The organism is Streptomyces sp. AC512_CC834 (assembly GCF_019049325.1).
Lineage (GTDB): Bacteria > Actinomycetota > Actinomycetes > Streptomycetales > Streptomycetaceae > Streptomyces.
Map to the genome: position 1 here is coordinate 85,848 of NZ_JAGMUO010000029.1, position 87,970 is coordinate 173,817.

The window sequence follows — 87,970 nt, forward strand, 5'->3', positions numbered from 1 at the left end:
CGAAGTGCGAGGTGGGGCCCCTGAACCGCTACGGCAGCGCCAGCATCCGCTCCAGCGCCAGCCTCGCGAACTTCTCCGTCTCCGTGTCGACCTCGATGCGGTTGACGAGGGTGCCCTCGGCCAGCGACTCCAGCGTCCAGACCAGGTGCGGGAGGTCGATGCGGTTCATGGTCGAGCAGAAGCAGACTGTCTTGTCGAGGAAGACGATCTCCTTGTCCTCGGCGGCGAAACGGTTCGCCAGCCGCCGGACCAGGTTCAGCTCGGTCCCGATGGCCCACTTGGAACCGGCCGGAGCCGCTTCCAGGGCCTTGATGATGTACTCGGTCGAGCCGACGTAGTCCGCCGCGGACACGACCTCGTGCTTGCACTCCGGGTGCACCAGGACGTTCACGCCCGGTATGCGCTCACGCACGTCGTTCACCGAGTCGAGGCTGAAGCGGCCGTGCACCGAGCAGTGGCCCCGCCACAGGATCACCTTCGCGGCGCGCAGCTCCTCGGCCGTCAGCCCGCCGTTGGGCTTGTGCGGGTTGTAGACGACGCAGTCCTCCAGGGACATCCCCAGGTCCCGCACCGCGGTGTTGCGGCCCAGGTGCTGGTCGGGCAGGAACAGGACCTTCTCGCCCTGCTCGAAGGCCCAGTTCAGGGCGCGCTCGGCGTTGGAGGAGGTGCAGATGGTGCCGCCGTGCCTGCCCGTGAACGCCTTGATGTCCGCGGACGAGTTCATGTACGACACGGGCACGACCTGGTCGGCGATCCCGGCCTCGGTCAGCACGTCCCAGCACTCGGCGACCTGCTCGGCGGTGGCCATGTCGGCCATCGAACAGCCGGCGGCCAGGTCGGGCAGGACCACCTTCTGGTCGTCGGAGGTCAGGATGTCGGCCGACTCCGCCATGAAGTGCACACCGCAGAAGACGATGTACTCGGCCTCCGGGCGGGCGGCCGCGTCCCGGGCCAGCTTGAACGAGTCGCCCGTGACGTCCGCGAACTGGATGACCTCGTCTCGCTGGTAGTGGTGACCGAGGACGAAGACCTTGTCCCCGAGCTTCTCCTTGGCCGCACGGGCGCGCGCGACCAGGTCCGGGTCGGAGGGCGAGGGCAGGTCGCCGGGGCACTCCACACCGCGCTCGCTCCTCGGGTCGGCCTCACGGCCGAGCAGCAGCAGGGCGAGGGGCGTCGGCTGCACGTCGAGCTCCTGGGTTTGGGCGGTGGTCACGACACGCACCCTTTCTACTTTTCGTCGACCCTTTTCGTCGAACTGACGCTATATATCATAACCGGTTCACGTCAGTTTGACGATGCCCATAGTGTCGATGTGACGTGAGTCCCGGCGTCCGCAGTCGCTGTCCACAGGCGCTGTCCGCTTCCCGGGGCGTGTGCGAGCATGAAGGGAAGGCCGAAGGACAAGACACGGGTCCGTCCCGGAATGAATCCGCGGCCCCGCCGGTTGGAACCGTCGGCAAGCAGTCTCCGTACAACCTTGGAGAGATGTAGATGTCCGTATCGGACGAGACCACCACCGTCACCGACGGCATCATCGTGACCGACGCCGCCGCGGCCAAGGTCAAGGCCCTGCTCGACCAGGAAGGCCGCGAGGACCTGGCGCTGCGTGTCGCCGTCCAGCCCGGCGGCTGCTCCGGCCTGCGTTACCAGCTCTTCTTCGACGAGCGTTCGCTCGACGGTGACGTGGTGAAGGACTTCGACGGCGTCAGGGTCACCACCGACCGCATGAGCGCCCCGTACCTGGGCGGCGCCACCATCGACTTCGTGGACACGATCGAGAAGCAGGGCTTCACGATCGACAACCCGAACGCGACGGGCTCCTGCGCCTGCGGCGACTCCTTCAGCTAAGCCGCGCGGCACGGCAGTAGCACGAGACACGACAAGGGCGGCGGCCCGGGGGACAACCCCGGGCCGCCGCCCTTTCCCTCGCTTCGGGCGTCACCGGCCGCCGGACGGAGCGGGCAGCCGCGCGCCCGGCTTGTGCACGGGGATGTCCTCGCCGTCCGAGCCCACGACCGTCCGGTCGCCCAGCGGCTTGTCGAGCGGCACCGTCCGCTCGTACTCCTTGGCGATCAGGATGCAGACCTTGTCCGGATGCGGGGTCTCGGTCACCGTGACGGTCACCTTGCCCCCGCTCTCCTTCGCCTTCGCGTCGTAGTCGGAGCACACCCCGCCGGTGAAGTGCACCGTCAGCTCGCCGTCGGCGGCCGTGTAGCCGCTCACCCGCACATCACGGGGATCACCGGGCTTCGAGGTCGGCTCGTCGGACGGGGACGGCGAGGCGGGGGCCGCGGTGGTCAGGTACTCCGGCTCGACCGCCGGGTAGGTGACCGTGACGGCGTCCCGCGCGCCCGGCGTCCGCACCTCGAACAGCCAGGACGGCACCAGTGTCTGCCGCCCCCGCACCGGATGCGCGGCCAGCCCGAACACCGCGTCCTCCACCGTGGCGGTCCGCTTCCGCTGCGTCCCGGGCTTCTCCGGCGTGCCCGTCGGCAGCGCGCAGGGCATGTCCGCGCCGTCCTGATGCGGTACGGGACTGGCGCAGCCCCCGATGCCCCCGACGCCGGCACCGGAACCGCCGCCCGGCGAGTTCAGCAGCGCCAGCGTCTCCTGCGCGTCCAGGACGGGGTACGTGTCCCCCTTGACCGGCGCCTTCACCTGGCCGCTGCCGCCGACCACCTCGCCCTGCGCGCTGACGACCACGCCGGTCGTCCAGCCGTACGTGGGCAGCCCGCCCACCTCCGGTTCCGCGTTCACGGCCCGCCGGGCGCCCATGACCTGGCCCGCGTCCAGCTTGGCGTCGTCCTGGCCCAGCGCCTTCAGCACCGGCGCCGCCGCCTTCTTCGCGGCCGCCTCGCTCACCGGGTTCCCGTCGGCCGAGGGGGCCTTGCAGACGGCGCCCTTCTTGCAGTTGTCGGTGCCGGGTGCGTAGCGGTGGAAGGTCCAGGTGCCCGGCGCCTGCTGGTCCACCGTGAGCAGCGGGCCGAAGCCGTCCTTGGCATTGCCGACCTTCCACGCCTCGCCCTGGACGCGGGGCGCTCCCTCCAGTCCCAGCGCCTCGGCCAGCCGGGCCACCTCGGCCTCGGTGACCTCGCCCTTCGCCCGGTACACGGGCGCCGAGCCGGGGCCCTCGGGGAGCGGGCCGTCCGCGCGGTAGACGACGCCGTACGGGTTGGGCTCGCCGGGCGCGATGCCGTTCGTGCCGCCCTGGGAGGACGTCTGGTGGTCGTCGAGGGCGAGCGGCGGGGGAGTGTCGTCGCCGGATGCCCCGGACGCCGTACCGCCGTCCGGGTCACCGTCGGAGGCGGACGTGGCCAGATAGGCCCCGCCGGTGCCCACGAGCAGTACGGCGGCGGCGACCGACGCGATGGCGGCCGCACGGGGGCGCCGCCGTGCCGGACGCCCGGTGCCGGCCTCGTCGGCGGCGCCGGCGTCGTCGTTGTCGGGTCGCTCGGTGTTCACCGCATCGCTCCTTCGGCTGTTACTGGGGACAGCGATGGGACGCGGTGGGGCGGGATCCGGTTCCCGGCGACGGCGGGCGTCGCCCGAACGGCCTCAGTCGCCGTAGTCCGACATCGACTCCAGCAGCCGGGCCGACGTCCGGGGCACCCGTACGCCGTGGATGAGCGAGACCGGCACCGGGTGGGCCAGGACGTGCTCCGGCGCCGACCAGCGCGGGGTCATCCGGGCGCAGTCGCCGCGCAGCGACGCCAGGTCGCCGTCCAGGTCGGCCGGGGCGGGGTCGGCCGGGGCGGGGCCGGCGGTCCTCAGGTTCTTCATAACAGAACCGTAGGCACGTCCCGGACCGCGAAGAAAGTTGTACTACCGGGTAGTTTCGCCTCCTTCGGTCAGGCGGCCGTCCCAGGTAGCGTGAACTGTCAACCCGCCCTCCCCTCAGGAGAGAGTCCACGCCGTGCGCATCGCAGTCACCGGCTCCATCGCGACCGACCACCTCATGACCTTCCCCGGCCGATTCTCCGACCAGCTCGTCGCGGACCAGTTGCACACGGTCTCGCTCTCCTTCCTGGTCGACCAGCTCGACGTACGCCGGGGCGGCGTCGCCGCGAACATCGCCTTCGGCATGGGACAGCTCGGCACCCGGCCGATCCTGGTCGGCGCGGCCGGCTCGGACTTCGACGAGTACCGGGCCTGGCTGGACCGGCACGGCGTCGACACCGGCTCGGTCCGCATCTCCGAGACCCTGCACACCGCCCGCTTCGTCTGCACCACCGACGCCGACCACAACCAGATCGGCTCCTTCTACACGGGCGCGATGAGCGAGGCCCGCCTCATCGAGCTCAAGACCGTCGCCGACCGCGTGGGCGGCCTCGACCTGGTCTCCATCGGCGCCGACGACCCGGAGGCGATGCTCCGGCACACCGAGGAGTGCCGTACGCGGTCCATCCCCTTCGCCGCCGACTTCTCCCAGCAGATCGCCCGGATGAACGGCGACGAGATCCGGATACTGCTGGACGGGGCGACCTACCTCTTCTCCAACGAGTACGAGAAGGGGCTCATCGAGACCAAGACCGGCTGGACGGACGAGGAGATCCTCGACCGCGTCGGCCACCGCGTCACCACCCTCGGCGCGCGGGGCGTCCGCATCGAGCGGACCGGCGAGGAGTCCCTCGAGGTCGGCGTCCCCGACGAGGAGCGCAAGGCCGACCCCACGGGCGTCGGCGACGCCTTCCGGGCGGGGTTCCTGTCGGGACTGGCGTGGGGCGTGTCCCTGGAGCGGGCGGCGCAGGTCGGCTGCATGCTCGCGACGCTCGTCATCGAGACGGTGGGCACGCAGGAGTACCAGTTGCGGCGCGGGCACTTCATGGAGCGGTTCACCAAGGCGTACGGGGACGAGGCCGCGGGGGAGGTTCAGGCGCACCTGGGCTGAAGCGGGGGGCGACTACGGGGCTTCCCCTTGATGCGCCTTGTCGTGTGCGGGTGCGTGGGGGTTGGTCGCGCCCACGCGGCGGAGCCGCACATCGATACAGCCCCGCGCCCCTTGCAGGCGTCATCTGACTCGGCGGACCAAGTACGCCGTTCCTTCTTCCGTAGACTCCTCGCCCACGTACTCCTGCCCCCGCATCTCGCACCACGCCGGGATGTCCAGGCGGGCCGCCTCGTCGTCGGAGAGGACGCGGACCGTGCCGCCGACGGGGACGTCGCCGATGACCTTGGCCAGTTCGATCACCGGGACGGGGCAGCGGCGGCCGATCGCGTCCACGACGAGGTCGGCCCCCTCCTCCCGGACGGCCTCCGTCCCCGTCGGCGCCCCCAGCCTCTCCCGCACCGCGGCCACCGTCCCCGGCAGCACCTCCAGGAACCGCTCGACGTCCTCGGCCGGGGTCCCCGGCGGCAGCGACACCCGGACGTTGCCCTCGCTGAGTACCCCCATCGCCCTCAGCACATGGCTCGGCGTCAGCGTGCTGCTCGTGCAGGACGATCCGGACGACACGGAGAAACCGGCACGGTCCAGCTCGTGCAGCAGAGTCTCCCCGTCGACATAGAGACAGGAGAAGGTGACGACCCCGGGCAGCCGGCGCGCCGGATCGCCGACCACCTCCACGTCCGGTACCAGGGCCGGCACCCGCGTCCGGATCCGCTCCGTCAGCTCCCGCAGCCGGGCCGCCTCCTGGGTCGCCTCGGCCCGTACCGCCCGCAGGGACGCCGCCGCGGCCACGATCGCCGGGAGGTTCTCGAACCCGGGCGCCCGGCCCGACTCCCGCTCGTCCCCGGGCCCCAGCGGCGCGAACCGGACACCCTTGCGCACGACGAGCAGCCCCACCCCCGAGGGCCCGCCCCACTTGTGGGCGCTGCCCGCGAGCAGCGACCAGTCGCCCTCGACCCGCCCCCAGCCCAGCGACTGGGCCGCGTCCACCAGCAGCGGCACCCCGGCCGCCCGGCAGGCCTCGGCCACCTGAGCCACCGGCTGCTCGGTGCCCACCTCGTGGTTGGCCGACTGGAGACAGACCAGCGCCGTGTCCGCACGCAGGGCCGCCGCGTACGCCGCCGGGTCCACCGCGCCCGTCCGGTCCACGGGGACCTGCGTGAGACTGCCGCCGCCGCCCTCGTGTGCCTCGGCCGCATGAAGTACGGAGGAGTGTTCGACGGTTGACACGATCAGGTGGCGTCCGACGCGTCGCCGTCCGGCCAGCGCCCCCGCCACCCCCGAATGCACCGCCCGTGTCCCCGAGGGGGTGAACACCAACTCGTCCGCCCGGCACCCCACCGCTTCCGCCGCCGCCTCCCGGGCGGCATCGAGCAGCAACCGCGCCCGTCGCCCCTCCCGATAGAGCCGGGCCGGATCGGCCCACCCCTCGTCGAGCGAGGCCAACAGCGCCTGCCGGGCAACGGGATGAAGGGGAGCAGCGGAAGCAGCATCGAAGTAGGCCACGGGCCAACGCTAGAACGCCGGGGGCTGCAGCGCCCCATCAGGGGCGCGGGGAACGGCGCGACAAGCCACGACGCACCGTCAGCCGCCCACGAAACCGCACCTCCCCGTCCCGTAGGCGCCCCCATCCCACCCTTAAAGAGTGACCCCCGGCGCGTATGCCACCCTCCCCGCGACCCCCCGGAGGGCGTCGGCTAGGGTTTGGTCCGCATAAACATCAAACCCCTGCCCGACGCAGGGCGGCGACCGACCAGCGAGAAGGCCGCAGCCGAACAGCGCGGGCGAGACTCTCGGGAAGGCGCTACGTGAGTCCCAACGGCTCCGACCTCCCCCACGCCGCGGGCGGCGCGGGCGGTACCCCCACGCCTCGGCGCCCGCTGCGGCGGAGGCTGCTGCAGGCGCTGACCGCGGGCCTGGTTCTGGCGACCGCCACCGGTTGCACATACGAGGACTTCCCCCGCCTCGGCATGCCCACCCCCACCACGGAAGAGGCTCCGCGGATCCTCTCCCTGTGGCAGGGCTCCTGGGCCGCGGCGCTGGCCACCGGCGTGCTGGTGTGGGGCCTGATCCTGTGGAGTGTGTTCTTCCACCGGCGCAGCCGCACCAAGGTCGAGGTCCCTCCGCAGACCAGGTACAACCTGCCCATCGAGGCGCTGTACACCATGGTTCCGCTCGTCATCGTCTCGGTGCTGTTCTACTTCACCGCGCGTGACGAGTCCGATCTTATGAGCCTCGACAAGAAGCCGGACCTCACGGTCAACGTGGTCGGCTTCCAGTGGAGCTGGTGCTTCAACCACATCGAGGACGTCCCGGGTTCCACCGGCGACGCCAAGACCTCCAAGGAACTGGCGGGCATCCCGGACCGGTTCATCGAGGACTTCCCGGCGAACGCCGGCGGTGTCTACGACTGCGGTACTCCCGCTTCGGAGAACCCGCAGACCGGCAACCCCGGTCCGACCCTCTGGCTCCCCAAGGGCAAGACGGTCCGCTTCGTCCTGACCTCGCGTGACGTCATCCACTCCTTCTGGGTGGTGCCGTTCCTCATGAAGCAGGACGTGATTCCGGGCCACACCAACGCCTTCGAGGTGACCCCCAACAAGGAGGGCACCTTCATGGGCAAGTGCGCCGAGCTGTGCGGCGTGGACCACTCCCGGATGCTGTTCAACGTCAAGGTCGTCTCCCCGGACCGCTACGAGCAGCACCTTCAGGACCTCGCGAAGAAGGGGCAGACCGGTTACGTTCCCGCGGGCATCGCTCAGACGAGCCACGAGAAGAACCGGGAGACGAACAACCTGTGAGCATCCTCAACGAACCCCAGGGTGCCTCGGCAGCGGAGGACTCGTACGAGAACGAGCTGCCGGTACGGCGCAAGAAGCCCGGCAGCGTCGTGATCTCGTGGTTGACGACCACGGACCACAAGACGATCGGCACGCTGTATCTGGTGACGTCGTTCGCGTTCTTCGTGATCGGCGGCGTGATGGCGCTGATCATGCGCGCGGAACTGGCCCGGCCCGGTCTGCAGATCGTGTCGAACGAACAGTTCAACCAGGCGTTCACGATGCACGGCACGATCATGCTGCTGATGTTCGCGACGCCGCTGTTCGCCGGCTTCACGAACTGGATCATGCCGCTGCAGATCGGCGCGCCGGACGTGGCGTTCCCCCGGCTGAACATGTTCGCCTACTGGCTGTACCTGTTCGGCTCGACCATCGCGGTGGGCGGGTTCCTGACCCCGCAGGGCGCGGCCGACTTCGGCTGGTTCGCCTACTCGCCGCTGTCCGACGCGGTGCACTCGCCCGGGATCGGCGGTGACCTGTGGATCATGGGTCTGGCCTTCTCCGGCTTCGGCACCATCCTCGGCTCGGTCAACTTCATCACCACGATCATCTGCATGCGCGCGCCCGGCATGACCATGTTCCGCATGCCGATCTTCACCTGGAACGTGCTGCTGACCGCGGTGCTGGTCCTGCTGGCCTTCCCGGTGCTGGCCGCGGCCCTGTTCGCGCTGGAGGCCGACCGCAAGTTCGGTGCCCACATCTTCGACTCGTCCAACGGCGGGGCGTTGCTGTGGCAACACTTGTTCTGGTTCTTCGGGCATCCAGAGGTGTACATCATCGCGTTGCCGTTCTTCGGCATCGTCAGTGAGATCATCCCGGTCTTCTCCCGCAAGCCGATGTTCGGCTACATGGGTCTGATCGGCGCGACCATCTCGATCGCCGGTCTGTCGGTGACGGTGTGGGCGCACCACATGTACGTCACGGGCGGCGTGCTCTTGCCGTTCTTCTCGTTCATGACCTTCCTGATCGCGGTTCCAACCGGTGTGAAGTTCTTCAACTGGCTCGGCACCATGTGGAAGGGATCACTCAGCTTCGAGACACCGATGCTCTGGTCCGTCGGCTTCCTGATCACCTTCCTCTTCGGTGGTCTGACCGGCGTCATCCTGGCCTCGCCGCCGCTGGACTTCCACGTCTCGGACTCGTACTTCGTGGTGGCGCACTTCCACTACGTGGTGTTCGGCACCGTGGTGTTCGCGATGTTCGCCGGCTTCCACTTCTGGTGGCCGAAGTTCACCGGCAAGATGCTGGACGAGCGGCTCGGCAAGATCACCTTCTGGACGCTGTTCGTCGGCTTCCACGGCACGTTCCTGGTCCAGCACTGGCTGGGCGCCGAGGGCATGCCGCGCCGGTACGCCGACTACCTGGACGCCGACGGCTTCACCGCCCTGAACACGATCTCGTCGATCAGCTCGTTCCTGCTCGGCATGTCGATGCTGCCGTTCTTCTACAACGTCTGGAAGACGGCCAAGTACGGCAAGAAGATCGAGGTGGACGACCCGTGGGGCTACGGCCGTTCGCTGGAGTGGGCGACCTCCTGCCCGCCGCCGCGGCACAACTTCCTCACGCTGCCGCGCATCCGCAGTGAATCCCCGGCCTTCGACCTGCACCACCCCGAGATCTCCGCGATGGACCAGCTCGAGAACGTCGGCCACGGTGAGAAGGCCCTCGCCGGCGGCAAGGAGGCCGGGAAGTGAAGATCCAGGGCAAGCTGTTCATCTGGTTGGCGGTCTTCATCCTGATCGTGGCCATCGTCTACGGCTACTGGTCCAAGGAGCCGGCCGGCACCACGGCGCTCTTCCTGGCCTTCGGCCTGGCCATCATGATCGGCTTCTACCTCGCCTTCACGGCGCGGCGGGTCGACGCCGGTGCGCAGGACGACATGGAGGCGGACGTCGCGGACGACGCCGGCGAGGTCGGGTTCTTCAGCCCGCACAGTTGGCAGCCGCTGGCGCTCGGCTTCGGCGGCGCGCTCGCCTTCCTGAGTGTCGCCATCGGCTGGTGGATCATGTATTTCTCGGCACCGGTGATCCTGATCGGCCTGTTCGGCTGGGTCTTCGAGTACTACCGCGGTGAGAGCCGCACCCAGTAGCACGCGCCGAGCGCCAAGGGGCCCGGACACTCCGCACGGAGCGTCCGGGCCCCTTCGTCTGCCGTACCGCGTCTCACTCTTCCGGATTACCCACCGTGCCGCCGTTGACGTCTCTCCCTAGCGTGAGGTCATGAGCAACACGGTTCACTTCCAGGCGCGGGGGCGTACGGTCGTCGGCTGCACCCTGCTGGTGATCGCCCTCGGCGCGAGCGCCACCGGCTGCCTCGGCGACGACGACAACCCGCTCTCCGCGGTGCCCTACGACGCGGCAGGCCAGATCTCCTTCAACGGCCCCACGGAGGCCGGGAAGAAGGCCGACCCGGACAAACCCCTGGAGGTGGTCGCCGAGGGCGCCGACGGGCGCATCACGGACGTCACGGCCCTGGACGCGTCCGGCCGCTACGTCGCGGGCGAACTGTCCGCCGACGGCGCCCGCTGGCACAGCACCTCACCGCTCGCGGCCAACGCCAGCTACACGGTGCGGGTCAGCACCGAGGACGGCGACGGCGCCCCCGGCCGCAAGGTGCTCACCTTCGAGACGGGCAAGCCCGGCGCCAAGAAGACCCTGGACGTCACCTTCGGGCCCAAGGCGGGCGCGTACGGCGTCGGGCAGCCCGTCACGGCGGAACTGAGCCGGCCGGTCCAGGACAAGGCCCAGCGGGCCATAGTGGAGCGCGCCCTGAAGGTGGACTCCACGCCCGCGGTGAGGGGTGCCTGGTACTGGGTGGACGACAAGAAGCTCCACTACCGGCCCGAGGAGTACTGGCCCGCCCACGCCACGATCCAGGTCCACAGCACCCTCGAGGGCATCAAGATCGGCGACCGGATGTGGGGCGGCAAGGCCAAGCCCCTGAAGATCACCACCGACGACCGCGTCGTGGCCCTCACCGACGCCGCCGCCCACACGCTGACGGTCTTCCAGGACGGCCAGGAGATCAGGCAGATCCCGGTCACCAGCGGCAAGCCCGGCTTCGAGACCCGCAACGGCGTCAAGGTCGTCCTCGGCAAGGAATCCTTCGTACGCATGCGCAGCTCCACCGTCGGCATCGCCGAGGGCTCCTCGGAGTCCTACGACCTGCCGGTGTACTGGGCCACCCGCGTGACATGGAGCGGCGAGTACGTGCACGCCGCCCCCTGGTCCGTCGGCTCCCAGGGCATCGCCAACGTCAGCCACGGCTGCGTCGGCATGAGCACCGACAACGCGGAGTGGTTCTTCAAGACCGTCCAGGAGGGCGACCTCGTCGAGGTCGTCAACTCCGGCGGCGAAATGATGGAACCCTTCGGCAACGGCTTCGGCGACTGGAACATGGACTGGACCAAGTGGCGCACCGGCAGCGCTCTGACAGGCGGCACCGGCAACGCCGCAAACAACCAGGAGACGGCAAGGCTACGACCGGCGGCGGTGTAGCGCCCGAAGGGGCGCGGGGAACGGCGCGACCAGCCACATCCGAGCCGCACTCGCCACACGACGCGCAGCCCCTGCCCAGTAGGCGCCCCTAAACGCCCTGCAGCCTCTTCTCCCGCAACAGCGCGGCCAGCGCACCCGCGAACTCCACCGGCTCCACCGGCAGCGTCACAGCCGCCTCCGCCCGGCTCCACGTGGCCAGCCACGCGTCCTGCGGCCGGGCGATGAGCAGCAGCACCGGCGGGCACTGGAAGACCTCGTCCTTGATCTGGCGGCACATGCCCATGCCGCCCATCGGCACGGCCTCGCCGTCCAGCACACAGACGTCGATCCCGCCCTTGTCCAGCTCCTTGAGCACGGCCGCCGGAGTGGCGCACTCCAGGAACTCGACCACGGGCACGTCCGGAGCCGGCCGGCGGCCGGTCGCCAGCCGCACCTGTTCGCGGGTGTTGGAGTCGTCGCTGTAGACCAGCACCGTGGCGGTCGCCTGCATGCTTCCTCCGATACGCGGTGAAGACCGGTGAGGGCTGTCGTAGCCCGTTGGGCCGGATGCTACTCCCTCGAACTCCCGGTCAACACCGGTTCGGACACGGCTTCGACGGCCCGTTCGATGGGCCATACGGGCAGTACAGACAGGGGGAACACACCGAACGGCACCCCCCGGGGTGAGGGCGGGATAAGCGACCGACATAATGTCGGTCGTGGCGACAGCAACGACAGTAGAAACCGGGCACGCGCACCCGTCGGTCAACCGGCCGAACCTCACCAGCGTCGGAACCATCATCTGGTTGAGTTCCGAGCTGATGTTCTTCGCGGCCCTCTTCGCGATGTACTTCACCCTGCGATCGGTGACGGGCCCGGACTTCTGGTCCGAGAAGGCTCACGCGTTGAACGTCCCGTTCTCCGCGACGAACACCACGGTCCTGGTGCTCTCCTCCCTCACCTGCCAGCTCGGCGTGTTCGCGGCCGAGCGCGGTGACGTGAAGAAGCTCCGGATGTGGTTCATCGTCACCTTCGTGATGGGTGCGATCTTCATCGGCGGTCAGGTGTTCGAGTACACCGAACTGGTCAAGAAGGACGGGATCTCCCTGTCCTCCGACCCGTACGGCTCGGCGTTCTACCTGACCACCGGCTTCCACGGACTGCATGTGACGGGCGGACTGATCGCCTTCCTGTTTGTCCTCGGCCGCACCTACGCGGCCCGGAGGTTCACCCACGAGCAGGCGACCGCCGCCATCGTCGTGTCCTACTACTGGCACTTCGTCGATGTGGTCTGGATCGGCCTGTTCGCCACGATCTACCTGATCAAGTAGTCGCGGCACGCACCCGCTCAATACCAGAAGCATCGACGCAGAAGATCCTGACACCGGGGTAATCCGTGAAAAAGCTCTCCGCACGACGACGCCACCCGCTGGCGGCGCTCGTCGTCCTACTCCTCGCGCTGGCATGCACAGGGGGGCTGTACGCCGCGTTCGCACCCGCGAGCAAGGCGCAGGCCGATGAAACCGCCCAGTCCCTCGCCATCGACGAGGGCAAGAAGCTCTACGCCGTCGGCTGTGCCAGTTGCCACGGCACCGGTGGTCAGGGCACCAGCGACGGTCCGAGCCTGGTCGGCGTGGGCGCCGCGGCCGTCGACTTCCAGGTCGGCACCGGCCGTATGCCGGCCCAGCAGCCGGGCGCGCAGATCCCGAAGAAGAAGGTCATCTACTCCCAGGCGGAGATCGACCAGCTCGCGGCGTACATCGCCTCGCTGGGTGCCGGTCCGGCCGTCCCCTCGGAGGAGAAGTACGGCCCGGAGGGCGCGGACATCGCCAAGGGCGGTGAGCTGTTCCGCACCAACTGCGCGCAGTGCCACAACTTCACGGGCAAGGGCGGCGCCCTGACGCACGGCAAGTACGCGCCGAGCCTCGAGGATGTCGACCCCAAGCACATCTACGAGGCCATGCAGACCGGCCCGCAGAACATGCCCTCGTTCCCCGACACCACGCTGTCGGAGCAGAACAAGAAGGACATCATCGCCTACCTGGACGCGGTCAACAGTGACGACACCGTGAGCCCCGGTGGCCTTGAGCTGGGCGGACTCGGTCCGGTCAGTGAGGGTCTGTTCGCGTGGGTCTTCGGACTGGGCGCGCTGATCGCCGTCGCCGTCTGGGTCGCCGCTCGGACCGCAAAGGCCAGGAAGTCATGAGTAGCCAAGACACTCCAGAAGAGAACCTGCCGGCTGAGCAGGACGAGCCGCACGCGCACAGCTCGCTGCGGCCCGCGGACGAGAACCACCCGTTCGCCGACCCCGGTCTGCCGCCCCACGAGCACCGGATCCAGGACACCGACGAGCGGGCCGCCAAGCGGTCCGAGCGCACGGTCGCCCTGCTGTTCACGCTGTCGATGGTGGCCACCGTCGGCTTCATCGCCTCGTTCGTGGCGATCGACGTCGACAAGTCGGTCTACATCTTCCCACTCGGTCACATCAGTGCGCTGAACTTCGCGCTCGGCATGACGCTCGGCGTCGCGCTGTTCGCCATCGGCGCCGGCGCGGTCCACTGGGCCCGCACCCTGATGTCCGACGAGGAGGTCGCCGACGAGCGGCACCCGATCGAGGCCGACCCCGAGACCCGTGCCAAGGTCCACGCGGACTTCAAGCAGGGCGCCAAGGAGTCCGTGATCGGGCGCCGCAAGCTGATCCGCAACACGATGCTGGGCGCGCTCACCCTGGTGCCGCTCTCCGGTGTCGTCCTGCTGCGCGACCTCGGCCCGCTGCCCGGGACCAAGCTCCGCCACACCCTGTGGTCCAAGGGCAAGCTTCTGGTCAACATGAACACCCATGAGCCGCTGCGCCCCTCCGACGTCGCCGTGGGCTCGCTCACCTTCGCCATGCCCGAGGGCCTGGAGGAGCACGACGAGGACTTCCAGGTCGAGATCGCCAAGGCGGCCCTGATGATCATCCGGCTGGAGCCGGAAAGCATCAAGGACAAGCGCGAGCTCGAGTGGTCGCACGAGGGCATCGTGGCGTACTCGAAGATCTGCACCCACGTCGGTTGCCCGATCTCCCTGTACGAGCAGCAGACGCACCACGCGCTCTGCCCCTGCCACCAGTCCACCTTCGACCTTGCCGACGGTGCCCGGGTCATCTTCGGTCCCGCCGGTCACGCCCTGCCGCAGTTGCGCATCGGCGTGAACGACGAGGGTTACCTCGAAGCGCTCAGCGACTTCGAAGAGCCCGTCGGTCCTGCCTTCTGGGAGCGCGGATGAGTACTGCAGCCAACGAACCCTCCCGCTCGCGCGGGAAGGCACCGGCCGGCGAGCGCGTCGCCGACTGGGCCGACGGGCGGCTGGGGATCTACTCCCTGGCCAAGTCCAACATGCGCAAGATCTTCCCCGACCACTGGTCGTTCATGCTGGGTGAGGTCTGCCTCTACAGTTTCATCGTCATCATCCTCACGGGTGTGTATCTGACGCTGTTCTTCCACCCCTCGATGAACGAGGTGGAGTACCACGGCGCGTACGTCCCGCTGCAGGGACAGATGATGAGCGAGGCGTTCAAGTCCACCGTGGACATCTCCTTCGAGGTGCGCGGCGGTCTGCTCATCCGGCAGATCCACCACTGGGCGGCGCTGATCTTCCTCGCCGGCATGTTCGTGCACATGATGCGCGTCTTCTTCACCGGCGCGTTCCGCAAGCCGCGTGAGGTCAACTGGCTGTTCGGCTTCCTGCTGTTCGTCCTGGGCATGTTCACCGGCTTCACCGGTTACTCGCTCCCGGACGACCTGCTCTCCGGCACCGGTGTGCGCTTCATGGAGGGCGCGATCCTGTCCGTGCCGGTCGTCGGCACGTACCTGTCGTTCTTCCTCTTCGGCGGCGAGTTCCCGGGCGGGGACTTCGTGGCCCGCTTCTACTCGGTCCACATCCTGCTGTTGCCCGGCATCATGCTCGGCCTCATCGTGGGCCACCTGATCCTGGTCTTCTACCACAAGCACACGCAGTTCGCGGGCCCGGGCAAGACCAACAAGAACGTCGTCGGCATGCCGCTGCTGCCGGTGTACATGGCGAAGGCCGGAGGCTTCTTCTTCCTGGTCTTCGGCGTCATCGCCGTCGTCTCGGCCATCGCCACGATCAACCCGATCTGGGCCATCGGCCCCTACCGCCCGGACATGGTCTCCACCGGAGCACAGCCCGACTGGTACATGGGCTTCTCCGAGGGCCTGATCCGTGTGATGCCCGGCTGGGAGATCAACGCCTGGGGTCACACACTCGTCCTGGGCGTGTTCGTCCCGTTGATGATCTTCCCGTTGGTGCTGGTGGCGATCGCGGTCTATCCGTTCATCGAGTCCTGGGTCACCGGCGACAAGCGCGAGCACCACATCCTGGACCGCCCGCGCAACGCCCCGACCCGGACGGCCTTCGGTGTCGCCTGGATCACCTGGTACATGGTGCTGCTGATCGGTGGCGGCAACGACCTGTGGGCCACGCACTTCCACCTGTCGATCAACGCGATCACCTGGTTCGTGCGTGTCGCGTTCTTCGTCGGCCCGGTCGTCGCCTTCGTCATCACCAAGCGGATCTGCCTCGGCCTCCAGCGCCGGGACAAGGACAAGGTGCTGCACGGCCGCGAGTCGGGCATCATCAAGCGCCTGCCGCACGGTGAGTTCATCGAGGTGCACGAGCCGCTCAGCCAGGAGCAGTTGCACACGCTCACGGCACACGAGCAGTACCAGCCGGCCGAGATCGGCCCGACGGTCGACGAGAACGGCGTCGAGCGCAAGGCGACGGCCCCGCAGAAGCTCCGCGCCAAGCTGAGCGAGTCGTACTACGGCGAGGAGTCGCAGATTCCGAAGCCGACCGTCGAGGAGTACAAGGAGATCACGAGCGGCCACGGCCACCACTGACCCTCCGGCGTCGCCACACCACGGTCGAAGGGCCCCGTTCCGGTCTACGGACGGGGCCCTTCGCCGTGCCCGGAGCTGGATAGGGTGGGACCCGTACCCCCATGGGGGTGGGATCCGCATCCCCATGCCACGACTCACACACACTCACCTCACACGATGCAGGAGCGGCTGATGAGCGCTGTGACCCCCGCTGGCGGCGACACCGCGGCGGACCGCTCCTGGCCCGCCCTGCTGAACGGACTGCTGGACGGCCGTGACCTGGCCGCGGACGACACCGCCTGGGCGCTGGACGTGATCATGCGCGGCGAGGCGACCGACGCGCAGATCGCCGGTTTCGCGGTGGCCCTGAGATCCAAGGGGGAGACCGTCGAGGAGCTTTCCGGTCTCGTCCGCACCATGTACGCCCACGCCAACGTGATCGAGGTGCCGGGGGAGACCGTCGACATCGTCGGCACCGGCGGCGACGGCGCCAAGACGGTCAACATCTCCACCATGTCCGCGATCGTCGTGGCCGGCACCGGGGCGAAGGTCGTCAAGCACGGCAACCGGGCCGCCTCCTCGGCGTCCGGCGCCTCCGACGTCCTGGAGAAGCTCGGGGTCAACCTGGAGCTGACGCCGAAGCGGGTGGCGGAGGTCGCCGAGGAGGCCGGCATCACCTTCTGCTTCGCCGTGAAGTTCCACCCGGCGCTGCGCCACGTGGCGGCGGCGCGCGGCCAGCTCGGCATCCGCACGGTGTTCAACTTCCTGGGCCCGCTGACCAACCCCGCCCGGGTGAAGGCCCAGGCGGTCGGGGTCGCGCACGCCCGGATGGCACCGATCATCGCCGGTGTCTTCGCCGAGCGCGGCCACTCGTCCCTGGTCTTCCGCGGCGACGACGGTCTCGACGAGCTGACCACGACCGCCACCTCCCGGGTCTGGACCGTGCGGGACGGGCGGGTGACCGAGGAGACCTTCGACCCGCGCGACGTCGGCATCGAGCCGGTGCCGGTCGAGGCGCTGCGCGGCGCCGACGCCTCCTACAACGCCGACGTCGCCCGCCGTCTGCTGGCCGGCGAGACGGGCCCGGTACGGGACGCGGTGCTGCTGAACTCGGCGGCGGCCCTGGTGGCCCTGGAGCCGGGCGAGGGCGCCCTGGCGGAGCGGCTGCGGGCCGGGATGGACCGGGCGGCCGAGGCGATCGACTCCGGGGCGGCCCGGCGGGCGCTGGAGCGCTGGGTGGCCGTCAGCAACGCCTGAGCGGCAGTACGGCCGTACATGTGACGTGCGTCCCGCGATCCGGACTCGGGTTGCGGGACGCCGATCTCTTCCCATAGGTTTTCCGACAGGTCATGAGTGACAGTCATGAGGCCCCGGCCGACTGTCCGGCAACCCTCCGTCCGTGGCGGGGTGCCCCGGGTGAAGACCAGGTCGTGGACAGCAAGGTCCACGACAAGCGCGGACCCCTCGCACACTTTTTTCAAGTGTGGGGCCAGGGGTCCTGGTCGTCCGAGGGAGTCTTTCCGTGAATCAGCGAATGCGATAGGGCCGCAGAGCCCCGCCTCCGCACGCCTTTCTTCACCTCACCTCACCTCACTTCACAGTGCCCTGCCGCGCGCGCTGATCCTCACGGGAGTCCGCCATGTCCGTACCCACCGCTGTCGCCACCCCGCTGCCCGTTCTCGGCCGGGACGTCACCGTCCCGCTCGTCACCGGCGGGGAGGTCACCTACGCCGCGCTCGACTACGCCGCCAGCGCGCCCGCGCTCCAGCGGGTCTGGGACGACGTGGCCGCCTACGCCCCCTACTACGGCAGCGTCCACCGAGGCGCCGGGTACCTCTCGCAACTGTCGACCGACCTGTTCGAGAACGCCCGGCAGACCGTCGCCGGGTTCCTCGGCTGCCGGGACGCCGACCAGGTGGTCTTCACCCGGTCCACCACCGACTCCCTCAACCTGCTCGCCGCCGCGCTGCCGGCCGGCTGCCAGGTCTTCGTCTTCGAGACCGAGCACCACGCCTCGCTGCTGCCCTGGCGAGACGCCGACGTGACCTGTCTCGACGCCCCGCGCACCCCCGAGCAGGCCGTCGAGACCCTGGAGCGGGCCCTCGCCGCCCGCGAACCGTACGGGCCCGCCCTGGTCTGCGTCACCGGTGCCTCCAACGTCACCGGCGAGCTGTGGCCGGTGCGTGAACTGGCCGCCGCCGCGCACGCCCACGGTGCCCGGATCGTGCTGGACGCCGCCCAGCTCGCCCCGCACCACCCCGTCTCGGTGGCCGGCCTGGACGTGGACTGGGTGGCCTTCTCCGGGCACAAGCTGTACGCCCCCTTCGGCGCCGGCGTGCTGGCCGGCCGTGCCGACTGGCTGCGCGAGGCCGAGCCGTACCTCGCCGGCGGCGGCGCCAGCCGCAGCGTCTCCCGGCGCGCGGACGGGGGCGTGGACGTGCAGTGGCACGACAGTGCCGCGCGGCACGAGGCCGGTTCGCCCAACGTCATCGGCGCGTACGCCGTCGCCTCCGCCTGCAAGGCGCTCACCGAGGCCGGTTTCGACACGCTGGTCGCCCGCGAGGAGTACCTGATCGGGAAGGTGCGGGAGGGCCTCGCCCAGGTGCCCGAGGTGCGGGTCCTCTCGCTCTTCGGCGACGACGCCCCCCGCGTCGGCGTGCTCTCCTTCGTCGTCGAGGGCTGGAACAGCTCGCACTTCGCCGCTGCGCTCTCCGCCGAGTACGGCATCGGCGTACGCGACGGCCTGTTCTGCGCCCACCCCCTGGTGCGCACCCTGCTCGGCGGCGACCCGCAGACCCAGGGCGAGTGCGGCGCCCCCGAGGCGGCCCCCGGGGAGAAGTCCCTCAACGCCATCCGCGTGAGCTTCGGCGCGGGCACCCCGGACGAGCACGTCGAGCGGTTCGTGAACGCCGTCAGGGAACTGGTCAGCGACGGCGCCCGGTGGAACTACCGCACCGAGGACGGACGTTGCGTGCCCGACACCACCTCGGGCGGCACCACCTCCGCCGCCGCCTGAGCCGCCCGGCCCGGCAGCCGCGACCCCAGCAGGACCATCCGCAGCGCCCGCTCCGTCGCGTCCGTCAGCAGCTCGGCGGCCCGCAGCAGCGCGTCCGCCAGGGCCATCGGCGCCGGCATGATCCCGTGGCAGGCGTCCACCCCCGGCACGTCGTGCGCGCCCTCGCCGAGCGTGCCGGCCAGGGCGAGGACGGGCCGGCCGTGGAGCTTGGCGCGGCGGGCCACCTCGGCCGGGATCTTGCCGCGCGGCGTCTGGTGGTCCAGGGCGCCCTCCGCGGTGAGCACCAGGTCGGCACGGGCGAGGCGGGCGTCCAGGTCCAGGTGGTCGAGGAGCACGTCGAAGCGGGGCAGCAGCCGGGCGCCGACGGCGGCGAGACCCGCGCCCAGGCCGCCCGAGGCGCCGGTGCCGGGGCCGCCGCGCAGATCGGTGCCGACGACACCGAGGTCGCGGATGAGGACGCGCGCCCAGTTCTCCAGTCCGGCCGACAACTCCTCGACCTGCGCGGGCGTCGCCCCCTTCTGCGGACCGAACACCCGGGCCACCCCCCGCTCTCCGCACAGCACGTTGAACGGGTTGCAGGCGACGAGCAGCTCGGTGTCCTTCAGGCGGGCGTCGAGACCGGACGGGTCGACGCGGGCGAGACGGGTCAGCTCCCGTCCGCCGGGCGGGAGTTCGAAGCCGTCCGCGTCCAGCAGCCGGGCCCCCAGCGCCTGGAGCGCGCCCGCGCCCCCGTCCGACGTACCCGAGTCGCCGCAGCCGACCAGGACGCGCCGCACCCCGGTGTCGAGCGCGGCACGGATCAGCTCGCCGACGCCGTACGTCGTCGTGGCGCCCGGGTCGCGCAGCGCGCGGGGGACCAGGGACAGCCCCGCGACGGCCGCCATCTCCACCACCGCCGTGTCCCGGGCGCCGAGCAGCGCGAAGTGGGTGCCGACGGGTTCGCCGACCGGGCCGGTGGCGGCCAGCGCGACCAGGCGTCCGCCGGTCGCGGAGGCCAGCGCCACGGCCGTGCCCTCGCCGCCGTCCACCAGCGGGATCCGGTCGATCTCGGCGCTCGGCAGGACCCGGCGGACACCCGCCGCGATGGCGTCGGCGGCGGCCTGGGCGGACAGGGACTCCTTGAAGCCGCTGGGCGCCACCACGACCCGGTTCAGCACACAGGACACAGCGGATACAGACACAGCAGATGCAGACACAGCAGATACAGACATGGACGACTCCTTCAGCGGGTCACGGGGACGCCGAGCAGCGGCCAGACGGCGGCGGCGAAGAACAGCACGAGTACGGCGGTCAGCGGTGCCAGGACGGCGGACAGCCGCAGCAGGTCGCGCGGGGTGTAGGTGGGCGTGCCGGGGATGTCGGAGAAGAGCGTGACCGGCTTGGCGGAGGCCGGGAGCGTGTGGCAGAAGCCGGCGGCCGCCGTGGACGCGAGCGCGGCGGCGACCGGGTTGACCCCGGCGCCCACGGCCGCGGCGACGACCAGGGGCACCAGGACCGAGGAGCGGGCCGAGCGGGACTGGAGGACCAGGTGGGCCGCCGTACTGACGGCGATCACGACGCCGAGGAAGACGGCCGGCGCGACGTGCGCGGGCAGCCCCGACACCAGCCACTTCGCCGCACCGGAGTCGGCGAGCGCCACGCCCATCGCCATGGTCGCCGCCATGAACAGCAGCAGCGACCAGGGCACGGTCCTCAGCGCGTCCTTGAGCCGTACGGTGCCGAGCGCGGGGGAGGAGGCGACGACCGCGCCGATCAGCGCCACCACCGCCGGCGAGACGTGGTGCAGGGGCTCGCTGCACCACAGGGTCACCACCGTGGCCAGCAGCAGGGCGCAGCGCTTCTCGGCCTGGGTCCAGGGGCCGGTGACCGGGCTGTCGCTGTGCCGCTGTATCTCCTCGGCGGTGATGCGGACGGGGCCCTCGCGGTCCGCCCGCCGGGTGGTCGTCAGCAGGACGCTCTCGGCGGCCAGGTGGGAGGAGGCGACGGCGAGCGGCAGGCCGAGCAGCAGCCACTGGGTGAAGCCGATCCGGTCTCCGGTCGCCTCCCACAGCACCGACACGGTGATCAGATGCGCGCCCGCGCCGATCAGGGTCGCCACCGCGGACAGAAGGATCACGGTCGGGAACAGCAGCGCCAGCATCACGACCAGTCGCTTCCGGTCGGCCAGGGCCTTGGCGAGGGCGAGGAACACCGGCAGCGCGAGCGCGGCCCGCCCCGAGGTGGCAGGCACCGCGAACGCGGTGACGACCAGGGCCGCCGTCGTCAGGTGCGTCAACTGCCGTACGCTGCGCGCCCCGCCCACCAGGAACGCCGCCGCCCGTCCCGCGAGCCCCGTCCGTGCCACCGCGGCCGCGAGCACGAACGCGCAGATCAGCAGCCAGACGGTGGCGTCACCGAGGGTGCCGAACAGTGTGTCGCTGCTGATCACACCGGTCGCGGTCAGCGCTAGCCCGGCACCCAGCGCGATGTACGTGTCGTCGATCGGCGTACCGATCCAGGCGCAGGTGGCCAGCGCGAACACGGCGAGGGTCAGACGTGCGTCGCCGCCCAGGGCGGGGAAGTTGGCGGGGACCGCCAGCAGCGCGCACAGGGACAGCGCCACGCACAGGGCCGCCGCGAGGCGGAGGTTCAACGTCACGCCATCGAGCGTTCACGGGGGCGGTGAGCCCCCAATGAGCGCCACATGAAGGAAACTTCACCGGACCAGGACCCTCACCAGGCCGGGACCTCACCAGGCCGGCAGCCGGTACCCCATGCCGCGTACGGTCTCCACCTGCTGCGCCCCGAGCTTCTTGCGCAGTGCCCGCACGTACACGTCCACGATGTTGGAGCCCGGGTCGAAGTCGTACCCCCACACGTGGGAGAGGATCTGCTCGCGGGACAGCACCTGTCCCGGGTGGCGCAGGAACAGCTCGAGGAGCACGAACTCACGGGCCGTCAGGTCCACGGTCCGGCCCTGCGCACGGGCCCGGCGGGTGCGCAGGTCCAGGGTGAGCGCCCCCGACTTCAGCACCGTCACCTCCGGCGCCCTGGCGGCCGTACGCAGCCGCAGCCGTACCCGGGCGAGCAGTTCCTCGAAGCGGAACGGCTTGGTCATCCAGTCGTCGGCGCCGCCCTCCAGGCCGGCCACCGTGTCCCGCACCGAGTCCCGGGCCGTCAGCACGAGCACCGGGGTCGTCACCCGGGACTCGCGCAGCTCGCGCAGGACCGTGAACCCGTCCCGGCCGGGCAGCCCGATGTCCAGGACGACCAGGTCGAACCGGCCGGTGAGGGCGTACTCGTAGGCGGCGTCGCCGTCGGCGACCACGGTGGTGGTGAAGCCGTTGGCGCGCAGGCCCTTCTCGACGAAGGAGGCGATGCGCTCCTCGTCCTCGACGATGAGGATGCGGTTCATGGACGTGCCTCTTCCGGAAATCAGTCCAGCGTGAGTACGAAGGTGGCGCCGCCGCCCTCGGTGGTGCGCAGCTCGGCCCGGCCGCCGTGGCCCTCGGCGATCGCCCTGACGATCGAGAGACCGAGCCCGGCGCCGGACCCGCGCACCCCGCGCCGGGCCGTGCCGCGCCGGAACCGCTCGAAGATCACCTCGGCGTCCCGCGCCTGGACCCCCGGTCCCGAGTCGGCGACGTACAGCTCGATGCGGGCGCCGTCGGAGCGGGAGCCCATGCGGATCGTCTGGCCGGTGGTGGTGTGCTGCACGGCGTTCTGCGCGAGCTGCACCATGGCCTGCGTGATGCGCTGGGGGTCCAGTCGGGCCTCGCGGTCGGCGACCTCGGCCAGCACCCACTCCCGGTCGCCGAGGGTGCGGGCGTTGACGTAGACGTCGGCGGTGAGTTCGGCGAGCTGCACCGGCTCGGGGGTGACGAAGTCGGGGCGTTCGGACTTGGCGAGCAGCAGCAGGTCCTCGACTATGCGGCTCATCCGGTCCAGTTCGTCGGTGACGAGGCGGACGGTCTCCTCGCGCTCGGCCGGATCGTCGCCCATCAGTTCCAGGTGGCCGCGCACGATGGTGATCGGGGTGCGCAGCTCGTGGCCCGCGTCGTCGACGAACCGGCGCTGGGTGGCGAAGGCGCGCTCCAGGCGGTCCAGCATGGCGTTGAACGTCTCGGCGAGGGCCGCCACGTCGTCGTGGCCGTGCACCGGGATGCGCCGGGTCAGGTCCTGCTCGGTGAGCTGCGCGGCCGTGGTGCGCACCAGCCGCACCGGCTTGAGGATCCGGCCCGCGACCACCCAGGCGATGCCCGTCGTCATCAGCAGGGCGACACCGGAGATGGCGAGCAGGACACGGAACACCTCGTCCGCGCGCGCCTGTTCGCGGCCCGGGTGGAAGGCGACCACGAACGCGGCCGCCGGTTCGCCGCCGTAACGGGCCACGGTGACCTTGGCCCAGCGGATCTCGCCCTCGGGACGGTCCAGGGTGCCGGTGGAGTGGGGCGAGGCGTAGATGCGGCGCCGGGCGTCGGCGTCCTGGTGCAGGGGGCGGCCGACCGGGATCTCGCGCTGCTGGATGATCTGGGTGGGCCTGCTGCCGGCCTCGCCCACCAGACCGATCAGCTCCTCGTCCAGGTCGGCGTACTGCCGCTCCAGGAAGACCCGCAGCAGCCGCCCGGGGTCGGTGAAGGGGCGGCCGGTCTCCGGGTCGAAGCCCTGTTCCTCGAAGTTGGCGAACTCGCCGGCCTCCTGCGCGAGCAGGCCGTTGATCCGCTGGTCGGTGTCGCGCAGCAGGATCGAGCGGGTCGTCGCCGCCACCGAGGCGAGCGCGACCGCCATCACGAGCAGCAGCCACAGCAGGATGCGGACCCGGGCCGAGATCCGGCGGCGCTCCGGGTCAGCCGTCGTCGCCCGCTCCGTCGTCGGTGGCGGCGTCGTCCCCGGCGTCCCCGGTGTCCCGGCCCCGGTCGTCGTCATCGTCGTCATCCGAAGGGCCGTCGGTGACCGGCGGCCGCGTCACCACCTGGTCGCTGGGCGTCGGCTCGGGCGAGGAGGAGGCCGGCTTCGGGGTGGGGGAGCCGCTCTCCAGCTCCACCTTGGCCGGGACCCTGGGCTCCTGCGGAGTGTCGGTCAGGGCGAAACTGGTCGCGGCGATGCCGAGCGGGATCAGGACGACGGCCGCGAGGGCCGCCATCCGGCGAGAGAAGACCATGTCCCGGATTCTGCGTGGAGTGTCCGGTGGTGGTGATGAGTCCCGCATGAAGAACTCTTCATCCGCTCATCCGCCGCGCGCGGCGCACGGGCTCAGTTGTCGAGCCCGATGGCGAACGCGGCCTCCAGGTCGTGCTGCGAGTAGGTCCGGAACGACACGTGGGTGTCCGTGCCCCGCACGCCCGGGATCTTGCTGATCCGGCCGGGGATGACCTCCGCGAGGTCCTCGTGCTGATGCACCCGCACCATGGCGATCAGGTCGTAGGTGCCGGTGACGGAGAAGACCTCGGTGACGCTCTCCAGCGCGGCGATCTGCTCCGCGATCTCGGGAATGCGGTCCACGCTGGTCTTGATGAGGACGATCGCGCTGATCACGGCTGGTTCTCTCCCTCGGGCGCCGCCAGTGGAACGCCCTTCACTCTAGCCGTACGCCCGAACCGCACCCAGGCGAAGGCGAAGCCCAGTCCGAAGCCCACCAGGTGCGCGAGGTACGCCACCCCCGGTCCGTCACCGGCCCGCCCCGCCGCCATCCACTGGAGGGCCGCCCAGAACGGCAGCACGAGCCAGGCGGGGAAGCGCAGCGGCAGGAAGAAGAGGAAGGGCAGGAGGCTGGTCACCCGGGCGTGCGGGAAGAGGAAGAGGAACGCGCCGAGGATCGCGGAGATCGCCCCCGAGGCGCCGACCAGGGACTGCGAGGAGTGGGCGTTGGCGCCCGCGTAGCCGAGCAGGGCCAGGTAGCCGCAGCCGAGGTAGAACAGGGCGAACTGGAGCCGGCCCATCCGTTCCTCGGTCATCGCGCCGAAGACGTAGAGGAAGAGCATGTTGCCCAGCAGGTGCACCCAGCTTCCGTGGACGAACAGCGCCGTGGCGGGGGTGAGGGCGGACCCGGGGGAGCCCTCGAACAGTTCTGCGGGGATCACGCCCCAGCGGCGGAAGTAGGCGCGCTGCGCGGCCAGCAGTTCGTCCCCCGTGCCGTACACCGGATTCAGGCCCGCCGCCGGGCTGACCAGGAACAGCAGGCAGCACAGCGTGATCAGCGCGTACGTCACCGGCGCCGTCCGGCCCCGGGAGGCGCGGGCCGGGCCGCGCGTTCTGAGCGCTCCGACCGCTCCGGCCGTTCTGGCCGCTCTGCGGGCCGCCCTGCTCCAGTTGCGGATCATGGACACAGAGCATGACGCAGCGGGACGCAACCGCCTATACCGCCTCGCCGCCATGGACACGCGGGCGTCGGGTACCCGCCAGGCCGTAGGGTTACGTGCCACACGCGTCGGGGGAGCCCGGCGCGTCACCGACACTGGAAGAGAGTGAACAGCCACGATGACGGTTCCCCTGCCGACCGACACGACGCGGTGGCGCTGCACCCTCTGCGGCAACCTCACCCGCTTCGACGTGACCCGGGCCTCGAAGGTCGTCGAGTACGTGCACCTCGACCTGGCCGGTGAGCCGAAGGTCGAGGAGCGAGAGGTGCTCAGTGAGACCATCGACTCGGTTCGGTGCCGCTGGTGCAACGCCGTGGACCAGGTGGAACTCGTGGACAGGCCGGGTGCCGCCTCCTGAGCGGAGCGGCCCCCACAAGGCGATTCCGGCCCGGGATCGCCCTGAGACATAGGGGTGACGGATGGTGGAGACACACGGCGGGGGGCCGGACGACGGCGCCGCTGAGGTGCTCGACCGCCCGCTGCCCGACGGCGTGCGCCGCCGGGTCGTGCAGATCGTGTCCGACGGCTTCGGCTCACTCACCCTGGGCGAGCTGCCCGCACAACTGAGACAGTACGCCCGGTTCGCCCCCAACCGCAGAGCCAAGTTCGCCGGCAACGCCATGGCCGCCGCCGTGGAGACCGACCCGCTCTTCCGCCAGCGCATCGGCGACAAGCTCCGTGACGCCCAGCCGGAGCTGGCCGGCGCCCTGGACGCCGGTTCCGCACCCCCCGCGGCCGACCCCCTCGACGTGGCGGCCGCCGCCTACGTACTGCGGCCGCACGGCTGGGTGAAGCTGGTGACCGCCGCCGGCGAGGAGGCGCAGCGCGCGGACGCCGAACGCGCCGACGAGGAGAGCCGCGCCGAGATGGAGCGGCTGCACGAGGCGCTGGCCCGGGCCCGGGAGCACACCAGGACCGAGACCGAGCGGCTGCGCGCCGAGCTGGAGTCGACGAAGCGGGAGACCGAGTCGCTGCACCGCAAGCTGCGCTCCGCCCTCAGCGACGTCAAGCGCGGCGAGGCGGCGCTGCGCAAGATCCGGGCCGAGATGGACACCGTCCGCGCCGAGGGGCAGACCCAGGTGTCCGCCGCCGAGAGCGAGTCCCGGCGGCTCAAGACCCGCCTCGGGGAGGCGGAGGCCGCCCTGGAGGCCACCCGCAAGGCCGCCCGCGAGGGACGCAGCGTCGAGGACATGCGCGTACGGCTGCTCCTGGACACCCTGCTGGACGCCACCCAGGGGCTGCGCCGCGAACTGGCGCTGCCCCCGGTGTCCGTGCGGCCCGCCGAGACCGTGGACGCCGTCGAGCCCGGCCGGATGACGCCGAAGGACATCGCCGCCCGCGCCCTGTCCGAGAACGACCCGGCCATCCTCGACCAGTTGCTGGCGCTGCCGCAGGCGCACCTGGTCGTCGACGGCTACAACGTCACCAAGACCGGCTATCCGCAGATGCCGCTGGAGAAGCAGCGGCTGCGGCTGCTCGGCCAGCTCTCCCAGCTCGCCGCGCAGACCGGCGCCGAGATGACCTGCGTCTTCGACGGTGCCGAACTCGTGGCACCCGTGCTGCTCGCGCCGCCGCGCGGAGTGCGGGTGCTGTTCTCCAAGCCCGGCGTCACCGCCGACGAGCTGATCCGCCAACTGGTGCGGGCCGAGCCGCCGGGCCGGCCGGTCATCGTCGTCTCCACCGACCGCGAGGTGGCCGACGGCGTGGCGCGCGCCGGCGCACGCCCGGTGGCGTCCGTGGTGCTCCTCAAGCGGCTTTCCTAGTCAACCGCAACGTAGGTGCCCTATGCCTGAATTGACGGAACTGTCACGCAACGTAGTGTCAGGCGAACGTCACTGCAGGTGAGTTGTGGCAAAGAATGCGGTGCGTAACCAGGATTTTTCGGCGGAGGATTTGAACTGATCACGAGTGGGTCACTAGGGTCATCGCTCGAACCCTCGAACGGGTGATCCCTCTCAAGAAGGAGCTCGTCTCCGTGGCGTCCCACCGTCGTCCCAAGCAGCCGAGCCGCACGCGCGTGACCGTGCTCACCACCGCTGCCGCCGCCGCTGTCGCTCTCAGCTCGCAGGCCGCCAACGCCGCGCCGAGCGAGAAGCCGAGCAAGGACGAGGTCAAGGCCAAGGTCGACAAGCTCTACGAGGAGGCCGAGCAGGCCACCGAGAAGTACAACGGCGCCAAGGAGAAGCAGGACAAGCTCCAGAAGGAGATCTCCACCCTCCAGGACAACGTCGCCCGTGGCCAGGAGGAGCTCAACGACCTGCGCGACGGCCTCGGTTCGATGGCCAGCGCCCAGTACCGCTCCGGCGGCATCGACCCCTCCCTCCAGCTCTTCCTGTCCGCCGACCCGGACAACTACCTGGACAAGGCCTCCACCCTCGACCAGCTCAGCGGCCAGCAGGTCGAGGCGTTGAAGAAGATCCAGGAGAAGCAGCGCGACCTCGCCCAGCAGCGCTCCGAGGCCTCCGAGAAGCTCAAGGACCTCTCCGCCACCCGCACCGAACTGGGCAAGAAGAAGAAGCAGGTCCAGGGCAAGCTCTCGTCCGCGCAGAAGCTGCTCAACACGCTCACCGAGAAGGAGAAGGCCGCCCTCGCCGCCGAGGAGCAGCGCGCCAACCGCAGCAGCGAGCGCGAGGTCCTCTCCGGCGCCGGGACGCCCGCCTCCGGCCGGGCCGCCGCGGCCTTCGCCGCCGCCCAGAGCAAGATAGGCACGCCCTACGTCTACGGCGCCACCGGCCCGTCCTCCTTCGACTGCTCGGGCCTGACCTCCTGGGCCTACGCCCAGGCCGGCGTCGGCATCCCGCGCACCTCGCAGGCGCAGACCGGCGCGGGCACCCGCATCTCCTCGATGGGCGACCTCCAGGTCGGCGACCTCGTCTTCTTCTTCAGCGACCTGCACCACGTCGGCCTCTACGCCGGCAACGGCCAGGTCCTGCACGCGCCGCGCACCGGCACGAACGTCCGCTACGAGTCGATGAGCACCATCGGCGGTCCGTTCATGTTCGGCGTACGGGTCTGATCACGTTCGGCTTACTGGTCTGATCACGTTCGGCGTACGGGTCTGACCCGAAGCCCCCGCCACCGGAAGCTCCGCACCACCCGAAGCCCCCCGCCACCCGAAGCTCCGCACCACCCGAAGTCGCCCTCGCCGTGCCGCCCGTTCGGGCGAATCACGGTGCGGCCTTCTGACCCCCGCCCCGCCGGTGACCTGCGTCAGCGGCGGGGCGTCGCGTCGCGCGCCCCCCGAGGTCGTTGGCCGGTACCCCGCCGCGGGGTTACTGTCTGCCGCGTTTCCCCGTCCGCCAGCGGAAGGAGTGCGGCTTCCCGTGGGGTCCCATCGCCGCCTTGCACCATCCGGGTTCGACCGTGGCTCCACCGCCGCCGTCGGCCTGCTTTCCGTCGCCGCCGCAGTCCTGGGCGCCGTACCGGCCACGGCCGCCCCGCACGACGACCGGCGGGCGGAGGTGGACCGGCTCCACACGGAGGCCGAGCAGGCGACCGAGGCCTACAACAAGGCCGACGCGCGCACCGACACGCTGCGCGAGGAGGTCACCACCGCCCAGGACTCGATCGCCCGGCAGCAGGAGCACGTCAACACCATGCGGGACGCGCTCGGTTCGCTGGCCGGCGCCCAGTACCGCTCCGGCGGCGTCGACCCGTCGCTGGCGCTGCTGCTCTCCGCCGACCCGGACGACTACCTCGACCGGGCCCTGGTGCTCGACCGGATCACCACCCGCCAGGCGGGCGAGCTGAAAGAACTCCAGCAGGCCGTGCGCGACCTCAGCCAGGACCGTGCCGAGGCCGCCCGCAAGCTCACCGAGCTGGAGAAGGGCCGCAAGGCCGTCGCCGACCACAAGAAGACCGTGGAGCGGAAACTCGCCAAGGCCCGAAAGCTGCTCGCCGCCCTCCCGGACGACGAACGCGCCGCCCACGCCCGCGGATCCCGTTCCGGCCGCGACGACCTCACCGCCCTCCCCGGCGCCGGGGCCTCCGCCTCCGGCCGTGCGGGGGCCGCCTTCGCCGCCGCCCGCTCCGCCCTCGGCAAGCCGTACGTCTGGGGCGCCAACGGCCCCTCCGGCTTCGACTGCTCGGGCCTGACGCAGTGGGCGTACGCGCAGGCCGGGGTCGGTCTGCCGCGCACCTCGCAGGCGCAGTCCGGCGCCGGGCAGCGGGTGTCCCTGGCCGAGGCGCGGCCCGGCGACCTGGTCGCCTACCGGGACGACGCCAGTCACATCGGCATGTACGCGGGCAACGGCCAGGTCATCCACGCGCCCTACCCCGGCGCGCCGGTGCGCTACGACCCGGTCGGCATGATGCCGGTCTCCTCGGTCACCCGGGTGTGATCCCCGCGGCCCTCGAGACCACCTCGCCCGCTGCCGTCCGCCCTCCCGCGCCCGTACGATCGGGAAGGTGGCTGGTCGAAGGCGGGTGTCGGGTTCCTCGGTGGTGGCGCTGTGCCTGCTGCTCGTCGCGCTCGTGGCCTGCGGGGGCCGGACCGGCGCCGACCCCGTCCGGGCCGAGGTGCAGCGGGTGCTGGACCGGCGCGCGGCGGCCGTCCTCGACCACGACCGGGCCGCCTACGCGGACACGGGCGGCACCGGAGCCGGAGCCGCCTTCGACAACCTGGGCGCGCTGCCGCTCGCAGCCTGGTCGTACCGGGTGCGGGACGTGGAGCGCACCGGCGACACCGCCACCGCCGACGTCGAGCTGCGCTACCGCGTCGAGGGCTACGACCGGGGCCCCGTCAGCACCGGCCGCACCGTGCGGCTGAGCCGGGACGGCACGGCCGGGACGTGGGCCGTGACCTCCGACCGCCCCGCCAAGGAGTCCGGCCAGCAGCCCTGGGACCAGGGCGCGGTCCGGGTGGTCCGGGGCACGCACAGCCTCGTCCTCGGCGTCGGGCAGTCCACCGAGGCCCTGCGCCGCTTCGCCGACCTGGCCGACCGGGCGGTGCCCGCCGTCTCGGACGCCTGGGACGGAGACTGGGCCCGCCGGGTGGTGGTGCTCGTCCCCCATTCGCTGGAGGGCATGGCGGGCCTGCTCGGCTCCCCCGCCTCGTCCTACCGGGGCATCGCCGCGGTCACCACCGGGGAGACCGGCGGCCGGGAGCACGCCCCGGCGGACCGGGTCATCGTCAACCCCGACGCCTACGGGCTGCTCGGCGACCTCGGCAAGCAGGTCGTGCTCACCCACGAGACCACCCACGTCGCCACCCGCGCCGACACCACCTCCGCCACCCCGCTGTGGCTCTCCGAGGGCTACGCCGACTGGGTCGGCTACCGCGGCAGCGGACGCACCGCCGCCCAGGCCGCCCCCGAACTGGCCGCGGAGGTCGCCGAGGGCCGGGTGCCCGCGCGGCTGCCCACGGACGACGACTTCGGCTTCACCGCCGACGCCGACGCGCTGGCCCGCGCCTACGAGGGCGGCTGGCTGGCCTGCCGGATGATCGCCGAGCAGTGGGGCGAGGACCGGCTGGACGCGTTCTACCGTGCCGTGGGCACCCACGACGAGCGCGCCGGCGCCCTCGAGGACGCGATGAACGAGGTGCTCGGGATGACACCGGAGGACTTCACGGCGCGCTGGCGGGACTATCTGCGGGCGCGGTTCGCCTGAGCCGCCCGGGCCGTCCGAACTGCCCGGGCCGCTCGGACGCCCCGCGCGACACCGTGCCGCGCCACAGGGCGCGGGCCGCGAGAAGGGCGGCCGCCACCAGCAGACCGTTGCGCACGAACAGGAGCGTGATGCCGAGCGGGTCACTGGCGACGACGTTCGCGAAGAACAGCGGGAACTCCAGCACCGTCACCAGGGCCGCCGCCAGCACCAGGGCGACCGGCACCCGCATCCGGCTCGCCCGGAAGCACCGGCAGACCGCCGCGAGCCCGATCAGCCACACCATGTACTGCGGGCTGATCACCCGGCTCGTCACCGTGAACATCAGCACCGCCACGAAGGCCGCGTCCGCCGCCGTGTGCGCCGCGAACCCGGGGGCCGCCGACCGCGAGGACGCCGACCGCGAGGCCCTCAGCCGCCACAGCAGCAGCCAGCCGAACGCCACCGCGCTCAGCCCCAGCGAGACCGTGCCCACCGTGCCCACGTACGGGCCCAGGAACTCCATCGAGCCGTAGTTCAGCAGCACCCCGCCCTCCCACCCGAAGTGCCGGGCGAGGTGGAAGACCAGCGAGCCCAGCGACTCCACCTCGACACCCCGCTCGCGCTGGAACGTCAGGAACGCCCACGCCCCCGGCATCGTCACGGCGAAGACCACCGCGAGACCGGCACCGCCGAGCACGGCGGCGGCCCACGGCGCCCGCCCCCGCATCCCGAGAAGCAGCAGCGCCGGCCATACCTTCAGCAGCGCCCCGAGGGCCACCAGGGCCCCCGCCACCCGCGGATGCCGGCCGGCGGCGAGCAGCGCGGCCACCGCGACGGCGGTGACCATCACGTCGTAGCGGGCGTACACCGTCGGACCGAGCAGCGGTACGCCCGCCACCCACACCCACGCACCACGCGGCGAGCGCCCCGCACCCCGGCCCGCGTGCCACAGCAGCGCGAGCACGGCGGCGTCCGTGGCACAGGCGAGGACGAAGAAGGCCGTCGCGTACTCCAGGAAGGGCAGCAGGGCGGGGGAGAGGACCGCGAAGGCCGCCGCCGGCGGGTACTGCCAGGTGACGTCGTCCAGCGGAAACGTTCCGGTGCGCAGGACGTCGTACCAGTCCCGGTAGATGACGGACACGTCGCTCGTGACGTCCGGACCGGGGAAGACCAGCACCTTCAGCACGAACAGCAGCAGCACGAGACGCGTGACGCCCCAGGCCGTCAGCAGCCACACCGGTGACCGCCCCGCGTCCCTCGTCTCCACGTGCTCCCTGCCCGTCCACGCCTGCCCTGCTGATGCGGCCATGATGACCCGGACACCTGTGGACCTGCCACAGGACGCGGCCGGGCCCGGGGCCGTACGGCGGGTTCGGTAGGGTCGGCGGCGTGCGCAAGACCTTGATCGTGACGAACGACTTCCCGCCCCGCCCGGGCGGCATCCAGGCCTTCCTGCACAACATGGCGCTGCGCCTGGACCCCGAGCACCTCGTCGTCTACGCCTCCACCTGGAAGCGCGGCCGCGAGGGCACCGAGGCCACCGCCGCCTTCGACGCCGAGCAGCCCTTCACCGTCGTACGGGACCGCACGACGATGCTCCTGCCGACACCGGGCGCGACCCGCCGGGCGGCCGGGCTGCTGCGCGAGCACGGCTGCACCTCGGTGTGGTTCGGCGCGGCGGCCCCCCTCGGCCTGATGGCACCGGCGCTGCGCAGGGCGGGCGCCGAGCGCCTCGTCGCCACCACCCACGGCCACGAGGCGGGCTGGGCCCAGTTGCCCGCCGCCCGGCAACTGCTGCGCCGGATCGGGGAGTCGACGGACACGATCACCTACCTCGGCGAGTACACGCGCACCCGGATCGCCGGCGCGCTGACGCCCGAGGCCGCCACCCGGATGCGGCAACTGCCGCCCGGCGTCGACGAGAAGACCTTCCACCCGGACAGCGGCGGCGACCAGGTGCGGGCCCGCCTGGGCCTGACCGACCGGCCGGTCGTGGTGTGCGTCTCGCGGCTGGTGCCCCGCAAGGGCCAGGACACCCTGATCCGGGCGCTGCCACGCATCCTCGCCGCCGAGCCGGACGCCGTCCTGCTGATCGTCGGCGGCGGCCCCTACGAGAGGGACCTGCGCCGCCTGGCGGTCGAGACGGGAGTGGCCGCCTCCGTCCGCTTCACCGGCGCCGTCCCCTGGTCCGAGCTGCCCGCGCACTACGGCGCCGGGGACGTCTTCGCCATGCCCTGCCGCACCCGCCGGGGCGGCCTCGACGTGGAGGGCCTCGGCATCGTCTACCTCGAAGCCTCCGCGACCGGCCTCCCCGTCGTCGCCGGCGACTCCGGCGGCGCCCCCGACGCGGTGCTCGACGGCGAGACGGGCTGGGTGGTGCGCGGCGACTCGTACGAAGAGACGGCGGACCGGATCGTCACGCTCCTCGGCGACCCGGAACTGCGCCACAGGATGGGCGAGCGAGGCCGCAGATGGGTCGAGGAGAAGTGGCGCTGGGACCTACTGGCAGAACACCTGAAGGCCCTGCTGTAACGCAGGGAGCCTTGGAGGCGAGCGGCAAGCTGGACTCACTCAGGGGCGCGGGGCTGTGACATTGTGCGACTCCGCCGCGTGGGCGCGAACAACCACGACGAACCCGCACCCGCCCACGGCGAACGGGAGGCACCCCGGTAGGCGCCCCTACTTGGCGTAAATCGCCTCAATCTCGCCCGCATAATCCTTGGCGACAACACCCCGCTTCAGCTTCAACGACGGAGTCAAATGCCCCGAATCCTCCGTGAACTGAGCCCCCAGCACCCGAAACTTCCGCACCGACTCCGCCTTGGAAACCGCCGAGTTCCCGTCATCGATCGCCGACTGAATCGCGGCCAGCAGATCCGCGTCGTCCCGCAGCGACCCCGCCGTCGACCCCTCCGGCTTGCCGTGATCAACGCACCACCGCCCGAGGAACTCCTCGTCGATCGTGACCAGCGCGCCCACGAAGGGCCGCCCGTCGCCGACCACCATGCACTCCGCGACCAGCGCGTGCGCGCGGATGCGGTCCTCGATCACGGCCGGGGCGACGTTCTTGCCGCCGGCCGTGACGATGATCTCCTTCTTGCGGCCGGTGATCCGCAGATAGCCGTCCTCGTCGAGGGTGCCGATGTCGCCGGTGTGGAGCCAGCCGTCGGCCAGCGCCTGGGCGGTGGCGTCCGGGTTGTTCCAGTACTCCTTGAAAAGGTGCTCGCCGTGCAGCAGCACCTCCCCGTCGTCCGCGATGCGCACCACGGAGCCGGGCAGCGGCTGGCCGACCGTGCCGATCTTCTGCCGGTCCCAGGGGTTGAAGGCGGTGGCCGCGCAGGACTCGGTCAGGCCGTAACCCTCCAGGACGGTGAAGCCGATGCCCCGGAAGAAGTGGCCGAGCCGCTCGCCGAGGGGGGCGCCGCCGGAGATGGCGTACTCGCCGCGTCCGCCGAGGACCGTGCGGAGCTTGCTGTAGACGAGCTTGTCGAAGACCTTGTGCTTGATCTTCAGGCCGACGGACGGACCCGACGGGGTGTCCAGGGCCTTGCTGTACTCGATGGCCGTGTCGGCGGCCTTGTCGAAGATCTTTCCCTTGCCGTCGGCCTGCGCCTTGGCGCGCGCCGAGTTGTACACCTTCTCGAAGACGCGCGGCACGCCGAGGATCAGCGTGGGCCGGAACGCGGCCAGCTCGTCGGTGAGGTTCTTGATGTCGGGGACGTTGCCCAGCTTGATCGGCGCGATCATCGGCGCGACCTGGACCAGCCGGCCGAAGACGTGCGCGAGCGGGAGGAAGAGGAGCACGGAGCACTCGCCCGTGCGGAAGAGGGGACGCAGCCGCTCGACGACGTTGCCGCACTCGGCGAAGAAGCTGCGGTGGGTGAGGACACAGCCCTTGGGCCGGCCGGTGGTGCCGGAGGTGTACACGATGGTCGCGGGGTCGTCGGCCTTCGCGATCGAGCCGCGCTCCTCGACGCTCCGGTCCGTGACGTCCTGGCCCAGGCGCCCCAGCTCCTCCACGGCCCCCGCGTCGATCTGCCAGACGTGCTTGAGGGCGGGCAGCCGCTCGCGCACGGACTCGACGGCGGCGGCGTGCGCGTCCGACTCCACGACGCACGCCGTGGCCCCCGAGTCGCTGAGGATCCACTCCACCTGCTCGGGCGAACTGGTCTCGTACACCGGCACGGTGATCGCGCCCGCGCTCCAGATGGCGAAGTCCAGCAGGGTCCACTCGTAGCGCGTGCGGGACATCAGGCCGACCCGGTCGCCCGGCTGGACGCCGGAGGCGATGAGGCCCTTGGCGGCGGAGAGCACCTCGGCGAGGAAGGCGCGCGCGGTCACGTCCTGCCACACGCCGCCCACCTTGCGGGCGATGACGGCGACGTCGGGATGCTGCGCGGCGTTTCTGCGGACGATGTCGGTCAGGTTCCCGTCCGCTGGGACCTCGTACAAGGCCGGAAGGCTGAACTCGCGCAAGACTGCTGCTCCTCACAGGGCGCCGGCGCCACGACGTTGTGCGATGCGACGGTGCGGTCCAAGGGTCGGGCAAGTGCTCGGGAGAACTGATGCGGGATTCACATGTTGAAATCCCGAGCACGACTGGACTGCCCGGACGCTACCCGCCGGTATGCCTTCTCCGACAGGGGGTCCCCGCGAGATGTTCGCTGCGTCACACGGTTGGGGTTTCCTTTGCGCACAGTAGTCGACGGATCAACCGACCAGCCAGTAACCGCAGGTCCGACCGCCACTGTTCACAAGAGGCGCGCGCTGTTTACGCTTGATCGCCATGGCACCCACACCGCCCCGCAACACGAGCACGCGCGTCCATGTCGTCAGCGACGTCCACGGCAACGCCCGCGACCTGGCCAGGGCCGGCGAGGGCGCCGACGCTCTGGTCTGCCTCGGGGACCTGGTCCTCTTCCTCGACTACGCCGACCACTCGCGCGGCATCTTCCCCGACCTGTTCGGCGTCGCGAACGCCGACCGCATCGTCGAGCTGCGCACCGCCCGCCGCTTCGCCGAGGCACGGGAACTCGGGACCCGGTTGTGGGCGGAGACCGGCGGCGAACCGCGGGAGCTGATCGAGCGGGCGGTGCGCAAGCAGTACGCCGAGATGTTCGCCGCGTTCCCCACCCCGACGTACGCCACCTACGGCAACGTCGACGTGCCGCCGCTGTGGCCCGAGTACGCGGGCCCCGGCACCACCGTGCTCGACGGGGAGCGGGTGGAGATCGGCGGCCGCGTCTTCGGCTTCGTCGGCGGCGGCCTGCGGACCCCGATGAGCACGCCGTACGAGATCAGCGACGAGGAGTACGCCGCGAAGATCGAGGCCGTCGGCGAGGTGGACGTACTGTGCACGCACATCCCGCCCCAGGTGCCGGAACTGGTCTACGACACAGTGGCGCGGCGCTTCGAGCGGGGCAGCAGGGCACTGCTGGACGCGATCCGCCGCACCCGGCCGCGGTACTCGCTCTTCGGGCACGTGCACCAGCCGCTGGCGCGGCGCATGCGCGTCGGGGCGACCGAGTGCGTGAACGTCGGCCACTTCGCGTCGACGGGACGGCCGTGGGTGCTGGAATGGTGAACATGCGCGGCGGACCTGCGCAGGTGGGTGGTGACGTTCGCCGGGCCCGTGCGCGATAGCCTTCACGCGGCACACACGTGCGCGCCATGGGCGCACGACGACCTCAGTAGCGGCCCGCATCCGGAGGAGCCACGGCGATGGCGGAACACACCAGCTCGAGCATCACCATCGAGGCGGCACCGGCCGACGTGATGTCGGTGATCGCCGACTTCGCCCGCTACCCGGACTGGACCGGCGAGGTGAAGGAGGCCGACGTCCTCGCGACCGACGCACAGGGCCGTGCCGAGCAGGTCCGACTCGTCATGGACGCCGGGGCGATCAAGGACGACCAGACGCTGGCCTACACCTGGACCGGCGAGCACGAGGTGTCCTGGACGCTGGTGAAGTCCCAGATGCTGCGCTCCCTCGACGGCACCTACCTGCTCCGCCAGGCGGGCACGGGCACGGAGGTCACCTACCGGCTCACGGTCGACGTCAAGATCCCGATGCTCGGCATGATCAAGCGCAAGGCGGAAAAGGTCATCACCGACCGAGCCTTGGCAGGCCTGAAAAAGCGAGTGGAGTCAACCCCACCCGCATAGCTCCGGGCAGTCGCCCGTCCTCCCGTAGCTGCGGGCAGTCGTGCCGCTGGGGCGGCACGGGTGGGCGCAGCGGCACCCGGCCAGCGCCGGCCCGCGACACCCACCCCCGGCCACCCCCTGACGCCGCGCACAAGCCCAACCGGCGGAGCCCCCGGGTACCGTTCACCCCCATGCGCACCATCCTGATCACCGGCCCCGGCGGCACCGGCCGTACCACCGTCGCCGCCGCCACCGCGCTCACCGCCGCCCGCCAGGGCACCCGCACCCTGCTCCTCGGCTCCGACCGCGACGACACCCTCGGCGCCGCGCTCGGGGTGCGCACCGGCCCGACGCCGACCCCCGTCGAACCCGGGCTCACCGCCTGGCGCCCCGACGCCGCCCAGGGGTTCCGGGACGGCCTCGCCGCCCTCCAGGACCGCGCCTCCTCCGCCCTCGACCTCCTCGGCGCCTCCCGCCTCGACCCCGGGGAACTCACCCCGCTGCCCGGCGCCGACGAACTCGCCCTGCTGCGGTCCCTGCGCGAGGCCGCCCTCGCCGAGGCGCACGACCTCCTCGTCGTCGACCTCCCGCCCGCGCCGCGCGCCCTCGCCCTGCTCGCCGCCCCCGAGGAACTGCGCCGCTGCCTGCGCCGCCTGCTCCCGCCCGAGCGGCAGGCCGCCCGCGCCCTGCGCCCCGTCCTCGGCCGGCTCGCGGGCGTCCCCATGCCCACCGGGGCGCTGTACGAGGCCGCCGCCCGCTGGGACCTGGAACTCGCCGCCGCCGAGGCCGTCGTCGCCGACCGGAACACCGTCGTACGGCTGGTCGCCGAACCCGGCCCGGCCGCGGCCGACGCCGTCCGAGCCACCACCCTCGGCCTCGCCCTGCGCGGTCTGCGCACCGACCTGCTGGTCGCCAACCGCGTGCTGCCCGAGGACACCCCGGCGGACAGTTGGCTCACCGGCCCCCTCGCCCAGCAGCGCAAGACACTGGAGGAGTGGCGGGGGACGTACGACGTACGCGCCGTCGCCCACCTCGGCCGGGACCCGCGCGGCACGGACGACCTCGCGGCCCTCGACGTGCCGGGCGTCAACGCGGACGCCTCCCCGGTCGAGTGGCCCGTCACCGACCGGCTGGCGAAGGACGGCGTCCTGGTGTGGCACATCCCGCTGCCCGGCGCCGTGCGCGAGGAACTCGACCTGGTCCGCCGCGGTGACGAACTGGTCGTCGCCGCCGGGCCGTTCCGCCGCATCGTCCCGTTGCCGTCCGCCCTGCGCCGCTGCACCGTCGAGGGCGCCGCGCTGCGGGAGGGCACCCTCGCCGTCCGGTTCGCGCCGGACCCGGGACTGTGGCCGAGAGGGCTCTGATCCCGACGGGGCCCGGGCCGGTTCGGGTAACGTCGTAAGGACGAACCGTAGTCAGGAGTCCGTCATGAGCGAAGAGCTCCCCCCGTCCGAGGCCCCCCGCCCCGACGAGGCCGACGCGGTCGAAGGACCCGACGAGCTGCGAGCGGCCGACGCCGACGCCTGGTCGACGGCGTGCGCCGAGGACCTGGAGGCGGAGAAGGCCCGCCGCCGTGCCGAGTACGGGCCGCCGCCCGGCTCCGCCGCCGAGGAACTGCGCCGGCTCTTCGACACCGTCACCGACAAGCTGTCCGGCCTCCAGTCCCCTCTGCTCGGCCAGGTCGCCGGACCGGCCGCCCAGCAGGTGGTCCGGCAGGTCGTCCAGCAGGCGAAGGCAGCCGTCGAACCGGTCATCGAGCGCAACCCTGATGTTTTCGACCACCTCGCGGCCGCCGGCGGTGAACTCCTCGCCGCCTACCGCTCCGCCGTCCAGGACCAGGAACGCCGCTGGACCACCGGGGACACCGCGGCCAAGGACCCGCGCGACCCCCGTGACCTGGACGAACGCGACGCCGACGGCCGCGACGAGGGCGACGAGGGCACCGGCCCGGGACAGCGCATCGACCTGGACTGAGCCCCGCCTCGGGTACGGTTGCCCTTAGCGGGGCTCGACCGAACTGAGGGATTCATGGGACTCACCATCGGCGTCGACATCGGCGGCACGAAGATCGCGGCCGGCGTGGTCGACGAGGAAGGCAACATCCTCTCGACCCACAAGGTGCCGACCCCCAGCACACCCGAGGCCATCGTGGACGCCATCGCCTCCGCGGTGGAGGGCGCGCGCGTGGGGCACGAGATCGTCGGAGTGGGCATCGGCGCCGCCGGATACGTCAACCGCCAGCGCTCCACGGTCTACTTCGCGCCCAACATCGACTGGCGCCAGGAGCCGCTCAAGGAGCAGGTCGAAGCCCGCGTCGGCCTCCCCGTCGTCGTGGAGAACGACGCCAACGCCGCGGCCTGGGGCGAGTACAAGTTCGGCGGCGGCAAGGGCCACCGCAACGTCATCTGCATCACCCTCGGCACCGGCCTCGGCGGCGGCATCATCATCGGCAACAAGCTGCGCCGCGGGCACTTCGGCGTGGCCGCCGAGTTCGGCCACATCCGCATGGTGCCCGACGGCCTGCTGTGCGGCTGCGGCTCGCAGGGCTGCTGGGAGCAGTACGCGTCGGGCCGGGCGCTGGTGAGGTACGCCAAGCAGCGCGCCAACGCCACCCCCGAGCGCGCCGAGGTGCTGCTCGCGCTCGGCGACGGCACCCCCGAGGGCATCGAGGGCAAGCACATCTCCGTGGCCGCCCGCCAGGGCTGCCCGGTCGCCGTCGACTCCTACCGGGAGCTGGCCCGCTGGGCCGGCGCCGGCCTCGCCGACCTGGCCTCGCTCTTCGACCCGTCCGCCTTCATCGTCGGCGGCGGCCTCTCCGACGAGGGCGACCTGGTCCTCGACCCGATCCGCAAGTCCTACAAGCGCTGGCTGGTCGGCGGCAACTGGCGCCCGGTCGCCGACGTCATCGCCGCCCAGCTCGGCAACAAGGCAGGCCTGGTCGGCGCGGCCGACCTGGCCCGGGAGCCCGACCCGATCATGTAAGAGATGCTCACCAAGGGGCGCGGGGCGGAGTCCATTTGGGGCTCTGCCCCGCGAGCGCGACAAGCCACAACGAACCGGCCAGTCGCCAACGTACCCCGCGCCCCGAGCTGTGCGGCGCCTGATCACGCGGTCCCGTAAATTGGCAGCATGGCAACATCCCTCCAGCCGCTCCCCAACTCCCGCACCGAACCCGACGGTTCCGCCGTCGTCCGCGTCCTGAGCTACAACATCCGCTCGATGCGCGACGACACCGACGCCCTCGCCCGCGTCATCACGGCCTGCGCCCCCGATCTCGTCCTCCTCCAGGAGGCCCCCCGCTTCTTCCGCTGGCGCAAGAAGCTCACCCGCCTGGCCCGCGCCGCGGACCTGGTGCTTCTCTCCGGCGGCGGCACCGCCGCGGGCCCCGCGCTGCTGTGCTCCCTGCGGGCCACCGTGGAGCGCACCGAGGACGTGCTGCTCCCGCTCACCCCCGGCCAGCACCGCCGGGGCATCGCCGGCGCCGTGCTCCGTATCGGCGGGGCCCGTCTCGGCGTACTCAGCACGCACCTGTCGCTGCGCCCGGACGAGCGCTACGAGCAGGCCGGGCTGCTCCTCGACCGGCTGGCCGCCCTGGGCGTGCAGCACGCCGTGGCGGGCGGCGACCTGAACGAGCGCCCCGGCGGCCGCACCTTCCGGCGGCTCGGCGACGGGCTGCGGGACTGCTGGACCGCCGCGCCCTGGGGCGGCGAGTACACCTTCCCCGCCACCGCCCCGGACCGGCGCATCGACGCGGTCTTCGTCACCGAGGGCGTCGAGGTGCTGGGCTGCGGGGTGCCGGCGGGACTGCCCGGGGTGGCCGAGGACGACCTGAGGGCGGCCACGGACCATCTCCCGGTCCTGACCGCCCTCCGCGTGCCCGCGGCGACCACCTGATCCGCCGGACAGGCGCCCTACACCACCGCGCCCCGCCCCGGATCGTCGTCGTCCTCGTCACCCGTGCGCATCCGCAGGACGAGGGTGGCGAAGCCGCCCAGGAAGCCGCCGATGCTCAGGGTCGTCAGCCACCAGGTCATGTCCCAGCCGAGCACCACCGCCAGCAGGAGCAGCACCGGGCCGCCGAGCACGCCGAGCCAGGCGAACTTCGAGGTGGGATCCGCGTCGGGCAGCGGCGGCGGCTCGGGCGGCACGAAGTGGCCCTCGTCGTCCCCGTCGAAGTCGTCCTCGGACGGCTCGGCGGGCGTGTGGTCGCGGGGACCGGGACCGGGACCGACACCGGGCGCGAACGCGACGGAGCTGCCCAGCGGCCGCGCCGAGGACGGCCGGTCCGCCGCGGGCTTGTCGTCGTTCACCTCGGGCTCCAGGAGCGCCAGGTCCTCGACCGACTTGAACGGCTTCGAGCCCGGCGGGTCCGGGGGCTCGTCCCCGTACCCGGCGACGATCGCGTCCCAGGCGGCGTCCTCGTCGAAGGGCACGTCCTGCTCCCCGGGGCCGCCGTCCGCGCGCTCCCGTCCCTCGCCGTGCTCCCGCTCCAGGTCCCGATCGAGGTCCCGATCCAGGTCCCGGTCGAGGTCACGCTCCTCGCGCTCCTCGCGGTCTTCGCGGTCGGAGTCGTGCTCAGCCACCTGCGGTCGTCCCTTCCTTGCCGAGACCGGGCTCCGGTTCCCCGACGGAACCGGGCGCGAGCCGGCCGATGAACGCGACGCTCTCCGCGAAGATCCGGTCCGCATCGTGGTCCAACGTCGCCACGTGGTAGCTCTGTTCCAGCAGGACCTCCGTCACGTCCGTCGACGACACCCGGCCGAGGATGCGCGCAGAGTCGGCCGGCGGCACCACATGGTCCTGCGGACTGCGCAGCAACAGCAGCGGCTGGGTCACCTGCGGCAGGTCGCCGTCGGTGAGACGGAAGAAGGCGCGCAGCGAGTGCGCCGAGTGCAGCGGCACCCTGTCGTACCCCAGCTCCCGGCCGAGCGGCTTGGCGATGTCGCTGGCGATGCCCTTCGTCGCCGGCACCAGGTGGCGCAGGACCGGAAGGGCGTGCTGGGCCACGCCGTGCATCCGGTTCGCCGGGTTGACGACCACGATGCCCGAGACGTCCTCCCCGTGCTTGGCGGCGAGCCGCAGCGCCAGCGCGCCGCCCATGGACAGGCCGGCCACGAAGACCCGCGCACAGCGCTCGCGCAGGGCGCGCAGCTCGCGGTCCACCTCCGCGTACCAGTCCTGCCAGCCGGTGATCTGCATGTCCTGCCAACGGGTGCCGTGCCCGGGCAGCAGCGGCAGCGCCACGGTCAGGTCACGCGCGGCGAGATACCGGGCCCAGGGGCCCAGCGACTGCGGGGAACCAGTGAAGCCGTGACAGAGGAGGACGCCGGTCTCCCCGCCCTCGTGGCGGAACGGCTCGGCTCCGGGCAGGACCGGCACGTCTCGGTCTCCTGTCGTCAGGGGGCCGGCACAGCCGGCACGTCGGGTGCGGTGCTCGTGGGTACTCGCGGTACTTGCTGCTACTTCACCGTACGCGACCGCACTGACACCGACCAGGGCCGTCGGGGCCATTGACGGCGCCCCGGGATAGGGTCTGACCCACAGACTCAGGAGGCACTCGGTTGTTGTACGGCGCGATGAAGGTCACCGTCGGGGGTTCGCTGAAGCTCGCCTTCCGGCCCTGGGTGGAGGGCCTGGAGCACATCCCGGCCGACGGCCCCGCCATTCTGGCGAGCAACCACCTGTCGTTCTCCGACTCGTTCTTCCTGCCCGCCGTCCTCGACCGCAAGGTCACCTTCATCGCCAAGGCCGAGTACTTCAACACCCCCGGGGTCAAGGGCAGGCTGACCGCCGCCTTCTTCAAGGGCGTCGGCCAGCTCCCGGTGGACCGCTCCGGCGCGCGCGGCGCGGGGGAGGCCGCCATCAGGAGCGCCACAGAGGTTCTCGAGCGCGGCGAGCTGTTCGGCATCTACCCCGAGGGCACGCGCTCCCCGGACGGCCGCCTCTACCGCGGCAAGCCGGGCGGCCTCGCGCGCGTGGCGCTCGCCACCGGCGCGCCCGTCATCCCGGTCGCCATGATCGACACCGAGAAGATCCAGCCGCCCGGGCAGGTGATGCCGAAACTGATGCGGCCCGGCATCCGCATCGGCAAGCCGCTGGACTTCGCCCGCTACCAGGGCATGGAGCACGACCGCTTCGTGCTCCGCGCGGTGACCGACGAGGTCATGTACGAGATCATGAAGCTCTCCGGCCAGGAGTACGTCGACATGTACGCGACCGCCATGAAGCGGCAGCTCGCGGAGGCGGCGAAGGCCGAGAAGGAGGCGGGCAAGGCGGCGAAGGCCGCCCTCGCCCAGGCCGAGAAGGAACAGGCAGAGAAGGAACAGGCAGAGATGGAACAGGCCGGGCCCTAGTCGGGACGCGGGACGCGGGACGCCGGTACGCCGGGGCCGGTACCCGGGGGGAGGGGGGAACATGGCCAGGCGCGAGCGGGTCATGAGGATGTCGGTCGAGCAGCCGCTGTGGCGCGCGCTCGCCGGCTACCGCGTGCTCACCATGCTGTACGCGATCGGCTTCTTCGCCACCGCCTACTCCGGCTTCGCCCGCCCCTGGCTCGCCGTCGCCTACTACGCCGTCCTCTTCGTCTGGACCCTGGCCACCCTCCCCAAGGTCACGAACGCCGCGAGCTGCACCAAGCGGTTCCTCGCCGCCGACCTCACCGTCGCGCTGACCGGCATCCTGCTCACGCCCTTCGCCGACGCGCACGAGCGCGTCATGGACGGCGGCCCGACCCTGCCGTCGATATGGACCGCCGGCTCCGTCCTGGCCTTCGCCGTCAAGGGCGGCTGGCGCTGGGCCGCCGTCGCCTCCACCCTCGTCGCCGTCGCCAACCTCGTCGAACGCGGCACCCCGGCCCGCGACACCGTCCACAACGTGATCCTCGTCTGGGTCGCCTCCATCGCCATCGGCTACGTCGTCGAGGTCGCCCGCGCCTCCGAGCGCACCCTCGCGCGCGCCCTGGAGATCGAGGCGGCGACCAGGGAACGGGAGCGGCTGGCCCGGGACATCCACGACAGCGTGCTCCAGGTGCTCGCGATGGTGCAGCGGCGCGGCGCCGTCATCGGCGGTGAGGCCGCCGAGCTGGGCCGGATGGCGGGCGAGCAGGAAGTGGCGCTGCGCACGCTGGTCTCCGGCGGTCTGGTGCCCGTCTCCCGCGTGTCGGAGGACGCCGCCGACGGCGCGGTCGTACGGGCGGTGGAGGAGTCGGAAGGGGAGGAAGCCGACGGTCCCGTCGATCTGCGCGCGCTGCTCGCCCCGTACGCCGCCTCTCTGGTGAACCTCGCCGAGCCGGGCGCCCCGGTGCTCCTGGCCCCGGTCGCCGCGCGGGAACTGGCGGCCGCCGTGGGGGCCGCCCTGGACAATGTGCGCAAGCACGTCGGTGAGCACGCGCGCGCGTGGATCCTGGTCGAGGACGAGCCGGACGAGGTGATCGTCACCGTCCGCGACGAGGGCCCCGGCATCCCGAAGGGGCGGCTCGCCGAGGCCGAGGGCGAGGGACGACTCGGCGTGGCCCTGTCGATCCGGGGCCGGCTGCGCGAACTCGGCGGCACGGCCGAGCTGATCTCGGTGCCCGGACAGGGCACGGAGGTCGAACTGAGGGCACCGAAACAACCGGCGGCGGCGCCGCGTGGGGGAAAGGCAGCGGACCATGAGTGAACGACATGAGTGAACGACAGGACCCGATCAGGGTCATGGTGGTCGACGACCACCCGATGTGGCGCGACGCCGTCGCCCGGGACCTGGCCGAGTCCGGCTTCGACGTGGTCGCCACCGCGAGCGACGGCGACCAGGCGGTGCGCCGCGCCCGCGCCGCCGCACCCCACGTCCTCGTGCTCGACCTCAACCTGCCCGGCAAGCCCGGCGTCCAGGTCTGCAAGGAGGTCGTCGGCGCCGACCCGAAGCTGCGCGTCCTCGTGCTCTCGGCCAGCGGGGAGCACGCCGACGTGCTGGAGGCCGTGAAGTCCGGCGCGACCGGATACCTGCTGAAGTCGGCCTCCACCGACGAACTGCGCGACGCGGTGCGCCGCACGGCCGTCGGCGACCCGGTCTTCACCCCGGGTCTGGCCGGACTGGTCCTCGGCGAGTACCGGCGCCTCGCCTCCGAACCCGCCCCGGCCGCGGGCACCGACGAACCCGGGGCACCCCGGCTCACCGACCGGGAGACCGAGGTGCTGCGCCTGGTCGCCAAGGGCCTGAGCTACAAGCAGATCGCCGAACGCCTCGTCATCTCCCACCGCACCGTGCAGAACCACGTCCAGAACACCCTGGGCAAGCTCCAACTGCACAACCGGGTGGAACTGGTGCGGTACGCGATAGAACGGGGTCTGGACGACGCCTGACCCCGCGCGGGACAGTGGCAGTGGCCTGAACCACCCACTGTGGCAAGGGGATTACGCGATGAAGGTCGGAGTACTGACCGGAGGCGGTGACTGCCCCGGGCTCAACGCCGTCATCCGGGCCGTCGTCCGCAAGGGCGTACAGGAGTACGGCTACGAGTTCACCGGCTTCCGGGACGGCTGGCGCGGCCCCCTGGAGGGCGACACCGTCCCGCTCGACATCCCGGCCGTCCGCGGCATCCTGCCCCGCGGCGGCACCATCCTCGGCTCCTCCCGCACCAATCCGCTCCAGCAGGAGCACGGCATCGGGCGCATCAAGGAGAACCTCGCGGCGCTCGACGTCGAGGCGCTCATCACCATAGGCGGCGAGGACACCCTCGGCGTCGCCACCCGGCTCGCCGACGAGTACGGCGTGCCCTGCGTCGGCGTTCCCAAGACAATCGACAACGACCTGTCCGCCACCGACTACACCTTCGGCTTCGACACCGCGGTCGGCATCGCCACCGAGGCCATCGACCGGCTGCACACCACCGCCGAGTCCCACATGCGCGTCCTGGTCGTCGAGGTCATGGGCCGGCACTCCGGCTGGATCGCCCTGCACTCCGGCCTGGCCGGCGGCGCCAACGTCATCCTCATCCCCGAGCAGCGCTTCGACGTCGAGCAGGTGTGCTCCTGGGTGACCTCCCGCTTCCGGGCGTCCTACGCCCCGATCGTGGTCGTCGCCGAGGGGGCGATGCCACGCGACGGCGACATGGTGCTCAAGGACGAGTCCCTGGACTCCTACGGGCACGTCCGGCTGTCCGGGGTCGGCGAATGGCTGGCCAAGCAGATCGAGAAACGCACCGGCAAGGAGGCCCGCACCACCGTCCTCGGCCACGTCCAGCGCGGCGGCACGCCCAGTGCCTTCGACCGCTGGCTCGCCACCCGCTTCGGACTGCACGCCATCGACTGCGTGCGCGACGGGGACTTCGGCAAGATGGTCGCCCTGCGCGGCACGGACATCGTCCGCGTCCCGATCGCCGACGCCACGGCCCGGCTGAAGACGGTCGACCCGGCGCTGTACGAGGAGGTCGGCGTCTTCTTCGGCTGACCGGCCGCCGACCGGCGACGGTGGGCCGAGGGCCGTATATTCGGCCCGGAGCCCACCGGAACGGGAGCGGTCATGGAGATCCTTGCCTTCGGCGTCCAGGCCGACGAGAAGCCCCTGATCGAGCGGGCCTTCCGCGACCTCGAGGACATCCGCTGCCTGGACGTCTTCCTCAACGAGGACACCGCTCCCATCGCGGCAGGACACGAGATCGTCTCCACCTCCGTCAACGCCGACCTCGGCGCGGCGGTCCTGGAGATCCTCGCGGCCGGCGGCATCCGGATGGTGGCCCAGCGCTCCACCGGCTTCAACAACGTCGACCTCGAGGCGGCCGAGCGGCTCGGCATGACCGTCGCCCGGGTCTCGTACTACTCGCCGTACTCGGTCGCCGAGTTCGCCTGGGCCCTCGCCATGGCCGTCAACCGGCGGATCGTGCGGGCCTCCATCCGCACCCGTGACTTCGACTTCCGACTGCACGGCCTGATGGGCCGGGACCTGCACGGCCGCACCGCCGGCGTCCTCGGCACCGGCAAGATCGGCGAGGCCTTCGCCCGGATCGCCCACGGCTTCGGCATGCGGCTGCTCGGCTGGGACGTCGCCGAGAACCCGGCCTGCGCGGAGCTGGGCATGCGCTACGTCCCGAAGGAGGAGCTGTTCGCCCGCTCCGACCTGATCACCCTGCACGTCCCGCTGATGGCCGAGACCCGGCACCTGATCGACGCGTCCGCCCTGAAGGCGATGCGCGACGACGCCATCCTGGTCAACTCCAGCCGCGGCGGCCTGATCGACAGCGCCGCGCTCGTCGGCGAACTGCGCGCGGGCCGCTTCACGGGCGTCGGCCTGGACGTGTACGAGGCGGAGGCGGGCCTGTTCTACCTCGACAAGTCCCTGGAGGCCGTCGAGGACGACACCCTGGCCCGCCTCGTCACCTTCCCGAACGTGCTGGTCACCTCCCACCAGGCGTACTACACCGAGGACGCCGTCGGCCAGATCGTCGACGCGACGGCGCGCAACGTCCTCGACTACCGGGAGGGCCGCCGCTCGGAGAACGTGCTCGTCCCGCGCAGTTGACCGGTCAGCTCCCGCACGATCGCCGCACCGTTCAGCGTCAGCACCGACTCCGGGTGGAACTGCACGCCGGCGAAGCCGCCGCCGCGCAGCGCGTGCACCTCGCCGCCCGCCGAGCGGCTCACCTCGATGCCGTGCGCGGCCAGCTCGGCGGCCGCCGCGTCGTCGCAGCGCGCGGTGAAGCTGTTGTAGAAGCCGACCGTCTCCCGCCGCCCGAACAGGTCGATCTCCGTCTGCGCGCCCTGGTACGGCACCTCCTTGCGGACGATGTCCAGGCCCAGCTCCGCCGCGATCAGCTCGTGCCCGAGGCAGACACCGAGGACGCCGTGCCGGTTCGCCCCGATCACCTCGGCGGTCAGGGCGCGCAGGAAGCGCATCTTCGGGTCGGCCGGGTCGCCCGGATCACCCGGTCCCGGCCCCAGCACCACCGGGCCCTCGTGCCCGAGCACCGCCTCGCGCAGCCCCGGCTCGTCGTACCGCCGCACACTCACCGTGAGCCCCGACGAGCGCAGCACGTGCGCGAGCATCGCCGTGAAGGTGTCCTCCGCGTCGACGACCAGGGCGTGCCCGGTGAGCGCGGCCGACGGCTCCTGCATCCGCAGCCAGAACGGGGCCAGCGAGGCGCGCCGCCCGTCCAGCGCCGCCCGCACCCGGGGGTCGTCGGCCAGCCCCGGCCGCTCGGCCTCCCCGCGCGGGCGGGAGGGACGTACGCCCAGCGCCGCCAGTACTCCGGCCGCCTTGGCGTGGGTCTCGGCGACCTCGCCCGCCGGGTCGGAGCCGCGCACCAGCGTCGCGCCGACCGGCACCCGCAGCCGCCCCTGTGCGTCGATGTCGGCGGTGCGGATCAGGATGGGGGAGTCGAGGGTCTGCGGGCCGGCGGGCCGCCCCGGTCCGGCACCCGGGTCCCGCCCGAGCAGGGCCAGCGCGCCCGCGTAGTAGCCCCGCCCCCCGGCCTCGTGCCGCTCGATGACCCGGCAGGCGTTCTGCACCGGCGATCCGGTGACCGTCGCCGCGAACATCGTCTCCCGCAGCACCTCCCGCACGTCCAGCGAGGAGCGGCCGCGCAGCTCGTACTCGGTGTGCGCGAGGTGCGCCATCTCCTTCAGCCGCGGCCCGACGACCACACCGCCCATGTCGCCGACGGTGCACATCATCTTCAGCTCCTCGTCGACGACCATCGAGAGCTCCTCGATCTCCTTGCCGTCGGCGAGGAAACCGAGCAGGTGCTCGGGGGTCGGCCCCTCGGCGGGGTAGCGGTAGGTCCCGCTGATCGGGTTCATCACGACCGTGCCCCCGGACATGCGCACATGCACCTCCGGACTGGCCCCGACCAGCGTCCGGTCCCCGGTGTGCACGACGAACGTCCAGTACGCGCCCCGCTCGCCCTCGAGCAGCCGCCGGAACAGGGCCAGCGCGTCGGCCCGCCCGAACCCCGGGATCCGGCCCTCGTACGTCCGCCGGATCACGAAGTTGGCGCCCTCGCCCCGCCCGATCTCCTCCTCGAGCACCCGCCCGACGATCCGCGCGTACTCCTCGTCGCCGACGTCGAAGCCGCCGCCCTCGACCCGGACTTCGTGGGCGGGCAACTGCGCGAGCGCCTCGGCGAGCGGGACGTCGTAGCGCTCCTCGGGGGTGAGTACCAGCAGGGGCGTGCCGTCGTCGCGGACGTCGAAGCCGCGCTCGCGGATCTGCCGGAAGGGGACGAGGGCCAGCCCCTCGTCGGGCAGGTCCGCGAGTCTGTCGTGCTCCGCGACCGGGCCGAGCAGCAGTTCCACGACGTCGTGGTCGTGGCCCGGGGTGCGGCGGCGGAGCAGGGCGAAGGGGCGGGGGTCGGCCAGGAGGCCGTCGAGCGGTGTCGTGGATGCTGTCACGAGCGGAGTCATGTGTGGTGTCCCTCTCGTCTCTCGTCGAGACTCTCGGTGAGAGGGACGGTCCCGGTCGCGAAAACACCGAAGGCCGCCCCTCGGGCGGCCTTCGCGAAGTCTTGCGTTACGCGCAGTCAGTGGGCCGCCGGACGAGCGGTCCACCACCAGTTCTGGATCGAGTGCGCGAACATGCCGCAGACCCTAACGCATCCGCGCACGGCGCCGCGGCACATCCCGGGATGCGGGACTCGGGACCGTGTGGGCCCCGGGGTCCCGTCTCACCTGTCGAGCCACGCGAAAACCGCGTGACACGACCCCGTAGTGTTGAGGGGTGACCGTGAACGCTAAGACCAGCGCGAGCGCTGGCAACACCTGGCGAGACCTGCCCGCGGCGCAGCAGCCCGAGTACCCCAACCTTGAGGCTCTGCGCGCAGTGATCGCGGACCTCGAGTCGTATCCGCCGCTCGTCTTCGCGGGCGAGTGCGACCAGCTGCGTGCCCGGATGGCGGCCGTCGCCAAGGGAGAGGCGTTCCTCCTCCAGGGCGGTGACTGCGCCGAGGCCTTCGACGGCGTGTCCGCGGACCACATCCGCAGCAAGCTCAAGACACTCCTCCAAATGGGCGCCGTCCTCACCTACGCCGCGTCCGTGCCCGTGGTGAAGGTCGGCCGGATCGCCGGCCAGTACTCCAAGCCGCGCTCCAAGCCGACCGAGACCCGCGACGGGGTGACGCTGCCGACCTACCGCGGCGACTCCGTCAACGGCTTCGACTTCACCGAAGAGGCCCGGATCCCGGACCCCGAGCGGCTCAAGCGCATGTACCACGCCTCGGCCTCCACGCTGAACCTGGTGCGCGCCTTCACCACCGGCGGCTACGCGGACCTGCGACAGGTGCACGCCTGGAACCAGGACTTCGTGAAGTCCTCCCCCTCCGGCCAGCGCTACGAGCAGCTCGCCCGGGAGATCGACAACGCGCTGAACTTCATGCGGGCCTGCGGGACGGACCCGGCCGAGTTCCAGACGGTCGAGTTCTTCTCCTCGCACGAGGCGCTGCTGCTCGACTACGAGTCGGCCCTCACCCGCGTCGACTCGCGCACCGGGCAGCTCTACGACGTCTCCGGGCACATGGTGTGGATCGGCGAGCGCACCCGGCAGCCGGACCACGCGCACATCGAGTTCGCCTCGCGGATCCGCAACCCGATCGGCATCAAGCTCGGCCCGAACACCACGGCCGAGGAGGCGCTGCAGTACATCGAGCGCCTCGACCCCGAGCGCGAGCCCGGCCGGCTGACGTTCATCGTCCGCATGGGCGCGGACAAGATCCGCGACCGGCTCCCGGAGCTGGTGGAGAAGGTCACCGCGTCCGGCGCCACCGTCGCCTGGATCACCGACCCGATGCACGGCAACACCTACGAGGCGGCCTCCGGTCACAAGACCCGCCGTTTCGACGACGTACTCGACGAGGTCAAGGGCTTCTTCGAGGTCCACAAGTCGCTCGGCACCCACCCGGGCGGCATCCACGTGGAGCTGACCGGTGACGACGTCACCGAGTGCGTGGGCGGCGGCGACGAGATCTTCGTCGACGACCTGCACCAGCGCTACGAGACGGCCTGCGACCCGCGGCTCAACCGCAGCCAGTCGCTCGACCTGGCGTTCCTGGTGGCGGAGATGTACCGGGACCAGTGACGGTCCGCCCCGGGCGGGCGGGTGTCGCCCCTCGACGGGCGGGTGAAATGGGGCGCGGGTCACACGGGATCCGCGCCCCTCCCACTTTTGCCGACCTGGCGTGATGGGTAAGGTTAGGTTTGCCTCACCGATCAGTCGGGCCCTCCGGTCGTCGGTACGGCACGACCTTGTACCGCACGACCTTGTACCCCGCCCGGGAGGTGAACCGCGTGTTCGTCTGCAACTGCTTCGGTGTCACCGAGGAACAGGTGAAGAACCACGCGGACGCCGGTGCGTGCACGCCCCGGCAGATCGCCTCCGCCTGCAAGGCGGGCACCGACTGCGGCGGCTGCGTACGGCGCATCCAGGCGCTCCTCGGCCGCGGGTCCTGCCCCCGCCGGGAGCCGGCCGATCAGGGCGCACCGGTCCTCGCGGAGCTTCCCGAGGCGGCTTAGCTCCTAGAGGGAGCCCGGTCCGGAGGGGTCCGGCTGGGTCTGCTCGATGACCGTCGACAGGTAGAGCGACTCGCCCAGCTTCTCGATCAGCTCGAGCTGGGTGTCCAGGTAGTCGATGTGGTGCTCCTCGTCGGCGAGGATCGCCTCGAAGACGTTGGCCGACGTGATGTCGTTCTTGGCCCGCATCACCTCCACGCCCCGGCGCAGCCGGTCGATCGCCTCGACCTCGATCTCCCGGTCGGCCTGGAACATCTCGGTCACGCTCTGGCCGACCCGCACGTGGAAGAGCCGCTGGTAGTTCGGCAGGCCGTCCAGGAGCAGGATGCGGTCGGTGAGCACCTCGGCGTGGCGCATCTCGTCGAAGGACTCCGCGCGCGTGTACTTCGCGAGCTTGGTCCAGCCCTTGTGGTCCTGCAGCTTCGCGTGCAGGAAGTACTGGTTGATGGCCGTGAGCTCGGCGGTGAGCTGCTCATTGAGGAACTCGATGACTTCCGGGTCGCCCTGCATCGCTTGACGCTCCTTCGAACGGGAACTGGCATGTTGCGCGGCATGATTGCACCGCCGTCGAAGATCGTCCAGTAAGTCTTGACTTAGTAAGTAAGTACAGGCTTAGTCGTGATTGTTCGCCTTCTCCGTGATTGCCCGAATGTAAGTGAGGCGGGTCAGGGGCATCGGTCCGGGTCTGTCAGGATGGAGACATGGGTCAGCCGGTGGGAAACGAATCGGGAGAAGGCGGTTCGCGAGGAGCGTCGCGGTTCGAGCTCCCACCCGGGCAGCGACTCCAGCGCGGCTGGCCCGTCACGCACTACGGACCGGTCCCCAAGTTCCGTCCCGAGCGCTGGGAGTTCCGGGTCTTCGGCGCCACCACCGACGACGAGAAGCACGGCTGGACCCACGACGAGTTCACCGCCCTGCCTTACACCACGGTCGTCGCCGACCTGCACTGCGTCACGAAGTTCAGCATGCTCGGCTCCGAGTGGGGCGGCGTGCCGGCCACCACGATCCTGGACCTCGCCCCGCCCGCGCCCGCCGTCACCCACGTGATGGTGTGGGCCGAGTACGGATTCAGCTCCAACCTCAGGCTGTCCGACTTCACCGCCGAGCGCACCCTCTTCGCCACCCACAAGGACGGCGAGCTGCTCACCGCCGAGCACGGCTTCCCGCTGCGGCTGATCGTCCCGCACCTGTACGCCTGGAAGGGCCCCAAGTGGGTCCGCGGCATCGAGTACATGACCGCCGACCGGCGCGGCTTCTGGGAGGAGCGCGGCTACCACAACATCGGCGACCCGTGGGGGGAGCAGCGCTACTCCTACCAGGAGGAGCCCGGGGACGGCCCCGAACTCTGACCCGGCCCCGGCCCCGGTCCGGTCGGTCCGGTCCGGTCGGTCTGGTCCGGCTCCCGAACCGGGATCAGCCGTCGCGCAGCTTCTTCAGCCGCTCCACGTCCGCCGCGTGCCCCGCCCTGCCGCCCGGCGTCTCGATGACCAGCGGCACGCCCTCGGTCGCGGGATGCGTCATCAGCGCCCGGAACGGGTCCTCGCCGATGTGACCGGCGCCGATGTTCTCGTGCCGGTCCTTGTGCGCGCCGGCCACGTCCTTGGAGTCGTTGGCGTGGATCAGCTTCAGCCGGCCCTCGCCGACCGTGTCCACCAGCAGGTCGAGGGTCTGGTGCATGCCCGACGGACCCGTCAGGTCGTGACCGGCCGCGAAGATGTGGCAGGTGTCCAGGCACACGCCCAGCTTCGGATGGGCGTCCAGCGCCTCGAAGTACGGCCCGAAGTCCCAGGTCCGCGAGCACAGCGAGGCGCCCTGTCCCGCGGTCGACTCGAGGAGCAGGTACGGGTCGTCGTCGTGGGTCAGCTCGTCGAGCAGCGGCAGCATGTGCTCCCGCACCTGCTTCAGCGCCACCGACCTCTCCCGTCCGCCGGTCGCGCTCCCGGTGTGCACGACCACGCCGAGCGCCCCGATGGCCCGCCCGCGCCGCAGCGAGTGCCGCAGCGACTCGACCGACCGCTCCACCGTCGCCCCGGTGTGCGAGCCGAAGTTGATCAGGTACGGCGCGTGCACGTACGCCGGGACCGGGACCGATCCGGCCGCGCAGGCCTCGCGGAAGGCCTCGTCCTGCTTCGGGTTGCCGGCCGGCGTGGCCCAGCCGCGCGGGTTGGCGACGAAGACCTGCACGGTCTCCGCCTTCAGCTCACGGGCGTAGGACAGCCCCACGGAGTGCAGCCCGCCGGCCACGGGGACGTGACCGCCGACGGGGTTGCGGGGCATACGGGAGGAAGATGCGGTGCTCATGTCCGGACCAAGGATGCCAGGACGTGTGGGCCGACCGCGGATCAGGGTACGACTGCACCAGCGCACCGGCGCTGCCGAGCCAGGGGAGGGTGCACATGGGGGACGTCGTCAGCTTCGCGCTGCCGGACGGCGGCCAGGTCCTGGTCGAACCGGTCGACGAGGACGTCTACGGACTGCAGGAGATCTCGGTCAACGGAAGCACGGTCGTCCGGCGTGCCCAGGAGGGCCTCGGCGACGCCCTCGACGGCATCCGGCGCATGGCCGCCGAGGCGCACACGCGGCTGACGTCCCTCGACGTCGCCCCGAAACGGCTGGAACTGGAGTTCGGCGTGAAGCTGAGCGGGGAGGCCGGTGCCGTCGTGGCCAAGGCGACCGGAGAGGCGCACCTGATCGTGCGTGCCGTGTGGGAGAGCTAGCGGGCCGGCCTGCCCGGAGGGCCGGGTGTCCGGATCCGTCGCCGGCGGCCGAGGCCCTCTCCCGCACCGCGCCCCGATCCGCCTACCATGCCCTTGCGGCGGTGTGCCGCGGCGCGGGGCCGGATGCCGGACGTCCCGGAAGCAGGAGGGGGCCGAGGCGTGGAAGAGACCACGGGGGTCGAGTGCGCACTGCCGGACATCGCCGAATACACCGTCGACCAACTGCGCGCGCTTCCCGGGTCCGTGCTCGCGGTGGCCCTGGAGCGGCTGCAGACGGAGGCCGCGGGGTCCCATGACGACGAATACACAAGCTGGCAGGCGAGCGCCTGACCGGCCGGCGGTCGATGTCGCGGCACTCCTCGACGAGGGCTGGCGGCCGGTCCCGCTGCGCCAGTTCGTCCTCAAGACCCGCAGCCGGTGCAACCTCGCCTGCGACTACTGCATCATCTACGAGCACGGCGACCGCACCTGGCGCCGCCAGCCCCGTGCCATGAGTCCGGCGACCCTGCGCCGCACCGCCGAGCGCATCGCGGAGCACGCGCGGCGCCACGGGCTGCGGCAGGTCCGGATCGTGCTGCACGGCGGTGAGCCGCTGCTGGCCGGGCCCGAGGGCGTCGCCGAGGCCGTGCGCACCGTCCGGGACACGGTGCGGGAGACGGGTACCGAGGCCGAGTTCACCGTCCAGACCAACGGCACCCTCCTCGACACCCGCATGCTGGACACCCTGGCCGAGCACCGGGTGCGGGTCGGCGTCAGCGTGGACGGCGACCGGCAGGCGCACGACGCCCACCGCCGCACACCCGCGGGCCGGGGATCGTACGACGACGTGATGGCGGGACTGCGCCTGCTGTCCGGCAGCTACCCCGAGCTGTACGCGGGGCTGCTGTGCACCGTGGACGCGGCCAGGGACCCGGTCGCCGTCTACGAGTCGATGCTGCCGACCCGGCCGCCGCTGATCGACTTCCTGCTGCCGCACGGCCACTGGGGCGCCCGGCCACCGGCACCGGCAGGGGCGTACGGGCGATGGCTGGCCGCCGTCTTCGACCGCTGGGCCGGGGCGCCGCGCAAGGAGACCTCCGTGCGGATCCTCGACGAACTGCTGCACACGGTGCTCGGCGGCCACAGCAGGCTCGACTGGGTGGGCGTCACCAGCAGCGTCTCCGTGTTCGTCGAGGCCGACGGGTCGATCCACCAGAACGACACGCTGCGCACCGGACCCGACGGCGCCTCCGAGAGCGGTCTCGACGTCTTCCGGAACTCCTTCGACGAGGTCCTGCTGCACCCGGGATTCGCCGCCCGGCAGGCGGGGGAGCGTGCCCTGTCCGAGCAGTGCCTGCGCTGCCCGGAGCTGTCCGTCTGCGGCGGCGGCGAGTACGGCCACCGCTACCTGCCCGGGACCGGCTACCGTGCACCGACCGTCTACTGCGCGGACCTGCTCCTGCTCATCGGGCACATCAGACGCAGCCTCGCCGGCTCCGTGGCGCCGACGTGATCGGCCCGTACGTCCTGCCGGACGACGACTTCGACGCCCTCGCCGCGGGAGAGGGCGGGCGGCGGGCGGTGCTCCTGCTGCTCCGCGCCCGGCGCAGCCGCAACCTCCTGCTGCTGCGGCACACCCTGGACGGACCGTGCGGCAAGGCCGCCGAACCGGCCGCGGATCTGCTGGCGGACGTCGAACGCGTCGCCCCCGAAGCGGTCCGGTCGGTGATCGACGGCCCCGCGTTCGGCACTTGGGCGGCCCGGACCCTGCGCGACTGCCCCGCGCACCGCCGGGGCGCGTGCGCCACCCCGGACCTCGCCGCCCTCGCGGCCCTCGCCGCCGTACGGGCGGCCCACCCGGCCCGGATCGCCGTGCCGGTGCGCGAGGGACGGCTGAGACTGCCCGGCCTCGGCACGGTCACCGGGCTCGGCGGCCTGCCCGACGCCCTGGTCGTCGTCGAGGCCCCGGCCGAGCGGCTCCCGGCCGCGGCGCCCGGGACCTGCCGGATACGCGTCCTGGCCGCCGGTGACGAACGGGTCCTGCCGCGCGATCCGTCCCGTCCGGGGCACGGCTGGCAGCCCGTCGCCGTGCTCGACGTCCGGCACCGGGGACAGGAGCTCCGGCTGCCGCTGGAGACGGCCGCGCCGGAGCTTCCCGCGCTGGAGACGGCCAGCGCCGGACCGGCGGCCTGGCGGGAACTCCTGCGCCAGGCCTGGGAACTGCTCGTCGAGAACCATCCGCGCCGCGCCGAGGAACTCGCGGCCGGACTGAACGGCATCGTGCCCCTGCCCGCCCCGGCACGCGGAGTGGAGTCCGCCACCTCGCGGCACGCCTTCGGCACCGTACTGACCTCCTGGCCGGCCGACCCCGAGCGGCTGGCGCTGACCCTGCTGCACGAGTTCCAGCACAGCAAACTGAGCGCCCTGACCGACCTGGTGACCCTGTACGAACCCGGTGGCAGGACCCGGCTGTACGCGCCGTGGCGACCCGACCCGCGGCCACCCGGCGGACTGCTCCAGGGCATCTACGCCCACCTCGGCGACCTGGCGTTCTGGCAGGAGCGCAGCGGCAGCCGGCACGGGCCCGCGCGGGCCGACGCGGCCTGGCGCCTGACGCGGACCCTGGCGCACGTCGAGCGCGGCCTGACGGAGGCGGCGGACCACGTCCACCTCACCGCCCTCGGCGCCCGCTTCCTCGAACGGCTCGCGCGGACCGTGCGGGACGGCGCGGGCACGGGCGGGGACCCGCGGCCGACGCGGGCGGTCGCCCGGGTCCAGGCGGGCGACGAGGCCGTCTGGCGGCTGCGCTGGGCGGCCGCAGACGAGGCCGGCGCCGAGCGGCTGGCCGCGCTGTGGCGGTCCGGCCGCCCGGCCGGACCGCTGCCCGCCGAGCACGTACGGGCGGCCACCGGGGCGGTGGCGGGGCCCGGGCCGGAGTTCGGGCGGTGGGCGGCACGGCAGCGGGGCGCCGAGCGGGCCCGGCCGGCCCGGGAGGCCGCGGCCGCGGTGGCCGCCGGGCCGCACCGGGCACAGGGGTGGGCGGAGCTGGCCGCCGCGGCCGCCGAGGAGGGGCTGCCCGGCGCCGGTGTCCTGGTCCGGCGCACCGAACTGATCCAGCACCTCTTCCTGCGGCTCACCGCCCAGGAAGAAGCGATGCCGGCCAAGCCCACCCCGGACCACCCACCCGACCCACTGACCCTGGCCGCCTGGCTGACAAACCCCACCGCCGAGGACGGCCCGGCCGTGGGGGAGGAGGGTGTTCAGAACACCGGGGTCTCGATGTCGCAGAAGGCCCGCTCGCCCCTGGCGAAGACCTCGGCGACCGGGTAGTCCCCTCCCAGGGTCCGGGAGAAGCGGGCCAGGACGTCCTCCAGCAGTGCCTCGGCCTCGTCCCGCCGCCCCAGCGCCCCGAGGTCGTGCGCCAGATTGCCGCCGCAGACCAGCGTCACCGGGTGATCGGGCCCGACGGTGGCGCGCAGAGCCTCCAGATGCCGGCCGTCGGCCTGCGCCGCCTCCTCGTGGCGGCCCGCCGTGTGCAGATCGTTGGCGAGGTTGACCCCGCAGCGCAGCGTGCAGTTGTGCTCCGGACCGAATCGCGCCGTCAGCTTCTCGTACGCCGCGAGGTTCAGGGCCAGCGCCCGTTCGTGCTCGCCCAGCGCACTGAGGACCAGGGCGTGGTTCGTCTCGGTCATCGGCATGTACGGATGGTCCGCGCCGAACAACTGCTCGTACCCGGCCACGGTCTGCGCGGCCAGCCGCTCGGCGTCCTCCAGCTCGCCGCGCAGCAGCAGGTCGATGGCGTAGTTGCCCACCGCGGCCAGCGTGTTGAGGTCGCCCTCGCCGTACCTCGCCCGGTAGCGCTCCACCGTCCGCGAGGACCGGTCGTACGCCTCCTCGTAGGCGCCCATCGCGCGCAGGGAGACCGCCAGGTTCTTCGCCACGTCGAGGGTGGACGGGTGCTCGCGGCCCTGCCGGTCCCGCAGCTTCGGGTACAGCGCCCGCAGCGACTCCGTGGAGCCCCGGTAGTCGCCCAGCTCCCGCTGGTCACGGGCGTAGTTCGCCGCCACCACCAGGGTGACCGCGTCGTCGGGGCCGAAGATGCGCACCCGCCGCTGGTAGGTGTCCGCGTCCAGCTCCAGCGCCTCCTCGAAGCGGCCGAGGAGCCGCAGGTCGAGCGCGTGGTTGGCCGCGGACATCAGCGCCAGCGGATAGTCCCGGCCGAAGCTCCTGGTCAGCCGCTCCAGGGTGTCCGCGTCCCGCGCCGTGGCCTGCTCGAAGTCACCGAGCACCCGCAGGTCGGCCGCGTTGCTGTTGGCGATGGCCAGGGTCTCCTCGTGGTCCTCGCCGAACACGCGGCGCGCCCGCACCAGCAGCTCCGCGTTCAGCTCACGGGCCTCGTCGAAACGGCCGAAGTTGCGGATCAGCGTGGCGTAGGAGCGCGTGGTCCGCATCGTCTGCGGATGGTCGTCGCCCAGCCGCTGCCGCCACTCCTTGCGAGCGAATTCGGCCACTTCCGTGCCGCCGGTGTAGTCGCCGTGCAGATACAGGTAGCGGATCTCGTTGATGACCAGGTCCCGCACCTCCCGGTGTTCGCACTCGACGGCCCGGGTGGGCCGGATGTGCGGCCGCAGCTCGGAGTACCGGCGCCAGTTGTCGTTGTCCTCGGGCTCCTGCGGGTCGGCCGCGGCCAGCAGGACGTGGGTGAGGTGATAGGTGTCCTCCTGCTCCTGCTCCGACATCTGGTTGAAGAGCACGGCCTGCACCAGCCGGTGCATCTGGAGGCTGTTGCTGCGGTGGTCGATCCTGGCCAGGGCGAGCCGGCCGATCTCCCGGGTGGCCAGGCCCAGTTCGACGGGATCGCGCAGCGCCTCGGCGAGCGGCGAGGGCAGCGGGGCGAACGCGGCACTGCGCAGCATCGCCCAGCCAATCGGCTCCGGGGCCATGCACGAACACAGCCGCAGCAGTTGGACCGCCGCGGGACTGCGCCGCTCGAGGCGCTCCATCGCCAGGTTCCAGGTCGCCACCACGGAGTGCGGGTACCCGGAGGGGACGGAGGTGTCCAGCAGCCGGTCCGCGTGCTCGCGCAGCAGTTCCAGGTACTCGTCGACCGACATCGCCGTCTCCGCGTGCCAGGCACCGGCCTGCTCCACCGCGAGCGGCAGGTCGCCCAGCGCCTCGGCGAGGCGGGAGGCGTCCGGTGCGGGCATGCCGGGCACCCTGCGCTGCAGGAAGCGGATCGACTCCGCGCGGGAGAAGACGTCCACCGAGACGGGGTGCGCGTGGCCGGCCCAGCTCTGGTTGCGCGACGTGATCAGGACGTGTCCCTCGCCGGAGGGGAAGTACTCCTCCAGGTCCTCGGGGCGGTCGGCGTTGTCGAAGACCAAGAGATACCTGCGGTAGGGAGAGCCCCGGCGCAGCGCGTCGAGGACGAGCGGAAGCGCCTCGTCACCGCTGGGCCCGGCCTCCAGGCCCAGGTGCGGCGCGAGCGCGGCGATGGCCGAGCGGACCAGGGCGGGGTCCTCGGCGTTGATCCACCAGATCAGTTGGTACTGGGACTGGTACCGGTAGATGTACTCCACGGCCAGTTGGGTCTTGCCCACGCCGCCGAGGCCGAAGAAGGCCTGCGGCACGATGGCCGCGCGACGGTCGGCCAGCCGGTCGTGCAACTGGGTGATCAGCTCGTCGCGACCGGTGAAGTTGTGGTTGCGCGGCGGGATGCGCCGGCCCCACACCTGCGGCACGGTCTCCTCGAAGCGCATCGGACGGGTGAGCGTCGCACGGGTGCCCGTCGGAGCCTGCGCGGTGTGCGAGGGGCCGTTGACGCCGACCGGGTGAGAGGCGGACTCGGCCACGGATGGATCCCTTCCCGCTGTGTGCCGTGACTGTTCCCCCGTCGGCGCCGGGTTCCCCCCGCTCCGGGGGCCTGGCCCGGCGGGACGGGGGCGGCCGGCGCCCGTTTCGATGGCTCCACTGGTGGATGTGGTGTCAGTCACACCGTCATCGTATGGCGATCTTGCGAGACCATCTCCCCCTGGCCGGTGCTGCCGGGAGATGAGGGCCCGCAGTTCGCGCGCCCGGGTGGCGAAGCCGCCGCCGAGGGCGTCGGCGACCGCCGCGTCGACCTTGGCGAAGGGCAGGCTCTCGACGCTGACCCGGGTCGGCAGCTCGTGCGAGGGATCGGTCAGCGTGGCGTCGAACCGGTACGGCGCCGAGGAGTGTTCCGCCAGGTAGTCCGACACGGCCGTCAGTACCCGGCGGCTCTCCTGCCGGTGCAGCGAACCCAGCAGCAGCGACCGTACGGTCTCCGGAAAGTCGAACTCGGTCTGTTCGGCCGGGCGCGGCTGGGCCGGCACCGGGTGCAGCAGGCCGGACAGGAAGACCTCCGCCAGGTGCGAGGGGGTCGTGCGCGGTGCCATGACCTGCTGCACCAGGCGCATCACCGGCAGGAACAGGGGTGCGGCGGCGAGGTATCCGGCCAGCTCGAAGGCCTGCGGCGAGGCCTCCGCGCGAAACGCCAGCACCCGATCGAGCGGCGACAACCGCTCATCCCCCGCCGCGGCCCCCGACCAGATCCCTGGCCCCGGCCCGGTCCCTGGCTCCGGCCCGGCTCCTGCCTCCGGCCCGGTCCCTGGCTCCGGCCCGGTCCCTGGCTCCGGACGTGGCTCCGACTCCGACCCCGGCCTCGGCTCCGGCCGGGTCCCTGGCCCCGCCGAGGTCCCTGGCCCCGGACGTGGCTCCGGCCCCGGACGTGGCTCCGGCTCCGGCCCGGTCCCCGGCCCTGACCTGGTCCCTGGCCCCGGACATGGCTCCGACTCCGGCCCGGTCCCCGGCCCCAACCCGGTCCCTGGCTCCAGTCCCGGCCTTGACTCCAGCCCTGGCTCCGACTCCGACCCCGGCCCGGTCCCTGGCCCCGGACGTGGCTCCGGCTCCGGCCCGGTCCCCGGCCCCGGCCCGGTCCCTGGCTCCAGTCCCGGCGTTGACTCCAGCCCTGGCTCCGACTCCGACTCCGACCCCCGCCCCGACTCCGACCCCGGCTCCGGGCGCAGCCCCCGCTCCGGGCGCAGCGCCGGACCCGGTTCTGGATGCGGGGTGCCGTCGGCTCGTACCGCGTACCCGTGGAACGGTGAGGACTCCGGGCGCGCGACCAGGCGGGCCCACATCTGCAGGGCCGCCGGGGCCAGTTCGACCACGGGCACCAGCAGGCCCGGACGGTCGGCGTCGGAGCGCAGCTCGCCGTTGGGCGCGCCGGGCCGGGAGGCCTTGAGCGCGACGGGCAGCGGACGCAGCGCGGTGCGGTGCCACAGCCGCCGGTCGAGGGGCTGCACCAGCGCCGTCGGGCCGCCGCGCGCCCAGCGGGCCAGCAGTCGGTGCACCGCGCCGGAGCTCCATCCCGGACCGATCGCGTCGCTCAGGACGAGTACCGCGCCGCGTGGGGAGTGGTGCAGGTGCCGGTCCGTACCGGAGGTGGGGCGCGAAGCGCCGTCCGGCCACGGCGGCGGGGTGGTGCGCACCGTCACCGAGCCGCCCGGCAGGTGCTCCAGCCAGCGCACGGTGATCGAGCGGAAGGCCCCCACCCGGCGCAGCACCGCGCGCAGCTCGGCCACCGCGCCGTCCCACAGCACCATCGACTCACCGGTGTCCACCACGAGGACCAGGTCCAGCCAGGGTTCCTCCGCCGGGACCAGCACCGGTTCCCAGACGTCGGTGTCGGCCGCCCGGTCGGCCGTCGCCTTCTCGTCCAGCCGGTGCCGGACGCTGGACGCGGCCCGCCGCCGCAACGGCCGCAGGGCCTTGGCCAGCTCCGCCGTCCTGGCCAGCGGCCGTACTCCCGGGGAGCGCACCGGCAGCGCCGGCACGGGCGCGCCCGCTCGGCTGTCCGGCGCGCCGGTGCTGCGCACGTGCAGCCGGGGCTCCGCCACGCCCGGCCCGGCCCCCTCGGACCAGGTGTCGTCCGGTGGCAGGCCCGGCCCGTCCGCCGAGGGCGCGGTACCGCGCCGGCGTCGCGGTGAGCCCGGCTCCAACTGGCCCGCGATCCCGGACAGCCGGGGCGCGCCCGTGGCCGGCCGGGCGGGTCCCGGCTCCTGGGGTGCGCGGGCCAGCCGCGCCGCGAGCCACAGGACCTCGGCGATCTCCCGGGCGTTCGGAGCGGGGCGCTCCGGGGGTTCGTACGGCATCAGGGCCCCGTCTCCAGGTGCCGCCACAGGGTGCGCAGCAGGTCCTGCCACTGCTCCGGGTCCTCGTCGGCGCCCGCCCGCGCCAACTGGATGGCGCTCAGCAACTGGTCCACGGCGACGCTCCCGTTGCTCTGCTCCGCGAGGAACGCCTCCACCAGGGGCGCGGCCTCCTCCAGCGCGTCGGCGCCCAGGTGCGCGGCGACGATCGCCGCCAGCCGGTCGGGTCCAGGCTGCTCGATGTCGTAGCGCAGGCAGCGCCGGGCGAACGCGGCGGGGAACTCCCGCTCCTCGTTGGAGGTGATCACCACGAACGGAAAGGCCCAGCAGTCCACCGCGCCGTCCGTCACCGCCGCCGTCCCGCCGTCGGCCGTCCGCACCGGGACGGTGCGCTGCTCCGGCGGCAGCCGCAGCAGCTCCTCGACGGTGTACCGGCCCTCCTCGAAGACGGTCAGCAGGTCGTTGGGAAGATCGATGTCGCTCTTGTCCAGCTCGTCGATGAGCAGGACACGCGGCCGGTGACGGGGCAGCAGCGCGGTGCCCAGGGGCCCGAGCCGCAGGAACCGGCCGATGTCGCCGGTGCCGCCGCCGGTCTCCAGGCCGGCGCGGCGCAGGTTGGCCTCGTGCAGCCGGCCGATGGCGTCGTACGCGTACAGGCCGTCCTGCAGCGTGGTGCGCGAGGTCACCGGCCAGTGGAGTACGGGGCCGAGCCCCAACTCGTAGGCGACGGCGTGCGCGAGGGTGGACTTGCCGGTGCCGGGGCGCCCCGTGAGCAGCAGCGGACGGCGCAGCAGCAGGGCCGCGTTGACCGCGTCGACCAGCCCGGGGTCCACCTGGAAGACCCGCCCCCGCCGGGTGTCGGCCGGCTGCGCGGGCACGGGATCGTCCTGCGGCGGCATGCCCTGTTGCAGCGGGCGCCAGCTCGGCGGGGCGGGCAGCCTTTCGATGCCGTTGTGCGGGACACCGTCGCCGCGGTAGATCCACCACGCCGGCGGCTGCGGGGCTGCGGGCTCGGTCACGACGAGGCACCTCCGGGAGCGGGAGCTGGTGGGGTCAGGGGGGTGTGCGGGGGCAGCCGGTCGAACGGGTCCCACAGGAAGCCCAGGCGCAGACCGCCCCCGACCCGCGGCCGGGCCGCACCGGGCCGGGACGACCACTCCCCGCGGCGGGCCCGGAGCACCTCCCCGGGCAGGGTGCGCACCCCGGCGGCCCGCAGCCGGTTCGGCAGGTCGTCCGAGACGGACTGTGCGTCCTGCTCCTCGTGGGCCCAGACCAGGGCCGGGACGCCCGAGTCCAGGGCCGCGTCGAACTCGGCGTCGGGCGTGCGCCTGCGGGACACCCGCGGCGGGAACCCGAGGACCAGTGCCAGGGGTCCGTCGTCCGCGTACAGGGCGGAGAACAGCGCCTCGTAGGACGAACCGTCCTGGTTCCGGGCGGGGATCACTGCCACCACGCCCTCTCCGGAGAGTGCGGACAATGCCTTCATCCTGTCCCACTTCCGGGACCAGTTATGCCCCCAGTCGACCCATTCCGAGGCGTTCTGGCGCTCGAGGCTGCGTACGGCGACCGGATGCACCACCCCCAGGCGCACCACCGCGCCGCTCGGGGTCGTGATGGGCAGACCGTCGACCGGCCGGCCCAGCAGCTCACGGGGCAGGACGAACTCCACGAACAGGTCGGGCGAGTCGATGGCACGCTCCCGGCGCATGCGGGTGATCTCGTCCACCACGAGCCGCTCGATCCGCCCCAGCCGCATCGCCTCCGTGTACTGCCGCACGGCCTCCCGGGGGGCGCCCTCGTGCTGCTTGAAGACGTCGAGCAGGTAGTGCCGGCTCGGCGACGCGGGAGTGACGCGGAACGTGGCGTAGGTCCACCGGACGCCCGCCCCGCCGGGACGCACCCGGCGCTCCAGGAGCGGTCCGGGATCGACCGCCGGGGTGCAGTGCCCCGCCCGCCCGCGCACCCAGCGGGCCAGTTCCTGTCCCCGGGGTCCGGGGACCCGCCGGGACAGCGCGGCGACGAAGGTCAGCAGCGGCGGCACCGGCCGGCCCGCCTGGGCGATGTGCCGCAGATCGTGCACGATGCCGAGGATGTCCTCGGGGGAGCCCTGCCAGGGGCGGCGCACCGGCCCGAGCGCGTCGTCGCGCAGCCCCACGAGGCCGGGCATCGTGAGGCGGCCGTCGAGCAGCAGGCGGTAGAGGTCGTCCATGGCCTCGTCGTCGAACGGGCCGTCGTCCGGGTCCGGCGGCCCGGGGACGGGCAGCGGCGGGAGGCGGTCGCCGGACAGGGCCAGCGCCGCCCGCAGGGGAGGCCAGTCGCGGGCCAGCCGCTCCAGCGGGATCATCCAGGTCACGCCCGCTTCGGGCGACTTGTCGCGCAGTACGGCGAGTCCGGCGACGCGGGACGTCGTGGCGTCCCGGACACCGCAGCCGCTGTAGCCGCGGGCCACCCTGCGGCCGGTGTCCGGCGCGTCGTTCAACTGGACCAGCGCCGACTCCGGGCCGCCCCGCCCGGCCATCAGGCAGTCCGCCCACACCCCGTGCGGCTGGCCCTGCGGGTAACCGTAGACCTGCATCGGCCGCTTGGCGGCGTAGGCGCCGGTGGAGAGATGGGCGTGCGAGGTGGGTACCTGGCCGTTGGCCTGCCCCAGATCCCCGTGCAGGGTGAGCACCGCGACGTCCTCGTGGTGACTCCCGCCGGTGTAACGGTGCCCGCCACCCGGGGAGCCCGTCAGCTTCAGCCCGCTGCTGAGGGTCACCGTGACGGTGGCGTACGGGTCGTCCTCCAGCCGTCCGCCCACGGCCGACGTCACGACATGGGCGCAGGTCAGCACGTAGCGGGGCGGGACGATGACCCCACCGCCGACCGGGTTCCCGGCCGGGCCGAGGATGCTCACCTGCCAGTCGTCGGTGACGGCAGCCCGCGCGACCGGTTCCGCCCCCAAGACGCCCTCCCCCCGTCCGCCGCCGCAGGCCGCGATCGTCTGCGGAGCCGCCATAGTAGCGGTCCCCGCCGGGGGAAGCAGAGGGGGCAACGACCTTTGACGCGGGGCTCGTTGACCACGTGTGCGGCCCCTGTTCGGCCGATCGCCACGCGCCGCTCTCCCGGCGCCGCTCTCCTCTCGCGGTGACCGGTCCCGCGCCGCGGTGACCGGCCGCTGCCGCTGTGCGAGGTGATCGCCGGGCAGATCTCCGCCTCACTCGTCATGTTCGCTCGCCACGGACGAGCGCGCCGTGACGCCGGGACGGCGCCGCCTCGTCAGCGGATGGTGATGGTGACGGTCGACCCCTCGGGAGCCGTGTCCCCGCCGTCCACGGACTGCTTCTTGACGGTGTCGCCGAACAGCCCGAGCAGCCCGCGGTCCTCGTCCACCTCGAAGCCCGCCTCCTTCAGCTTCTCCTTGGCGTCGTCCACGCTGTCGCCGACCACGTCCGGGACCTCGATCTGCCGGGGGCCCTTGGACACCGTGAGGGTCACCGTGTCCCCCTCGGCGGCCCGGCCGCCCGGGTCGGGCGTCTGGCGGGCGACCCGGCCACTGTCGTGCTCCGAGTTCACCCGCTCGTCGGCGATCTTCACCTTCAGGCCGGCGTCCGTCAGCTCGGTCCTCGCGTCGGCCAGGTCGTCGCCGGTGACGTCGGGGACGTCCACGGGGCTGCCCTTGCTGACGACCAGCGCGACCGCCGAGCCCGCGTGCACCGTGGTGCCCGACCGCGGCTTGGTGGAGATGACGAAGCCCCTGGCCACCTCCTCGCTGAAGGCCCGGGTCACCATACCCGGCTCCAGTCCCTCGTCCTCGAGCAGCGTCCGCGCCTTGTCCAGCTTGTAGCCCGCCACGTCCGGCAGCTTCACGGTGTCGGGACCGTCGGAGACCGTCAGCGACACGGAGTCGTTCTTGCGGATGCGGTCGCCCACCCCGGGATCGGTGCTGATGACCTTGCCGCGCTCCACGGTGTCGCTGTAGGCGTGCCGCACCTTGCCGACGTCGAGACCGGTCTCGTCCAGCCGGTCCCGGGCCTGCGCCTCGGTCTTGGACAGCAGCGGCGGCACCTTGGTGAACTGGCCGGAGTTGATGTACCAGATGCCCGTGCCGACGCCGAGCACCAGCAGGACGGCCACGACGACGGCCAGCGGGCCGCGCCGCAGCCGGGGCCCGCGGCGCCGGGGCGGGGCCGACGGGGGAGCCGCGAGCCGACTGGTGCGGTCGACCCCGTCCGCGGGGAAGCCGCCGTCCGAGGCGAGGCGACCGTCCGAGCTGTCGCCGTCGCCCTCGTCCTCGTTGACGGGCAGCGGCCGGGGCATCGTCAGCGCGCGCGGGATCACGCTCGTGCGGTTCTCGGCGCCGTCGTGCTCCGTGGTGAGCGCCTGCGGCGGCACCGCGTCCAGTTGGTCCGCGCTCAGCGCCTCGCGCGCCTCGCGGGCCCGCGCGAGCAGCGCCACGGCGTCGTGCGGCCGGATCTCCGGGTTGCGTGCGGTCGCCGAGGCGACCAGTTCGTCCACCTCGTACGCCATCTCCGGCACGGCGGCCGACGGCGGTGGCACGTCCTCGTGGAGGTGCTTGTAGAGCACCACCGCGGGCGAGTCCCCGTCGTGCGGCTTGGCGCCGGTCAGCATCTCGTACAGCACGACACCGCACGCGTACACGTCGACCCTGGGGTCGGCGGTGCCGTGCTCGATCTGCTCGGGCGCCAGATAGGAGACGGTGCCGAGGACGGCACCGGTGGTGCTGGTGACGGTGTCCACGGCGCGGACCAGGCCGAAGTCGGCGACCTTCACCCGGCCGTCGTCCCCTATGAGCACGTTCTCCGGCTTCATGTCCCGGTGCACGAACCCCGCCCGGTGCGCGGCGCCGAGCGCGGCCAGCACCGGCTCCAGGATGTCCAGCGCGGCCCGCGGCCGCAGCGCCCCGCGCTCGCGCAGCACGTCCCGCAGGGTGCAGCCCGCGATGTACTCCATGGCCAGGTAGACGTACGCACCCTCGGCCCCCTGGTCGAAGACCTGGACGACATTGGGGTGGTCGAGCCGGGCCACCGACTTGGCCTCGCGGATGAACCGCTCGACGAAGGTGGCGTCGGTCGCGAGCGCCGGGTGCATCACCTTCAGCGCGAGCACGCGGTCCAGGCGGGTGTCCACGGCCCGGTAGACCGTGGCCATCCCGCCGACCGCGATCCGCGCCTCGACGCGGTACCGGCCGTCGAGCACCTGCCCGACGAGAGGGTCCTGAAGGGTCGTGTCCACGCAGGCGAGTGTACGAGCCACGACCGACACCCCGCGTCGCCGCCCGAAATCGGGGCGGTACTGAAGCGCACCTGTGACGTGCGCGACCCGCCCACGGACGGAGCGCCGCCCACGGCGACGCACCCCCACAGGAGAGGCCCACCTCTCATCCGACTGGAAACGGGTGGTGCGCGGGTGGGAGAAAACCCTCAGAACAACGCCCGGCCACTAAAAAGCGGGCCGCTCCGGATCCAGCACCGCCAAGCCCTCCGCAGGAGAAGACGCCGCGGCGAAATGCCGCCGCGGAATCCGTCCGGCCCGCCGAGCCAACCTCCCCGCCTCCACCGCGGAGCGCATCGCGGCAGCCATCAGCACCGGCTCCTGCGCCCGTGTCACCGCCGAGGCCAGCATCACACCCGCGCACCCCAGCTCCATCGCCAGCGCCACGTCCGACGCCGTACCGGCCCCCGCGTCCAGAATCACCGGCACGCGCGCGTGCTCCACGATCAGCTCGAAGTTGTGCGGGTTGCGGATACCGAGCCCGGACCCGATCGGTGATCCGAGCGGCATGATCGCCGCACACCCCACGTCCTCCAGCTTCCGCGCGAGCACAGGATCGTCGTTCGTGTACGGCAGCACCGTGAACCCGTCGTCCACCAGCGTCTCCGCCGCGTCCAGCAACTCGATCGGGTCCGGCAGCAGCGTGCGCTCGTCGGCGATGACCTCCAGCTTGACCAGGTCCGTACCGAGCGCCTCGCGCGCCAGCCGCGCCGTGAGGACCGCCTCCCCGGCGGTGAAGCACCCGGCCGTGTTCGGCAGCACCCGGATGCCGAGCCGGTCCAGTACGGACAGCACGGACCCGTGCACCGAGGCGTCCACCCGCCGCATCGCGACAGTCGTCAGCTCCGTTCCGGAGGCCACCAGCGCGCGCTCCAGCATGTCCAGGCTGGGCGCCGCGCCCGTACCCATGATCAGGCGGGACCCGTACGACGTACCGCCGAGGACGAAGGGATCGTCGGCCATGGTCAGCCTCCTTGCACAGCGGTGAGGACCTCGACGCGGTCGCCGTCGGCCAGCGCGGTGGCGGGCCACTGCGCGCGCGGGACGACGGTCTCGTTCAGGGCGGCGGCCACTCCGGACGGCGCCGCGGTGAGCGTGCCCACCAGGGCGTCCAGGGCCGTGCCGGGAGCCACCTCGCGGGGCTCGCCGTTGACGGAGACGGTCACAGGACTCATACGGGCTGCTCCGAACGTTCCGAGAGTTCCGGGAGTTTCGGGGCTTCCGGGAGTGCGGGGGCGGCGCCGAAGCGCCGGGGCGTGAAGGGGCGGGCCTCGTCCGGCAGCTCCCCGGTGGTCAGGGCGTGCGCCATGGCGTCGCCGGTGACCGGGGTGAGCAGGACGCCGTTGCGGTAGTGCCCGGTGGCCAGCAGCAGCCCCTCCAGCTCGGTCGGGCCGAGCAGCGGGGCGTTGTCCGGGGAGCCGGGGCGCAGACCCGCGCGGGTCTCGGTCAGGGGCAGCTCCGTGATGCCGGGGACCAGCTCGTGGGCGTCGCGCAGCAGCTCGTAGACGCCGCCCGCGGTGACCGTCGTGTCCCAGCCCAGCTCCTCGCTGGTGGCGCCGACGACCAGCTCGCCGCTCTCCCGGGGCACCAGGTAGACGGAGTTGCCGCGCACCACGGCGCGCACGGTCCGGTTCAGCAGCGGGTCGTGTGTTCGCGGCATCGTCAGCCGCAGCACCTGCCCTTTCACGGGCCGTACCGGCGGCAGTACGGCCTCCGGCACGCCCCCGAGCCGCCCGCTCAGGCTGCCCCCGGCCAGCACCACCTGCCCGGCCTCCAGTGCGCTGCCGTCGGCGGTGACGACACCCGTGGCCCGGTGCCCGCGCCCGACGGTGAGCCGGTCGGCCCACACCCGGTGGAAGACCACGCCCGCGTGTTCGCAGGCGGCCACCAGCGCGTGGGCGAGGCGCCGGGGGTCGATCTGGTGGTCGCCGTCCACCCGGAGCCCGCCTCGCACGCCCGGCGCGAGCATCGGCTCCAGACGCCGGCACTCGCGACCCGACAGCCACTCCGACTCCAGGCCGGAGCGCTGTTGAAGTGCGTGCAGTTCGCGCAGGTGGGCGCGGTCGTCGGTGTCCAGCGCGACCGCGAGGGTGCCGCAGCGGCGGTAACCGAGGTCGTGGCCGGTGAGGTCGGTCAGCTCGGCCGCGAACTCCGGGTAGCGGCGGGCGGAGGCGAGGTTCAGCGCGAGCAGCGTCTGCTCGCCGTAGTGCAGCTCCGTGACGGCGGCCAGCATCCCGGCCGCCACCTGGGCCGCTCCGCCGCCCGGCTCGGGATCCACGAGGGCCGTGACCAGCCCGCGCTGCGCCGCCCGCCAGGCGGTGACAAGACCGACGATCCCGCCGCCGACGACGAGTACGTCGGGCGTACGGGACGGCTGCGAGCCGCCGTGCGGCGCGGACGACGTGTGTGATGGAGACGGCATGGGCGTCCAGCCCCTCCCTTCGCCGGCATGACCCGGATCAGGTTCGTACGGTCGGAGGCCGCCAGCCTCCCTCTCAGCCCGGTGCGTCCGGGCTCCCGCGAGTGCTTTACGTCGCCCACCCTAGCCCGCGGTCCGGCGCACCTGTAAGGGAGCCTCCGCGCCCGGGGGACGTTGCGCAGCTCACCGTGCACGAGCGCTGACCGACGAATCGTCGGGTGTCTAAGGTGATCAGGTGAGCGAGCAGACGCGGGAACGGGAACGGGGACAGGAACCGGCGGCGGACGCGGAGCGCCGTGTGGTCGTGGTGGGCGCCGGCATGGCGGGCGTGCAGACCGCGGTCGCCCTGCGGGAGCAGGGCTTCACCGGCACCGTGACGCTCATCGGCGCGGAGCCGCACCAGCCCTACGACCGTCCACCGCTGTCCAAGGCCGTCCTGCTCGGCACCGCCGAGGGCTCCGCGTTCGACGTCGACTTCGAGGCACTCGGCATCACCCTGCGGCTCGGCTGCGAGGCCCTGGGCGTCCGCCCCGGCGCGCACGTCCTGGACACCTCCGAGGGCCCCGTGCCGTACGACGTCCTCGTCCTGGCGACCGGCGCCGAACCGGTCCGGCTCCCGGGCGCCGAGGGCGTGCCCGGCGTGCACCTGCTGCGCACCCTGGACGACGCCGAGCGGCTGCGCCCGGTGCTTACCCGGCAGCACGACGTCGTGGTCGTCGGGGCGGGCTGGATCGGCGCCGAGTTCGCCACCGCCGCGCGCGAGGCGGGCTGCGCGGTGACCGTCGTGGAGGCCGCCGACCGGCCCCTCGCCGACGCGCTGCCCGCCGAGGTCGCCGCGCCGATGACCGCCTGGTACGCCGACGCGGGCGCCGTACTGCGCACCCACGCGCGCGTGCAGCGCGTCGAGCCCGGCGGCCCCGGGGAGCCCTGCCGGGTCGTCCTCGACGACGGCACGCCGCTGCCCGCCGGCGCGGTCGTCGTCGGCATCGGCGCCCGGCCGGCCACCGCCTGGCTCGCCGGCTCCGGGATCGACCTCGGTGCGTACGGCGACGTCCTGGCCGACGACCGCCTGCGCACCTGTGCGCCGGACGTCTACGCGGTCGGCGACTGCGCCTCCTTCCCCTCCGGCCGCTACGGCGAGCGGCTGCTGGTGCACCACTGGGACAACGCCCTCCAGGGCCCGCGCACCGTCGCCGCCGACATCGTCGGCGCCCCCTCGGGCGAGGCCCCGGCGGCCTACGATCCGGTGCCGTACTTCTGGTCCGAGCAGTTCGGCCGCTTCGTCCAGTACGCGGGTCACCACACGGCCGCCGACACCACCCTTTGGCGCGGCGACCCCGACGGCCCGGCGTGGACGGTCTGCTGGCTGCGCGAGGGCCGCCTGGTCGCCCTGCTGGCGGTGGGCCGCCCCCGCGACCTGGCACAGGGCAAACGCCTGATCCAGGCGGGTACGACGATGGACCCGGAACTGCTGGCCGACCCGGCGCGGCCGCTGAAGGCGGCGACGGCGTAGCCCTGCCTCCGACCGTCGGCTTCCGACTGTCGGTTTCCGACTGTCAGTGGCAGATGGCAGGCTGGTGACGTGACCGAGATTGACGCAAAGACCGATGCTCTCGTGCCTGACTGGCTCACCGTTCCCGACATCGCCGAGATGCTCGGCGTCGAGGTGACCCGCGTACGCCAGCTCATCAAGGAAGGCCAGCTCATCGCCGTACGCCGGGGTGAGAACCGCGCGCTGCACATCCCCGCGGCCTTCATCGATGAGGACAAGGTCGTCAAGGGCCTGGTCGGGACCCTGACGCTGCTGCGGGACGACGGCTTCAGCGCCGAGGAGATGCTGGAGTGGCTCTTCACGCCCGACCCGAGCCTGCCCGGCACCCCCGCCCAGGCACTGAGTGAGAACCGCGGTACGGAGGTGAAGCGCCGCGCCCAGGCGCTCGCCGTCTGACCCGCCCCACGCACGGCCCGTGGGCCCGCGGGCCGTGCGCCCACGGGTCCCGGGACCGGCCGGGGCCGCGGCCGTATGCCAGAATCTCGCGGCCCGCCGTGGGCCCACGCCAACGACCCGGGGGACACCCGCATGCCCGACACCGCCCCGATCACCGCCCGTGCCCGGCTCGCCGACGCCCGGCTCTACCTGTGCACGGACGCCCGCCGGAGCCAGGGCGACCTGCCCGAGTTCCTGGACGCCGTGCTGGCCGGCGGCGTCGACATCGTGCAGTTGCGCGACAAGACCATGGAGGCGGCCGAGGAGCTGGAGCACCTGGCGGTCTTCGCCGACGCCTGCGCCCGCCACGGCAAGCTCCTCGCGGTCAACGACCGGGCGGACGTCGCGCACGCCGCCCGCGCCGACGTGCTGCACCTCGGGCAGGGCGACCTCCCGGTGCCGGCCGCCCGGGCGATCCTCGGCGACGGCGTCCTCGTAGGCCGCTCCACGCACGCCGGGGCCGAGGCCGCCGCTGCCGCCGTCCAGGAGGGCGTGGACTACTTCTGCACCGGTCCCTGCTGGCCGACCCCCACCAAACCCGGCCGTCACGCACCCGGCCTCGACCTGGTCCGCCACACGGCGGCACTGGGCACCGACCGTCCCTGGTTCGCCATCGGCGGCATCGACCTCGGCAACCTGGACGAGGTGCTGGAGGCGGGCGCCCGGCGCGTCGTGGTCGTCCGGGCGATCACCGCGGCGGACGACCCGGGTGCGGCCGCGGCCGAGTTCACCAAGCGACTGCGGCAGGCGTAGGCGGGTGCCGCGGGTGCCGCGGGCATGTGTCCAAGGGGTGGACAACAACGCGACAATGCGGACAAATGTCCCGCATCCGGTTGGGTGACCGCCGCCCCCTGGCTAACCTGCCCGTATGGCCCTTGGAACCGCATCCACCAGGACTGATCGCGCACGCACCGTGCGCGACATGCTCGCGTCCGGCAAAACGACGTACTCGTTCGAGTTCTCGGCGCCGAAGACGCCCAAGGGCGAGAAGAACCTGTGGAGCGCGCTCAGGCGGGTGGAGGCCGTGGCCCCGGACTTCGTGTCCGTGACCTACGGCGCCGGTGGCTCCACGCGCGCGGGCACGGTCCGGGAGACACAGCAGATCGTCGCCGACACCACACTGACCCCCGTGGCGCATCTCACCGCCGTCGACCACTCCGTCGCCGAACTGCGCAACATCATCGGGCAGTACGCCGACGCCGGGATCCGCAACATGCTGGCCGTGCGCGGCGACCCGCCCGGCGACCCGAACGCCGACTGGATCGCCCACCCCCGGGGCCTGACCTACGCCGCCGAACTGGTCCGGCTCATCAAGGAGTCGGGCGACTTCTGCGTCGGCGTCGCGGCCTTCCCGGAGATGCACCCGCGCTCCGCCGACTGGGACACGGACGTGACGCACTTCGTCGACAAGTGCCGGGCCGGCGCCGACTACGCGATCACGCAGATGTTCTTCCACCCCGAGTCCTACCTGCGGCTGCGCGACCTGGTCGCCGCGGCCGGCTGCGAGACCCCGGTCATTCCCGAGGTCATGCCGGTGACCAGTGTGAAGATGCTGGAGAGGTTGCCGAAGCTCAGCAACGCCTCGTTCCCGGCGGAGCTGAAAGAGCGGATCCTCACAGCGAAGGAGGATCCGGCGGCTGTACGCTCGATCGGCATCGAGTTCGCCACGGAGTTCTGCGCGCGACTGCTGGCCGAGGGTGTGCCCGGACTGCACTTCATCACGCTCAACAACTCCACGGCGACGCTGGAAATCTACGAGAACCTGGGCCTGCACCACCCACCGCGGGCCTAGACCGGCCGCACGTATTTGCGACACACTGCGTAACGGCCACTGGGAGAGGGGCGTACATGGGCTGGACGGTCCTCTACATCGCGTTCGGCGGCGTCGCGCTGTGGCTGCTCGGCGAGGTGCTGCTGCAGTACAAGGCGCGGCTGCGCTGGCGGCTGCTCGCCTTCGGCGGCTTCGTCGGCGTCGTCGCCGGTGTGCTGTTGTCGAACGTGCTCGTCATCGGTCTCGGCGCCGCCGCCTTCGCGGTCGGCCAGACCTACGTCACCCTGTCGTTCCGCCGCGGCTTCGAGGCCGGGTGGGCGGTCAACGCCCCGTCGAGCCTCGTCGGCAAACGCGGGCGTTCCGAACGGGGCCGCGAGGAACCGGCGTCGGAGGCCTCCGGGCTCGACTCCGCCGAGGGCGGCCAGGACCACCTCGACGGCTACGACGACCGCGCGCAGGGCCACGCCCCGGGTCAGGACGGCCCGTCGTACGGTCACGACGAGTACGACCGCGACGACGTCTTCACCCCGGCCCGCCCCGGCGACCCCACGGCCGCGGAGACCACCGCCCTCTACGAACCGCAGCCCATGCCGGACGACACCGGCTCCTACGGCGTCTACGCCGACGCCGGCTACGGCACCGACCAGCAGCAGCAGGCACCGGCCGCGGCGGCGCCGGGTGCGGACCAGGCCTACGCGTACGCCTACGACTACTCGGGCTACGGGCAGCAGGGGTACGGCTACGACACCGGCGCGCAGCAGCAGTACGCCGCCTACTCCGACCCGTACATCGGCACCCACACCTACGGCGGGGCGTCGTACGACACCGGGGGCTACGACACGACCGGCGGGCAGCAGCAGTACGGGCAGCAGGGCTACGGGCAGGACCAGTACGCCACCGGCACGCCCGGCGGGTACGGCGGCGAGACCCCGGCCGGCGGCGTGTGGGTGCCGCAGCAGCGCAGCACCGACGACCCCTACGGCGGCGAACTCCCGCCGGAGCAGCAGTACCCCTACCAGGGCAACGGCCAGACGCAGGACCAGGGCCAGGGTCAGAACCAGGGCCAGAACCAGGGCTACGACGAGCAGTACCGCTTCTGACGACCCGTCCGGCGCCCGGTGACCGGTCCCCGACCGCTCACCGGGAGCCGCGGAACTCCGGTCCCTCCACCACCAGTCCGGCGACCAGCGCGCCCGACATGCCCGCGTGGGGGAGCCCCCCGCCGGGGTGCGACCAGCCGCCCACCGTGAACAGGCCGCCCGTGCGCGTGCCGTTCGCCGGGTGCAGCAGCCGTCCGCCGGCCCCCGCGAGCGCCGGCACCGGAATCGCGCCGTCCGCCACACCGGTGGCCGCCGCGACGTCGGCCGGGGTACGCACCTCGTGCCACAGGAGACGGTCGCGCAGGCCGGGCACCGCACGCTCGGCGGCCTCGACGAGACGCTCGGCGCGGTCCTCCCGGTCCGGCCCGTCGCCGCCCGCGGGCACCACCGAGGAGACGGTGACCGCCTCGTGGTCCGCGTCCGGCACCAGCGCCGGGTCCTCGGGCCGCACCACGGTGACGGTCGGACGCGAGGGCATGCGGGGTGCCGCGCCGAACAGCGCGTCCAACTCGGCGTCCCGGTCCGGCGCGTGAACCACCGTCCGGTGCGCCGTCCCCTGCGGGCGACCGCCGCGCAGCGCCAGCAGCACCGTCAGCCGGCTCGCCCCGTCGCGCCGCGGCGGCACCTCGCCCCCGCCCCGCACCGGCGATCCACCGCAGAGGCGGTCCAGCACGCCCGGCGCCACCCCGGCGACCACGAACTCGGCCTCCGCCACGGCCCCTTCGGCCAGCTCTACGCCCGCCACCCGGCCGTCCTTCTCGACGATTCCCGTGACCTCGGCCCCGAAGCGGAACTCGACCCGGCGGGCCAGGCACCGCTCGTACACCGCCCGCGCCAGCTCCCGCAGGCCGCCGCCGCGCACGTACCACATACCGAAGGCGTACTCCATGTACGGCAGCACGGCGCTGTTCGCCGGGGCGGTCCGGGGGTCCAGGCCGTACGCCAGGGCGTGGCTCTCCAGCAGGGCGGCGAGCCGGGCGTCGCGCAGCTCCCACGCACCGACCTCGGCGAGCGTGCCGGCCCTGCGGGTGCGCAGCAGCCGCTTGTGCGGGACCGCCGGATAGGGCTCGCGCTCGGCCAGCACCTCCCAGTTCGGCCAGAGTGGCTCCTCCAGGAGCGGGCGGCGCGTCCGGTCCCAGGTCTCGCGGGCCCGCACCAGGAAGTCGCCCCAGCGCTGCCCGGCCGCCGGGCCGAGTGCCGCGTCCAGGGCGGCGACGACACCGGCCCGCGAGGCGTTCGGCAGCGAGACCTCCGTGCCGTCGGCGAACACGTGCCGGGACGACGGGTCGACCTGGACCAGCTCGACGCGGGACTCCAGCGGCTCCTTGCCGGTCTTCACGAACAGATCGCGCCAGACCGCGGGCAGCGGGAGCAGACCGGGACCGGTGTCGAAGGAGAACCCGTCCCGCTCGAAGCGGCCCAGGGCTCCGCCGTACGTCCCCGTCCGCTCGTGGACCACCACCCGGTGGCCCGCGACGGCCAGCCGGGCGGCGGCCGCCATCGCGCCCATCCCGGCGCCGATCACCGCAATCCGTGCCATGCCAGGGACCTTATCCGCCGCCACCGACAGTCCCGCCCCTGAGCACCGGTCCCTGAGTACCGGTCCCTGGGTACCGGTCCCTGAGTACCGGGACGGGCGTACGGGTGACCGGCCGGTGACCGGTGGCGGTGGGCCCGGGTGCGCAGGGCTGAGTATCCGTACTCAGAGCGGTAGATGAGTACGCGCGCGGATAGGCCCCGACCTGCGGGAACGAGAGAGTGGAGACACGGAGAGGGGCACGGCTCCGGAACCGGCGGCACGGGGCGCCGGAACGGAGCCGGGCCCGCGATCCGCTCCTTCCGCCGACCGCGGTCGGCGGAAGCGAGGCACGGGGGATCCCGGGGGAACGTCCGGCGACGGGCGTTCCGACGGGGGGACGTACGGGGGAGCAGGAGAAGGCGCCGGTCCGACGGCGGCCCGCGGGGGACGCGGCCACCACGGGCCGGCGTTCTTCATGCCCGGCGGGTGGCCCCGGGGGCGGTGTCCGTCGCCTCAGGGGCGGCCACTCACGCGCCCCTGGAGCAGTCGCGACAGCGCGGCGTGCACGTCGTCGAGCGAGCGCTCCGGCTGGAACGACTGCCAGTCCAGCGCGGCCACCAGGACCATGCCGACCAGCGCGGCGGCGGTCAGCGGCACGTCGATCTCCGCACTGAACTCCTCGCTCGCCACGCCCTCGCGCAGCACGCCCTCCACCACCGCCACGGCCTCCTGCCGGACCACCAGCAGCGTGGACTGCCAGGCCCGGTTGGTGCGCCACAGTTCCGCCACGTAGAGCTGGGTGAAGGCCGGATAGCGGTCGATGAAGACGAGCCCCGCGCGGATCATCGCGTCCAGGGCGTCGACCCGGCCGCGGCCCTCCCGGGCCGTTCGCTCGGCGGCCTCGCGCAGCGAGGCGGTGAGGAGTCCGACGCCGTGCCGCAGCAGCTCCTCGAAGAGGACGGACTTGCTGGCGAAGTTGTAGTAGACCGTGCCCTTCGCGACCCCGGCCCGCTCGGCGATCTCGTCCACGGTGGTGGCCGAGAAGCCCTGCTCGGCGATGAGGGTGACCGCCGCCTCGTAGAGCTTCTGCCGGGTGGCCTCGCGACGGCCGCCTGCCTGCGGGGCGGCGCTGCTGCTTTCCATGGTCCCGATTCTCACAGCACCCTGCCGGGCGATGTCACCGCAGGGCCCGCACTCCCGGCCGAACCGAACGGACGATCGAAACAAAAGCCCAGGTCAGAACGGATTGTCAGTGCCATACCTCACGATGGGCACATACGGCACCTCTTGCCGGGGCGTGCCGTCACGGAGACGACAGGAGGATCGTCATGGCCCACTCGTCCGCAGCCGCCGCCCGGCGGCGCCGCGCGGCCGGCCCTGCACCCTCACTGACCGGACCGGCGAGCGACGTGCACCCCGTGCTCCGCCGGACAACCGCCCCGCCCGCCGCCCTGGACCTGCTCGCCCAGGCCCGGGCCGGACTCGAGGAGGCCACCGTCCTCGAGGCGCCGAACGAGCGCTATGCGACGGCCCATCTCGCCGCCCTGCGCACCGCCGCCGCGGTGCTGGCCGCGCGGGGCCGCCCGGAGACCACCCCGCGGGCCCGGGCCCGCATCCGCAGCGCCTGGGAGGTGCTCCCCGAGATCGCGCCCGAGCTGTCCGAGTGGAGCGCGCTGTTCGCCTCCGGCGCGCGGCGCCGGGCGCGGGCCGAGGCGGGCATCCAGGGCGCGGTGGGCCGCCGGGACGCCGACGACCTGATACGCGACGTGGCGATGTTCCTGCGCCTCGTGGAGCGGATGCTGGTCCTCCAGCCGGTCCTGCCCCAGCCCCGCCCCGACCCGGACCTGCCGGACGCGGGATGAGCCCGCCGGGCCTCCGGCCCGCCCCAGGAGGCCCGCGCGCACCGGCGTCCGGGGGCACACGGACCGGCCCGGGGCCGGTGGCACGGGGTGACCGGTGGGCGCACCGGAGGCAATAGGGTGGGAGGCGCCTGAAGCCTCCCCCACCCCGCACCGGGCGGGGGCGGCAGCCCGTTCGCTCCGCCCGTGTCCGAGGCGGTGCCGCGCCGAGGAGTCAACTGCCGTGTCGGACCCGATGCGCCCGCCCGTCTCCCACTCCCGCCCGCAGACGGCGTCGCCGCGCTCCGAGCCCTCGCGTTCCCGGGCCGCCCTTCGCACCGCCGTGGTCTGGGACGTCCTCCAGGACGCCCTCGACCGCCGGGTCAAGGCCACCGGCCGCGAGACGCTGGACGTCCTCGACACCGGCGGCGGCAGCGGCAACTTCGCGGTGCCCGTGGCCCGCCTCGGTCACCGCGTCACCGTCGTGGACCCGAGCCCCAACGCCCTGTTCGCCCTGGAGCGCCGCGCCGCCGAGGCCGACGTCGCCGACCGTGTGCGAGGCGTCCAGGGGGACGCCCGCGGCCTCTTCGACGTGGTCGAGCGCGGTGGCTACGACGCGGTGCTGTGCCACGGCGTCCTGGAGTACGTGGACGATCCCGCGGAGGGCGTGCGCAACGTGGTGGCCGCCCTGCGCGCCGACGGCGTCCTCAGCCTGCTCGCCGCGGGCCTCGGCGGCGCCGTGCTCGCGCGGGCCCTCGCCGGCCACTTCACGGAGGCCCGGCAGGCCCTGGACGACCCGGACGGCCGCTGGGGCGCGGGTGACCCCGTGCCGCGCCGGTTCACCGCCGAACAGCTCACCGCACTGGTCGAGGCCGCGGGGCTCCGGATCGGCGCCGTGCACGGCGTACGGGTCTTCGCCGACCTCGTTCCCGGAGTGCTGGTGGACACCGAGCCGGGCGCCATGGAGGCCCTGCTGAAGCTGGAGGCCGCGGCGGCCGAACTCGCCGCGTTCCACTCCGTGGCCACGCAGCTTCACGTGCTCGGTGAGACGCGAGGGGCCGACGGGGCCTGAGCCGCCCGGTGATGTACGGCGCTGATCAGGGGCGCGACTGCAGATGGAGTACGCCACAGGCCCCCCGAACGGGGGCCGGTCGCCGTATGATCGAGGGAGACGGCCCCGCATGACGGGTCGGCCGCTGGGGAATGGGAACTTCAGCGAGCCGGCACGGCCATGACGGAGACCGGTTGGCCAATTGGCGCAGAGGGGCGGGTTTCACGGGGGCGGTTCCCTGCCTATCCTGAAGGGACCCCCCCGGGTCGCCCCGGCGACTGCACGATGAGGAGGACCACCGTGCCGCTCTCGGAGAACGAGCAACGCATGCTCGAGCAGATGGAGCGAGCGCTGTACGCCGAAGATCCCAAGTTCGCGACAGCGCTCGAGGGAAGCGGGCTGCGTACGTACACCCGGCGACGGGTCTACCAGGCGGTCGCGGGCTTCCTCGTAGGTATTGCGCTTCTCATGGCCGGTATGGTCGCCCAGCAGGTGTGGCTCAGCGTGGTGGGCTTCCTGGTGATGCTGGGCTGTGCGGTACTCGCCGTGACCGGCTGGCGCAAGGCCCCCAAGCCGGGTGAGCAGCCGGCGGCGGACGCCACCGGTCCACAGGCACGCCGTCAAGGACGTCAGAAACGCTCCGTGATGGACCGCATCGACGAGCGTTGGCAGCGCCGCAGGGATGAGCAGCAGGGCGGCCAGTAGCGCCCGGGCAACCGCTCACCAGAACAGCCGGCCGCCGCGTGAGGGGGTGACCACCGTCCGGGTGGTCACCCCCTCACGCGTACCCACGAGCACCCGGCGGGCGCCGTCGGGTCAGCCCTGCTGACCCGACGTCTTCCGCCAGGTCGGCCACGCCGCCGCGACCCGCCGCTTCAGGACCGTCCACCGGTCCGACACCGTCCAGGCCACCCGTACGGCCGAACGCGGGGCAAACCGTGCGCGCAGCCGTGTACCACGGCCGACCGTGGCCCGCAGCCCGGCGGTCGCCGACCGGACGTCCTCCGTCAGTCCCGCCGTCAGGCGCGGGCGCGGCGCGTAGAGCACCTGCTCCACGGCGTCCGCCAGCCGGTGCACCGCGGCCGCGGCCGTCGGGTCGAGGTGTCCGAGCAGGACGATCCGGGCCGCCGCCTTGCGCGGGGTCTGCGACTCCTCCGGCAGGATCCCGAGGTCCCACGCCGTGTCCGTCAGCTCCTGCCAGACCGCGAGGGTGTGCGGGACGGCGTCCGCCTCGCCGCGGCCGTGCGCCCCGAGCCGCACCGCGCGGGCCCGCAGCCGCCACAGCATCGGTGCCAGCGGGATCAGCAGCAGCACGAGACCGGCCAGGGACCAGGCCAGCAGCGCGTACCACGGCGGTCCGCCGCCGCCCGTGACGGGCAGCACCACGGCGGACTCGGTGGAGCAGGCGTCCAGCTTCTTGTCCTGCGGCGAGCAGGTCTCGCTCGCCGAGGGCGCCGCCGACGGTTCCGTCTGCGCGTCCTGGGACGGCAGGGCGGGGTCCGGCACCGAACTGCCCGGCGTGTCCGTGATGGTGTACGACGGGGTCGAGCCACGCGTCGGCGTCGGCTCGAAGCGGGTCCAGCCCACGCCCTCGAAGTACACCTCGGGCCAGGCGTGCGCGTCCCGCAGCCCCACCGACACCGAGCCGTCCGCCTGCGGGGACCCCGGCGCGAAGCCGACCGCGACCCTGGCCGGTATGCCGAGGGAGCGGGCCATCGCCGCCATGGCAAAGGAGAAGTGGACGCAGAAGCCCTCCTTGTCCTTCAGGAACCGGGCGATCGCCTCCGAGCCGCTGCCCACCTCGACCTGTGTGTCGTACTCGAAGCCGCCGTTGACCGCGAAGTAGTCCTGGAGCTTGACCGCCTGCTCGTACGGGTTCGCGGCGCCGGCGGTGACGTCGCGGGCGGTCTGGGAGACCACCTCCGGAAGCGAGTCCGGAAGCTGGGTGTACTCACGTCTCAGCGCCGCCGACGCCTGCGGTGCCGCGGCGAGCTGGTCCGCCGTCGGCTGCACGTTCAGGCTGCGTACCTCGTACTTCAGCCCGCGGGTGGTCTGGCCGTGGTCGCCGACCAGGGTCATGCCGACGGGTTCGTAGCGCCAGTTGCCCGCGACGCGCACGCCGCTGGGCGGGTACGGCATCGGCAGCCAGTTCTGGGCGTACCAGTCCGCCGCCGAGACGAGGGTCCGGGTCTCCGTGCGCTTGACCTCGGGGCCGAGACCAGCCGGGACGGGGAACGTACCGTCCGGCACGTTGGTGATGTGCCGCTTGGACGGCTTCCAGGTGGTGCCGTCGAAGTCGTCCAGGGACACGATGCGCAGGTACAGGTCCGACAGGTCGTCGGAGTCGGTCTGGACGGAGAGGACTTCCTGGTTGTTCTCGACGTTGAGACTGTCCCGCAGGGAGACCAGCGGGTTCACCGCGGAGATCGTGCCGCCGCCCCCCGGGCCGGAACCGACGCCGGTCCTGGCACTGTCCAGCAGCCCGCCGTCCATCGCGGGCAGCGCGAGCGGCACCACCAGGGCGATGCCCAGCGCGAAGGCGCCGATACGCCGTCCGGTGCGGACCGGGGCGACCACGCCGCCCTGCTCCCCGCCCGGGGCGCGCGGCGCGCCGCCGAAGACCCGGCCCCACTGCGAGAGCCGGTCACGTCCCTCGGCCAGGAGCAGCGTCAGATAGCCGGCCGCCGCGACCAGGAACCACAGCCAGTCGGCGCCGCCCTCGGACAGCCCCGCGGCCACCGAATAGAGCGCGAGCAGCGGCAGGCCGGCCGGGGCGGCGCTGCGGAAGGTCACCGCGAGGGTGTCCACCAGCAGCCCGATCACCAGGACGCCGCCGACCAGCATCAGCCGGATGCCGTCGGACTCCAGCGGCGCCGGGATCGCGTACCGGGCGATGTCGTCGCCGCCCTGCTGGAACAGGTCGGCGAAGCGCTGGAAGGCCTGCGGGCCGGGGATCAGCCCGGCGAGCGCCTGCTGCCGGGCGAAGACCACGGTCAGCAGTACCAGCGTGACCATGGCCTGTACGCCGACGGTCAGCGGCCGGGCCAGCGGCACCCGCCGCGCCACCGCGCCCACCCCGGACTGCACCGCCAGCAGGAGGGCCGCCTGCAGAATCCACGTGGCCGGATCCACCAACGGCAACAACGCGCACGCCGCCGTCAGAGTGGCCACCCACGCACACAACGCCAACCGCGCCCGCCCGCTCATCACGTCATCTCCCGACGGGTGGTCGTGACGGGGCCGGTGTGTGCGGGCCGGTGCGGTCGCCCGGGTGCTCCGGGTACCCCCGTGCCCGCGTACGCCACGCGCCGCGCCCGCCCACTCGTCCCCGCCACCCACGTCCGCCCGCCGGTCCGGTCGCGCCCCGCCGGTCGTGTCCGCCCGCTCATCACGTCATCTCCCGACGGGTGGTCGTGACGGGGCCGGTGTGTGCGGGCCGGTGCGGTCGCCCGGGTGCTCCGGGCGCCGCCGTGCCCGCGTACGGCACGCGCCGCGCCCGCCCACTCGTTCCCGCCACCCGCGTCCGCCCGCCGGTCCGGGGACGGCACGACGGGCGCCCGGGTGCTCCGGGTGCCGCCGTGCCCGCGTGTGGCACGCGTCGTGGCCGCCTGCTCGTCCTTGGCGCCTGCGTCCGTCCGCTCATCGCGTCCCCTCCCCGCCGGTCGTCGTCGCGAGGATGGTGCGTTCGTGGTCGGCCAGGCGCCACAGCTCCTCCACGGTGGCGCCCCGTGGCACGGCCACGACGGTCCAGCCGGCCTCGCGCAGCATCCGCAGACGCTCCTCGCTCCTGTCCAACGGACCGGGCACGTCGGCCGGTTCCCGTGCCCAGATCTCGCTGTCCAGGACGAAGGCCACGGCGCCGCCGCTGCGCTGCCGCATCTTGGCGGCCACCGTGGACTGCTCCTCGTCCAGGTCGCCGAAGAACGCCACCAGCAGCCCCTCGTTCCCGCCGCGCAGTACGTCGTACGCCCGGGACAGGCCCGTGCCGTCGGAGTGGTCGATCACGGCGAGGGTGTCCATCATCAGCCCGGCCGCGTCGGCCGTCCCCTGGCTCGCGCCCGCGAAACCGTCGGCGCCCTCGCCGGGCACCGAGTCGCCGGTGTCGGTGAGCAGCCGGACGGAGAAGCCCCGCTCCAGCATGTGCACCAGCACGGACGCCGCGCCCGACACCGCCCACTCGAAGGCCGAGTCGGGGCCCGCCCCCTCGAAGGCCACGACCCGGGTGTCCAGGAGCACCGTGCAGCGAGCGCGCCGCGGCTGCTCCTCGCGGCGCACCATCAGTTCGCCGTAGCGCGCCGTGGAGCGCCAGTGCACCCGGCGCAGATCGTCGCCGTAGCGGTACCCGCGCGGGATCACGTCGTCGTCGCCCGCCAGCGCGAGCGACCGCTGCCGGCCCTCGCCGTACCCCAACGCCTCGCCGCTCAGCCGCACCGGCGGCAGCGCCTCCACGTGCGGGATCACGGTCAGGGTGTCGTGCGCCGAGAAGGACCGGGTCAGCTCGCACAGCCCGAACGGGTCGGTCAGGCGCAGTTGCAGCGGGCCCAGCGGGTACCGGCCGCGCAGATCGGAGCGGACCCGGTAGGACACCTCGCGCCGCCCGCCCGGCTCCACCCGGTCGAGCACGAAGCGGGGGCGCGGGCCGAGCACGTAGGGCACCCGGTCCTGGAGCATCAGCAGACCGGTGGGTAGCCGGGAGACGTTGTCGATGCGCAGATGCACCCGGGCCTCGCTGCCCGCGGGGACCCGCCCGGGGGAGAGCCGGCGACTGCCGGCGACCCGGTAGCGCGTGCGGTACAGCACGGCCGCGCAGACCAGGGGCAGCACGCCGAGCAGCAGCCCGACGCGCAGCAGGTCGCTCTGCCCGAGGACGTACGCGCAGACCGCGGCGGCGATGCCGGCGGCCAGGAAGGAGCGCCCCCGGGTGGTCAGACCGGCCAGGGCGGTCCGGATGCCGCCGCCCTCACCCCGGTCGTCCTCGGACCGGTCCGTCCCCCCGGCGTCCATCACAGCCTCCGCGGCGCTTGCCCGCCGTACGCCGACGTGTCGTGGCCCGCGCCGAGGCCCGCCTGCTGCTGGGGCGCCGCGGGCACCGGGGTGCGCTGAAGGATCTCCTGGACGACCTGCTCGGCGGTGCGCCGGTTGAGCTGGGCCTGCGCCGTCGGCAGCAGACGGTGGGCCAGGACGGCGACCGCGAGAGCCTGCACGTCGTCCGGCAGCGCGTAGTCCCGGCCGCTCAGGGCGGCGGACGCCTTCGACGCGCGCAGCAGATGCAGCGTGGCGCGCGGCGAGGCGCCGAGTCTGAGGTCCGGATGGCTGCGCGTGGCCGACACCAGGTCCACGGCATACCGCCGGATCGGATCCGCCACGTGGACGCCGCGGACCGCCTCGATCAGCTTCAGGATGTCGTGCGCGTGCGCCACCGGCTGGAGATCGTCCAGCGGATTCACCCCGCCGTGCACGTCGAGCATCTGCAGCTCGGCCTCGGTGCTGGGATAGCCGATGGAGACCCGGGCCATGAAACGGTCGCGCTGGGCCTCCGGCAGCGGGTAGGTGCCCTCCATCTCGACCGGGTTCTGCGTCGCCACCACCATGAAGGGGCTGGGCAGCTCGTAGGTCTGGCCGTCGATGGTGACCTGGCGCTCCTCCATCGACTCCAGCAGCGCCGACTGCGTCTTCGGCGACGCCCGGTTGATCTCGTCGCCGATCACGACCTGCGCGAAGATCGCACCCGGTTTGAACTCGAAGTCCCGGCGCTGCTGGTCCCAGATGGACACCCCGGTGATGTCCGAGGGCAGCAGGTCCGGCGTGAACTGGATCCGGCGCACGGAACAGTCGATGGACCGCGCCAGCGCCTTGGCCAGCATCGTCTTGCCGACTCCCGGGACATCCTCGATCAGCAGATGACCCTCGGCGAGCAGCACGGTCAGCGAGAGCCGCACGACCTCGGGCTTGCCCTCGATCACATCCTCCACCGAACCGCGGACACGCTCGACCACAGCGGTCAGATCTTCCCCCACGCTCCCGTACGTTCGCGCGGCGGCGCCCCCATGGCTCGCCTGATCGTCATAGGTCGTCACCCGGCCCTCCTCGGCCTTTCCCCGCACTCCCTGAGAAGCGGGGGTACCCCAACTTGCCGGGCCGGCCCCGCACCGCGGACCGGCCCACCCCGAATCACGGACACCGCCCGGAAAAAGTTCCGGGCGACACCACTTCCCGCATTCTTGCTGCCGTTACCGATTCGTGTCACTCGCCTGTGGACAACTGGCCGCGATATGTCGGTCCTTACGGCATTTGCGGTGCTTGCCCGGCGAGAATCGTCGGCGCGGGCCACCCGGTCCGGGCCACCCGGTCACGGGCCACCCGGTCAGGCGGGGTCGACCTCGCGCAGCAGGCCCGTCCTCACGTCGAAGACGAAACCGCGCACGTCCTCGGTGTGCAGCAGGAACGGCGAGGTGCGCACCCGCTCGATCGACTGCCGCACGTCCTGGTCGGCGTCCCGGAAGGCCTCCACCGCCCACACGGGACGCTGGCCGACCTCCAGTTCCAGGTCGTGCCGGAAGTCCTCGGTGATGGACTCCATGCCGCAGTTGGTGTGGTGGATGAGGGCCACGCTGCGGGTGCCGAGTGCCCGCTGGCTGATGGTCAGGGAGCGGATCACGTCGTCGGTGACCACACCGCCCGCGTTGCGGATCGTGTGACAGTCACCGAGCTTCAGGCCGAGCGCGGCGTGCAGGTCCAGGCGGGCGTCCATGCAGGCCACGACGGCGACACGCTGTACGGGGCGGGCGTCCATCCCGGGGTCCCCGAACGCCGCGGCGTAGCGCTCGTTCGCCTCGACGAGCCGGTCGGTGACGGTGTGGTCGCCGTCTATGGCGGATTCGGAGCCGGCGGGTACCGATGCAGAAGTCGTCATATCCATGACGTTACTGGCCGTCCCCGGCCAGGGCCCGCTGTGGAGGGGGACAAAGAACATCATCAAGGCTTGTTGTGAGCCAACCCACAGGGTGGTGCGAACACGTCCGTACGAGTGAAAAGCCGCGCGGCACCGGTTTGCGGACGCCGGCCTCCGCGACGCGCAGGCCGGTTGATTGACCGGGCGACACGGTGGACTAAAGTGACGCGAAGCGGGAGGCGAGGTTCTCCCTGCTGGACTGATTTCCCCGGAGACCTGGGCGACGTCCCGCCAGATCTCCCCACGTGCGCGGCGCGTACGTACGGCTCGGCCTCCTCCCGCTCCCGGCCGGCCGACGCTTTTGGCGCCGGCAGGCCTCCCCTTCAGATGCGAGCGGGAGGGGACCCGGCAGTGCGTGACGCCGCGCCGGACCTGAGAGGCCGTCCCACTTGAGCCAGAGTCGACACGTCCCGGTGATGCTCCAGCGGTGTCTGGACCTGCTGGCGCCCGCCCTCACCGAGCCGGGGTCCGTGGTCGTCGACTGCACGCTGGGACTCGGCGGGCACAGCGAGGCGCTGCTCGACCGGTTCCCCGAGGCCCGGCTCGTCGCCCTCGACCGGGACAAGGAGGCCCTGCGCCTGTCCGGCGAGCGGCTCGCCCCGTACGGGGAGCGCGCCACCCTCGTGCACGCCGTCTACGACGAGTTGCCGGACGTACTCGACCGGCTCGGCGTCCCCCGCGTCCAGGGCGTGCTGTTCGACCTCGGCGTCTCCTCCATGCAGCTCGACGAGGCGGACCGGGGCTTCGCGTACGCCCAGGACGCCCCGCTCGACATGCGGATGGACCAGACGACCGGCATGAGCGCCGCCGAGGTCCTCAACACCTACCCGCCCGGCGAACTCGTCCGCATCCTGCGGGCGTACGGCGAGGAGAAGCAGGCCAAGCGGATCGTGTCCGCCGTCGTGCGCGAGCGCGAGAAGGAGCCGTTCGCCAACAGCGCCCGGCTGGTGGAGCTGATCCGCGCCGCACTGCCGCAGGCCGCCAAGCGCACCGGAGGCAACCCGGCCAAGCGCACCTTCCAGGCCCTGCGCATCGAGGTCAACGGCGAGCTGTCCGTCCTGGAGCGGGCGATCCCGGCCGCCGTCGAGTCGCTCGCCGTCGGCGGACGGATCGCGGTGCTGTCGTACCAGTCGCTGGAGGACCGGCTGGTCAAGCAGGTGCTCGCGGCCGGCGCAGCGAACACCGCGCCGCCCGGCCTGCCGGTCGTCCCGGAGCGCTACGCGCCCAGGCTGGGGCTGCTCACGCGCGGTGCCGAACTTCCCACCGAGGAGGAGATCGCCGAGAACCGGCGAGCGGCACCGGCACGGCTGCGCGGGGCCGAGCGCATCAGGGAGTCCATCGGGTGAAGCGCGTGAGGCAGTCCGGGCGCGGGTGCGCACGGCACCCGGCCGAGGGGAGGGTCAGTGAGTAGGAAACCCGAACTGAAGGGGAGGGCGGCCCGGCTCGCCCTGCTCATCCCGACCGGCGGCAACCGCGGCCAGGCGGCCCGCGCGCCCTTCGTCCTCCTGGTCGTCGTCCTGCTCGGCGGCGGCCTCATCGGGCTCCTGGTGCTG

At 72.5% G+C, this 87,970-nt stretch carries 78 protein-coding genes, 1 pseudogene and 2 riboswitches; of the genes and pseudogenes, 46 read left to right on the top strand and 33 right to left on the bottom strand.

Annotated features, from left to right (window positions below; genetic code table 11):
- Positions 1-28 precede the first annotated feature (28 nt).
- Positions 29-1,213, bottom strand: a complete 1,185-nt coding sequence (gene nadA / locus KUM40_RS11510; protein ID WP_217165693.1) for a quinolinate synthase NadA — start codon at positions 1,211-1,213, stop codon at positions 29-31.
- Between the two features lie 278 nt (positions 1,214-1,491).
- On the opposite strand from nadA, the gene KUM40_RS11515 reads away from it, so the two are divergent.
- A complete protein-coding gene (locus KUM40_RS11515) occupies positions 1,492-1,848 on the top strand; it encodes an iron-sulfur cluster assembly accessory protein (protein WP_217165694.1) in 357 nt (118 codons plus the stop codon).
- Between the two features lie 90 nt (positions 1,849-1,938).
- On the opposite strand, the gene KUM40_RS11520 is transcribed toward KUM40_RS11515, so the two are convergent.
- Both KUM40_RS11520 and KUM40_RS11525 read right to left on the bottom strand, forming a co-directional pair.
- Entirely contained in the window at positions 1,939-3,462 is a 1,524-nt protein-coding gene (locus KUM40_RS11520) for a hypothetical protein (RefSeq protein ID WP_217165695.1), read from the bottom strand.
- Positions 3,463-3,555: 93 nt separating this feature from the next.
- Entirely contained in the window at positions 3,556-3,780 is a 225-nt protein-coding gene (locus tag KUM40_RS11525; protein ID WP_217165696.1) for a hypothetical protein, read from the bottom strand.
- A gap of 133 nt (positions 3,781-3,913) precedes the next feature.
- On the opposite strand from KUM40_RS11525, the gene KUM40_RS11530 reads away from it, so the two are divergent.
- Positions 3,914-4,888 carry a carbohydrate kinase family protein gene (locus tag KUM40_RS11530; protein ID WP_217165697.1) on the top strand — a complete coding sequence of 325 codons (975 nt, stop codon included), beginning with the start codon at positions 3,914-3,916 and terminating at the stop codon, positions 4,886-4,888.
- 120 nt (positions 4,889-5,008) lie between these two features.
- Here the strand turns inward: KUM40_RS11530 and KUM40_RS11535 are convergent, their stop codons facing one another.
- Positions 5,009-6,391 carry a cysteine desulfurase/sulfurtransferase TusA family protein gene (locus KUM40_RS11535; RefSeq protein ID WP_217165698.1) on the bottom strand — a complete coding sequence of 461 codons (1,383 nt, stop codon included), beginning with the start codon at positions 6,389-6,391 and terminating at the stop codon, positions 5,009-5,011.
- 302 nt (positions 6,392-6,693) lie between these two features.
- Between KUM40_RS11535 and coxB the strand changes: the two genes are divergently transcribed.
- The 4 genes from coxB (at position 6,694) to KUM40_RS11555 (ending at position 11,222) form a co-directional block, all read left to right on the top strand.
- On the top strand, positions 6,694-7,686 hold the full coding sequence (gene coxB / locus KUM40_RS11540; RefSeq protein ID WP_217165699.1) for a cytochrome c oxidase subunit II: 993 nt from the start codon (positions 6,694-6,696) through the stop codon (positions 7,684-7,686).
- Entirely contained in the window at positions 7,683-9,419 is a 1,737-nt protein-coding gene (gene ctaD / locus KUM40_RS11545; protein ID WP_217165700.1) for a cytochrome c oxidase subunit I, read from the top strand. The genes coxB and ctaD overlap by 4 nt, the downstream gene beginning before the upstream one ends.
- Positions 9,416-9,814 carry a cytochrome c oxidase subunit 4 gene (locus KUM40_RS11550; RefSeq protein WP_217165701.1) on the top strand — a complete coding sequence of 133 codons (399 nt, stop codon included), beginning with the start codon at positions 9,416-9,418 and terminating at the stop codon, positions 9,812-9,814. Before ctaD ends, KUM40_RS11550 begins: the two co-directional genes overlap by 4 nt.
- A gap of 130 nt (positions 9,815-9,944) precedes the next feature.
- A complete protein-coding gene (locus KUM40_RS11555; protein ID WP_217165702.1) occupies positions 9,945-11,222 on the top strand; it encodes an Ig-like domain-containing protein in 1,278 nt (425 codons plus the stop codon).
- A gap of 88 nt (positions 11,223-11,310) precedes the next feature.
- Here KUM40_RS11555 and KUM40_RS11560 read toward each other — a convergent pair whose 3' ends face one another.
- On the bottom strand, positions 11,311-11,712 hold the full coding sequence (locus tag KUM40_RS11560; RefSeq protein ID WP_059299007.1) for a hypothetical protein: 402 nt from the start codon (positions 11,710-11,712) through the stop codon (positions 11,311-11,313).
- Between the two features lie 199 nt (positions 11,713-11,911).
- Here KUM40_RS11560 and KUM40_RS11565 point away from each other — a divergent pair, with 199 nt between their 5' ends.
- The 6 genes from KUM40_RS11565 (at position 11,912) to KUM40_RS11590 (ending at position 19,097) form a co-directional block, all read left to right on the top strand.
- Positions 11,912-12,532 carry a heme-copper oxidase subunit III gene (locus KUM40_RS11565; protein ID WP_217165703.1) on the top strand — a complete coding sequence of 207 codons (621 nt, stop codon included), beginning with the start codon at positions 11,912-11,914 and terminating at the stop codon, positions 12,530-12,532.
- 65 nt (positions 12,533-12,597) lie between these two features.
- Positions 12,598-13,407, top strand: coding sequence for a c-type cytochrome (locus KUM40_RS11570; RefSeq protein WP_217165704.1), 810 nt, complete (start codon positions 12,598-12,600; stop codon positions 13,405-13,407).
- Entirely contained in the window at positions 13,404-14,468 is a 1,065-nt protein-coding gene (locus KUM40_RS11575) for a ubiquinol-cytochrome c reductase iron-sulfur subunit (protein WP_217165705.1), read from the top strand. The genes KUM40_RS11570 and KUM40_RS11575 overlap by 4 nt, the downstream gene beginning before the upstream one ends.
- Positions 14,465-16,102, top strand: coding sequence for a ubiquinol-cytochrome c reductase cytochrome b subunit (locus tag KUM40_RS11580; protein ID WP_217165706.1), 1,638 nt, complete (start codon positions 14,465-14,467; stop codon positions 16,100-16,102). The genes KUM40_RS11575 and KUM40_RS11580 overlap by 4 nt, the downstream gene beginning before the upstream one ends.
- A gap of 171 nt (positions 16,103-16,273) precedes the next feature.
- On the top strand, positions 16,274-17,338 hold the full coding sequence (gene trpD / locus KUM40_RS11585; protein WP_217165707.1) for an anthranilate phosphoribosyltransferase: 1,065 nt from the start codon (positions 16,274-16,276) through the stop codon (positions 17,336-17,338).
- Between the two features lie 88 nt (positions 17,339-17,426).
- Positions 17,427-17,543, top strand: a riboswitch (SAM riboswitch).
- 177 nt (positions 17,544-17,720) lie between these two features.
- The gene (locus KUM40_RS11590; protein ID WP_217165708.1) at positions 17,721-19,097 is read left to right on the top strand and encodes an aminotransferase class V-fold PLP-dependent enzyme; all 1,377 of its coding nucleotides are present in this window, start codon (positions 17,721-17,723) and stop codon (positions 19,095-19,097) included.
- Here the strand turns inward: KUM40_RS11590 and KUM40_RS11595 are convergent.
- The 7 genes from KUM40_RS11595 to KUM40_RS11625 all read right to left on the bottom strand — a co-directional run bounded on the left by KUM40_RS11595 (position 19,028) and on the right by KUM40_RS11625 (position 25,396).
- Positions 19,028-20,254, bottom strand: a complete 1,227-nt coding sequence (locus KUM40_RS11595) for a glycerate kinase (protein ID WP_217165770.1) — start codon at positions 20,252-20,254, stop codon at positions 19,028-19,030. The genes KUM40_RS11590 and KUM40_RS11595 overlap by 70 nt on opposite strands.
- A 65-nt stretch (positions 20,255-20,319) precedes the next feature.
- A complete protein-coding gene (locus KUM40_RS11600) occupies positions 20,320-21,735 on the bottom strand; it encodes an SLC13 family permease (protein WP_217165709.1) in 1,416 nt (471 codons plus the stop codon).
- 90 nt (positions 21,736-21,825) lie between these two features.
- A complete protein-coding gene (locus KUM40_RS11605) occupies positions 21,826-22,491 on the bottom strand; it encodes a response regulator transcription factor (protein ID WP_217165710.1) in 666 nt (221 codons plus the stop codon).
- A gap of 20 nt (positions 22,492-22,511) precedes the next feature.
- Positions 22,512-24,002, bottom strand: coding sequence for an ATP-binding protein (locus KUM40_RS11610; RefSeq protein ID WP_374227366.1), 1,491 nt, complete (start codon positions 24,000-24,002; stop codon positions 22,512-22,514).
- On the bottom strand, positions 23,923-24,237 hold the full coding sequence (locus KUM40_RS11615) for a small secreted hydrophilic protein (RefSeq protein ID WP_217165711.1): 315 nt from the start codon (positions 24,235-24,237) through the stop codon (positions 23,923-23,925). Before KUM40_RS11615 ends, KUM40_RS11610 begins: the two co-directional genes overlap by 80 nt.
- 92 nt (positions 24,238-24,329) lie before the next feature.
- On the bottom strand, positions 24,330-24,611 hold the full coding sequence (locus KUM40_RS11620; protein ID WP_217165712.1) for an Lrp/AsnC family transcriptional regulator: 282 nt from the start codon (positions 24,609-24,611) through the stop codon (positions 24,330-24,332).
- On the bottom strand, positions 24,608-25,396 hold the full coding sequence (locus KUM40_RS11625; protein ID WP_217165713.1) for a rhomboid family intramembrane serine protease: 789 nt from the start codon (positions 25,394-25,396) through the stop codon (positions 24,608-24,610). Before KUM40_RS11625 ends, KUM40_RS11620 begins: the two co-directional genes overlap by 4 nt.
- A gap of 157 nt (positions 25,397-25,553) precedes the next feature.
- Between KUM40_RS11625 and KUM40_RS11630 the strand changes: the two genes are divergently transcribed.
- The 5 genes from KUM40_RS11630 to KUM40_RS11650 all read left to right on the top strand — a co-directional run bounded on the left by KUM40_RS11630 (position 25,554) and on the right by KUM40_RS11650 (position 31,045).
- Entirely contained in the window at positions 25,554-25,793 is a 240-nt protein-coding gene (locus KUM40_RS11630) for a hypothetical protein (protein ID WP_217165714.1), read from the top strand.
- 61 nt (positions 25,794-25,854) lie between these two features.
- Positions 25,855-27,198 (top strand): NYN domain-containing protein, encoded by a 1,344-nt coding sequence (locus tag KUM40_RS11635; RefSeq protein WP_217165715.1) that lies wholly within the window; start codon positions 25,855-25,857, stop codon positions 27,196-27,198.
- A gap of 212 nt (positions 27,199-27,410) precedes the next feature.
- A complete protein-coding gene (locus KUM40_RS11640; RefSeq protein WP_217165772.1) occupies positions 27,411-28,451 on the top strand; it encodes a C40 family peptidase in 1,041 nt (346 codons plus the stop codon).
- A 307-nt stretch (positions 28,452-28,758) separates the two neighbouring features.
- Entirely contained in the window at positions 28,759-29,775 is a 1,017-nt protein-coding gene (locus KUM40_RS11645; RefSeq protein ID WP_217165716.1) for a C40 family peptidase, read from the top strand.
- Between the two features lie 67 nt (positions 29,776-29,842).
- Positions 29,843-31,045: a hypothetical protein gene (locus KUM40_RS11650; RefSeq protein WP_217165717.1), complete on the top strand. Its 1,203-nt coding sequence runs from the start codon at positions 29,843-29,845 to the stop codon at positions 31,043-31,045.
- Here KUM40_RS11650 and KUM40_RS11655 read toward each other — a convergent pair.
- On the bottom strand, positions 31,002-32,291 hold the full coding sequence (locus KUM40_RS11655; RefSeq protein WP_308401121.1) for a glycosyltransferase family 87 protein: 1,290 nt from the start codon (positions 32,289-32,291) through the stop codon (positions 31,002-31,004). The genes KUM40_RS11650 and KUM40_RS11655 overlap by 44 nt on opposite strands.
- A 122-nt stretch (positions 32,292-32,413) precedes the next feature.
- On the opposite strand from KUM40_RS11655, the gene KUM40_RS11660 reads away from it, so the two are divergent.
- Positions 32,414-33,556 (top strand): glycosyltransferase family 4 protein, encoded by a 1,143-nt coding sequence (locus KUM40_RS11660; RefSeq protein ID WP_217165719.1) that lies wholly within the window; start codon positions 32,414-32,416, stop codon positions 33,554-33,556.
- Positions 33,557-33,703: 147 nt separating this feature from the next.
- Here the strand turns inward: KUM40_RS11660 and KUM40_RS11665 are convergent, their stop codons facing one another.
- Complete coding sequence (locus KUM40_RS11665) at positions 33,704-35,500, bottom strand: long-chain fatty acid--CoA ligase (RefSeq protein ID WP_217165720.1); 1,797 nt, start codon at positions 35,498-35,500, stop codon at positions 33,704-33,706.
- 310 nt (positions 35,501-35,810) lie between these two features.
- Between KUM40_RS11665 and KUM40_RS11670 the strand changes: the two genes are divergently transcribed.
- From KUM40_RS11670 to KUM40_RS11695, 6 genes are all read left to right on the top strand, one after another.
- Positions 35,811-36,608, top strand: coding sequence for a metallophosphoesterase (locus KUM40_RS11670; protein ID WP_217165721.1), 798 nt, complete (start codon positions 35,811-35,813; stop codon positions 36,606-36,608).
- 137 nt (positions 36,609-36,745) lie between these two features.
- Positions 36,746-37,189, top strand: coding sequence for an SRPBCC family protein (locus KUM40_RS11675; RefSeq protein WP_217165722.1), 444 nt, complete (start codon positions 36,746-36,748; stop codon positions 37,187-37,189).
- A gap of 170 nt (positions 37,190-37,359) precedes the next feature.
- Positions 37,360-38,532: an ArsA family ATPase gene (locus KUM40_RS11680; protein WP_217165723.1), complete on the top strand. Its 1,173-nt coding sequence runs from the start codon at positions 37,360-37,362 to the stop codon at positions 38,530-38,532.
- Positions 38,533-38,596: 64 nt separating this feature from the next.
- Positions 38,597-39,142: a DUF5304 domain-containing protein gene (locus KUM40_RS11685; protein WP_217165724.1), complete on the top strand. Its 546-nt coding sequence runs from the start codon at positions 38,597-38,599 to the stop codon at positions 39,140-39,142.
- Between the two features lie 54 nt (positions 39,143-39,196).
- The gene (locus KUM40_RS11690) at positions 39,197-40,150 is read left to right on the top strand and encodes an ROK family glucokinase (protein ID WP_217165725.1); all 954 of its coding nucleotides are present in this window, start codon (positions 39,197-39,199) and stop codon (positions 40,148-40,150) included.
- A gap of 147 nt (positions 40,151-40,297) precedes the next feature.
- Complete coding sequence (locus tag KUM40_RS11695) at positions 40,298-41,062, top strand: endonuclease/exonuclease/phosphatase family protein (RefSeq protein ID WP_217165726.1); 765 nt, start codon at positions 40,298-40,300, stop codon at positions 41,060-41,062.
- A 17-nt stretch (positions 41,063-41,079) separates the two neighbouring features.
- Here the strand turns inward: KUM40_RS11695 and KUM40_RS11700 are convergent, their stop codons facing one another.
- Positions 41,080-41,751 carry a hypothetical protein gene (locus KUM40_RS11700; protein WP_217165727.1) on the bottom strand — a complete coding sequence of 224 codons (672 nt, stop codon included), beginning with the start codon at positions 41,749-41,751 and terminating at the stop codon, positions 41,080-41,082.
- Complete coding sequence (locus KUM40_RS11705; protein WP_217165728.1) at positions 41,744-42,547, bottom strand: carboxylesterase; 804 nt, start codon at positions 42,545-42,547, stop codon at positions 41,744-41,746. Before KUM40_RS11705 ends, KUM40_RS11700 begins: the two co-directional genes overlap by 8 nt.
- A 197-nt stretch (positions 42,548-42,744) precedes the next feature.
- Here KUM40_RS11705 and KUM40_RS11710 point away from each other — a divergent pair, with 197 nt between their 5' ends.
- From KUM40_RS11710 to KUM40_RS11730, 5 genes are all read left to right on the top strand, one after another.
- Positions 42,745-43,521: a 1-acyl-sn-glycerol-3-phosphate acyltransferase gene (locus KUM40_RS11710; RefSeq protein WP_217165729.1), complete on the top strand. Its 777-nt coding sequence runs from the start codon at positions 42,745-42,747 to the stop codon at positions 43,519-43,521.
- A 61-nt stretch (positions 43,522-43,582) separates the two neighbouring features.
- Positions 43,583-44,824: a MacS family sensor histidine kinase gene (macS, locus tag KUM40_RS11715; RefSeq protein WP_217165730.1), complete on the top strand. Its 1,242-nt coding sequence runs from the start codon at positions 43,583-43,585 to the stop codon at positions 44,822-44,824.
- 5 nt (positions 44,825-44,829) lie between these two features.
- A complete protein-coding gene (locus tag KUM40_RS11720; protein ID WP_217165731.1) occupies positions 44,830-45,507 on the top strand; it encodes a response regulator transcription factor in 678 nt (225 codons plus the stop codon).
- Between the two features lie 58 nt (positions 45,508-45,565).
- Positions 45,566-46,594 carry a 6-phosphofructokinase gene (locus KUM40_RS11725; protein ID WP_217165732.1) on the top strand — a complete coding sequence of 343 codons (1,029 nt, stop codon included), beginning with the start codon at positions 45,566-45,568 and terminating at the stop codon, positions 46,592-46,594.
- 72 nt (positions 46,595-46,666) lie between these two features.
- The gene (locus tag KUM40_RS11730; RefSeq protein ID WP_217165733.1) at positions 46,667-47,662 is read left to right on the top strand and encodes a 2-hydroxyacid dehydrogenase; all 996 of its coding nucleotides are present in this window, start codon (positions 46,667-46,669) and stop codon (positions 47,660-47,662) included.
- On the opposite strand, the gene KUM40_RS11735 is transcribed toward KUM40_RS11730, so the two are convergent.
- A complete protein-coding gene (locus KUM40_RS11735; protein WP_308401119.1) occupies positions 47,614-49,530 on the bottom strand; it encodes an anthranilate synthase family protein in 1,917 nt (638 codons plus the stop codon). The genes KUM40_RS11730 and KUM40_RS11735 overlap by 49 nt on opposite strands.
- 128 nt (positions 49,531-49,658) lie before the next feature.
- Positions 49,659-49,757: a trp operon leader peptide gene (locus KUM40_RS42645; RefSeq protein WP_217165735.1), complete on the bottom strand. Its 99-nt coding sequence runs from the start codon at positions 49,755-49,757 to the stop codon at positions 49,659-49,661.
- A gap of 98 nt (positions 49,758-49,855) precedes the next feature.
- Here KUM40_RS42645 and KUM40_RS11745 point away from each other — a divergent pair, with 98 nt between their 5' ends.
- Both KUM40_RS11745 and KUM40_RS11750 read left to right on the top strand, forming a co-directional pair.
- Positions 49,856-51,208 carry a class II 3-deoxy-7-phosphoheptulonate synthase gene (locus KUM40_RS11745; RefSeq protein WP_217165736.1) on the top strand — a complete coding sequence of 451 codons (1,353 nt, stop codon included), beginning with the start codon at positions 49,856-49,858 and terminating at the stop codon, positions 51,206-51,208.
- Between the two features lie 200 nt (positions 51,209-51,408).
- Positions 51,409-51,642: a bacterioferritin-associated ferredoxin gene (locus KUM40_RS11750; RefSeq protein WP_217165773.1), complete on the top strand. Its 234-nt coding sequence runs from the start codon at positions 51,409-51,411 to the stop codon at positions 51,640-51,642.
- 3 nt (positions 51,643-51,645) lie between these two features.
- Here the strand turns inward: KUM40_RS11750 and bfr are convergent, their stop codons facing one another.
- Entirely contained in the window at positions 51,646-52,149 is a 504-nt protein-coding gene (bfr, locus tag KUM40_RS11755; protein WP_217165737.1) for a bacterioferritin, read from the bottom strand.
- Positions 52,150-52,340: 191 nt separating this feature from the next.
- On the opposite strand from bfr, the gene KUM40_RS11760 reads away from it, so the two are divergent.
- On the top strand, positions 52,341-52,988 hold the full coding sequence (locus tag KUM40_RS11760) for a sulfite oxidase-like oxidoreductase (protein ID WP_217165738.1): 648 nt from the start codon (positions 52,341-52,343) through the stop codon (positions 52,986-52,988).
- 64 nt (positions 52,989-53,052) lie between these two features.
- Here the strand turns inward: KUM40_RS11760 and KUM40_RS11765 are convergent, their stop codons facing one another.
- Complete coding sequence (locus KUM40_RS11765) at positions 53,053-53,940, bottom strand: deoxyribonuclease IV (RefSeq protein WP_217165739.1); 888 nt, start codon at positions 53,938-53,940, stop codon at positions 53,053-53,055.
- A gap of 95 nt (positions 53,941-54,035) precedes the next feature.
- Between KUM40_RS11765 and KUM40_RS11770 the strand changes: the two genes are divergently transcribed.
- The 4 genes from KUM40_RS11770 (at position 54,036) to KUM40_RS42385 (ending at position 57,665) form a co-directional block, all read left to right on the top strand.
- Positions 54,036-54,356: a CU044_2847 family protein gene (locus tag KUM40_RS11770; protein ID WP_217165740.1), complete on the top strand. Its 321-nt coding sequence runs from the start codon at positions 54,036-54,038 to the stop codon at positions 54,354-54,356.
- 159 nt (positions 54,357-54,515) lie between these two features.
- On the top strand, positions 54,516-54,686 hold the full coding sequence (locus KUM40_RS11775) for a hypothetical protein (protein ID WP_217165741.1): 171 nt from the start codon (positions 54,516-54,518) through the stop codon (positions 54,684-54,686).
- Positions 54,649-55,848, top strand: a complete 1,200-nt coding sequence (locus KUM40_RS11780) for an FxsB family cyclophane-forming radical SAM/SPASM peptide maturase (protein ID WP_217165742.1) — start codon at positions 54,649-54,651, stop codon at positions 55,846-55,848. Before KUM40_RS11775 ends, KUM40_RS11780 begins: the two co-directional genes overlap by 38 nt.
- A complete protein-coding gene (locus KUM40_RS42385; RefSeq protein ID WP_217165743.1) occupies positions 55,845-57,665 on the top strand; it encodes an HEXXH motif-containing putative peptide modification protein in 1,821 nt (606 codons plus the stop codon). The genes KUM40_RS11780 and KUM40_RS42385 overlap by 4 nt, the downstream gene beginning before the upstream one ends.
- Here the strand turns inward: KUM40_RS42385 and fxsT are convergent.
- The 7 genes from fxsT to thiO form a co-directional block, all read right to left on the bottom strand.
- Positions 57,596-62,509 carry an FxSxx-COOH system tetratricopeptide repeat protein gene (gene fxsT / locus KUM40_RS11790; protein ID WP_217165744.1) on the bottom strand — a complete coding sequence of 1,638 codons (4,914 nt, stop codon included), beginning with the start codon at positions 62,507-62,509 and terminating at the stop codon, positions 57,596-57,598. The two genes, KUM40_RS42385 and fxsT, sit on opposite strands and share 70 nt — an antisense overlap.
- Positions 62,509-63,525, bottom strand: a complete 1,017-nt coding sequence (locus KUM40_RS11795) for a MoxR family ATPase (RefSeq protein WP_308401120.1) — start codon at positions 63,523-63,525, stop codon at positions 62,509-62,511. Before KUM40_RS11795 ends, fxsT begins: the two co-directional genes overlap by 1 nt.
- The gene (locus KUM40_RS11800; RefSeq protein WP_217165745.1) at positions 63,522-65,450 is read right to left on the bottom strand and encodes a trypsin-like serine protease; all 1,929 of its coding nucleotides are present in this window, start codon (positions 65,448-65,450) and stop codon (positions 63,522-63,524) included. Before KUM40_RS11800 ends, KUM40_RS11795 begins: the two co-directional genes overlap by 4 nt.
- A gap of 314 nt (positions 65,451-65,764) precedes the next feature.
- Positions 65,765-67,741, bottom strand: a complete 1,977-nt coding sequence (gene pknB / locus KUM40_RS11805; RefSeq protein WP_217165746.1) for a Stk1 family PASTA domain-containing Ser/Thr kinase — start codon at positions 67,739-67,741, stop codon at positions 65,765-65,767.
- 207 nt (positions 67,742-67,948) lie between these two features.
- A complete protein-coding gene (locus KUM40_RS11810) occupies positions 67,949-68,743 on the bottom strand; it encodes a thiazole synthase (RefSeq protein WP_217165747.1) in 795 nt (264 codons plus the stop codon).
- A gap of 2 nt (positions 68,744-68,745) precedes the next feature.
- Positions 68,746-68,946 carry a sulfur carrier protein ThiS gene (thiS, locus tag KUM40_RS11815; RefSeq protein ID WP_217165775.1) on the bottom strand — a complete coding sequence of 67 codons (201 nt, stop codon included), beginning with the start codon at positions 68,944-68,946 and terminating at the stop codon, positions 68,746-68,748.
- 5 nt (positions 68,947-68,951) lie between these two features.
- A complete protein-coding gene (gene thiO, locus KUM40_RS11820; protein WP_217165748.1) occupies positions 68,952-70,202 on the bottom strand; it encodes a glycine oxidase ThiO in 1,251 nt (416 codons plus the stop codon).
- Positions 70,200-70,311, bottom strand: a riboswitch (TPP riboswitch). Its footprint overlaps the gene before it by 3 nt.
- Before the next feature lie 123 nt (positions 70,312-70,434).
- Here thiO and KUM40_RS11825 point away from each other — a divergent pair.
- The 5 genes from KUM40_RS11825 (at position 70,435) to KUM40_RS11845 (ending at position 75,057) form a co-directional block, all read left to right on the top strand.
- Positions 70,435-71,712: an NAD(P)/FAD-dependent oxidoreductase gene (locus KUM40_RS11825; protein WP_374227367.1), complete on the top strand. Its 1,278-nt coding sequence runs from the start codon at positions 70,435-70,437 to the stop codon at positions 71,710-71,712.
- Positions 71,713-71,781: 69 nt separating this feature from the next.
- On the top strand, positions 71,782-72,147 hold the full coding sequence (locus KUM40_RS11830) for an Rv2175c family DNA-binding protein (RefSeq protein ID WP_217165749.1): 366 nt from the start codon (positions 71,782-71,784) through the stop codon (positions 72,145-72,147).
- A gap of 132 nt (positions 72,148-72,279) precedes the next feature.
- Positions 72,280-72,939, top strand: a complete 660-nt coding sequence (gene thiE / locus KUM40_RS11835; protein ID WP_217165750.1) for a thiamine phosphate synthase — start codon at positions 72,280-72,282, stop codon at positions 72,937-72,939.
- A gap of 115 nt (positions 72,940-73,054) precedes the next feature.
- Entirely contained in the window at positions 73,055-73,978 is a 924-nt protein-coding gene (gene metF / locus KUM40_RS11840; protein ID WP_217165751.1) for a methylenetetrahydrofolate reductase [NAD(P)H], read from the top strand.
- 56 nt (positions 73,979-74,034) lie between these two features.
- Positions 74,035-75,057, top strand: coding sequence for a hypothetical protein (locus KUM40_RS11845; RefSeq protein WP_217165752.1), 1,023 nt, complete (start codon positions 74,035-74,037; stop codon positions 75,055-75,057).
- Positions 75,058-75,094: 37 nt separating this feature from the next.
- On the opposite strand, the gene KUM40_RS11850 is transcribed toward KUM40_RS11845, so the two are convergent.
- Together KUM40_RS11850 and KUM40_RS11855 are read right to left on the bottom strand one after the other, a co-directional pair.
- Entirely contained in the window at positions 75,095-76,597 is a 1,503-nt protein-coding gene (locus KUM40_RS11850; protein WP_217165753.1) for an NAD(P)/FAD-dependent oxidoreductase, read from the bottom strand.
- Between the two features lie 492 nt (positions 76,598-77,089).
- On the bottom strand, positions 77,090-77,719 hold the full coding sequence (locus KUM40_RS11855; protein ID WP_217165754.1) for a TetR/AcrR family transcriptional regulator: 630 nt from the start codon (positions 77,717-77,719) through the stop codon (positions 77,090-77,092).
- Between the two features lie 185 nt (positions 77,720-77,904).
- Between KUM40_RS11855 and KUM40_RS11860 the strand changes: the two genes are divergently transcribed.
- The 3 genes from KUM40_RS11860 (at position 77,905) to KUM40_RS11870 (ending at position 80,170) form a co-directional block, all read left to right on the top strand.
- On the top strand, positions 77,905-78,438 hold the full coding sequence (locus tag KUM40_RS11860; RefSeq protein ID WP_217165755.1) for an SAV_6107 family HEPN domain-containing protein: 534 nt from the start codon (positions 77,905-77,907) through the stop codon (positions 78,436-78,438).
- A gap of 220 nt (positions 78,439-78,658) precedes the next feature.
- Positions 78,659-79,486, top strand: coding sequence for a methyltransferase (locus tag KUM40_RS11865; protein ID WP_217165756.1), 828 nt, complete (start codon positions 78,659-78,661; stop codon positions 79,484-79,486).
- 279 nt (positions 79,487-79,765) lie between these two features.
- On the top strand, positions 79,766-80,170 hold the full coding sequence (locus KUM40_RS11870; protein ID WP_217165757.1) for a spore wall synthesis complex protein: 405 nt from the start codon (positions 79,766-79,768) through the stop codon (positions 80,168-80,170).
- Positions 80,171-80,281: 111 nt separating this feature from the next.
- Here KUM40_RS11870 and KUM40_RS11875 read toward each other — a convergent pair whose 3' ends face one another.
- The 4 genes from KUM40_RS11875 to KUM40_RS11890 form a co-directional block, all read right to left on the bottom strand.
- On the bottom strand, positions 80,282-82,672 hold the full coding sequence (locus KUM40_RS11875) for a DUF3488 and transglutaminase-like domain-containing protein (protein ID WP_217165758.1): 2,391 nt from the start codon (positions 82,670-82,672) through the stop codon (positions 80,282-80,284).
- Between the two features lie 432 nt (positions 82,673-83,104).
- Positions 83,105-84,469, bottom strand: coding sequence for a DUF58 domain-containing protein (locus KUM40_RS11880; protein WP_217165759.1), 1,365 nt, complete (start codon positions 84,467-84,469; stop codon positions 83,105-83,107).
- On the bottom strand, positions 84,469-85,542 hold the full coding sequence (locus KUM40_RS11885) for an AAA family ATPase (protein ID WP_374227368.1): 1,074 nt from the start codon (positions 85,540-85,542) through the stop codon (positions 84,469-84,471). Before KUM40_RS11885 ends, KUM40_RS11880 begins: the two co-directional genes overlap by 1 nt.
- 287 nt (positions 85,543-85,829) lie before the next feature.
- Positions 85,830-86,378 carry a carbonic anhydrase gene (locus KUM40_RS11890; RefSeq protein ID WP_217165760.1) on the bottom strand — a complete coding sequence of 183 codons (549 nt, stop codon included), beginning with the start codon at positions 86,376-86,378 and terminating at the stop codon, positions 85,830-85,832.
- A gap of 428 nt (positions 86,379-86,806) precedes the next feature.
- On the opposite strand from KUM40_RS11890, the gene rsmH reads away from it, so the two are divergent.
- Complete coding sequence (gene rsmH / locus KUM40_RS11895; RefSeq protein WP_217165761.1) at positions 86,807-87,763, top strand: 16S rRNA (cytosine(1402)-N(4))-methyltransferase RsmH; 957 nt, start codon at positions 86,807-86,809, stop codon at positions 87,761-87,763.
- A 57-nt stretch (positions 87,764-87,820) separates the two neighbouring features.
- Positions 87,821-87,970: pseudogene (locus KUM40_RS41220) on the top strand (septum formation initiator family protein); the annotation flags it as partial.

Bases quoted from the DNA above. Each gene is read 5' to 3' on its own strand.
- KUM40_RS11850 (WP_217165753.1), bottom strand. From the start codon at position 76,597: ATGGCACGGATTGCGGTGATCGGCGCCGGGATGGGCGCGATGGCGGCC.
- KUM40_RS11685 (WP_217165724.1), top strand. From the start codon at position 38,597: ATGAGCGAAGAGCTCCCCCCGTCCGAGGCCCCCCGCCCCGACGAGGCC.
- KUM40_RS11875 (WP_217165758.1), bottom strand. From the start codon at position 82,672: ATGAGCGGGCGGGCGCGGTTGGCGTTGTGTGCGTGGGTGGCCACTCTG.
- KUM40_RS42645 (WP_217165735.1), bottom strand. From the start codon at position 49,757: ATGTGCCGCGGCGCCGTGCGCGGATGCGTTAGGGTCTGCGGCATGTTC.
- KUM40_RS11560 (WP_059299007.1), bottom strand. From the start codon at position 11,712: ATGCAGGCGACCGCCACGGTGCTGGTCTACAGCGACGACTCCAACACC.
- KUM40_RS11635 (WP_217165715.1), top strand. From the start codon at position 25,855: ATGGTGGAGACACACGGCGGGGGGCCGGACGACGGCGCCGCTGAGGTG.
- bfr (WP_217165737.1), bottom strand. From the start codon at position 52,149: ATGCAGGGCGACCCGGAAGTCATCGAGTTCCTCAATGAGCAGCTCACC.
- KUM40_RS11590 (WP_217165708.1), top strand. From the start codon at position 17,721: ATGTCCGTACCCACCGCTGTCGCCACCCCGCTGCCCGTTCTCGGCCGG.
- macS (WP_217165730.1), top strand. From the start codon at position 43,583: ATGGCCAGGCGCGAGCGGGTCATGAGGATGTCGGTCGAGCAGCCGCTG.
- KUM40_RS11730 (WP_217165733.1), top strand. From the start codon at position 46,667: ATGGAGATCCTTGCCTTCGGCGTCCAGGCCGACGAGAAGCCCCTGATC.
- KUM40_RS11725 (WP_217165732.1), top strand. From the start codon at position 45,566: ATGAAGGTCGGAGTACTGACCGGAGGCGGTGACTGCCCCGGGCTCAAC.
- KUM40_RS11615 (WP_217165711.1), bottom strand. From the start codon at position 24,237: ATGGTCTTCTCTCGCCGGATGGCGGCCCTCGCGGCCGTCGTCCTGATC.
- KUM40_RS11770 (WP_217165740.1), top strand. From the start codon at position 54,036: ATGGGGGACGTCGTCAGCTTCGCGCTGCCGGACGGCGGCCAGGTCCTG.
- KUM40_RS11680 (WP_217165723.1), top strand. From the start codon at position 37,360: ATGCGCACCATCCTGATCACCGGCCCCGGCGGCACCGGCCGTACCACC.
- metF (WP_217165751.1), top strand. From the start codon at position 73,055: ATGGCCCTTGGAACCGCATCCACCAGGACTGATCGCGCACGCACCGTG.
- KUM40_RS11880 (WP_217165759.1), bottom strand. From the start codon at position 84,469: ATGGACGCCGGGGGGACGGACCGGTCCGAGGACGACCGGGGTGAGGGC.
- KUM40_RS11630 (WP_217165714.1), top strand. From the start codon at position 25,554: ATGACGGTTCCCCTGCCGACCGACACGACGCGGTGGCGCTGCACCCTC.
- KUM40_RS11720 (WP_217165731.1), top strand. From the start codon at position 44,830: ATGAGTGAACGACAGGACCCGATCAGGGTCATGGTGGTCGACGACCAC.
- KUM40_RS11760 (WP_217165738.1), top strand. From the start codon at position 52,341: ATGGGTCAGCCGGTGGGAAACGAATCGGGAGAAGGCGGTTCGCGAGGA.
- KUM40_RS11780 (WP_217165742.1), top strand. From the start codon at position 54,649: ATGACGACGAATACACAAGCTGGCAGGCGAGCGCCTGACCGGCCGGCG.
- KUM40_RS11670 (WP_217165721.1), top strand. From the start codon at position 35,811: ATGGCACCCACACCGCCCCGCAACACGAGCACGCGCGTCCATGTCGTC.
- KUM40_RS11765 (WP_217165739.1), bottom strand. From the start codon at position 53,940: ATGAGCACCGCATCTTCCTCCCGTATGCCCCGCAACCCCGTCGGCGGT.
- KUM40_RS11855 (WP_217165754.1), bottom strand. From the start codon at position 77,719: ATGGAAAGCAGCAGCGCCGCCCCGCAGGCAGGCGGCCGTCGCGAGGCC.
- KUM40_RS11610 (WP_374227366.1), bottom strand. From the start codon at position 24,002: ATGACGACGACCGGGGCCGGGACACCGGGGACGCCGGGGACGACGCCG.
- KUM40_RS11575 (WP_217165705.1), top strand. From the start codon at position 13,404: ATGAGTAGCCAAGACACTCCAGAAGAGAACCTGCCGGCTGAGCAGGAC.
- KUM40_RS11860 (WP_217165755.1), top strand. From the start codon at position 77,905: ATGGCCCACTCGTCCGCAGCCGCCGCCCGGCGGCGCCGCGCGGCCGGC.
- trpD (WP_217165707.1), top strand. From the start codon at position 16,274: ATGAGCGCTGTGACCCCCGCTGGCGGCGACACCGCGGCGGACCGCTCC.
- KUM40_RS11605 (WP_217165710.1), bottom strand. From the start codon at position 22,491: ATGAACCGCATCCTCATCGTCGAGGACGAGGAGCGCATCGCCTCCTTC.
- fxsT (WP_217165744.1), bottom strand. From the start codon at position 62,509: ATGCCGTACGAACCCCCGGAGCGCCCCGCTCCGAACGCCCGGGAGATC.
- KUM40_RS11515 (WP_217165694.1), top strand. From the start codon at position 1,492: ATGTCCGTATCGGACGAGACCACCACCGTCACCGACGGCATCATCGTG.
- KUM40_RS11565 (WP_217165703.1), top strand. From the start codon at position 11,912: ATGTCGGTCGTGGCGACAGCAACGACAGTAGAAACCGGGCACGCGCAC.
- KUM40_RS11890 (WP_217165760.1), bottom strand. From the start codon at position 86,378: ATGACGACTTCTGCATCGGTACCCGCCGGCTCCGAATCCGCCATAGAC.
- KUM40_RS11810 (WP_217165747.1), bottom strand. From the start codon at position 68,743: ATGGCCGACGATCCCTTCGTCCTCGGCGGTACGTCGTACGGGTCCCGC.
- thiO (WP_217165748.1), bottom strand. From the start codon at position 70,202: ATGCCGTCTCCATCACACACGTCGTCCGCGCCGCACGGCGGCTCGCAG.
- KUM40_RS11710 (WP_217165729.1), top strand. From the start codon at position 42,745: ATGAAGGTCACCGTCGGGGGTTCGCTGAAGCTCGCCTTCCGGCCCTGG.
- KUM40_RS11625 (WP_217165713.1), bottom strand. From the start codon at position 25,396: ATGATCCGCAACTGGAGCAGGGCGGCCCGCAGAGCGGCCAGAACGGCC.
- KUM40_RS11525 (WP_217165696.1), bottom strand. From the start codon at position 3,780: ATGAAGAACCTGAGGACCGCCGGCCCCGCCCCGGCCGACCCCGCCCCG.
- KUM40_RS11675 (WP_217165722.1), top strand. From the start codon at position 36,746: ATGGCGGAACACACCAGCTCGAGCATCACCATCGAGGCGGCACCGGCC.
- KUM40_RS11695 (WP_217165726.1), top strand. From the start codon at position 40,298: ATGGCAACATCCCTCCAGCCGCTCCCCAACTCCCGCACCGAACCCGAC.
- KUM40_RS11845 (WP_217165752.1), top strand. From the start codon at position 74,035: ATGGGCTGGACGGTCCTCTACATCGCGTTCGGCGGCGTCGCGCTGTGG.
- KUM40_RS11690 (WP_217165725.1), top strand. From the start codon at position 39,197: ATGGGACTCACCATCGGCGTCGACATCGGCGGCACGAAGATCGCGGCC.
- KUM40_RS11555 (WP_217165702.1), top strand. From the start codon at position 9,945: ATGAGCAACACGGTTCACTTCCAGGCGCGGGGGCGTACGGTCGTCGGC.
- KUM40_RS11580 (WP_217165706.1), top strand. From the start codon at position 14,465: ATGAGTACTGCAGCCAACGAACCCTCCCGCTCGCGCGGGAAGGCACCG.
- thiE (WP_217165750.1), top strand. From the start codon at position 72,280: ATGCCCGACACCGCCCCGATCACCGCCCGTGCCCGGCTCGCCGACGCC.